The sequence below is a fragment of the Clostridium porci genome (assembly GCF_009696375.1).
Classification (GTDB): domain Bacteria; phylum Bacillota; class Clostridia; order Lachnospirales; family Lachnospiraceae; genus Enterocloster; species Enterocloster porci.
Window position 1 is genome coordinate 1 of sequence record NZ_VUMD01000012.1, and the last position, 115,343, is coordinate 115,343.

The window sequence follows — 115,343 nt, forward strand, 5'->3', positions numbered from 1 at the left end:
AAGAACCCCGGATAACTACTATGTAGATGCCAATGGAGTTTGGAAGCCAGAATCCTAAAACGAGGTAAGTATACGAAAAAGAGGCAATCAATGCTGACCGGGGAATGCCGCGTAAAGCGGCATTCCCTGTTTTCTATCTAGAGTGCAGGGCAATATGGCAATCATTTATGGGCTTGCCCCGTAAGGGTTTCATAGTTTAACAGGCTGTGGGCAATTCATCCCCTATCCTCTTCAGGTAGGGGATGAATTGCGAACTACACGGCGTTGACGTTTCTATTAAAAGCCGTACAATATAATCATTGGATTCTACCGGAACAGAATAAACAGTAGGCTGGGAGGTAGTTCACTTGACAAATAAATGGGATGATGCTACTATACATACAACTATACTAGGATAATATGTTAAGAGTAAATAATGCCATGAGAGAACGACCGGATTAGAAAAGCTGCCTTATGGTCAAAGTGAAGCTGAGAGAAGCCCTGGATATAAAGGCGTAAAACCGGGGAGTGCAAGGGGCTTTTTAGGACCATATAAGTGTAAGAGATAAAGCAGATCATTTGCGCTTTACCCTCTGCACTTATTTGTTTATAATAAAGGAAGCTGCGCCATAAGCAATCGGCCTGTCATTGAGCGTTTTGGTATGGGCACGTTCAGATAGAGCCTGGGCGTTAACCGAGGGAGGGAGAACGAATGAAGGTTATTGATAAATTTCTGGAATCCCATTGGCTTTCAAAGCCGGAATATATGGAGCTGCTTCAGGCATGGGAGGACGTAGAAACGGCAGGGCGGCTCAGAGATGAGGCGGTAAGGCTTAGGAAGCAATATTATGGAAATAAAGTGTTTACAAGAGGGCTTATAGAATTTACAAATTATTGTAAAAATAACTGCTATTATTGCGGTATCCGAGGCGGAAACTCCCATGTGAAGCGGTATCGGCTGACTGGAGATGAAATTCTGGAATGCTGCAAAGCAGGGTACGAATTAGGATACCGTACCTTTGTGCTCCAGGGTGGGGAGGACGCTTATTACACAGATGAGAAAATGGCAGAAATCATTTATAGGATCAAAAAGGAATACCCGGATTGCGCTCTTACATTGTCAATCGGGGAAAAATCCTATGAAAGCTACCGTATGTTCCGAAGGGCAGGAGCGGATCGGTACCTGCTTCGCCATGAAACAGCAGATGATGAGCTGTACTCCTCTCTGCACCCGGAGACAATGAGGCTGGAAACCAGAAAGCAATGCCTGCTGCATTTAAAGGAATTAGGCTATCAGGTGGGGGCTGGCTTTATGGTGGGAGCTCCAGGACAAAGGCTTGATCATCTGGCGGAGGATTTGTGGTTTTTGCAAACGCTAAAGCCTCAGATGATCGGAATCGGCCCCTTTATTCCCCATCATGATACCATCTATGCGCAGGAAAAGGCAGGGAGTGTTGAGCTGACGCTGTTTTTGCTGTCTGTCATCCGTGTTATGTTTCCTAAAATACTGCTTCCTGCTACAACTGCCCTGGGGACGCTAGATCCCAAAGGAAGGGAAAAGGGCCTTGCCGCAGGGGCAAATGTGGTAATGCCCAATCTGTCTCCTGTGAAGAATCGAAAGCTCTATGAACTCTACGATAATAAAATCTGTACCGGAGACGAGGCCGCCGAATGCAGGGCCTGTCTGGGCAGGAGAGTGGAAAGTGTTGGGTACCAGTTAGTGGAGGAGAGAGGAGATGCGTTATAGAAATGGTAAATGAAAAATTAAAACAACTTCAGGATAATCTGCGTGAGTTAGGAAGTGTAGCAATCGCTTTCTCTGGCGGTGTAGATTCCACCTTTTTGCTTAAGGTGGCTCATGATGTGTTAGGAGAACGAGCGGTTGCTGTGACAGCCAGCTCCTGCTCCTTTCCAGAGAGGGAATTGGAGGAAGCCAGGCGCTTCTGTCAGGAAAATAGGATACGGCATGTCGTATGTGAGTCGGAAGAGCTGGATATTGAGGGCTTCCGGCAGAATCCTCCAAACCGCTGCTATCTGTGTAAGCATGAACTGTTTGAAAAAATCTGGGCCATTGCCAAAGAGGCCGGGTTAGCGGCAGTAGCGGAAGGCTCTAACATGGATGATAACGGAGATTACAGGCCAGGACTAATTGCGGTAAAAGAATTAAATGTGAGAAGTCCCTTAAGAGAGGCCGGACTCTCAAAGGCGGAAATTCGCAGGCTGTCAAAGGAACTTGGCCTTTCCACCTGGGATAAGCAGTCCTTTGCCTGCCTTTCTTCCAGGTTCGTATACGGAGAAACCATTGATGAGGTTAAACTTGGAATGGTAGATAAGGCGGAGCAGCTGCTTTTAGATATGGGCTTTCATCAGGTTCGGGTTAGAATACATGGAAGGATTGCCAGAATTGAAGTGCTGCCAGAAGAATTACCTGATTTATTAGAGCCAAAGGTAAGGTCGAAGCTTACTGCAAAATTGAAAGAGTTTGGATTTTCCTACGTTACTCTGGATTTGGAGGGGTATCGTATGGGAAGCATGAATGAAACGTTAAAGAGGGATTAGCCAGGATGTTGAACCAATTTTCAAGAACGGAATTGCTGTTTGGTAAACGGGCGATGGAGGTATTAAAAAACGCCAGGGTTGCTGTATTCGGAATCGGAGGCGTGGGAGGCTACGCAGTTGAGGCGCTGGTAAGAAGCGGCGTTGGGGAGGTGGATTTAATTGATGATGACAAGGTGTGCCTTACCAATCTCAACCGCCAGATTATCGCCACAAGAAAAACAGTTGGAAAATACAAAGTGGACGTTATGAAGGAGCGGATACTGGAGATTAATCCAGATGCCATAGTGAATACACATAAGTGCTTTTTTCTCCCTGAGACCAGAGAAGAATTTGACTTTAGCCAGTATTCCTATGTGGTGGACGCTGTGGATACTGTGACTGCCAAAATCCAGTTGGTCATAGAGGCGCAAAATGCCGGCATTCCCATCATTAGCTGCATGGGGGCAGGAAATAAGCTGAATCCGGCAGGCTTTGAGGTAGCGGATATTTTCAAGACGTCAGTCTGCCCCTTGGCCAAGGTGATGCGAAGGGAGCTGAAAAAACGGGAGATCAAGCATCTTAAGGTTGTGTATTCAAAGGAAAAGCCGGTTCGTCCTGTGGAAGATATGGCGGTTAGCTGCAGAACGCACTGTATTTGCCCTCCTGGGGCGCAGCACAAGTGTACAGAGAGGAGAGATATTCCAGGCTCTAACGCCTTTGTCCCGGCTGCGGCAGGCCTGATTATAGCCAGCGAAGTGACGAAAGACCTTACAGAGAGCTACAAGCATTGAAGGCTGGTAACACAGCGCTTGTAATGTGCAGGTAATGGCGGGACAGCAGACGCAACTATTTGTTACAGTACTACAGGAGATAGCAGGCTGGGAGAGCTTATTGGCTTTAGCCAATGGGTAACAGCTTGAGTGGTGGCGGCTATTTTAGGGAGCAGCTTAAACGACGAAGCCAGAAGTCCATTTGCCTTCACACTGCAATGTACAGGGAAGGGAACATCTCAGGCAGGCACAAGGGCGCTGTTGGCATAAAATGGGCGGGAGCTAGTATAGGCAGGTATCACAGTATACAGATGAGGAGGAGAGAGAATGGTTTATGATTTTGACACAGTGGTTGACCGGAGGGGAACCAACTCCTTAAAATATGATTTTTCAAAAGAGAGAGGAAAAGGGGAGAATGTGCTCCCGCTGTGGGTGGCGGATATGGACTTTCAGACAGCTCCGGAGATTCTTAAGCGTCTGGAAGAGGTGGTACGGCATGGAATATTTGGTTACAGTGAAGGAAAGGAGGCTTATTTTCGTGCAGTACAGAATTGGTATTTGGAGTATTTTGGATGGAAGGTAAGCAGAAGCTGGCTGGTAAAAACCCCTGGGGTAGTCTTTGCAATCGCGGCGGCAATCCGGGCATTTACGAAGGAAGGGGACTGCGTAATGGTGCAGCAGCCGGTATACTATCCCTTTGGCGAAGTGATTGCGGATAATCAGCGGGTTCTGATTAACAACCCTCTAAAGCAGGTGAATGGCAGATATGTAATCGACTTTGAGGATTTTGAGGAAAAGCTTACGGCCAATCAGGTAAAGCTGTTTTTGCTGTGCAGTCCCCACAATCCAGTGGGCCGTGTATGGGAAGAATGGGAGCTTCGGAAGCTGGGAGACATATGCCTGCGGCATGGTGTGCTGGTAGTCAGCGATGAAATTCACAGTGATTTCACTTACAGAGGGCATAGGCATCATGTATTCGCAAATCTGTCGCCGGAATTTGAGGAGATTACCATTACCTGTACGGCTCCCAGCAAGACCTTCAATCTGGCAGGGCTGCAGATTTCCAATATTTTTATTCCCAATCCAAAGCTTAAGCGCAAGTTTAAGGAAGCGGTTGCTGCCACAGGGTATAGCGAGGCGAATCTGATGGGGCTTGCCGCATGCCAGGCGGCTTATGAGCAGGGAAGACCGTGGCTTAAACAGCTAAAGGAATATCTGGAAGGCAATCTCTCCTTTGTTCGGGAATACCTTAAGGAGCATCTGCCGGAAATCAGCCTGGTGGAGCCAGAAGGGACCTATCTGATTTGGCTGGATTTCAGGGGGCTGGGCCTGACAGAGAGTCAGCGGGAGGAGCTGATCGTGAATAAGGCACATTTGTGGCTGGACAGCGGCGTTATGTTTGGGGCGGGCGGAGAAGGCTTTGAACGGATTAATATTGCCTGCCCTAGAGCAACCCTGGAAAAGGCCCTGTCGCAACTGACGGAAGCGCTGCACAAAGTATGAGACAAAGGGTAAGGCTTCGGAAACGGTAGAGAGGGGAGGGAGCGATGGATATAATAGATTTGGAGACGGCAGCTCAATTAAAATCACTGGTGAAGGAAACATTTTCTGTTCAACTGCATTTTCACGACGGCTGCGGAGGCCAGTATTTTTCCATGGAGAAACCAGCTGGCCGGAGGCTGCGGGAATGGGTTGTAACCTTTGGGGAGGAACGAAGGCTGAAGGTTATATTTTTAGAAGACGGATGCGGATTCTATTTTACTTTATAAGAAGGATCGACGTTGACATTTTCTTGCCAGGTAGCTGGCAATCTATTTTTAAAGCACCAAGAATAAAAAACGTACACTATAATGTACATATGAGGAAGTAGGAAAAATGCTTAATACGAACATAACAAATTTCCGCAAGAATATTTTTGAACTGCTGGAGCAGACAATCAAGTATAATGAGCCGGTGAATATCAGCACAAAGGCAGGAAATGCCGTCATAATCAGCGAGGAAGATTACAACGGCTTGATGGAAACGGTATATCTTTCATCTATTCCGCAACTGCGAGAGCAGATTATCGAAGGCCTGCATACACCGCTTGACGAGTGCTTGCCGGAAAACGAGGTGCACTGGTAATGTACTCAATCGTTTATACAAAAAAATCAGCCAATGATATACAGAACCTTAAGGCGGCAAAGTTGGAGACAAAGGCAAAGGGGTTAATAGACCTTATCCGGGAGAATCCATATCAAACACCGCCTCCACATGAAAAGTTACAAGGTGATTTGCAAGGGGCATACTCCCGGCGTATCTATGAGGTTTTGGAAGAAGAACAGACCGTGAAAATTATTAGCTTATGGACACACTATGAGTTTTAAGGAACGCAAAAAATGAAAGTTGGAATAAGGCTGCCACAATCCCGCTAGCTTTAGATGGAGGGATTGTGGCAGCCTTATTTAAAATGAATAAATAAAAGGCGGGTTAACCCTGTTTCCTTTTGCCAGAGGCTTGCCCTACAGCCTCCGCCAGACAGTCAGGCTCAGCATGTCATGGACAGGGACATGAGGCCAGGGTGACGGATGACCTGGGGCAAATGGGCCTCCAGCTTAGGGATATGCCGGTTACTGGCTTTATAGCAGGTATGTCTTTGCCATAATGTGCTGCCTTTTGCTGTTGTTCAGCTTTTTCTGTAAATGATGGTCTTCTATGATAAAATAAAAATCATAGGAGGCCTTTTATTATGGTAATAGAAAAACGAGGAATGGTTTTCCCAATTACGAATTGCATGGGGTATTTTTACCCCATGTTTCTTTTACTTTATAGGAAAGAGCGACCTTGGCACTTTCTTGTGATTTCTAGTTCTGATCTTCCCTTTTGCATTCCATTTAAAAAAATGGCAGAAAAATCTAGACATGTGATAAGCTGGAAGATACTCTCTTTGGTACGATTTAAAAATATACTCTCGTAATACTGCTCTGCAACGAGATCAATAAGTACTGAATGGAAAAAAGGGGAAAAGTTGTGGAAAAAGAAAAGCTGGTAGTAAAAATGTTAGGGGATTTTTCTGTTGCTTATAATGGCAGGAATATTTCTCCGGGCAGAAATCTGGCAGCTAAAACAATGCAGCTGTTTCAGATGCTGATGCTGAATCCCAGGCATTGTATTTCAAAGGAAAAGATCATGCTGGATTTCTATAAATATGGTGATTTCAGCAATAAAAACAATAGTCTGAATAATATTATTTATCGTTTAAGAAAAATTCTTGCGGATGCCGGTGTTCCGGGAGATTCTTATATATCCATTAAAAGTGGAATGTGCGTATGGGATTGTCCGGTTTCTCTGGAAGTGGACGCTTTGGAATTTAGCGGACTCATGGAAACGTGCAAAAATGTTACACATGAGGAGGGGGAGAATAGAATTGAACTCCTCTGCAAAGCATGGCTTTTGTATAGGGGAGATCTGCTTCCTACTAATTCAATGGAGGAGTGGGTCATACTGGAAAGCGCGCGGTATAAGAAGCTTTACCGCAGCTGTACGAATCAGATTGCGGAATATTTGTGGAAAACAGGGCGATTTGACAGCCTTCTGACTCTGTATACCAAAGCGGTGAGCATTGAACCCTATGAGGAATGGCAGCTGGGCCAGTTGGATGTACTGATGAGCATGGGGAACTATAAAAGGGCCTTTGAGGTTTATGAAAATATGGAACATCTGAATGAATCGATGCTGGAACGGCCTATGTCAGAAGGTATGGAAATGCGTTTCAGGAATATCAGCGAGTATTTGAAAGGAAAGCAGGAGGATATACAGGAGGTTAGGACGAGAATACTGGATTTGCCCATAGAAGCAAGAGAAACGCCTGGCGAACGGGAAGGAGCATACGAATGCTCCTATCCGTTGTTTCTGGAAATGTACCGCTTGATGAGACGGACTGCGGAGCGTTCTAAAACTGCTTCATGTCTGATGCAGTGCATTATCGTCAACAGGCAAAAGCTTCCCATGCAGAATAAGCCTGTCCGGAAAAAAAGTGTTTATCTTGCCGAGGCGATTAAGGAATCCCTGCGCTGCGGAGACATCTTTACTCAATATATGGAGGGTAAGTTTCTTATTATATTAAACAGAGCAGAAAAAGAACATTGTAAAAGAATATTCAAACGTATTGCCGGCCGCTACGAAATACTGGGAGGCAGCCGCCGGGATCTGGAGTGGCAGGTGACATTGATTACAAAATTCTGAAAATGATACCGGTATTCCGGTAGAGAACCAGCTAAAATATGAGCTTGTTATGATAATCAATGAATAACGGGGGAGGAACTATGTATACAAGCGAAAAATGGCAAAAATATTTAGATACGTGATAAGAAGAAAGATAGGTAGTTTGGTAGAGTAAAGAAAGCAGGCATAAAAGAGATTAGGAGGGAGGATAGATGCATTCGACAATTAGAAAAATATGGAATTGGGTGACAAGTGTTCTGGTGGCCGCAATCGTGGTTCTGGCAATCATGCTTGTTGGCATACGTGCAATAGGGTTGACACCATACAGCGTACTCAGCGGAAGTATGGAGCCGAAATATCCGGTGGGATCGCTGATTTATGTGAAGAAGACGAATCCCCATAATATTAAGGTGGGAGATACTATCACCTTTGTATTGAATGAAGACCTGGCGGTTGCTACCCATGAGGTTTGGGATATTGATGAGGAACATACGTGCTTCTACACCCAGGGCATTGCCAATAAAGATGCAGACGGCAATATCATACATGACGGGAATCCAGTCCATTTCAATAATCTGATCGGCAAACCGGTGTTTTGTATACCGGGTCTGGGATATTTCACAGACTATGTCACCAGACCGCCGGGCATGTATCTAGCTGCTAGCATCGCATTGATATTGCTGATGCTGACCTTTGTCCCGGATCTGATCGATAAAGCGGATGAAATGGACAGGAAGAAAGAAGCAGAGAAAAAGAACACGGAAAAGCAGGAAAACTAAAAAGGCGTATTAAAGTTACAGAACTTTAATCGTAAAAAGGCAAAAATGAAGAGGGCACAAGGAGTGCAAGAAAGGAGAAATGAAGTATGAAAAAGCAGATGATTGCAGGTATGGCGGCAGCTATGATTTGCGTGGGAGTAATTGGAGGGACCTTTGCATGGCTGACCAGTGAGGTAGAGACGGTGACGAATACCTTTACAGTAGGTAATGTTAATATCAGCCTGGCAGAGACATCGACGCCGGATGACGATAAGGGTATTAAAGCTGGCACTGCATTAACAGGAGGAGGTTATAACTATAAGTTATTCCCAGGCTCTACTTATTCGAAAGCGCCTGTCGTAACTGTGACGGATACTAGCGAAACTTGCTATGTGTTTATTAAGGTAGAGAATGGAATTTCTTTAATTGAAACTGCAACGCAGGAAGATAAGATTGCTGCTCAGATAACAAACAATGGGTGGGAAGAACTTAGCGGACATGATGGATATTACGTTTATAGCTCAATGATTGAAAATGATGCGGATGACAAAGCGCTTGAGGTATTTGATACCTTTACAATAGCTGGTACCGTTGACAATGATACATTGGCGGATTATGCAGATGCTGAGGTTGTAATTACTGCCTGCGCGATCCAGGCTGAGGGATTTGCCACAGCAGAAGAAGCTTTTGCAGCTTGCCCAGCTGGTTTTACAGGGATTTCAGCTACAGAGTAATCCAATCTCTCTATAATTTAAACGCACGATTGGATTCCATGTGTAAGGAGATTTAGCTTATGAAAAAGAAAACAGCAGCAATCTTAATGGCGATTGTCATGCTATGCAGTGGTGTTGCCGGAGCAACGGTTGCGTGGCTGGCAGCTCAGACTTCCGAGATTGTTAATACCTTTACCTACGGTGATATTAATCTGGAATTGACGGAAACGAAACCGGAATTAGTGAATGGAGTCAGAACGGTGAAAATGATACCGGGAAGTACGATTGAAAAAGACCCGGCTGTTGTAGTAAAAGCAGGAAGTGAAGCTTGCTGGGTATTTGTAAAGGTGGAGAAGGAACATAATCTGGATACATACCTTGATTATTCTATTGCTTCGGGATGGACAGAGCTTACCGGTGAGACTGGTGTTTATTATCGGGAACAGGAGAGTCTAGCAGAGGCAACAGCAGATGTGACGTATTACATTTTGACGGATAATCAAGTGACTGTATATGAGACAATTACAAAAGAGCAGTTGGAGTTAATTGGAAGCAGCACTCCAAAGCTGAAATTTACTGCATATGCAGTCCAGAAAGAAAACATCCATTCAGTGGCAGAAGCGTGGGCTAAAGTAGCTCCCGCAGCAACAACTCCGTAAGCCTCTCTGGAGGATGGCGCTGACAAGCAGAAAGGCAAAGCAAACCATGAAAAAGAAAAAAATAATGACGATTGCTCTGGCATTGTCTGTGGTATCGATTATCGCAGCAGGCGGTTCTCTTGCTTATTTCACAGATAAGGATCAGAAGGAAAATGTTTTCATCATGGGAAACGTTGATATCGAGCTGGAAGAACAGTTCCAGCAAGATTCAAAGCTGATTCCCGGCGGCGAAAATATGAATCTGGTAGAGAAGATGGTTGATGTGAAAAATGCCGGCTCGGAAGATGCTTATGTAAGGGTACACATTGGGGTGCCAAAGGCTGCCGATCCCTGTATACATCTGGTAAAAGGCAAAGCGCCGGATAGCATTTCTTACCCGTGGGTATGGTCCGATGAAACATATGATGTTACCTATGAAAACAAGGATTATACAGTACATATGGCTACCTACCAGCGCAGGATGGCAGAAGAAGGAAAGACGGTCATTCCGGCTATCGAGGCTGTTTATATGGACAGCGCTGTGACCAATACAACGATTAGTGAATTAAAAGATTATGGCGCCGTTGCGGATGGCAAGCTGGATATCAAAGTGATGGCAGAAGGCGTACAGGCGGAAGGGTTTGGGGACGCTGAGTCCGCGTTTGCTGCCGCATTTGGAGAGATCAGCGAAACAAACAACCCTTTTACAGGATATAGTAAGTAAATAAACAAGAGCGGCAATTATCTGGAAGGTGGTTACGGACGGTTGCCTGTCTCTGCAATATCGGATTTTGAGATGGAACACACACCATTTTCATGGGGATGAAGTGACAGAGATAAAAAGGAAAGGTGGGAAGGGGCATGAAAAAGAAAATCCTGATTCTGGCAGCAATCGCAGCAACCGGTTCTTTTGGCGCCTATGGAACTCTGGCTTATTTTACAGCCACTGGAACTGAAAAAAATGTGATTACGGCGGGAACGGTTAATATTGAGCTCCATGAAGAAACCACCGATGGACAGCCATTTCCAGAAGATGGGATTCAGAATGTAATGCCCGGCCAGGTGGTAGATAAGATTGTGTTTGTAGAAAATACGGGAGAAAACCAGGCGTGGGTGCGAGTAAAGGTGGAGAAAAAGCTTGTAAGATCCGAACCGCCGGAGGATGAACATGCGGCAAAACAGTGTATTAAGCTAGATTTCAATGATGCCCAATGGGTGGCGCATGACGGCTGGTTTTATTATAAGGACAAGGTCGATCCGGGAAAGAATACGGAAAAACTGTTCACGAAGGTGGAATTTTCCGGTGATGTGGGAAATGATCGTAAAAACAGTACGGTATTTATCGATGTGGCGGCGCAGGCAGTACAATGCGCGAACAATGGGGAGTCCGTAATGGATGCAGACGGATGGCCGGCAGAATAAGCGGAGAAAGAGGTAGAGAAAGATGAAAATGAGAAAATTGGTTTTACTCATGTTAAGCTTGGTTTTATTCATTTCGTTGACGGCAAATTCTCCGATTAAAGCCCTTGCGCTTACCGGGAGGGCTGGTTGGCATGAAGATTCCGGCAGAAGTATTAAGATAGATTCAGATGATACGTCCCACAGCCAGAGCTCGGATTCCGCTGTGTCGATAGACGATGATGACGTTTTGAATGATTCTGGAAGCGGAAGTGGAGAAGAAGGCGGAAGCGAAGAAGAAGGAGGAAGTAAAGAAGGGGGCGAAAGGGGAGAGGAAAGCGGAGCCGGAGCGGAAGGTGAAAGCAAGGAAGAGGGTGGAAGCGAAGAAGACGAAAGGGGAACGGAAAGCGGAGCCGGAGCGGAAGGCGGAAGCGAAGAAGAAGGAGGAAGTAAAGAAGAGGGCGAAAGGGGAGAGGAAAGCGGAGCCGGAGCGGAAGGCGGAAGCGAAGAAGAAGGAGGAAGTAAAGAAGAGGGCGAAAGGGGAGAGGAAAGCGGAGCCGGAGCGGAAGGCGAAAGCAAGGAAGAAGGCGGAAGCGAGACAGATGTAAACCCTGATATTCCCCAGGATTCTGAAGGAGTGATTGATGATGAAAACGAGCCGAATCTATCGGATGGAGGAACTTCGTCAGCAGGCAACCATGCGGCTGGGATTATGTCAGCTTCCGAGAAGATAGAAAAAGAGGATGAGGCGAGTCCTTCGGAAGCCACTAAGCTTACTACAGAGGAAATAGATTCCATGGAAGTAGAAGAACTATATGAAATTCTTCTTGAAGATGGAACAGAAGAAGGCTGGAACCATGTTTTGGGCTTGATGACAGCGGAAAAACTGAATGAATTGATTGAGTATCTGATTGAAATAGGAGTAATTGAAGAACCGGAAGTAGAAGAACCGGAAACCGTGGAGGTAACAGATCCCGGCCCTTTTCTGGAGTTTATAGGTCCGAGGCGTATGATGACGAGAGCAGTTACGCAGACCAACTCGGAGGAAGATAAGGGGCTGTATTTGAATAAAACAGTAGAGACTGATAAACAAGGGAATCCCTTGCTCCGTCTGGAGGCCTATACTACTGGCAAGGTAACTACGGCTACGACCACAAATCCGCTGGATATTGTACTGGTTTTGGATCAGTCGGGAAGTATGGCCTGGGATTTTGGAGGTAATGATACGAATACGAATACAGAGAGACGCCAGTATGCGGTGAAGGAAGCGGTAAAGAACTTTATTAATGCAGTTTATGAAAAAACGGCTGATGCGGATGGAAGTTTGTTAGTAGAAAATAGAATGGGAATCGTCACTTTTGGAACTACTGCAACATCCTTGCGTGGATTAACTGCTGTGGACGACAATGGGAGAAATGATTTAATAGATGCAGTGAATGGGCTGCCAGATGTTCCCTCTGGTGCTACACGAATAGATTATGGTGTTGAGGAAGCAGCAGATATGCTGGCGGATAGTGTTTATAATGAAAAGGTAGTTATTATATTTACCGATGGGGTACCTGCTGATCGCACGGAATTTAATATAGATATTGCCAATGGCGCTATTGAAGCAGCCAATAAAATATCCGATGCGACGATTTATACAGTAGGTATATTTGGAGGTGCGAATCCAAATGAGTTACATGGGGCGTATTTTGATAGGGTAATTGATGCTTGGGATGTGGTGTGTTCAGGAGAAGTAGGCAGCATCTGGGGAAAATCTAATTTAAATGATTGGTTTTCTGGTGATGTGCTGGATATTGATATTCCTGCTGGAAATCGATTTTTAAATTATCTATCCTCAAATTATGATGCAGAGGAAATAGGTATTGAGTCAGGAACATATGCACCTGAAACGGGGATATATGAAGAAATGTTTGGTATTCAATTCCCAGTAGGAAATACTTCTGGTAAGGGATATCAGATAACCGAAAATTATGAAAGAAATCAAAATGACGAAGGAGGATTTGATAATTATTATTTAACAGCAGGTGATGCCGATTCCCTGAAAGAGATTTTCCAGACAATATCCGAACAAATTTCAACGCCGGATATTACGCTGGGAAGTGATACAATAATCAGAGATGTGATTTCACCGTATTTTATGCTTCCAGAAGGTACAAATGACAGTTCAATTAATTGTTACACTGTGCCGTGTACGGGTGGAAATAAAGAGGATGGATTTTCCTTTGACCAAAATAGAAAAATAGAATTATTAAATGTTTCTATTGATATACACGAAAAGACCATTGACGTAACCGGTTATGATTTCAATGCAAATTTCGTTGCAGAGGAAGCAAAATCAGACGGCAGTCATGGAGAAAAGCTGGTTATTGAAATCCCAATTGAAGCTGATTATTCCTCAGGAACCTTTGGAGGCGAGGATTTTATCACCAATGATGCAGAGTCAGGCGTGTATCGGGAGACAGAAGAAGGCGTGGAAGAAAGCATTAAAGCGTTTAACCAGCCGACGGCTTCTATTCCTGTGAGGTACTGCTTTGACGGCCAGGATATGACCATTTACCTTGGAAATGGAATAGATAGCTTGGAAAATCTTTTGGAAAGCTATGTAGCGGAGGGAGAAAGCTTTACTCCAGGAGAACCAGATAATGCAGGTGAGATTGCTAATAATGAAAAAGTCACTATTATTTATAAGATAACCTGTGCTGGAGAAGATTATTTTTATAAGGTGTCAGCAGGAACAAGAATCTCGGACGGCACATGGGTTACAGATATATCTGGAGCTACGGAAACAACACCGCCATCTGCTTATCTGAAAGAAAAAAAGGAATGTACGATAAGCGCAGTTATTATTTCTGATGGTAATGCAAATAATAAAGCAAATGCGTTGTTTGAGGATACAAAGGATATAAGCACCACCGCTAATATATATGTATCCAAACCTCAGATTCCTTTCTCTGACAGCAGCATCTACCTGGGAGAAATGCCTGACTACAGCAAAAACAGGCAGGGTGATATTGAATGGAGGGTTCCGTCAAGCGATATTCCTGTGGGAGAAACTTCCCCGGAGGCAGTGGGAACGTCTCCTGCTGTAACTATTACAGGTTATAGGCCTGCGTTTAATGTAGAAGGTGCTTTTGAAAAAGATACTGATGTAAAGGTAACGGAAGTAGTGGTTGGTTCATTGTCATTTGACATGGAAGATTCAACGTCAGAAGATTATGGCGCAGACCATATTACATTTACTCATACAAGGTGTGGAGAAGTAGAAAATTGTGGTTTTGATCCGAATGCTCCGAATAACGATAAGCAGTTCAGAGTTCATGTAAAACCCTGTACGCTTACAATAAAGAAAAGGGTGGACAAACTGGAAAATACCGGGCAGACATTTATCTTCAACGTAGAAGGTCCCAACAGCTCCCAATGGCAGGTAGCAGTAAAAGCAGCAGGAGAGACAACGCTGACAGGTCTGCCTATAGGTGAATATACAGTGACGGAGCTTGAGGACTGGTCGTGGCGCTATGAGGCTGAGAATGGTGGCGTTGCAGAGGCGGCGCTTTCAAAGGATGAGCCTAATGGCTCTGTAACGATTACAAATAGTCTGCAAACGAGTAAATGGCTGACTCATGAATGCTTGGTTACGAACACGTTTGATTCAATCGCATCAGATTCATCATTCACTGAGACGACAATCGTAGCAGATGTGAAATCTTTGAGGGCTATGAGAGGAGAAAAGGAAGGATGAAAGGCGGAAGTAGGAAGAAAGTAGAGTCTTTTAGAATGAGACTGAAAAGGGGGATTCTGATTCCTGCTCTCGCTGCGGTCTTTCTTGCGGCAGGAATGGCCGGCGGTACCGTTGCATGGATGATTGCCGGTACGGATGAAGTTGTCAATACCTTTAAGCCTGTAGAGGTTACAGATGAAATCGAGGAAGTTTTTGATAATCAGATAAAAGAAAATGTAAAAATCAGAAATACAGGCGATATTGCTGCCTATGTAAGAGTGGTGCTTGTACCTGCCTGGGTAGACGCGGACGGAAATATTGCCGCGCAGAAGCCGGATGAAGGTGATTACGAGATAGATATAAATGAGACAGATTGGTTTTCTGTGGCTACTGATGGGATAACATTCTGGTATTGCAAGACGAACGTGGAAGCAGATGCAGAAAGTCCGGTGCTGATCAAGTCCTGCCGGCCGCTTGATTCTGAACATGGTATGGACGGAAGCCCGCTCCATTTTCAGCTAAAAGTAATCTCATCTTCAATCCAGGCGGAGCCGGATCGCGCTGTTCATGAAGCTTGGCCGGCAGTGAAAGTCAGTGATGGTGAACTGGTGCTTGTAACATCAGGAGTCGGAAATTAGAAGGAGGGCGTAAGGCATGAGTAGATTAAAAAGCAGGCTGGCAGCCCTGGCTTTAACAGTCGTTAGCTCTGGTTCAATGGCATTTGCGGCAGCGGCGTCAGACAGTTCCGTAACCTATAAAGGAGGAGCTGAGAATTTCGTATTTGTTCCCGGAAATACCGATCTGTTTCAGAATTTTAAGGGTGTAATGCCGGGAGATACCCTGACTCAGACGATTACGGTAAAAAATACAGTGAGTACCAGCCGCGGTGTGAATATTTATCTCAGAGCGGAAAGCTATGATGAGACGGCAGAGGCCTTTCTAAAACAGATGACGCTGATAGTAAAACAGGGAGAAACGATATTGTCAGACGCATCTGCCGGCCAAAAGGGCGGGCTGACAGAGAATGTGAGCCTCGGTAATTTTTCAGCAGGAGAAGAAGCGCAGCTGGATGTGTCCTTGAAGGCTCCGCTGGAAATGGGAAATGAGTTCCAGGCGGCTTCGGCGGATATTGTTTGGGTATTCACTGCGGAGGAGATAACTGGCGGAGGTTCCAGCGGAGGTTCTTTGGGAGGTGGCTTCGGCGCAGGAAGAGGCTCTATTATTACAACGGGGTCTGTGATGATTCCGGAGGAACAGATTCCTTTGGCTCCTGCAGAAGAAATTCCTCCAAGCGGAAGGCTTCCTCAGACAGGTCAGCTTTGGTGGCCTGTACCGATTTTAGCGGCAAGCGGTGCTTTGTGCCTGAAGACAGGATTCATAAGAGGAAAGGAACGAAGACAGGATGATGCGGACTAAAAAAGGTTTAGCTTTCATAGATGGAGGGCTGCTGCTTCTTGCAGCGGCCCTTCTTTTAACAGGGTATAATCTCTGGGATTCCTGGAGGGCAAAGGAGGAGGCAGGCAAGATTGCGGCAGTGCTGGAAAGCCATATGGATAGCCAGGAGAAGGAAATGGACAAAAAGGATGTGCCGGCGGATAGCAGCAGGACAGATGAGCAGGAAGAGATCACAGCAGTTGTTATCGACAAAGAAAACTATATCGGTATGCTGGAGATACCCTCATTGAGGCTGGAACTACCAGTTATGGGAGAGTGGAGCTATCCGAAGCTCAGAATCGCTCCCTGCCGTTATACTGGTTCTGTATATCAGAATGATATGATCATCGCAGGTCATAATTATGATTCTCATTTCGGAAGGCTGAAGAAGCTGCAGGCAGGAGATGAGATCAGATTTACAGATGTACATGGCATTACATATTTTTATAAAGTAATTTCACAGGAAATTCTGGAAAAAAACGCAGTAGAACAGATAAAGAAAGGCGGCTGGGATCTGACACTCTTCACCTGCACCATAGGAGGTACGCGGAGGATCGCAGTGCGCTGTAAGAGGATGGACACCCCGGAGATCAGCCTATGATCTTCCAGGGCATAATTCTTTTTATCCTTGAAAACGTATCTCCCGGCTTGGATTGAGTGTATTCGTGGCCGTTAGTCAAACACAGATTCTGAGTCCCACTCCAGTATGGAACCGGTAGCAGCATCAATCTCGAAATCGTATTCTACATTATCGTAAATAATACTTCCTTCAAAAATGGTTTTTCCATTGTCTGTGTCAGTTTTAATCCTGATATGTGAAGCGTCTGCGCCGGGAACCCGTTCCAGAGCCAGCTTCTGAGCCTGATCTATGGTGACAGCGCCTGTCTGTGCGCCGCTTTGCTGGCCGGCCCAGACATGATCCTCAACCTCGTAGTCGTAGCTGCTGATTTCTCCGGTAGCTGCGAGAATATCGTAATCATACTCCTTTCCCTGAGTAAAGAAATTTACATCATATGTCTGTATGCCATTATCTGTTTCCAGCTTAACATCCGAGTAGAGAATATCCTCCGGCTTGACGCCTGCATGAGTGCGGGCAATTTCCAAAGCCTTGCTTTCTGAAATGATGCCTGCTGCTGATGCAGGTGAGGTAACGGCAGAAACAGCTATGTTCGATTCCTTAGCTGCAGCCGGATCAGGAGGCAGGGGAGAGGAGCTTTGAGAGAGGGACTGGGGAGCAGCCGGCTGGGGGGCGACGGCCTGGGTTGAGGCCGTTGTACGTTGTGGGGCTGCGCTGGCACAGCCGGTAAGGGACAGAGATAAGGCAGAGACAACTGCTAATACAATCAATGAATTTTTTTTCATAATCAGTACTCCTTTTCAATTTGAATTAAGCTTATTTTCATTTGCTATGAAGTATAGGCCATAATAATTAAAGCTAGATTAAAAAATAAAAAATTCATCCAATTATTAGCCCTACAAATTAGGGCTGCATATTTTGTTGGAGCTTGTTAGTTTATCCGGCGCAACAGGTTAATTTATTTATAGAACAGGAAATTCAAAAGAAAAACAGCTTCCCTTTCCCAACTCGCTTTCTGCCCTTATGGAACCGCCGTGGGCTGAAACAATCCATTTTACCATAGAAAGACCCAGGCCGGCGCCGCGTCCTTTTTCAACCGTACGGGAGGGATTTACCTGATAAAAACGCTCCCACACATGGCCCAGGCATTCTTCGGGAATACCGATTCCATCATCCTTTACATAACCCTTTACACCTTTTTCATCAGAGGAAAGGCCCACCTTAATGTGTCCGCCTGTCCTGCCATAGCTGACAGCGTTGGAAATCAGATTGATGAACAGACGCATGATCATAGTTTCATCTGCCTGTATCAAAACATCCGGCTGAACCGCAAGCTCCAGAGAGATGCTCTTTTGGGCTGCAGCTTCTTCTAATTCCTGGGCTACCATTTCACAAAGCTCACTTATATTCACTGTTTCCAGTTGAAGCTGCTGGGTGTTGCAGTCTGCTCTGGATAAGGTAAGAAGCTGAGAAACCAGCCGGGCCATTCTCTGGGATTGCTCCAGAATACTTTGAAGGCTTTCACTCTCCGGACTTCCCTCCGGCGCATGCTCCAGCGCGTATTCACATTGGGAGATAATCACAGAGATGGGCGTCCTAAGTTCGTGAGATACGTCGGAGGTGAATCGTTTTTCCTTCTCAAATTGACGCTCCAGCTGCTCAAGCATCTCATCGAAGGTGCCAGCCAGCTGGTAAAGCTCATCCTTTCCTTTGACCAGACCAATTCTCTGAGACAGATCTCCGCCTGTGCTGATGCCCCTGGCAGTGGCTGACATCTGAATTACAGGAAGGAAGGCGCGTTTGGTGATAAGATAGCCGCCTACAGCTGCAAGCGCTGCCAGAAATGGAAACAGCACAAGGGCAATATGGGAGATAGCAGTCAATGCCTCCTCTGAGTCTGTCTGGGAGGAAATGCCCCGAATCCAGACTGGGCCGTAGCCTGGCACCTCCAGGTGTCTGTCATATACGTGCCACACAGAACCGCCCTCACGAATGACCTGCTGCCGGCCATCCTTGAATACCATTCCATCCGGGAAATTGCCGGGCGCCTGACCGAACAGGGGATAGCCCAGACGGTCATAAATGCCAAGCCAGACCTCATTTTGAAAGACGCTCAAATCATCATCTATGTCTAGCTGCCCATCCTCCCAGTCCCATTTTATTTCATGAAGGCAGGAAAATACTCGTTCTTCCAGCCGGTTTTTTACATTGTTTTGTATATAGCGGTTGCTGGCAGACAAAAGCACAGCCAGGGCCAGGCCGGACAGCAGAACCATAATTCCTGTATACCACAAGGTTACACGCATTTTAATGGACAATCGTTTCATTCATCCGCCCTCAGTACATAGCCGGCGCCCCGAACTGTATGAATCAGCTTTTGCTCAAAGCCCTCGTCAATTTTCTTCCTCAGGTAGCGGATGTAAACATCCACCACGTTGGAGCCTCCTGCATAATCGTAGTTCCAGATATGGGCTTCGATTTTTTCGCGGCTGAGTACAATTCCTTTATTCCGTATCAGGTATTCCAGAACAGAAAATTCCTTGCTGGACAGAGTTATTTCCTGTTCACCCCGCATAATCCGATGAGCTTCACAGTCTACCACAAGATCTGCCAGCTCATAGCGGTTGCTCACATGATCCGATGTACGCCGGAGCATAACCCGGATTCTAGCCAGAAGCTCGTCAAAGGCAAAGGGCTTTACCATATAGTCGTCTGCTCCGCAGTCCAGTCCTGATACCCGATCCTGTATGCCGTCCCTGGCAGTAAGCAACAAAACTGGAGCTTTGATTCCTTCGCCGCGCAGCTGCTTTAGAACCTTCATGCCGTCCAGCTTGGGCATCATAATATCCAGAATAATGGCGTCGTAGTCAGTCATGCGGATATAATCCAAAGCTGCCTCGCCGTCATAGCAGGCGTCTACTGTATAGTGTTCCCCTTCCAGCCGTTTTACAAGAACCTGATTTAATCCCTTTTCATCCTCAGCGATAAGAAGCCTCATAAGGTGATTTCTCCTTTTTATATGTAATCGTATTAGGTAATTACGAAACTCTGAAAGCCTTATAAAACCATACAAAGTTTTATCTGAATGCATTCAGTTTAGCTTTCTTTCCTATCAAAATATATAAAGTCTGGACAGTGAGTCTCACAATTACCTATCTATATAATAATCTATGGTATATGGCTGCTCAAGCCGGCCACAACCCCGGTAAGCACAAGGGGGGTTATATTTAAGCGGGACATCCACTTGACTGAATCGGCATATAATGCTGTTATCAGTTCGGGCTGATATGTATTTGCTGCCATGTGTTCATGGCTGCTGTAAGGAACGCCCGGCAAGAGATTGCTATCCTCATTATAGCGGACGTTCTCTTTTTTGTCAGCAGGCGTTTTGTCTGTTTTCTATTTTATGAGGCTTTTCATAACCCCACAATATACTAACTATTCTTATCATGTATTATTATGATGGCAAACTTTATGGTATGCTATATAAACAGATGCATAAGATGCGTATTATTTTCAGCAGGAGGGATTGCCTTATGTCAGGCGGAAAGATTTTTAAATTCCATAGTGACCTGGACACGGATCAAATAATTGGTTCACAGTACCTTTTATTGCCAACCATTGAGGAGATGAAGGAGCATGCCTTTGAGTCTCTGGATCCGGATTTTCCAAAGAAGGTAAAGGAGGGGGATTACATAGTAGGAGAGGAGAATTTTGGCTGCGGTTCCTCCAGGGAGCAGGCTCCCAGTGTGTTGAAGGCCCTGGGCGTAAGAGCTGTGGTTGCTAAATCATTTGCCAGGATTTTTTATAGAAACGCGATCAATATTGGACTTCCTGTGATTGTATGCAAGGAGCTTCCGGATGTGGTAAACACGGGAGACACGATGGAGCTTTCCCTGTCAGAGGGAGTTGCCAGGACAGGGGGGAAGGAATATCCCTGTACGAAGCTTCCTGAATATATGCAGAATATTCTGAATCAGGGGGGGCTGATTGCGGCTTTAAATAGGGAGGAGGCGTAAGAAATGGGAATGACCATTGCAGAGAAAATTATAGCGGCGGCAGCAGGAGTAGACTTTGTAAAGCCGGGTGATATACATACCGTCAATTTGGATCGCCTGATGAGCAATGACGGAACGACCCACCTGACCGTTGATATGTACAATAATAACCTTAAAAATCCACAGATTGCAGACAGGTCAAAGCTGGTTTTTATCGTAGATCATAATGTGCCTGCGGACAATCCGAAGACAGCAGCTTCCCAGAAGAAGATGCGGGATTTTGCGAGAGAGCATAAGATTGATTTCTGGGAGGGAAAGGGAGTATGCCATCAGATTATGATGGAGAATTACGTTTGTCCTGGAGAGCTAATCTTCGGGGCGGACAGCCATACCTGTACCTACGGAGCTTTGGGGGCCTTTGGAACTGGGGTAGGATGTACGGATTTCCTCTATGGAATGGTGACAGGAACCTCCTGGGTGCTGGTGCCTGAGACTGTGAGGTTTAATCTGGTGGGGAAGCTCCCTGATGGAGTTTATCCAAGAGATTTGATGCTTACGATTATCGGAGAGATCGGGGCCAACGGATGCAATTACCAGGTAATGGAGTTTGGGGGAGAAGGGGCCGGAAGCCTCAGTGTGGATGACCGCATGGTGCTGTGTAATTTAGCAGTGGAGGCAGGAGCTAAAACAGGTATATTTGAGGCGGACGAGGTTGCTTTGGAATATCTGAGAGCCCGTGGAAGGGAGCCCAAGGCTGTGTATACCAGTGATGAGGATGCGGTCTATGCCAGAGAGTACACCTTTGATCTGTCCGGAATACAACCTGTGGTGGCAAGGCCTGATTTTGTAGATGATGTGGTGCCTGCAAAGGAGGTGCTGGGTATCAGGATTGATGAAGCATTTTTAGGCTCCTGCAATAACGGAAGAATTGAGGAGCTGCGGGTGGGAGCCGGGATTTTAAAGGGCAAACGGGTAGCTGAAGGAGTACGCTTTCTGGTGGTTCCTGCAAGCCTTGAGGTGTATAGGCAGGCGTTGAAGGAAGGGCTTATTGGCATCTTTATGGAAGCAGGAGCTGTTGTAATGAATCCTAACTGCAGTGTGTGCTGGGGAAGCTGTCAGGGTGTTATGGGAGAAAATGAAGTGCTTATCAGCACAGGAACCCGTAATTTTAAGGGACGTGCAGGGCACCCAAGCTCTAAGGTCTACCTGGGGTCGGCTGCTACGGTTACGGCCTCGGCCGTCGCAGGAAAGATCGCCCTGGCAAAGCAGGTCTCCGGTATATAAATCAAAGGCCCCTGCAGCAAGCTGAGAGCTCCCTTCCCAGGCTCAGCAGTATAAGCTGCTGGCAAACTAAGAGAAAGGAATTGGATATGGAGATATATACAGGGAAGGTCTGGGTGCTGGGAGATGATATTGACACGGATATTATCATTCCGACAGAATATCTGGCCCTTAAGACCATTGACGATATGAAACAGTACGGCTTTAGCCCTCTGCGCCCGGAGCTGGCCGGACAGATGAGGGAGGGGGATATAATCGTGGCCGGCAGGAACTTTGGCTGCGGCTCCTCCAGGGAGCAGGCGCCGGAGATTATTAAGGCATTGGGTGTCAAATGCGTGATTGCCAAGTCCTTTGCCAGAATCTTTTTTCGCAATTCGATAAACAATGGGCTGCTGCTCATAGAACAGCCGGATCTTTATGATGATATGACGGAAGGAGACAGCATTACAGTGGCGGTCAACCGCTATGTGGAATATAAAGGCAGGGAATACCCCATTGCCTCCCTTCCCCAAAACCTGGTGGATATTATCAACGCAGGAGGGCTGGTTAAAGCCATGAGAAAGCAAAATGGGCTGGATTAGGAATGGATTGAGGAGATTGGCATGGGAAATACAATCATTGAAAAGATCATAAAGCATAACACAGGTGCGGCTTCTGTGAAGCCGGGGGATATTGTTACTGTAAAGGTAGATCGGGTGATGATACACGATATTTTTATCCCCTTTGTGGCTGAAAAATTTGAAGAGATGGGGTTTAAAAAACTCTGGGCCCCGGATAAGGCAGTTCTGATTTACGATCATCTGGTTCCGGCCAGCCAATTAGATGATACCAGACATTTCCGGATTGGGGATGCATTTGCGGCCAGGTATGGGATGGAACATGTACATAGAAGCGACGGTATTTGCCACCAGCTTATGACTGAGGAGGGATATGTAAAGCCTGGAGACGTGGTCTTTGGCACTGACAGCCATACAACCACCTACGGCTGTGTGGGAGCATTTTCCTCTGGTATCGGGTACACGGAGATGGCAAGTATTCTGGGTACTGGTACAATGTGGATTAAGGTTCCTGAGACGATCAAGGTGGTGATTGAAGGAAAGCTGCCGGAGGATGTGATGTCAAAGGATATTATCCTCCGGCTGATCGGAGATTTGGGGGCGGACGGCGCTACTTACAGGGCTTTGGAATTTACCGGGAGCGCTGTGAGGGAGATGACAGTTGCAAGCCGTATGACCATAGCAAATATGGCTGTGGAGGCAGGCGCGAAATGCGCGCTGTTTACTCCGGATGACAAGACGGCAGAGTACTGCAGAATTGAGCTGAATGACTACCAGAAAAACCTGGAGGGAGATAAGGACGCCTCATATATGAGAACAATGGTATACAGGGCGGAGGATTTCGTGCCGGTTATGGCATGCCCCTCTCAGGTAGATAAGATTAGAGATGTAAGTGAACTGGAAGGAACTGTAATCGATCAGGTATTTATCGGCTCCTGCACCAACGGGCGGTTGGAGGATCTAATAGCGGCGGCCCAGGTGCTGAAAGGCAAACGGGTAGCCGGCTATGTGAAGCTGATTGTGACGCCGGCCAGCCGGAAGATTTATAATGAGGCCATTGCCTGCGGAGCCATTGAGATTCTGGCGGAGGCAGGGGCTATTATCACTCATCCTGGCTGCGGGCTATGCTGCGGAAGAACCGGAGGAATCTTAAGCGACGGTGAGCGGGTGGTGGCAACGAATAACCGGAACTTTCTGGGGAGAATGGGAACCTCTAAGGTAGAAATATATCTGGCTTCTCCTAGGACGGCAGCGGCTTGTGCCGTGGCCGGAAGGATTGTGAGGCCCGGAGGCAGATCGCTGTAAAGGACGTTCTCTTTTGGCTGCATTGAATGTTATTAGCACTCGATAAAAATGAGTGCTAATTTTTTGTTGACATTTTCCTGTCCTCGTACTAAAATAGAGTTTGTGAACAAGGCTCCGGAAAAGAATTGAAAGCAATACGAAATGATAGAAAAGAGGCGGATAATCAATGGCAAAGAAAGGCAGTTTATCAATTACCAGCGAAAACATTTTCCCAGTAATTAAAAAGTGGCTGTATTCAGACCATGATATTTTCTACAGGGAGTTAATCAGCAATGGCTGTGATGCCATTACCAAGCTTAAAAAGCTTGAGTTGATGGGGGAGTATGAGAAACCGGAGGATGTGGAATACAAGATTCAGGTGACGGTGAACCCCACTGACAAGACCATTCGAATTACCGATAACGGCCTTGGTATGACGGAGGAGGAGATTGATAAGTACATCAATCAGATCGCTTTTTCCGGTGTTCAGGATTTCATGGACAAGTATAAGGATAAGGCCAATGAGGATCAGATTATCGGGCATTTCGGCCTGGGCTTTTACTCTGCGTTCATGGTGGCGGACAGGGTGACCATCGACTCCCTGTCTTATCAGAAGGACGCCAAGGCTACCCACTGGGAATCTGAGGGCGGTATTGAGTATGAGATGGGAGAAGGGGATAAGGAGACCGTAGGAACGGCTATTACCCTTTATCTTAATGAGGACAGCATGGAATTTAGCAATGAGTACAGAGCGAGGGAAGTGATTGAGAAGTACTGCGCGTTTATGCCGGTGCCTATTTTCCTGAATAATGAGACTGCTGAGCCCCAGTATGAGACCATCGAGAAGGAGGAGCTGACAGATAAGGACAAGATCGTCGAGACTGTCATCGAGCCTGCGAAGACGGAGGAGAAGGAAAAGGAGGACGGCACGAAGGAGACGGTTGAAATAGAGCCATCCAGGGAGAAGTATAAGATTTTAAAGCGTCCTGTTGCTCTGAATGATACCAATCCCCTGTGGTGCAAGCATCCTAACGAGTGTACCCAGGAGGAATACAAGGATTTTTACCGCAAGGTATTCAGGGATTACAAGGAGCCTCTGTTCTGGATTCATCTGAACATGGACTATCCCTTCAATTTAAAGGGTATTCTGTATTTTCCAAAGATTAATATGCAGTATGACAGCCTGGAGGGAACCATCAAGCTGTACAACAATCAGGTATTTATCGCAGATAATATTAAAGAAGTAATTCCAGAGTTTCTAATGCTTCTTAAGGGGGTTATCGACTGCCCGGATCTGCCTCTGAATGTGTCCAGAAGCGCGCTGCAAAATGATGGATTTGTGAAGAAGATTTCAGATTATATCACCAAGAAGGTGGCAGATAAGCTGTCAGGCATGTGCAAGACCGATCGTGAGAGCTACGAGAAGTACTGGGATGATATTGCTCCGTTTATCAAATTTGGATATATTAAGGACGAGAAATTTGCTGAGAAGATGGGAGACTATATTCTCTATAAGAATCTGGAGGGCAAATACCTCACCCTTACAGACTGCCTGGAGGCCAACAAGGAGAAGCATGAAAATACTATCTTCTATGTGACCAATCAGCAGGAGCAGAGCCAATACATCAATATGTTTAAGAAAGAGGGAATTGACGCGGTAATTATGCCTGCGGCCATTGACTCTCCATTTATCACTCATGTGGAGCAGAAGAAGGAGGGGCTTAAGTTCCTGAGAATTGATACGGATCTGGATACTGTATTTAAGGAGGAGGTAAAAGAGGACGACGAGGAGTTTAAAAATACCTCAAAAGAACTGACTGAGGTGTTTAAGAAGGCTCTGGCTAACGATAAGCTGGAAATCAAAGTGGAAAAAATGAAGAATCCGGAAGTTGCCTCCATGATTACAGTGTCTGAGGATACCCGGCGTATGCAGGAAATGATGCAGATGTACAGCATGGGCGGCATGGATATGAACATGTTCGGCGGCAACGGAGAGAGTCTGGTTCTGAATTACAATCATCCATTGGTGCAGTATGTCCTGAACCATAAGGAGGGGGACAATACAGTGAAGATCTGTGAACAACTCTATGATCTGGCGGGAATCAGCAGAGGCGCTTTGGCGCCGGAGCGCATGGAGAAATTTGTAAAGCGAAGCAATGAGATTTTGATGATTCTTACCGGAGAAGCCGGTAAATAGAAAAATGCGTGAGAGGCGCTTCGGCAGAGGAATTTATCTGCCGGCAGCGTCCTTTTCCTTATTCTGGCTCTTTTTCATCCGCCTGCTTCTCTGCCCTGTATAATATGACAGGGCTGGCTCAGCAGAATCAGAATTCTTTTATTCTGGAACAAAGGGGAATTATCCAATTTATATAAAAAAGGACTATGACTTGCGCTATCATACAATGACATCATCTTACTTTAAAGTGTTTAGCGATCTTGAACTGGGAACAGAGATAACGATTGCTGGAAGAAAATAGAATCCAAAGGAGAACTTAACTTTAGATTTTTTTGTGTGGTGGCGGGGATGGCTTTGGAGGCTTCATGAAACACTCCAGGCAATATGATATTAAGGATTGCATTTTGTGATACATACTGATATAATAAGTAGTAATGAATACTACATGTTAAGAACATATAAAACCGGAGGACATAATGATGACCTATAAAATTATCGGAGACAGTTGTCTGGATCTGACTGAGGAAATGAAACAGGATGAAAGATATCAGATGATTCCGCTGACCTTGCAGGTGGGAAGCGTACAGATTGTAGATGACGAGACCTTTGATCAGAAGGCTTTTCTGAAGCTGGTGCGGGCCTGCCCGGAGTGTCCGAAGACGGCCTGTCCTTCCCCGGAAATGTTTAAGGAGGCTTATGAGGCAGCAGATGCGGACGCTGTTTTTGTAATTACTTTATCGGGACATCTCAGCGGAAGCCAGAATTGCGCAGTATTGGCTAAGAAGCTTTATCAGGAGGAGATGGCAGAGCGTGGGCTGGAAGAGAATATGAAGAAGATTCTGGTTATCGACTCGTTGTCTGCTTCTTCAGGCCAGTTAAATTTGGCTATGTTTATCAGGGACTTGTGTGAAGCTGGATTAAGCTTTGAGGAGGTTTCAAAAAAGGCATTGGCCTACCGGGATGAAATGGAGACCTATTTTGTACTGGAGAGTTTGGATACGCTTCGAAAGAATGGACGTTTGTCCGGCCTTCAGGCATTTTTTGCCACAGCCTTGAATATTAAACCTGTGATGGGATCTGACAAAGGAAGGATTATCAAGCTGGATCAGGCCAGAGGCATTTCTAAGGCCTTGCAGAAAATGTGTGATATTGCTGTGAAGAAGGCTGGAGATACTTCCGGCAAGCGGGCGGTGGTATGTCATGTGAACCATTTTGAACGGGCCCGGTTTGTGAAGGAGGAGCTAGAGAAACGGGCGGCCTTTAAGGAGATTGTGATTACCAATGCGGCTGGTGTGGCTACGGTTTATGCCAATGATGGCGGAATTGTGCTGGCTATATAGGCAAAAGGGGGCCTTCCTGGTAAGGCTGGATATAAGTGAACAGATAGAGGATTTGAATGAAACGATTTGGATGGATACTGGCGGCAGCCGGGCTTCTCGGCTTGCTGCTGGCAGGAATGATTGGATACCTGGTATGGCATATGGGACAGAACCGGTACGTAAGCTCTGAGCTTGTTGAGGTGTCCATGGAGGAAGGGAAGGAGAAGAGCGCCGGGGCTGGTGAACCCAGAGGAGCAGAGGATGACAGCGGTTCAGAACGTATAGACAGTCTGGACACAGCGGCCGGAGAGGAAGGGGAGGGAGCTGCAGCCGGAAACCAGACGCCGGAGAGGGAGGAACTGGAAGCTGAGGAGCCTGTAAGGGATATAGTTTCAGAAGCTTCCCCGTTGCGCTTTGTGTTTGCCGGAGATGTGCTGCTGTCGGATCATGTGCTGAAGGCTTATGGTGAGGCTGGAACGATTGACGGCGTGGTGGATGATGAGCTTCGCAGTGTGATTGATGGCAGTGATGTGTTTATGGTGAATCAGGAGTTTCCCTTCAGCAACAGAGGAGAGGCGGCTGCGGATAAGCAGTACACCTTCCGTCTGCCTCCTGAGAAGATTTCCCTATTTCATGAATTGGGGATCAATATTGTAACGCTTGCGAACAACCATGCTCTGGACTATGGAACAGATGCGTTATTGGATACCTGTCAGGCTCTGGATGAGGCAGGTATCCGCCGGGTAGGGGCAGGGGCGAATCTGGATGAGGCTAAAAAGCCGGTGATTATGGAGCTTAAAGGGAAGAAGGTTGGATTTTTGGGAGCCTCACGAGTGATTCCCACAGGCTCCTGGAACGCAACAGCTTCGGGGCCTGGAATGTTGACAACCTATGACCCGTCAGTGCTTTTAAAGGAGATCCGGGCAGCAAGAGAGGTATGTGACCTTGTGATTGTCTACGTCCACTGGGGGATTGAGCGGGATGAAAGACCACAGGCGTATCAGAGGACTCTGGGACAGCAATATATAGACGCTGGGGCGGATATTGTCATCGGAAGCCACCCCCATGTGCTGCAGGGGGTGGAGTACTATAAGGGCAAGCCCATTGTATATAGCCTGGGTAATTTTATATTTGGAAGCAGCATACCCAGAACCGCTCTCCTGACTGTGGATTGGGACGGAGAGAATGTAAGGCTTGGGATGGTGCCTGGAGTATCCTCAGCCGGGTTTACGAGAGCAGTTACAGATGATAATGAGAAGGAGAGGTTCTATGATTATATGACATCTATCTCCTATGGTGCTGTTGTAGACAGGAACGGATACAGGGAGCAGTAGGCCATGGAGCCTGCTGCTTTTATGTGGGTAAAAGCCTGGACTGGGAGTCGGAGGGTGGGGTGATAGTGGATTCCTGTATCTTTTAATTGCATTTTTTTCCCTGCCAGCTGCCGGTTTCCTTCAATTTCTTATGGAGGGAGTTTAACACCAGCCTTTTATTGCCGCTCCAGGCCGGCGCTATAAGCAACGGCTTGGGCCCGTCGCCAGTGAGCCTGTGGATTACTACCTCTTCTGGCAGAAGCTCCAGACAGTTTATAACCGTATCAATGTATTCCTCCAAAGTAAAGATGGGAAAGGGGCTTCTTTCATAAAGGGAAGCCAGAGCCGTTCCCTTTAGCACATGTAGAAGCTGCAGCTTGATACCCTGTATGGGCTTTGCGGCCAGGTAACGGATTGTGGAATACATCATATGGCGGGATTCTCCTGGAAGCCCCAGGATCACATGGATGACAGAGGTCAGACGGGCAGTGTTCAAGCGGGAAAGGGCATCCTCAAAGACAGGCAGCTCATAGCCGCGGTGGATAAAGGAGGCTGTTGTCTCGTGAATGGTTTGCAGGCCCAGCTCTACCCATACTGGCTTAATCTGGTTCAGCTCAGAGAGGAGCTTGATCACAGAATCACCCAGGCAGTCTGGTCTTGTAGCGATGGACAAGACCGCAATGTCAGGATGATGGATGGCTGCGGTAAACAGCGGCTCCAGATAGGCTATAGGTCCGTAGGTGTTCGTGTAGGACTGAAAATAGGCGATATACCGGGGCTTTGGCCCGGAGGGCATTTTCCTTTGAACCTGGGTCTTGGCTGCCTCAATTTGGGCGAATACTTCCTTTGCCAGGGAAGCTGGTTCAAGGGGAAGCTCTCTGGCATGGTAAGCTCTGGCTGTTAGGCCCTCTGCAAAGTCACCGGCTCCCCCCTCGCTGCAAAAGATACAGCCCCCTGTTCCCAAAGTGCCGTCTCGGTTCGGGCAGGTCATGCCGCTTTCCAGAGAGAGCTTGTATATTTTTTGTCCGAATTGCCTTTTCAGCTCATAATCCAGAGAGTGGTAGGGTTTTCCGTTCCAATCGTTCATATGGCTCTCTCCCTTCTGTACCGGTAGCGTCATTAATACCTAAAATCGGTTTAATCCCAGTAAAACCAGGGGACTTGGGGATTTTTATACCTGAAAGGCCTGTACTGTCTCTTTTTCCGCTACCTTTTCTTCGAAATTATACCAATAAAGCGACTGTACCGCTACTTAATTTTAATAATAATATATACAAATTGAAGAATATTCTATTGTAGTTTAGCTTGTTTATATGTTAAACTAATCACAAAAAGGGCATGCCCTTAATTCAGAGTAAAAAGGAGAGGTAAGTCATGAATGTACATGAGACGGTGAAGCTTCTGGAGGGAGACGGAGCCAGGAGGCTATTGGAGGAGTTTTATGGTAAGGCGGCAGTGGCTGAGAATGTGGAACGTTACAGAAGCCTTCTTTTGGGATATGAGAAGGCCTTTGGAAATCAGGAGAATGTAATGCTGTTTTCATCTCCTGGGCGGACGGAAATCAGCGGCAACCACACGGATCACAACCATGGAAAGGTACTGGCCGGCAGTATAAATATGGACTGCGTGGGAGTGGCGGCAAAGAATTTTTCCAGTCAGGTACATATTATCAGTGAGACTTACAATCAGGACTTTGCCATTGACTTAAACTATTTGGAACCCAGCCCTAAAAAGGCAGGCACGATTGATTTGGTAAAGGGCCTGCTTATGGGCTTTAAGGAATCCGGCTACGAGATAGGCGGCTTTAACGCCTATGTTACCAGCAATGTTATCGCAGCGGCGGGCGTCAGTTCCTCTGCGTCCTTTGAGATGCTGCTTTGCTCTATGCTGAACACCTTCTTTAATGGAGGGCGTATGAGTACCGTTGCCTATGCTCATATAGGGAAATATGCTGAGAATCTCTATTGGGACAAGTCTTCGGGCCTGCTGGATCAGATGGCCTGCGCGGTAGGAGGTCTGATAACAATTAACTTTGCGAAGCCCTCAGTTCCAGAGGTAGAGAAGCTTGAGTTTGATTTCTCGTCTCAAAATCACAGTCTTATTATCGTCCAGACGGGCAAGGGGCATGCGGATTTAAGCGCTGATTATTCCGCTGTGCCGAATGAGATGAAAAAGGTTGCCCAGTATTTCGGAAAAGAGGTTCTGGCTGAGGTAACGGAGGAGGAGGTGATTGAGAACATTCAGGATATCCGTGCCTTTGCAGGGGATCGATCCGTGCTTAGAGCGCTCCATTTCTTTCAGGAGAATAAGCGGGTGGAGGCTGAGGTTCTGGCTCTTAAGGAAAACCGGTTTGAGGATTTCTTAATGAATATCACCGCTTCCGGTAATTCCTCCTGGAAATGGCTGCAGAATTGCTTCACAAATTCCAGCTATCAGGAGCAGGGAATTACCGTTGCCCTGGCTCTTACAGAGCTGTTCATAGAGGAAAAGGGACGTGGGGCCTGCAGAGTTCATGGAGGCGGCTTCGCCGGTGTTATCATGGCTGTGCTGCCAAATGATCTGGTGGATGCATATATTGAATACATTGAGCGTTGTACCGGAAAAGGAAGCGCGTACAGAATGAGCATAAGGCCCTATGGCGCCGTCTGCATCAACGATCACATCAATTCATCTTGTGTACCTCCTTTGGAGAAATAAAAAAAGAGCTGGTAAAATAGGAAAGCCATAACAAATTGCATTTCTATTTTAACAGCCTTTCTGAAACAGAACAACACGGCTTCAAGTGGTCTGTAGAGATTTGGAGCCGTGTTTTACTATGGGCTTTCGTCCGTTTGTGCTGGAATCCCTCTTCCGTCTATCCTTTATTTTCTGTGATAAGATTCCAGAAGCTTGTTTTTCATATGCCATAGCTCGTTGGACAGATCCACGTGAACCGTATGAGGATTGATAAGACGCTTGGATTCATCCCACAGAGTATCCAGCTCTCTGGCGCAGTAGGCCCGAATCTCCATGACACTGGGAGAGTCATAGACACATTTTCCATTCAGGAATACAGGGATCAAAAGCTCTCTTAAGGTATAGCTGTCTGGAGCCAGCATGGTTTTTTTCCAGGTCTCAATGGGATCAAACAGGAGCAGGGAGTTTGCCGGGCTGAATGCTTCGCCCACCAGGCAGATCAGGTCTGCGATAATTTTACCTGTAGCCTTGTCATATATTCTCCATATGGTTTTGTTGCCTGGATTTGTGATTTTCTCTGCGTTTTCCGACAGCTTGATTTTGGGAACAAACCGGCCGGTTCCCTTATCCTTGACTGCGGCCAGCTTATATACGCCGCCGAAGGAGGGGCAATCCTTGGCTGTAATCAAATTGGTACCCACACCCCAGGAATTAATGGCGGCTCCCTGCATTTTCAGAGAGTTAATCAGATTCTCGTCCAGATCATTAGAGGCGGAAATGACTGCGTCCGAAAAGCCTGCTTCATCCAGCATTTTCTTGGCCTTTTTAGAAAGATAAGCCAAATCGCCGCTGTCAAGGCGTATGCCATAGAAGGTCAGGGGGATACCGGCCTCCTTCATTTCTTTAAATACCTGGATGGCATTGGGTATGCCTGAATTTAAGGTGTCGTATGTATCTACCAGCAGAATACAGGCAGTGGGATAGAGCTTTGCGTAGGTACGGAAGGCTGACAGCTCGTCAGGAAAGCTCATAATCCAGCTGTGTGCATGGGTTCCCTTTACCGGGATGTCAAATAGCTTGCCGCAGAGGACGTTGGATGTGCCGACACAGCCAGCAATCATGGCAGCCCTTGCTCCATAGACTCCTGCGTCCGGCCCCTGAGCCCGGCGAAGTCCAAATTCCATAACGCCGTCCCCCTTGGCGGCATATACGATTCGTTCCGTTTTGGTGGCAATCAGACTCTGGTGGTTGATGATGTTTAGCAGAGCCGTCTCAATTAGCTGAGCCTGCATAATGGGTGCGATAACCTTCACAATGGGTTCTCTGGGGAAAATGACGGTTCCCTCAGGGATGGCATAGATATCGCCCGTGAATTGAAAACCCCGGAGATATTCCAAAAAGTCTTCCTCAAAAATCCCAAGTGCTTTGAGGTATTCAATATCCTCTTGGCTGAAATGCAGATCGTTAATGTATTCGATGACTTGCTCCAGGCCTGCGCAGATGGCAAAGCCGTTGCCGTGGGGATTGGTACGGTAGAACATATCAAAGATAACTGTTTCGTTGGCGTCCTTTTCCTTAAAATATCCCTGCATCATAGTCAGTTCATACAGGTCAGTCAATAGCGTAAGATTTCTCTGTTCCATATAGCTCCTCCCTGGCGCGTTGCCGGGAGCTGTCCGCCGGAAATAATGGGAACAGCTGCGGTTTTACGGCTGCGCACAATTTTAGTTAGTAGTATAGCACAAATCTTATAAAAGATAAAAGAAATGTTAAAAAAATAACAAACCTGACTGACTGTTTAATGATAGAGCCTTAAAGAGAAATGCGGACAAGAGATACAAAATCCTCACGATAAGGTTGACAATTTCCAGCAGCATTATTATAATAAAGAGGTTAAATAGAAAAAGCTTTGATGGAGACAGTAGGACTGCGGGAACGCTTCAGAGAGCTGGGGAGGGTGGAAAACCGGCGCCAGTAGCGCAGCACTGAAAATCACTCCGGAGCTGTCCGGCTGAAAGCTTAGGCAGTGGCCCAGGGTAAGCCGGGACGTAATTCCAGCGTTAAGGGAGCTCATATGATGGTATGGAGTAATAGGTGGTTAAACGAAGGTAATCTATGGCTTTCGTCCTGTTAGAGGACGGAAGCCTTTTTGTTTTAACAGGAACTACCATAAATAATAATTATAACAAGAACGGAGGAATCACAGAATGTATGAAAAAGTCTCCACAGATCTTAAGTTTGTGGAAAGGGAAAAGGAAGTAGAGAAGTTTTGGGAAAATGAGCATATTTTTGAGAAAAGCATCAGGATGCGGGAGGGCTGTAAGCCCTACGTGTTCTATGACGGACCTCCTACCGCTAATGGGAAGCCCCATATCGGCCACGTGGAAACACGGGTGATCAAGGACATGATTCCCAGATACCGCGCCATGAAGGGCTATATGGTTCCCCGTAAGGCCGGCTGGGATACCCACGGACTCCCTGTGGAGCTGGAGGTGGAGAAGAAGCTGGGGCTGGACGGTAAGGAGCAGATAGAAGAGTATGGCCTGGAACCCTTTATTGGAGAATGTAAGAAAAGCGTCTGGAAGTATAAGGGGATGTGGGAGGATTTCTCTAATACGGTTGGCTTTTGGGCAGATATGGAGGAACCATATGTAACCTACGAGAATAATTTCATCGAGTCTGAATGGTGGGCGCTGAAGCAGATTTGGGAAAAGGGACTTTTGTACAAGGGCTTTAAGGTAGTTCCCTACTGCCCCCGCTGCGGCACTCCCCTGTCCTCCCATGAGGTGGCTCAGGGCTATAAGGAGGTAAAGGAACGTTCCGCCATTGCCCGGTTTAAGGTAAAGGATGAGGACGCCTATATTCTGGCATGGACAACTACGCCCTGGACACTTCCAAGCAATCTGGCGCTCTGTGTAAACCCGAAGGAGGACTATGTAAAGGTTAAGACAGGAGAGGGGTATACCTATTATATCGCCCAGGCTCTGGCAGAGACGGTTCTGGGGGAGAGTTTTGAGATTCTAAAGCGCTACAAGGGCAGGGAGCTGGAGTTTAAGGAGTATGAGCCTCTTTATGATTGCTCCGTTCCTCTTTGTGAGAAGCAGCATAAGAAAGCCTTTTATGTAGTCTGCGCGGATTACGTTACGCTGACAGATGGTACAGGTATTGTCCATATTGCTCCTGCCTTTGGTGAGGATGACGCTAATGTAGGCCGCCAGTATAATCTGCCCTTTGTTCAGCTGGTTGACGCCCAGGGCAATATGACGGAGGAAACGCCCTTTGCAGGAACCTTCGTCAAGGAAGCGGATACCATGGTATTGAAGGACTTAAAAGAAAGAGGCCTTCTCCTTGCGGCTCCCAATTTTGAGCACAGCTATCCCCATTGCTGGAGATGCGGCACGCCTCTGATCTACTATGCGAGAGAGTCCTGGTTTATCCGAATGACCGCTGTAAAGGACGACCTGATCCGCAACAACAATACCATTAACTGGGTTCCTGACTCCATCGGAAAGGGCCGTTTCGGTGACTGGCTGGAGAATATTCAGGATTGGGGCATTTCCAGAAACCGTTACTGGGGGACTCCCTTAAATATTTGGGAGTGTGAATGTGGCCATCAGCACTCAATCGGAAGCATCGGGGAATTAAAGAGCCTGTCTGATGACTGCCCGGAGGACATTGAGCTTCACCGGCCATTTATCGACGCGGTTCATATCAAATGCCCGAAGTGCGGCAAGGCCATGAAGCGTGTGCCTGAAGTGATTGACTGCTGGTTCGATTCCGGCGCCATGCCCTTTGCGCAGTACCATTACCCATTTGAGAATAAGGAGCTTTTCGAGTCCCAGTTCCCGGCCCAGTTTATCTCTGAGGCTGTGGATCAGACCCGCGGCTGGTTCTATTCCCTTCTGGCTGAGTCCACCCTTCTCTTTAACAAGGCGCCTTATGAAAATGTAGTAGTGTTGGGCCTGGTTCTGGATGAAAACGGACAGAAGATGAGCAAGTCCAAGGGAAATTCCGTGGATCCCTTTGATACCCTGGCCGCCCACGGCGCAGACGCTGTCCGTTGGTTTTTCTATACCTGCAGCGCTCCCTGGCTTCCAAAGCGTTATCAGGATAAGGCGGTGACGGAGGGACAGCGCAAATTTATGGGTACGCTGTGGAATACCTATGCTTTCTGGGTACTCTATGCAAATATTGATCAGTTTGACGCTACGAAGTACAGCCTGGAGTACGATAAGCTGCCTGTAATGGATCAATGGCTGCTTTCCAAGATGAATTCCATGGTGAAGACTGTAGACAGCAGCCTGATGAATTACCAGATTCCAGAGGCTGCAAGGGCTCTCCAGGAATTTGTGGATGATATGAGCAACTGGTATGTCCGCAGAAGCCGTGAGCGTTTTTGGGCAAAGGGAATGGAGCAGGATAAGATCAATGCCTATATGACCCTTTATACTGCTCTGGTGACCACAGCCAAGACAGCCGCCCCTATGATTCCCTTCATGACAGAGCAGATTTATCAGAACCTGGTAAGAACTATTGATCCGTCTGCTCCAGAGAGCGTCCATCTCTGCGATTTCCCCGAGGTTCAGGAGGAGTGGATGAACGCCAGACTGGAGTCGGATATGGACGAGGTGCTGAAGGCTGTCGTTATGGGACGGGCCGCCAGAAATACCGCCGGTATTAAGAATCGCCAGCCTATTGCTTCTATGTATGTGAAGGCAGATCATTCCCTTTCTGATTTTTATGTAAGGATTATTGAGGAAGAGCTCAATGTAAAGAAGGTGGAGTTTACAGAGGATGTGAGGGCATTTACCTCCTATACCTTTAGGCCGCAGTTAAAGACCCTGGGACCCAGGTATGGGAAGCTTATCAACCACATCCGCCAGAGGCTATCAGAGCTGAACGGAAGCGAAGCTATGGACGCTCTGAATGAGAAGGGCAGACTGACCTTTGAGCTGGAGGGACGGGAGGTTGTTCTGACAAAGGAGGATCTGCTGATTGATGTGGCTCAAAAGGATGGTTATGTTACAGAGGAAGATAATTATATGACTGTCGTGCTGGATACAAATCTGACTCAGGAGCTGATTGAGGAAGGGTTTGTCCGGGAATTAATCAGCAAAATTCAGACGATGCGCAAGGAAGCCGGGTTTGAGGTGATGGATCATATCACGGTCTACCAGGATGGAAATGACCGGCTTGCGGAGCTTTTAAAGGTTCATGCAGATGCCGTTAAAGCCGAGGTTATGGCGGACCGTATTTGTCTGGGACAGATGAAGGGCTTTGTCAGGGATTGGAACATCAATGGCGAGAGTGTGACGCTGGGGGTTGAAAGGACGATGAAATAAATGAACCGTCGGAGAAATAAATGCGTATCAATAGAAAGCAGGAGGAGGATGACCGATGAATAATCATATGGGATTTGACAGGGAAACCTTTAAATACAGCGTCATATACAATGTAAAGAACATGTTCCGCAGAACCATTGATGAGGCTTCGCCTCAGCAGGTGTTTCAGGCAGTTGCTTATGCGGTAAAGGATGTGATCATTGATGAGTGGATTGCCACCCACAAGGAATATGAGAAGCAAGATGTCAAAACGGTATACTATTTGTCCATGGAGTTTCTTATGGGACGCGCCCTTGGTAATAATATCATTAATATCTGTGCGCGGGATGAGATTAGGGAGGTTCTGAAAGAGCTGGGGGTTGATCTGAATGTGATTGAGGATCAGGAGCCTGACGCAGCTCTTGGAAACGGCGGCCTGGGCCGTCTGGCGGCCTGCTTTCTGGATTCTCTGGCAACTTTGGGCTATCCTGCATATGGCTGCGGCATCCGTTACCGTTACGGTATGTTCAAGCAGAAGATAGAGAATGGCTATCAGGTGGAGGTTCCGGATGAGTGGTTAAAGGACGGCAATCCCTTTGAAATCCGCAGATCCGAGTATGCCCAGGAGGTCAAATTCGGCGGATATGTGCGCATTGAAAATCAGAATGGAGTAAACCACTTTATTCAGGAGGGCTATCAGTCCGTGCGGGCAGTTCCCTATGATCTTCCGGTGATTGGATACGGCAATAATGTGGTGAATACCCTGCGTATCTGGGACGCGCAGCCTATCAATACCTTTAATCTGGATTCCTTTGACCGGGGAGATTACCAGAAGGCTGTGGAGCAGGAAAACCTTGCCAAAACCATTGTAGAGGTGCTGTATCCAAATGATAATCATTACGCAGGCAAGGAGCTGCGCTTAAAGCAGCAGTATTTCTTTATCTCTGCCAGCGTACAGAGAGCCGTTGCCAAGTACAAGGAAAAGCATGAGGATATCCGCAGATTTTATGAGAAGGTAGTATTCCAGCTAAATGATACGCATCCCACCGTGGCAATTCCGGAATTAATGCGTATTCTTTTGGACGAGGAGGGCCTTAGTTGGGACGAGGCATGGGAAGTAACTGCCAAAACCTGCGCTTACACGAATCATACCATTATGTCTGAGGCGCTGGAGAAATGGCCCATTGAACTATTTTCACGGCTTCTGCCCCGTATTTATCAAATCGTGGAGGAGATTAACCGCAGGTTCCAGAACCAGATACAGGCTGTGTATCCTGGTAATCAGGAAAAGCTGCGGAAGATGTCTATTATCTATGATGGACAGGTAAAAATGGCTTATATGGCCATTGCTGCCAGCTTTTCCGTCAACGGTGTTGCAAGGCTTCACACAGAGATTCTGAAACATCAGGAGCTGAAGGATTTTTATGAGATGATGCCAGAGAAGTTCAACAATAAGACCAACGGCATTACCCAGAGAAGGTTCCTTCTTCATGGCAACCCGCTGCTGGCTGATTGGGTAACTTCCAAGATAGGAAATGAGTGGATTACGAATCTGCCTCATATCAAGAAGCTGGAGATCTATGCGGAGGATCGGAAATGCCAGCAGGAGTTTTTGAATATCAAGTATCAGAACAAGATTCGTCTGGCTAATTATATTATGGAGCACAATGGCATTGAAGTAGATCCCAGGTCTATTTTCGATGTGCAGGTTAAGAGGCTTCATGAGTATAAGCGCCAGCTGATGAATATTTTACATGTAATGTACTTGTATAATCAGCTGAAGGATAACCCGGATATGGATATGGTTCCCAGAACCTTTATTTTCGGAGCCAAGGCGGCAGCTGGCTATAAGAGGGCGAAGCTGACTATAAAGCTGATTAACTCCGTAGCGGATGTGATAAACAATGACCGATCGATTAAGGGAAAGCTTAAGGTAGTATTTATAGAGGATTACCGGGTATCCAACGCGGAGCTGATATTTGCAGCTGCCGACGTAAGCGAGCAGATTTCCACGGCCAGCAAGGAGGCTTCTGGAACAAGCAACATGAAGTTTATGCTCAACGGAGCTCTGACGTTAGGAACCATGGATGGAGCTAATGTAGAGATTGTGGAGGAGGTAGGAGCAGACAATGCCTTTATCTTTGGCATGTCCTCCGAGGAGGTTATTAACTACGAAAAGAACGGCGGCTACGTCCCAATGGATATTTTTAATAATGACCAGGAAATACGCCGGGTGCTGATGCAGCTGATTAACGGCTACTATGGGCCGGATAATCCGGAGCTGTTCAGGGATATCTATGATTCCCTGCTGAATACTAAAAGCAGTGATAGAGCGGATACCTATTTTATATTAAAGGATTTTCGTTCCTATGCAAAAGCCCACCAGCGGATCGACGAAGCCTACAGAGATGAAGCGTGGTGGGCTAAGGCTGCCATCCTGAATGTGGCTAACAGCGGTAAGTTTACTTCCGACAGAACCATTGAGGAGTATGTAAAGGATATATGGCATCTGAACAAGGTGACGGTGGAAATGTAAGAGCCACCCTTCGAGACATATGCTCCGGCAATCCTGATACAATAGGTGCGCCGGGGCATTTAAAAAAGGGTAAAGGGCCGGATGGAAGGAGCCAGACGAAAAAAGGAGGAGCTTGGAATTGAAAATACGTGATATATTGGCAGAGGATAAGCCTACTCTGTCCTTTGAGGTGTTTCCTCCCAAAACGGAGGACGCTTATGAAACCGTGGAGAAGGCAGCGAAGGAAATTGCCGGGCTGAAGCCTTCGTTCATGAGCGTTACCTATGGAGCGGGAGGAGGAACCAGCGACTATACGGTGGGAATCGCATCCGATTTGCAGAGGAAGTACGGAGTGACGCCTCTGGCTCATCTGACCTGTGTATCCTCTACAAGAGAAAAGGTAGCTCAGGTATTGGCGGAGCTGAAAAAAGAGAACATTGAAAATATTCTGGCCTTGAGAGGAGATATACCGGAGGATAAGGGGATGCCCAAGGCGTATCACTATGCTTCGGAGCTGATACGGGAAATCAAACGTTCCGGGGATTTCTGTATCGGGGCGGCCTGTTATCCGGAGGGGCATGTAGAGTCTGCCAATAAGGCGGCGGATATGGATTATTTGAAGCAGAAGGTAGAGGCGGGCTGTGATTTTGTCACGACTCAAATGTTCTTTGATAACAGTATTCTGTACAGCTATCTGTACCGTATCCGGGAAAAGGGAATTACGGTGCCGGTGATTGCCGGCATCATGCCTGTAACAAACGCAAGGCAGATTAAAAGAATTACAAAGATGTCAGGTACATACCTGCCATCCAGATTTATGTCCATTGTAGATAAATTTGGAGATAATCCAAATGCCATGAAGCAGGCGGGAATCGCCTATGCTACAGATCAGATCATTGATCTTATTGCCAACGGAGTAAAGGGAATCCATGTATATTCTATGAATAAGCCGGATGTGGCTATGAAGATTAAAGAAAATCTGTCAGAGATACTCTGATGAAAAGCGGCGTTAGGAGGTATGGATGGAAGCGGACAGCATTAACAGGAGAGAGGTGCTTCGTTATCTGGGGTATAGAGGCCACGAGGCGGATGAGACGGTTATGGGGCTGGTGGAGCAGTGCATTGAAGAGCTGTTTTGCGGGGCTGCCCCCAAGCATCTGGTTCAGGAATTTCCGCTGGTACTTGGGGAGAGGGACGTCATAGACGGCTGCTGTTTTCAGACCCACAGCAAAAATCTTGCAAGGAATTTAAAGGACTGTGAGTCAATTCTTGTGTTTGCGGCCACCCTGGGAACGGGGGCGGATCAGTTGATACAAAAATACAACCGGCTTCAGATGAGTAAGGCGGTGGTTATGCAAGCTGCTGCGGCTGCTATGATTGAGGAGTATTGTGATGAGACGTGCAGGAATTTGAGGCAGAGATATGAGGCGGAGGGAAGGTATTTGCGGCCCAGGTTCAGTCCAGGGTACGGAGACTTTCCTCTGGAGTGTCAGACGGCTCTGCTGGGGGCTCTGGAGGCAGGGAAGCGAATTGGGATTAAGCTGACGGACAGCCTGCTTATGATGCCCTCCAAGTCGGTTACGGCTGTGATGGGAATCAGCGGTAAGGCTTACCGGTGCGATGTAAAGGGCTGCGAGGCGTGTGGCAAGAAGGACTGTGCTTACCGCAGGCAGAGTGGAGATCATAAATAAGGCAGCGGTCAATCCTCGTAATGCCTGAATGCAATGGATGTTCGGCCTGGACTGAACAGGAATTTCAATACATAACACAAAATGCTCGGTGCGAACCGCTTTTTCATACGTTCTATATCTGAGCGTAGCGAAAGGAATGGATATAAATATGATACGTTTTAATTGTGATTACAGTGAAGGAGCTCATGAGCGTATTTTGAGGAAGCTGGCAGAAACCAATCTGGAGCAGACGCCGGGATATGGGGAGGATATTTACTGTCAGGAGGCGGGAGATATTATAAGGAAGCTTTGCAAAAAGGAGGATGCGGCTGTCCATTTCCTGGTAGGAGGCACTCAGGCTAACCAGACGGTGATTGCGGCGGCCCTGCGTCCTCATCAGGGAGTTGTGGCCGCTGTGTCGGGACATATTAATGTCCATGAAACAGGGGCTATCGAGGCTACCGGTCATAAGATTTTGGCCCTTCCCTCTGAGGATGGAAAGGTGAGGGCAGAGCAGGTGGAGGAGCTGTATACAGCCCATGCAAAGGATGAGAGCTTTGAACACACAGTACAGCCGAAGCTGGTGTATATTTCCAATCCCACAGAGCTGGGAACTATATACACAAGAGGGGAGCTGGAGGCTTTGCAGGCCGTCTGCAGGAAGCATAAGCTGTATCTTTTTGTAGATGGAGCGCGTCTTGGCTATGGGCTGGCAGCAGAGGGAAATGATGTGGATCTGCCCGTTTTGTCCTCCAGCTGTGATGTGTTTTATATCGGAGGAACCAAGGTTGGAGCTTTATTCGGGGAGGCGGTTGTGATTACCAATAAGGAGCTGATGACGGACTTCCGCTACCACATAAAGCAGAGAGGAGGCATGCTTGCCAAGGGAAGGCTTTTGGGCCTGCAGTTCATAGAGCTTTTAAGGGATGGGCTGTACTTTGAACTGGGAGCCCATGGGGACAGGCTGGCAGGGAGGATCAGAGCCGCCTGTGAGAAGAAGGGCTATCCCCTTTTGGTGTACAATACCACCAATCAGGTATTCCCCATTATGCCGGACAGCGTGCTAAAGCAGTGGAAGGGTAAGTACAGCTATACCCATCAGGGAAGGGTGGATGAAGGCCATACGGCAATCCGCCTGTGCACCAGCTGGATTACCAGAGAGGAGCATGTGGACGCTCTGGTCAGGGATATATTAAACAGTTAGAAGGAAACTGCCGGAAGAAGCAGCTAAAACAGGCATTAGAAGAGACCGTACAAGTACCGCACAAGCGTATAAGAGACAGACGCCAGGTGCTTATAGTGAGGATTTGACGATGAATAGTATATTAGATGCAATGAAGGAGCGCCGGATATTTTGCGACGGAGGCATGGGAAGCATGCTTCAGGAAAGAGGGCTTGTGGCCGGAGAGCTGCCGGAGCATTGGAATCTGAGCCACCGGAAGGTTTTGAAAGAGATTCATAAGGAGTATTTGGACGCGGGAGCAGACCTGATTACCACCAATACCTTTGGCGCTAACCGCTTAAAATACAAGGAGAATCTGGAAGACATTGTGACAGCGGCGGTAGAGAATGCCAGGGATGCCATCAGGGAAGCGGGACACGGATGGATAGCTCTGGATCTGGGCCCCACCGGAAAGCTCTTGAAGCCCTTGGGAGATCTGCCCTTTGAGGAAGCAGTGAGCCTTTACAGGGAAGTAGTGACAATCGGTGTGAAGGCGGGGGCTGATCTGATTCTGATAGAGACCATGAGTGACAGCTATGAGCTGAAAGCAGCAGTGCTGGGAGCGAAGGAAGGGGGAGTGGTTCCTGAGACGGGGGAGCAGCTTCCGGTGTTTGCCACGGTCATTTATGATGAAAGGGGAAAGCTTCTTACAGGGGGCAGCGTGGAGTCTACCGTCGCTTTGCTGGAGGGACTGGGGGTAGATGGACTTGGCATTAACTGCGGCCTGGGCCCGGTTCAGATGAAAGGGATTTTAAAGGATATTCTGGAGGCAGCCTCTGTCCCTGTGCTGGTCAATCCCAACGCTGGTCTGCCCAGAAGTGAGAACGGAAGGACGGTATATGATATTGATGAGAAAGAATTTGCCCGGGTGATGGAGGAGCTGGTCTTAATGGGAGCTGTGATTGTGGGAGGCTGCTGCGGAACCACGCCGGCCCATATCAGAGAGACGGTAAAGCGGTGCAAAAACATTCCGGTTGAATGGCCAAAGCCTAAGAAGCGGACTGTAATTTCCTCCTATGCCCAGGCTGTAGTTATTGGATCCAGGCCTGTGATTATCGGAGAGCGGATTAATCCTACGGGCAAGTCAAAGTTTAAGCAGGCTTTGCGTGAGCATAATCTGGAATATATACTCAGGGAGGGCGTAAGCCAGCAGGACAACGGAGCGGATGTTCTGGATGTGAACGTAGGACTGCCTGAGATTGATGAGCCGTCTATGATGGAGGAGGTGGTTCAGGAGCTTCAGAGCGTTATCGACCTGCCTCTTCAAATCGATACCTCCGATATGGCTGCTATGGAGCGGGCAATGCGTATTTACAATGGAAAGCCTTTGATTAATTCGGTCAATGGAAAGAAAGAGGTAATGGAGCAGGTGTTTCCGCTGGTAGCCAAATACGGCGGCGTGGTAGTGGGCTTATGTCTGGACGAGGATGGAATTCCTGAAACGGCTGAGGGGAGAATCAAGGTAGGGCGTAAAATTATAGAGACTGCGTCCTCTTACGGAATCGGGCCTGAGAATATCATTTTGGACGGTTTGTGTATGACTGTAAGCTCTGACAGCAAAGGAGCCCTTACCACCCTGGAAACCCTGCGGCGTATCCGGGATGAGCTGGGGGGTAAATCGGTGCTGGGGGTTTCCAATATTTCCTTTGGACTGCCTCAGAGGGAAATTATCAATGCCGCTTTTTTTACAATGGCGATGGAGTCCGGGCTGAATGCGGCTATTATTAATCCTAATTCTGAGGCGATGATGCGGGCCTACTATAGCTTTAAGGCATTGATGGATTTGGACCCTCAGTGCAGTGAATATATCAGTGTCTACGGCGGTCAGGTGAGCGGACTGGGCCAGACCCTCGGCAGAGGGGGAAGCGGCAGCTCAAAGGGAGCCGAAGTAAGCGGCGGGTCAGGCTGGGCTGCAAAAGGAGACAGCAGCATGCCGGCGGGAGCTTTGGGTATTTCCATCGCCAGGGGACTGCGAGAAGGAGCTCAGGAGTCGGTGACAGCTCTTTTAAAGGAAAAGGATCCGCTGGATATTATCAACGGGGATATGATTCCTGCGCTGGATTATGTGGGAAAGGGCTTTGAAAAAGGAACCATATTCCTGCCGCAGCTTCTTATGAGCGCCGAGGCGGCCAAAGCTGCCTTTGAAGTCATAAAGTCCCGGATGGATAGCAGCGGACAGGTTCGGGAAAAAAAGGGGAAGGTGATTCTAGCTACTGTTAAGGGGGATATTCATGATATCGGAAAAAATATCGTAAAGGTGCTGCTGGAGAATTACAGCTATGATGTTATCGACTTGGGAAAGGATGTTCCCCCGGAGCGGATCGTCCAGGAAGCAGTGGAGCAGAAGGTGTCCCTGGTAGGACTTTCCGCACTTATGACCACCACGGTGCCAAGTATGGAGGAAACCATCCGCCAGCTCCACGGCAAGGCGCCCGGAGTAAAGGTGATGGTAGGAGGAGCCGTTCTTACAGAGGAATATGCCAGAACCATCGGCTCCGACGCCTATTGCCGGGATGCCATGGCATCTGTGAATTATGCGGAGAAAATATTTGTAAAATAAAGATAAGTCAACGGCGAACCTCGTTTTTTGAACGCAAAGGCAGGGCGGCTGTCTGTCTGGCAAATATTGGACTTTGTTGTATGAACCAGAATATGGTATAGAATCCAATAACTCCCAGGTACAAATGGAAAAAAATGTGTTATAATGGTTTTGTAACAAAAAAGAAACACATTTGTAACATTTAACAAGAAAGCGAGGTACAAATTATGTTATCAGTATCAACTATGGCACTTGCCGCAATGTTAGGTTCAGGCTGCGGTACGAATATGGCAAATGTAAACACCTATAATCCATGTCAGTATAATCAGCCTAACTGCCCTAAAAACGTACGCATCCAGAAGAGTGGTCAGAATCTGGACTCAATTCTGGCACAGATGGGCGTATGTGCACCGGATGGCAATTCCCAGTGCGGTATTAACCCGAACTGCAAAGGTGGAAACTGCCAGACAAATACCTGCCAGGGAAGCAGCTGCAGCACAGGCTCCTGCAAGAACGGCGTTGGCATTGTTGTGAAATACTAATCAGAAAATGGATGGATTCTTACATAGAATATGATTTAGTGTTATAGTTTAAAAAGCTCTGCAAAGCAGGACGGGCTCCTGCTTTGCAGAGCTTTTGCCTGCTTCGCAAAAAAGTGTTTTCCTGTTGTCAATAAGGGGAATGAATTCTGCATAAAATATATACGGAAAATTAATTCACTTTTCGGCAGGGCTATGCTACAATGTGCCGGTAATAAGTAAAGGAGTGAATGGATGAATCGAGAGAATATTATTACTGTTTTAAAGGGAATATGGATTGGGGGAACTATGACGGTTCCAGGCGTCAGCGGCGGATCTATGGCTATGATCTTAGGAATTTATGACCGCCTTATAACCTCTGTCAGTTCCTTTTTCAGAAATCCCAGGCGGAACTTCTCCTTTCTCACAGCCTTTGTACTGGGGGCTGGGGTAGGAATGGTGCTGTTTTCCCGTTTTATCAGTTTTCTGTTTACAACCAGAGCGGATGTGCCTTTGCGATTCTTTTTTCTGGGAGCGGTGGCAGGAGGCGTGCCTATGATATATAAGGAGGCGGGAGTGCGCCGCCTGGATTTGGGAGCTGTAATGTATCCTGCCATAGGGATTATGGCTGTGGTGCTTTTGAAGCTTCTCCCGCCCGGACTCTTTGAGCCGGGAGCCGGCTTTGGTCCGGGGCAGCTTCTGATACAGCTGGCAGGCGGACTGATCATTGCTGTGGGGTTAGTGCTTCCGGGTATCAGTGTGTCTCAGATGCTTTATATGCTTGGGATTTACGAAAGCATAATCGGAAATTTAAGCGCTCTTCATATCCTTCCTCTGATTCCTCTGGGATTTGGAGCAGTGGGAGGAATATTACTTACAACAAAGGTTCTGGAGAGGCTTATAAGGCACGCCCCCCAGCCTACTTATTTGATCATTCTTGGATTTATGTTCGGCTCGCTGCCGGAGCTGTTTCCGAAAGTTCCAGGGGGGATTGAGCTTGTGTACAGCCTGCTGGCAGCAGCAGCCGGCTTTGGAGCCTTGTATGGGATGGCAAAGAAAGAAAGCCAGAGGGAAAGGCACGCTCTCATAAGGAAGTAATTTGATTGTCGCAGGGCGGCATGGCTGAAAGGTCATGCCGTCCTGCTTTTTTGTCGTTCCACGGTCTGATCGTCGCCCGGTAGATCGGCTTCTCCGATGAAGTTCCACACAAGTTCAATTTTCTGCCTGCGATGGCCGCTGGACTTGTCCGGCGCATGGACGATGATTTTCTTTACAAACTCATTGACAATGGTGGGCATCAGTTCACGAATGCCCACATACTTCCGTACAATGGCTGCAAAGCTGTCAAAGTCGGCTTGATCCTGTTCAAAGGTTTCTACCGCTTCCCGCCATATCTTCACTTGCTCTGTCAGTTCTCTTTGTTCCGCTTCATAGTCGGCAGAGAGTTTTAAGAACCGTTCATGGCTGATCGCGCCGCTGATTTCATCCTCATAAATGCGCTTGAAAATGCGGTCAAGTTCGGCAATGCGTTTTTCTGCTTGGGCAATTTCACGTTTGCGTTTCTTGGCTTCTCTTTCAGCTTCTTGAAAACGCTGCTTTTTCGCGGCTTCCTCAAATGCCATAGCATCGTCAAAGAACAGAGAACTATTGACATAATTGAAGCGACTGCGTATAATAATAGTACAGGGTAGGGATACCCATAAAATAGTGTTCGCTTCCTGATATGCGGCTTATAAGTGGTCAGGACTACAAATAGTGTCGCTCCCCGATATGCGGCTTATAAATGTTCGGGATTAAAATGTTTGTAGAGCCCTGTCGAAAGGCAGGGCTTTACTTTTGTCCGGGAGGTATCTCTATGCTCGAAGCTCAATTTTATTTTTTGTCAGATCAGTATTATCTGGATTTTCCCGATGATAAGCTGATGAAAAACAAGGATATGATAGACGGTTCTCCGTACAAACGTCCTTGCTTTTTTACTTTTCCCGATTCCAAAATCCCGGATATTTACTGGATTGTTCCCATTTCATCCCAATACGAAAAGTTCAAGCGGGTTGAACAGGACAAAATCAAAAAATATGGACGCTGCAATACCATTCGTTTCGGAACGGTACTCGGAAGAAATACAGCTTTTTTAATCCAGAATATGTGTCCGGCAACCAACAAATATCTTACCCCATACATAGATAAGAATGATTGCCCGATCCGGATTGACAACCGTGTGGCTGCTGATGTGATTAAAAATGCACGAGATGTCTTAGCTATGGCAAAGCGTGGAGCAAAAGTGATTTTTCCAGATGTGTTCAAGATATATCGTGGTCTTGAACAGCAGTAGCTTACGCTTACGCAAACCCAGAGTGCGCCATCTGTACCGGGTAACCAAAAGCCGAGCGTCAGAGAAAAATTAGCCAAGCTCACTGACGAGCAAAAAGGCAGAACGCCCAGAAGTATTGATACCAAAGAAAAAGGCAGCAGATGAGTCAAGACCACCCGCTAAGCGGGTGGTCTTGACTTGTAACCCTGTTTGTCAGTCGTTAGGTCAATTTGTTTCCAAAACTTCCTTATCGGCGTTCGCCAAATGACATCCCCCCCCCCCTTTTTTTTTTTTGCCTTAATCGCTGCGCTCATCGCCCCAGTAGAACAGGGCCACTGTGCCCGGCCCTGTATGAGCGCCTATGACGGTTCCAATATCCACAATAAATACTTTGCCGTTTATACGGGGAAAGGCTTCTTCGATCAGGGCTGCTGCTGTCCTAGCGTCCTCCAGGCAGGAGGAATGGGACAGGAAGCATTTGCCGCTGTAGTCTGAACCATGTTCCGCATGTTCTTCCATCCGCTTTATCATTTCGCGGATTACCTTTTTCTTGCCTCTGCATTTTTCGCGGGGAGTCAGCTTGCCTTCAAAATTAATATTCATCAGAGGGCATATATTCAGCATATTGCCCAAAAAGGCCGCAGAGGCAGAGAGACGTCCGCCCCGCCTAAGATGGGTCAGATCTGAGGTGAAGAACCAGCTTTGAAGCCTGAGACGATTCTCCCTAATCCATGCAGTTAACTCTTCAAAGCTTAAGCCTGCCTGCATTTTTTCCCAGGACGTGTCCACCAGAAGGCCGTAACCGGCTGATGCAGTGAGGGAATCTATAACCTCAATGCGGCGATTAGGATAACGCTCCAACATCTCGTCTCTGGCAATGACGGCAGAGTTGTAGGTGCCGGAGATGCCTGAGGACAGGGTAAGATGGATGATATCCTTCCCTTCCTTCAGCAAAGGCTCAAACATGGCTTCATATTGTTCAGGATTTACCTGGGAGGTGGTGGGTGTGGCGCCGTCCCGGATTTTTTTGTAAAATTCTTCAATGGGTATAGAGCATCCTAAATCATCGTTGAATTCCATTCCGTTGATTTGAAAATGAAAGCAGGCATAAGGGATCTTTCGTTCTGTGAGATAGCTTTCCGGTAAATCAGCTGTAGAACAGCAGGTTATGGCATAGGGGTTGTTCATCATTTGCTCCTTTAAATGTTTAACGTATGAATGTGTTTATTCTGAAAAAAGTATAGCATGACCAGGGGGGGAATGTCAAATACAACTAGCACTGGTCAAGGAAGGAGATTTGTGCTATGATGAAAGTCATGTTAGAAGAGATTGGTATATAAAAGGAAGGGGAGGGCAATTATTATGTATAAATGCTGTATTTTTGATTTAGATGGGACTTTGGTAAATTCTATCTATGCCATTCAGCGTGCAGTGAATCTTACACTGGACGCATGGGGGCTGGGGCCTATTAATGTGGAGCAGGCCAAGATGTTTGCAGGAGATGGCTACAGGCCCCTTTTGGAGCGGTCGCTGTCTGCCTGCGGTGATGAGAAGCTGGAGCATGTTCAGGAGGCAGGCCGGCGGTACCTGGAGATTTTTAAGGAATGTAGTATGTACAGGGTGGAAGCTTATGAAGGAATCCGGGACATGCTTGCGTTTTTTAAGGATCAGGGGATGCATCTGGCAGTTCTTTCCAATAAGCCTCATGAGAGAACCGTGGAGAATGTGACGGAGGTTTTTGGCAGGAGCTGTTTTGAACGGGTGTACGGGGAGCGTGAGGATCTGGGAATTAAGAAGAAGCCTGCTCCTGACGGTGTCTGGTCAATTATGAGGGAGTTTGGGGTGGAGAAGGAAGAAACCCTTTATTTTGGAGATACCAATACGGATATGAGAACCGGGGCGAATGCCGGTGTGGATACCATAGGAGTCACCTGGGGATTCAGGGGAAGGGAGGAACTGGAGGCATTTGTGCCCAGGCTCATTGTGGATTACCCCTCTCAGGTTGTGGAATTTGTGAAGGAAGTGAATGGGATTGTGTAGAGGGAAACTGTCTGGGAAAAGAAAGAGAGGCTGGCTGTATTGTACGGCTGCTGTTGTTCTCCTGGGAATGGCTCTTATAGCTGGATTTGCAGGAGAACGCCTGGAGAGACGGGGAGGCTTGCATCAGGGGGAAGCACTTCAGGATGATCGTCTTTCGGTGGTTACTACCATTTTTCCTTATTATGATTTTGTGCGCCAGGTGGCAGGAGACAGGGTGAAGCTGAAGCTAATTGTACCTGCCGGTATGGACAGTCATTCCTTTGAGCCAACTCCGGCAGATGTGGCTGCCATGGAGCAAGCTGATGTACTGATCTGCAATGGAGGCGGGATGGAGCAGTGGGTCTATCAGGTTCTGGATTCACTGGATACCAGTCATATGAAGGTTCTGACTATGATGGATTATGTGGATGTGGTGGAGGAGGAACATGTAGAGGGGATGGAGGACGGCAGCCATACCCATGAAGACAGCTATTGTCATGAAGATAGTGATGTTCATGAAGATGGCTATACCCACGAAGACAGTGATGTTCATGAAGATGGCTATACCCACGAAGACAGTGATGTTCATGAAGATGGCTATACCCACAAAGACAGCCATACCCATAAATTTGACTGTAACTACACCTATAAGGCGCCTGGCGGTAAGCCCGGCTATGAGGCTTGTACCCGCAAAGGGACAGAGTATCAGGCGTTTTTTGACAAAAGGGACGGCCATGAGCTGGAAATTGAGTATGATGAGCATATTTGGACCTCTCCGGTAAATGCTCAGGCTATCGTGGCTATTATCAGTGAGGCTCTTTGCGAGGCTTCTCCTGAGAACCAGGAATATTTTCAGGCGGGTAGGGATGAATATCTTGGAGAGCTTAAAAAGCTGGATACACGGCTGCGTGAGGTGGTTGCCCAGGGGAGGCACCGGATGATCGTGGTGGCTGATAAGTTTCCCTTCCGCTATTTTGCCGATGAGTACGGGCTGTCCTACCGGGCAGCATTTTCCGGCTGCAGCGCCGATACGGAGCCAAGCGCTAAAACCATCGCTTACCTCATTGACAAGGTGAGGGAGGCTCAGATTGGGGCTGTGTATTATCTGGAGCTTTCTAGCCACAGAACGGCGGAAATTATCAGTGAGGAAACAGGAGCTAAGCCTTTGCTTCTTCACTCCTGCCATAATGTGACTAGAAGACAGCTTGAGGAGGGAGTTACCTATCTTCAGCTGATGCAGGGCAATGCAGAAAACCTGAGAAAGGGATTAGAATAAAAATGACGCCATTGATAAAATGTGAGCATGTGGATTTGGGATATGAAAACCAGGATGCAGTTGTGGATGTAAATATGGAGGTGAATCCTGGGGATTACCTGTGCATCGTGGGGGAGAACGGCTCAGGTAAAAGCACGCTGATGAAAGGCTTTCTAGGCCTTTTAAAGCCGTCGTCAGGAACCTTGTCCGTATCGGAGGACTTAAAGGCTACCGGCATTGGCTATCTGCCTCAGCAGACTGCGGCTCAGAAGGATTTCCCTGCAACCGTTTATGAGATAGTTTTAAGCGGCTGTCTGAGTAGGAGAGGAAGATGGCCCTTTTATTCTAAGAATGAGAAGCGCATAGCTGCAGCCAATATGGAGAAGCTGGGAATCATGCCCTTAAGTAGCCGGTGCTACCGGGAGCTTTCGGGAGGCCAGCAGCAGAGGGTCCTGATTGCGAGAGCTCTCTGCGCGACCAAAGAGCTTTTGATTCTGGATGAGCCTGTCACCGGCCTAGATCCTTCTGCCATTCAGGAGTTTTACGCTATGATAAGGAAGCTGAACCGGGAGGACAAGGTGGCGATTTTGATGGTTTCTCATGATTTGAGAAACGCGGTGGAGGAAGCGAATAAGATTCTCCACCTTCAAAAACGGGTTCTGTTCTATGGCCCTGCCGGTGATTATATGAACAGCCGTGCTGCGGGACATTTCTTCCATGAGAAGGAGCAGGGTATCTGTAAGTCCACTGCCGGATGCCGCAGATGCTGCAGGGCGGAAACGGAGGAAAAGCTATGAATCTAATTGCGGAAATGTTATCCTATCCTTTTCTTGTAAGAGCCCTGGTGGGAGGAATGCTGGTATCCCTTTGTGCCTCTCTTTTAGGCGTAAGCCTGGTGTTGAGGCGGTATTCGATGATTGGAGATGGGCTTTCCCATGTTTCCTTCGGCGCGTTGTCGGTTGCCCTGGCTATGGGCTGGTCCCCTCTTAAAGTGTCAATTCCCCTAGTGGTGGCGGCCGCCTTTTTTCTCCTCCGGCTTACAGAGAACAGCCGGATTAAGAGTGACGCTGCCATCGCTCTTATATCGGCCAGCGCCCTGGCCTTGGGTATTATCGTTACATCCCTTACTACGGGGATGACCACGGATGTAAGCAGCTATATGTTTGGAAGTATTTTGGCTATGAGCCGGGAGGACGTGAGGCTGAGCGTGGCCGTGTCTCTTGTGGTGCTGGGCCTTTATGCCGTGTGCTATAATAAGATATTTGCAGTTACCTTTGATGAGAACTTTGCCAGGGCTACAGGTGTGAAGGTAGGGCTGTATAATGTGGTGATTGCAGTGCTCACAGCAGTAACCATTGTTCTGGGCATGCGTATGATGGGAGCTATGCTCATCTCCAGTCTGATCCTGTTTCCCTGTCTCACCTCTATGCGGATATTCAAAAGCTTCAGCAGAGTGGTGATATTCTCTGGCGTACTGTCTGTGGTGTGCTTCAGTTTGGGAATGGTGGGTTCCTATCAGTTTTCGACTCCTGCGGGAGCCAGCGTGGTGGCGGTGAATCTGCTGGCATTCTTATTATGCCTAGCCTGGCAGTTTTTAAGCAGACTGAGGGGATAGAGGTAGGATTATATGAAGGAGAAGCGGTTGGTAAAAAAGCCGAAACATGTTCGGCTAAAAAAGCATATATCACAAACACAGTTTATTGCATATGGATTTTTCCTGATTATTATAACGGGCACCCTGCTTCTGATGCTGCCTATATCCAGCAGGGACGGACAGAGCGCTCCATTTCTGAACTGCCTGTTTACTGCAACCAGCGCCACCTGCGTCACAGGGCTGGTGGTGGCTGATACCTGGAGCCAGTGGAGCCTGTTCGGGCAGGTGCTTTTGCTGATTATGATCCAGCTGGGAGGACTTGGATTTATCAGCATCGGTATTTTCCTATCCATTGTGCTCAGGCGCAAGATTGGCCTTAAGGAGAGAGGATTGATGCAGGAAAGCGTTAATACCCTGCAAATTGGCGGTATGGTAAAGCTGGCTAAGCGGATTATCATAGGTACAGCTATGTTCGAGGGCGCAGGGGCCATTCTCCTGTCACTTCGTTTTATTCCTCAGTTTGGCTGGGCCAGAGGTATCTGGTATGGAATCTTTCATTCTGTATCGGCTTTTTGCAACGCAGGCTTTGATCTGATGGGATATGTGGAGCCGTACAGCTCGCTTTGCGGCTATACCGGGGACTGGCTGGTAATTGGTACCATTTCTATTTTGATTATTGTGGGAGGGATTGGATTTATTGTATGGGACGACGTAGCCAGGAAGAAATGGGATGTGCGGCACTATATGCTGCATACTAAGATTGTGCTGGTGACTACGGTGCTGATGCTGGTAATCGGTACGTTGCTGTTCTATCTGATGGAGCGTGCTCATCTTCTGGTGGCAATGAATGGCTCAGAAAAATTCTTGGCCTGTTTTTTCAGCGCGGTAACTCCAAGAACCGCAGGCTTTAATAATGTGGATACGGCGGCTCTTACGGATGGAAGCAAATTTTTGACTGCAATTCTTATGTTTATTGGAGGAAGCCCTGGCTCCACAGCCGGAGGCATCAAAACCAGTACGTTGGCGGTGCTGCTGCTATATGTGTGTTCAAATATCCGCCAGACCCATGGCGTAGAGGTGTTTGCAAGAAGGCTGGAGGATGAATCCATCCGGCAGTCGGCCTGTATTTTAACCATTAATCTAAGCCTGATGCTGACTGCTGCTATATTGATTATGGTGGCTCAAAACCTGCCTATGTCGGATGTGTTTTTTGAAACCTGTTCTGCCATAGGAACCTCAGGAATGAGTACGGGAATTACCAGAAGTCTGGCGCCTTTTTCCAGAATCGTGCTGATCATTCTTATGTACAGCGGGCGGATCGGAAGCTTGTCCTTTGCTCTGGCGTTTACAAGAACCAGCCCTAAGCCTCATGTGCAGTATCCGGCAGAACGGATTACCATTGGTTAACCAGAAAAAGGAGGGACAGATAAATGAAATCAATTCTTGTAATCGGAGTGGGAAGGTTTGGGCAGCATCTATGCGAAAACCTTGCAAAGCATGAGAATCAGATTATGGCGGTGGACATCTTAGAGGAAAAGCTGGAGCCTATACTTCCTTACGTGGTAAGCGCAAAGATTGGCGACTGTACCAATGAGACAGTGCTTAAGAGTCTGGGCGTCGGTAATTTTGATCTCTGCTTCATCTGTATTGGGAATAATTTTCAAAATAGTCTGGAGGTAACCAGCCTGATAAAGGAAATGGGAGCAAAATACGTAGTGAGCAAAGCCAACCGGGATATCCATGCAAGGCTTCTCTTGAAGAATGGAGCCGACGAGGTGGTTTATCCAGACCGTGACGTTGCCGAGAAAATAGCAGTGCGCTACAGCGCCAACAAGGTGTTTGATTATACGGAGCTGGCAGACGGTATTTCCATTTATGAAATATTGCCTCTGGAAGCCTGGATCGGAAAGAGCGTCAAGGATTTGAATATCCGCCGTGTTTATGGAATATCAGTAATCGCAGTAAAGAACGCAGAGGGGCATATGAAGTTTATGCCTGGCGCTGATTATGTGATTGAGGGGGGGATTCACCTTATGGTAATTGGAAAGCAGGAGGATGCGGAAAAGATTATCCGGCAGCTTCGGTAAGAAGCCCCTCTACGGCATAGGGGAGAATAAAAAAGACGGCAGGAGGCTCAGCGTCAGGGCTAAGAGCAGGAAACGGTTCCTTCAGACTTGACTTTGCTGGTGGATTGTGCCACAATAAGCTATTGAAAGGTCGTGGAACCGGCTGGTATTAAAGGCTGGTCAGAGTGATGGATTGATAGAAAGAAGGACAGGATGAGATGACAAAGATTGATATTATCTCTGGATTTTTAGGAGCAGGAAAGACTACCTTTATTAAGAAGCTTCTGGAGGAGGCTATCTACGGCGAGAGGGTGGTGCTGATCGAGAACGAGTTCGGCCAAATTGGTATTGACGGGGGATTTTTAAAGGATTCCGGTATTGAAATCCGGGAGATGAATTCCGGCTGTATCTGCTGCTCGCTTGTGGGAGATTTTGGGGCTTCCTTGGCTGAGGTGCTGACGAAGTACCAGCCGGAGCGGATTATCATAGAGCCGTCAGGAGTAGGTAAGCTGTCGGATGTAATCAAGGCAGTAGTGGACGTATCGGCAGATATGGATGTGAAGCTGAACAGCGCCGTGACCATTGTGGATGCTGCTAAGTGCAGGCTGTATATGAAGAATTTCGGAGAATTCTTCAACAACCAGATTGAAAATGCCGGCACAATCGTGCTGAGCCGTACAGATATTACCGAAGCTGCCAGGGTTTTAGAGGCTGTGGATATGCTGCGGGGCAGGAATGAAAGAGCAGTCATTATCACGACTCCTTTGGCTGATTTAAGCGGCGGCCAGTTGCTGGAGATCATTGAGAAACCGGATACGATGCTGGAGGATTTGCTGGCGGAGGTAAGGGAGGGCAGACTGCACGGCGAGGGTTGCGGTCGCCAGAATCACAGTGGCGGCGAGGGTTGCAGCGGCCAGAATCACAGTGGCGGCGAGGGTTGCAGCGGCCAGCATCACAGTGGCGGCGAGAGTTGCAGCGGCCAGCATCACGGTGGCGGCCAGGATTGCAGAGATCATCATAGTGAAAGCGGGGCCTGCGGCGATCATCATAGTGAAAGCGAGGCCTGCGGCGATCATCATAAGCACGGCCTTAAAGGGGAAGGCTGCAGCCATGCTCACCACCATGAAGGCTGCTGCGGCCACGGCCACCATGATCATCACAATCATGATGCAGATGAAGTGTTTACCAGTTGGGGAATGGAAACCATCGTTCCAGTTACCTATGAACAGCTGGATGAAGTCCTTAAGTCCATGGCGCGTACTCATACCTTCGGTCAGGTGCTGAGAGCCAAGGGGATGCTGCCTACGGAAAATCCGGGGGAATGGCTGTATTTTGATCTGGTGCCTGAGCAGTATGAAATCCGCCAGGGTAAGCCGGATTACACGGGAAAGGTATGCGTGATCGGCGCCAGCCTGGAGGAAGAGGAATTAAACAGAGTGTTTGGAAGAAGCCGGGAACGGTTTTAATTGGTGAGGATAAACAATTATGGCTTATGAAATAGATGATGACATCATGCCCCTGTTTATAGTTAACGGCTTTCTGGAGGCAGGGAAGACGCAGTTTCTTGACTTTACCATGGGTCAGGATTATTTTCAGGCAAAGGGAAAAACCCTTCTCATCGTCTGTGAGGAGGGGGACAGCTCATACAGTGAAGATCAGCTGAAAAGGAGCCGGACTGCGGTGGTGTATGTGGATGACTTTGAGAAGCTTACACCTCAGTATTTAAATGAGCTGAAGGTGATATACCAGCCGGAGCGGGTGTTGATGGAGTGGAACGGTATGTGGAACCAGGATGATTTGAAGCTTCCTGAGGACTGGATCATTTACCAGCAGATAACCATCATCGACGGCTCCACCTTTGAGCTTTATGTCCAGAACATGAAGCCGCTTCTTGGGGCTATGCTGCGGGGGTCCGAGCTGGTGATTGTCAACCGCTGTGATGGTATTCCCGATGAAAAACTGACAGCCTGCCGCCGTAGCATCCGTGCTATGAGCCGGGACAGCGAGATTGTGCTGGAGAACGGGGACGGAGAGATAGAGCAGGCCACGCTGGAGGAAGATTTGCCTTACGATCTTAATGCGGCTGTCATTGAGATAAAGCCGGAGGATTACGGGATCTGGTATATTGATTGTATGGATCAGCCGGAGCGCTATAAGGATAAGGTGGTAGAGTTCACTGCGATGGTATTAAAGTCTCCCAAATTCCCAAAGGATCAGTTTGTTCCCGGACGTATGGCTATGACCTGCTGTGAAGCAGATATGACCTTTCTGGGATTTATCTGCAAGTGGCCTGATGCTGAGAGCTATAAGACAAAGCAGTGGGTAAAGGTTCGAGCCAGAATCGGCGTTGAGTACCAGAAGGATTACCACGGCCAGGGGCCGGTGCTTTATGGCGAGGCAGTAAAAGGAGCTGAGGCGATCAAAGAGATCGTACAGTTCTAGCTTGTGGATGGGGCCTGAGTTTTCATAGCTATATGTCCGATGTTTCGGAAAGGTTGTTTGAGAAGGAAGCCGGCTCGTCCTAGTGTATAAGCCCCGTTTGCATGAGGCAGCTGAATCGTATAAAACAAAAAGCAAGCCTGTGAGCGTCGGCTTTCGTCAGCGTCACAGGCTTTTTAAATCCCTGGAAAAGCTGTTAGTTCACTTCATCCAGCTTAAATCCAAAATACCTTACCGCGTTATTATAGCAAATATCCTTCACCAAAGTCTCCAGTGCTTTTCTGTCATCTGGATACTCTCCATTTTCTACCCAGCTTCCAAGAATATCGCAGAGGATTCTGCGGAAATACTCATGTCTGGTGTAGGACAGGAAACTTCTGGAGTCAGTCAGCATACCGATAAAGTTTCCGAAGCATCCAAGATTGGCCAAGGAAACCATCTGTTCGGTCATGCCAGCCTTGTGATCGTTAAACCACCACGCGCAGCCCTGCTGAATCTTGCCGGGAAACCCTTCCTGGAAACAGCCGATGATGGTGCCGATAGCGGCATTGTCATTGGGATTTAGGGAATACAAAATGGTCTTTGGGATCTCATTGTTAGTGCTTAAAGCATTTAGAAAATCAGCGGTCTGTGCGCTTGGCGTGTAGCTGCTGATACAGTCAAAGCCGGTGTCAGCCCCCAGCTTCTTGAACATATAAGCGTTATTATCCCGCTTGCAGCCATAGTGGATCTGCATGATCCAGCCCATCCGATTGTATTGGCGGGCTGAAAAAAGCATAAAAGCAGTTTTGAATTTCCTCTCCTCCTCTTTGGAGATAGCCTGTCCCTCCAATCCCTTTGCGAGGATAGCGTCCAGCTCAGCTTCTTTGGCGGGAACGTACATGACATACTCCAGGCCATGGTCAGATACGCGGCAGCCCATAGAGGCAAAGAACTCCATGCGCTTTTTAAGAGCTTCTTTTAAAGCTGCGAAGGTAGTAATCTTAACTCCGCTGACCTGGGAAAGGACGTTCATATAAGCGGCAAAGGCCGGCTTTTCAATGCCCATAGCCTTGTCGGGCCTCCAGGCAGGAAGAACCTGCACATCGAAGGTCTTGTCCTCTGCAAGCTTTTGATGCCACTCCAGGGTATCTGCTGGATCATCAGTGGTACAGATTAAAGTAACATTAGACTGTTTAATCAGATCTCTGACGGTCATGGAGTTTTCCTGCAGCTTGGAGTTGCACAGGTTCCACACCTCTTCGGCAGTATCGCCGTTTAGATATCCCTGAAACCCAAAATAGTTTCTCAGTTCCAGATGACTCCAATGGTACAGAGGGTTTCCGATTAATTTAGGCATCGTTTCCGCCCAGGCCTGGAATTTTTCACGGTCGGTGCCGTTTCCGGTAATGTAGGCCTCGTCTACTCCGTTGGAGCGCATTTGCCGCCACTTATAGTGGTCTCCTCCCAGCCATACCTGAGTAATATTGTCAAACCTGCGATTTTCAAAAATTTCTTGGGGATTGATGTGGCAGTGATAGTCTAATATTGGCATATGTTCAGCGAAATCGTGATACAGAGTCTTTGCTGTGCCGCTGGATAATAGGAACTCTTTGTCCATAAATGCTTTCATGTTGATAATCCTCCTGTTATAATTCTTTTATAGGTTATGGCTCATGACAAATCAGCCATATCCATAATCCGTTTTAAAAAGCTGTGGTCTTTAGCTCTCCTGCACATACATTAGGAGTATACCCCAAATCCTCCGTCACTTTCAAGCCCTTTTCGTGTACCACTCTACCTACGCTGGGACTTCCATTTGAAACCCTTGAAACAGTGGGAATGGATATACCGGCTTTGCATTTAGCTTTCTTATCTTTCACTTGCATCTTCATTCCCGATTGTGTATACTAAAATAAAAAACCGTATATACGGTTTGATAGTACATATACGAATTAACAGGGAGCCATGTATGAAACTGAACAGAACCACACTGCGAACCATAGAAATTTTAAAACTAGTCTCCAGAAAGACAGACGGCATAACCTTAGATGAGATTTGTGAACAATTAAGTCTTCCTAAAACCAGCGGATATGATATAGTTACAACTCTGGTACAGACTGGAATGCTGCATGTGGCCAGAGAGCAGAAGCAGCGCTATACCATCGGGCTTACAGCCTACCGCATAGGTATAAACTATACAAATAATCTGGATTTTATCAGCGTTATTGATCCAGTGCTGAAGGCATTTTCAAGGGAGGTGGGAAAAACTGTATTTTTCGGAATCTGTTCCGATGATGCGGTTGTATATATATGCAAATATGAGCCGGAGAATCCCATCATCACGACAGCTACCGTTGGAGCCAGGAATCCGATTCACTGTACTTCTCTGGGAAAGGCGATTATGGCCTACACAAAAGAGGAGGATATGCAGGAGGTTCTAAAGCGTATGACCTTTAAGAAGTATACGGAGCGAACCATTCTTACAAAGGAGGATTTCATAAAGGAGCTTGAGCATGTAAGAGAAAAGGGCTATGCTCTTGACGCCAGAGAGCTGGAGGAGCATATGGAATGTGTAGGAGCTCCTGTATTTGGGCAAGATGGTAATATAATGGGCGCTATCAGCGTATCCAGTCTCTATAAGCCCACGGAGGATTACGATGCCCTGGGACGCCTGGCTCACGCAAAAGGCAGGGAGCTTTCAAAGCTGTTGGGCTTCCTGGGGAAATATTAGTTTAAAAACTTAGGGACGTCCTCTTTTTACGGTTGACAAACCAAGGGATAGGTTATAAAATTAATTTATTAATCGTAATTATGAAGTTAATTCGTATATACGAAAAAAGGAGAAAAAATGAAAAAAGAACAGGTTTTAGCAAGAATGAAGGAAGAGTGTTTGGTTGCTGTTGTCCGTGCCAAAAACTATGAACAGGGAGAAAAAGTAGTGGAAGCTATTATAGATGGAGGCATCCACTTCATTGAATTAACGATGACCATGGATGAGGGAAATCCTGTGGAGTTTATTCGTATGATGTCTGATAAGTACAGAACCAATGATAAGATTGTAATTGGCGCAGGGACAGTTTTGGATCCTGAAACAGCCCGAGGCTGTATCCTGTCAGGAGCCAGCTATATCGTAAGCCCTGGCCTGAACCTGGAGACCATTAAGCTTTGTAACCGCTACAGAGTGCCGGTTCTGCCAGGCGTTATGACTCCAACAGAGGCTATCACTGCACTGGAGGCAGGCTGTGACGTTATTAAAATCTTTCCGGGAAATATTTTGGGTCCGGCAGCCATCAGCTCCTTTAAGGGCCCCTTGCCGCAGGGGGAATTTATGCCCTCTGGCGGTGTAGATGTGGACAATGTTGATCAGTGGATTCAGGCAGGCGCTTATGCGGTGGGAACTGGCTCAAGCCTTACAAAGGGGGCGAAAACAGGCGATTTTGCGGCTGTTACATCTAAGGCGCAGGAGTTTGTGGCAGCTGTTGCAGCAGCAAGAGGGAAATAATAGCAGCCAGATAAGGAAAGCATATAAAAGGAGGGCACAGAATGGCAAAGATAGTTACCATGGGAGAAATCATGTTAAGATTATCTACCCCGAACAATGAGAGATTCATTCAGGCAGACGAGTTTGATATTAATTATGGAGGCGGTGAGGCTAATGTAGCTGTATCCCTGGCAAATTACGGACATGCTGCTGAATTTATAACTGCCGTACCAGCCAATCCCATTGGAGAGTGCGCAGTGGCAGCTTTGAGAAAGTACAATGTAGGTACAAAGCACATTGTAAGAAGCGGGGAGCGGCTAGGTATTTATTTCCTGGAGACAGGCTCTGCCATGAGAGCCTCCAACGTTGTCTATGACCGGGCTCACAGCTCTATTTCCACAGCGACGCCTGACCAGTTTAATTTCGACGAGATTTTTTCAGACGCCGATTGGTTTCATTTTACCGGTATTACGCCTGCTGTCAGTGATGGAGCTGTGGAGCTGACAGAGGCAGCCTTAAAGGTGGCCAAGGCTCATGGCGTAACTGTATCTGTAGACTTAAACTTCCGAAAAAAGCTTTGGTCCTCCCAGAAAGCACAGATGGTTATGACCCGGCTCATGCAGTATGTTGATGTTTGCATCGGTAACGAGGAGGATGCGGAAAAGGTGCTGGGCTTTAAGCCGGGGAATACGAATGTGACCTCTGGTGAACTGGAGCTGGCCGGATATGTGGACATGTTCAATCAAATGGCTGACAGGTTCGGCTTCCGATATATTGTCAGCTCTCTTCGTGAAAGCCACAGCGCTTCTGATAACGGCTGGTCCGCTTGTATGATGGACGGTAAGTCACGGGAGTTCTATCATTCCAGAACATACCGTATTACCCCCATCGTGGATCGCGTGGGTGGCGGCGATTCCTTTGCTGCGGGTCTGATCTGCGGACTGGTGGAAGGTAAGGACATGAAGGAAGCTTTGGAGTTTGCGGTGGCAGCCTCTGCATTAAAGCATACGATTCCTGGAGACTTTAACCTGGCAACCCGGGCGGAAGTGGACAATCTGGCAGGAGGAGATGGTTCTGGACGCGTGCAGAGATAGGCTTCCCTGTGAAACAAAGGCCACAGACGATTTCTGATTTATAGCGAGGCGCATACTATATGGAAGAAAAAAACAGCAGAAACTTCGATCTTCTCACCCTGGGCCAGGTATTGCTCAGACTATCCCCTCCTGATAATGATCGACTGTCCAGAGGGGATACATTTATAAAGCAGGTAGGAGGGGCAGAGCTAAATGTGGCAGTTGGGGCAGCCCTTCTGGGACTTCATACGGGTGTTATCTCCAAGCTTCCATCTCACGATATAGGCAGCTTTATGAAGGGAAAGATCCGTTCCTTTGGAGTCAGTGACGATTACTTTTTGTATGATCATTCGCCGGATGCCCGTGTGGGAATTTACTATTACGAAAACGGCGCATATCCCAGAAAGCCCAAGGTGATATATGACAGAAGCCACAGCTCCTTTTTTTCTCTGAATATAGACGAGATTCCAAAGCAGGTATACACTGCCTCCAGATGCTTCCACACCACAGGTATTACCTTGGCCCTCAGCCAGCAGGTGCGGGAGACTGCCATTGAGATGCTTAAGCGGTTTAAGGAGGCGGGAACCCTGGTTTCCTTTGATGTGAACTTCAGAGGCAACCTCTGGACAGGGGATCAGGCCAGAGCATGCATTGAGGAAATCCTCCCTTACGTGGATATTTTCTTTTGCTCTGAGGATACGGCCAGACTTACCTTTTTAAAGACAGGAACGGCCAGAGAAATGATGAAAAGCTTTACGAAGGAATACCCTATTTCCATAGTAGCCTCCACTCAGAGAGTTGTCCACAGTCCCAAGCGCCATACCTTCGGTTCCCTTATCTATGATGCGGCAAAGGACGCATACTATGAGGAGGAGCCCTACAGGAATATTGAGGTAGTGGATCGGATTGGAAGCGGAGACGCTTATATTTCCGGCACCCTCTATGGACTTTTAAGCAGCGGAGGTGACTGTGCCAGAGCAGTTGCCTATGGAAACGCTGCGTCAGCAGTGAAGAATACGATTCCCGGGGATCTGCCCACCTCAAATCTGGAGGAAATTGAGAGGATCATAGAGGCCCACAAAGAGACCGGGGCTCAGAGCGAGATGGATCGTTAGAACAGGTGTAGGAAGGCTTGACTTTCGTAATCGTATTAATGCTTCCTTCAGAATGATTAAGAAATTCTTTATTGGATATAGGGAGCAAATGAGCTATACTGCTTTTGAAGATGTCAATATAAGCTGGAGAACCGGCGGCGGCCCAGGGCTGCTGCCGGCGAAAAGGAGAAGAGACGATTGAGAAAATACCAATTATATGTGGCAGGCATGTGTGCGGCAATTATATTAGGAGCCGGCGGATGTGCAGCCCCCTCTAAGGGAGAGCAAGGAGTTCAGACCCAGGAGAGCCCTGCAAAGGCTTCCCAGGAGGAGGATGCGGTTGTTGAGAAGGTGACCGGCGACATTGAACCAATGGATGAGAGTGAGTCTGCGGCACTGGAGTCTCTCTGTGTATATGGGCCGGTTACAATTTTGGAGGACGGAAGCTTTTCCATTGATAATCAGTCGGGTGTAAGCATGAGCGGTGAAATGATTCTTACTGTTTCAACGGAGACTACCTATATTCTGGATGCGGTTTCAGGTCTCCCGGTAAAGGCGGAGGATATCAGGGATGGGGACGCCGTCTATGCGTACATCGGTCCGGCTATGACCACCAGCCTGCCTCCGGTGACAAATGCGGAGGTGATTTTCACCAATGTGCCGCCACAGGGGAGAGCTCCTGAATATGTGACAATTAAGTCCATGATAACAAATGCGGACACCTCCCAGTATATCCTGACAGCGGCAGATGGGACAGAGTATACTCTGACGGAGGATTGCAATATTTTCCCGTATCTTACAAGAAATATTGTTACGCTGGATGATCTGACGGCCGGAAGGAAATGTGTGGTATGGGCGGATGAGGATGGAAGGGTCAATAAGCTTATGCTGTTTGCCCAGTAATTGAGGGTTATGGAAGAACTGTTAGCTGCTTTCGGCCCTCAGAATTAAGGCGGGGGTAAAATCCGGTTTTTTGGATCTTATCCCTGCCTGTTTTTTATGTTTGTCAATATGGAATGAAGATGATATGCTGCTAGTTCCCGCATTCAATGCTTATCTCATTAAATTTATCTAGAATATCTTCAATACAGATGGTCTTTTTTTCCTCCCCATCCTTGTCAATAATCGCCTGCCCCTGGTGCATCATAAGAAGGCGGTCGCCGTATTCTACTGCATAGCGCAGATTGTGGGTGACCATAATGGTAGTCAGGTGCTTTTTCTTTACTATCTTATCTGTCAGCTCCATAATGGTTTCGGCAGTTTTTGGGTCCAGAGCAGCTGTGTGCTCGTCCAGTATCAGAAATTCAATGGGCGTCATGGTGGACATGAGAAGGGCCATAGCCTGGCGCTGGCCTCCAGAGAGAACCCCTACCTTTACATGCAGCTTATCCTCCAGTCCAAGCCCCAAAGATCTGAGAGACTCGCGGTAGTAATCCAGTCTCTGTCTGTTGGTTCCACGGCGTAGATTAAAGGGCCTGCCCTTATTATCGGCAAGGGACATATTTTCCAGAATCGTCATGGAAGGGCAGGTACCCATAGCTGGATTCTGGTACACCCGTCCGATTCGACGCTGGCGTTTGTATTCCGGCATGCGGGTAATATCCTGACTGCCGATGGAGATAGAGCCGCTGTCCAGGGGAATACTGCCGCAGATAAGATTCAGCAAGGTAGTTTTGCCCGACCCGTTGCTGCCTACTACGGATACAAACTGATGATCTGCAACGGTAAGGCTGAAATCATCAAAGATACAGGATTCATTTACCGTACCGGCGTTATAATGTTTGGAAATATGTGTAAGCTTAAGCATGGCTTTTCACCTTCTTTCCTCTGGAGGAGCTTGCTACCAGAATAATCAGGAACAGGATGGATGTGATCAGCTTTAGATCCGAGGCAGCCACAGGGAAGGAGATAGTCACCCTTCCGAGGCGTATGGCTACATCACCGAGGGACAATGCCAGCGAGACGCAGGCCTTGTAGACGATGGAGCCAATAATAACAGCAGTGGTAGACGCTACAAATCCAAAGCGCTTTAATAGCTGGGTTCCGATAATTACATTAGCAAGACCTATGACAATGGTTCCGGTGCTTACAGAAGCCTCGAAAAATCTCTGCTGCTGGCAATAAATACTGCCTGCCAGGGCTGCGAAGCCGTTGGCAATAGCGAGTCCTATGATTTTCACAGAACCCTTATCCTTAGCCAGGGAGGTAACTAAAACATCGTTGTCCCCTACAGCCCGTAAGAGATAACCGGATCGGGTTTTTAAGTATGCGTCCAGAAGGAGCTTGCAGATAACTACAATCAAAAACAGGATTATGGTTACGGTGTAAGGCTTGAAAGCTTCAGGCACAATACGCTGTAAAACTTCATTGATGAAAACTGTGTTTTTGCCGAAAAAGGGAAGGTTGGCCTGCCCGGCAATCCGAAGATTAATGGAGTAGAGGGCAGTCATGACGATAATTCCTGATAGTAAATCCCGGACCTTAAGTTTTACATGAATTAGCCCTGTGACACATCCAGCCAGGGCTCCTGCCCCAAAGGAGAGAAACAGGGCGGCTACAGGATTAAGAAAACCTATAAAGGGAAAACCCTTTGCGATACCCGCAGCGGTCAGAGCTGCTCCAAGGGGAAAGGTGCCGTCTACCGACAGATCTGGGAAATCCAGAATTTTATAGGTGATATATACGCCCAGCGCCATAATAGCATAAATCAGTCCTTCTTCAAATATACCAAATAGTATCGTTGTCATGATGTTCCTCCAGGAGTTTCGAAATCAACAGGATAAGTCCTTTTATACGTTTACAGGCAGCCCACAAACTCGGCCGGCTGCCTGCGGTATCTTACTGGGAGATGGAATCAAACATCTGGGCGGCATTGTCTGTAAGGGTTTGCGGAAGTGTGATTCCAAGGCTTTCAGCCACCTGTGTATTGCCGTAGAAGGCAGCCTCCTTAATGGTTTCATAGTTCATGTCGCTGGCTTTCTTTTCTCCCTTTAAAACCTGGGCAGCCATTTTTCCTGTCTGCTTTCCAAGCTGGATGTAATCCAGACCCATCGCTGCCAGGCAGCCGATTTTTACTTGCTCAACCTCGCTGCCGAATACAGGAATGTTTTTGGCTGCCGCCTTATCCAGAATAACAGGCAGGGAAGCTACAACGGTATTGTCCGTCAGGTTGGTGATGCAGTCGACTTTAGGAATGAGGACATCTGCTGCCAGTGATACGTCGGCAGAGGAGGAAATTCCTGAATCCACAATCTCAAAGCCGTAATCAGGAGCAAGGGCCTTATACTCCGCAATGGCAGATTCGGAATTTACCTCGCTGGTGGTGTACATGATACCGATGGTTTTTGCCTCTGGAAGAATTTCCCGAATCATCTTAAGCTGCTGCTCTACAGGAAGCTTGTCGCTGGTGCCGGTGATGTCTCCCACCGGCGCTCCGTCCTCTGTGGCAAGCTCGGCAGCGATTGGATCTGTAACGGCAGTGAAGATAACCGGTATGTTGGACTTGATGGAAACACCGTATTCAGCCTGAGCCATAGGCGTAGCAATGCCGCACATCAAGTCTACTCCCTTGCCTGCGAAATTGGTGGCAATCTGGCTGGCAGTTCCTCCGTCCGCCTGGGCATTCTTATAGAGGACAGTCAGGTTTTTGCCTTCCTCGATTCCCTCCTCAGCCAGCCCTAAAAGGAAACCTTCACGGCAGTTGTCTAAGGAGCCATGCTCCGCAAACTGTCCGATACCGATGACGTATCCAGATTCAGAGCCGGTCTGTCTGTTTTCAGAAGAGGACTGGGAGGCTTCAGCTTCTGCCTGGGAGGTTTCTTCAGAAGACGCTGCGGTTCCAGATTCTGTCTGCAGGGATGTCTCTGTAGGGGCAATTGAGATGCAGCCTGTTAAAAGGGACGCACCTAAAGCAGCAGTTAAAAGCATAGCAATCGTTTTTTTCATAATCTCGTTCCTCCTTGTATATAGATAATAAAAAAGCCCCAATCACAGATTTGCTGTAATTGAGACGAATAAACATCCGCGGTGCCACTCAAATTGACTTAAAGTCCACTTTACACATACTATCATATGTGCCGCGCTGGTAACGGCTGCGGAAGCCGTCAGTCCCTACAGATTCCCATCATTCAGAACTGCCCTCAAAAGTCCATTCAGCTGCCAGCCCTTATACCGCAATCCCACCGCCTGCGGCTCTCTGCCATAATGCTTTGGAAGCTTACTCCTCTTTCTCAACGGTTTATCTTATGGTATCTTAATACACGGGAGAGGATTTGTCAATAAGTAATTTTGATTTTCCGTGATCTTCCAGCATACAAAAAGTGCTACCATAGTTTGAAAATCTGTGGTAAACTGAAACTGGAACGATTCATTCATCTTTATGTGCCTGGGAAATGCCAAAAAGCCATGAAAATGCTTTAAGGGCTATTAGATGCGCCAGATTGTAATCGGATCATTCTATGGAACAGAGCAAGCAAAGACAGAATTACCACAGCGAGGGGGATATATGATGAAAGAGAAGCATTTTGTAATTACCATTGAGCGCCAGTACGGCAGCGGAGGAAGACTGACAGGAAAACGTCTGGCCGATGAGCTGGGAATCCATTTTTATGACGAGGAAATCCTTAAGGTGACTTCGGAAACCAGTGCCATTGGAGAGCAGTACTTCCGTCTGGCCGATGAGAGGGCAGGGAACAACCTGCTGTACCGCATTGTCACGGGAATGAAGCCGGAGCTTACGGAGCCGGATAAGAACGGTCATAAAATTACCTCTCCTGAGAATCTGTTCCGCTTCCAGTCCTCGGTTATCCGCAGGCTGGCAGCAGAGGAATCCTGCGTTATTGTGGGACGCTGCGGCAATTATGTCCTTCAGGATCAAATGGATCATGTGATACGCATCTTTGTATATGCGGACACTGTTACGAGGATACACAGAATTATGGACGTGGATAAGGTGGATGAGGCAGAGGCCCTCCGCAGGATGAAGCGTATTGACAAGGAAAGAACCGAGTATCACCGCTACTTTACAGGCAGGGAGTGGATGGATATGGAAAACTATGACCTTCCTGTCAATGCAAGCCGCATAGACTATGAGCAGATGATACAGCTGATTAAGGATTATCTTGTGCTTAGGGGATATTTGTAGAGGTACAGAAGAAAAGGGGGCAACCGGGCTTTCCTTGCTCCGAAAGCCCCTAACTATAAATGACAGAGGTAGAACATATGAGCAGTATATTGGCGGGAATCATGATTCCCTTTATAGGAACCACCGCAGGCGCGGCCTGTGTTTTTTTTCTGAAGAATTCTTTAAAAGCCTGGGTGCAAAAGGCGTTTCTGGGCTTTGCTTCCGGCGTGATGGTAGCCGCTTCCGTCTGGTCCCTGCTGATTCCGGCTATGAATATGAGTGAAGGCATGGGAAGGCTGGCATTTGTGCCGGCCGCGGCAGGATTTTCTCTGGGAATCGCATTTTTGCTGTTACTGGATGAGTTTATCCCCCATCTACATATAGATACCCAGGAGCCGGAGGGGCCAAAGAGCAGCCTTAAGAAAAGCACAATGCTGGTTCTGGCGGTGACTCTTCACAATATACCGGAGGGAATGGCTGTAGGCGTAGCCTTTGCGGGCCTTATGTCGGAAAACGGAACCATTACTATGGCCGGGGCTTTGGCGCTTTCCATTGGCATTGCCCTTCAGAATTTTCCGGAAGGAGCGATTATTTCCCTGCCTTTAAAGGAGGCGGTAGGAAAGGGGAAAGCCTTTGCCTATGGAACGCTGTCTGGAATTGTGGAGCCGCTGGGGGCTGCGCTTATGCTGATGCTTACCGATTTTTTAGGACCTGCCCTTCCCGGCTTCCTGGCCTTTGCGGCAGGAGCTATGATTTACGTGGTGGTGGAGGAACTGATACCGGAGTCCGCAAGCGGCCCCCATTCCAACGTAGCTACCATTGGATTTGCACTGGGCTTTGTGGCAATGATGATTCTGGATGTGGCTTTAGGATAAAAGCGGCGCTGCTTTCCTTTTGCCGGCGTTTACTGCGCCAGCTTTGCTAAATCCCGATAAAATCCGGGATAAGAAATATTCACGCAGTCGCTGTCTATAATTTTAGTCGTTCCCTCTGCGCACAGACCGGCTATGGCGAAGGTCATGGCAATCCGATGATCCTTATGGCTGTGGATAACAGTGCCTTTAAGGGGGCGGCCTCCCCGGATTATCATGCCGTCCTCTGTCTCTGTCACATCTGCCCCCATAGCCTGGAGATTTTTCGTCATAACTGAGATCCGGTTAGATTCCTTTACCTTAAGCTCCGCTGCATCCTGAATGATCGTTTCACCCTGGGCAAAGCAGGCCATAGCCGCGATGACAGGCAGCTCGTCAATAAGGGTTGGGATAATGGCTCCTCCAATGCGTGTGCCGTGAAGGCTTCCGTGACGCACTAAAATATCAGCGGTAGGCTCCTCCTCCTGCCCTTTGAGGTTGAGAAACTGGATGTCCGCCCCCATTTCCCGGCAGACCCGAATCAGTCCGTCCCTGGTTGGGTTAACGCCCACATTTTTAATTAGTATCTCGGACCCAGGAGCCATGAGGCCTGCGCAAATAAAATAGGCGGCGGAGGATATATCCCCGGGAACGGTTAGCTGTCTGCCGTAAAGCTCTGGGGTAGGTTTGATTGCGGCCGAATTTTCGCCCAGGGAAACCTCGGCTCCAAAGAGCTTAAGCATACGTTCCGTATGATTCCGTGACACATAGGGCTCAGCTACACGGGTGGTTCCCTCTGCATAGAGACCAGCCAGCAGGATAGCGGACTTTACCTGAGCAGACGCAACCTGGGATTTATAATCAATGCCGTGAAGAGGTCTACCTTCAATCAGCAGAGGAGCGCATCCGTTGTCTCTTTCACTTATAAGTGAAGCCCCCATCATAGAAAGAGGCTCTATAATCCGTTTCATGGGCCGTTTTTGTATGGATTCGTCCCCGGTCAGCGCGGCGTCAAAATTCTGAGCGCAGAGAATTCCTGATATGAGACGGGCAGTGGTACCGCTATTGCCGCAATTCAGAACGGCTCCTGGCTTTTTCAGACCATGAAGCCCATTGCCGTGAACCACAACCACCTCTCCTTTATTTTCGATGGAGACGCCCATCTGTTGAAAGCAGGAGATGGTAGAGAGGCAGTCTGCTCCTTGAAGGAAATTGTGAATTTCTGTATCGCCCTTTGCAATAGAGCCCAACATAACAGCCCGATGGGAGATAGACTTATCTCCGGGAACGGTCATTTCTCCTTTTAGCCCTGTGTTTTTTTTGATTTCCATGAAATAAACTCCTTCTGGTATTGTTTACATCCGAAACATTTCATACTTATATTTTTCCATCTGTTTCCAGGCTGCCTCCATGGCAGCCTCATCATAGAAGGCGATTTTGAGAACTCCCTCGCCCCTCTCCCGGTTGTTGTTAATACCAATATTTTTTATGCTGATTCCCTTGGCTGCAAGAATGACGGAAATGGTAGAGATTGCGCCGACCTCATCCGCCACATCTACGGTAAATTCGTAGGAGGGCTCTACAGATCCCTTGGCCCGATCCGATATGGAATTTCGGTAATCCCTGGAGGTTTCAAAAAGCCGGCAGATGGTTTGGCTGTCATGACTCTTTACGGCTTTTAGAACCCTGGTGAGAGAGGAGATATAAGCTTCCAGAATTTCCCCAATCGGAGCTGCATTGGTCATGCATATTTGCTCCCACATTTCAGGAGAGGAGGAGGCGATTCTGGTTATGTCCTTAAAGCCTCCGGCAGCTACCTGTTTCATGATTCCAGCTTCTGTATCATGCTCTCGTACCAGGTTCACAAGGCTGGAGGCCACCAGGTGCGGGAGATGGCTGATGGCAGCTACCACCTTATCGTGCTCTTTGTAGTCCAGAACCAGAGGAATTGCTCCGATAGCCTCAGCTACAGCCACGATTCTCCGCCCATTTTGATCCAGATGCTCCCAGGCCCTCTGGCTTACTCCCTTGTCCCAGCCCATAGAAGGAGTGATGATATAGTAAGCATTTTCCAGAAGATGGTCGGTAGAATGTTCGTATCCGGTTTTCTCGGAGCCTGCCATGGGATGACCTCCCACAAAGACATCTGAAAGTCCCTGTTTGAGAATCTCTTCGTGAATCTCCCCTTTGGTGCTTCCTACATCCGTAAGAAGCGCCCCCTCCTTCAGGAAGGGGCGAAGCTCGGAGAGATACTGGGCATTATACTCCACAGGGGTGCAGAGAAAAATCAGATCACATTCTCGTAAATGTTCGTCAATGCCATCCAGAATTACATCGATCACACCGTCATGTTTGGCCTGCTCCAGACGGGAACGAGTGCGCATGTAGGCCATAATTTTAATATCCGGTCTGGAGCGCTTTAAACCTCTGGCAATGGAGCCGCCGATCAGTCCCAGGCCGATAAAGCCTATTACAGAATCTTCCATCCTCAGTTTTTCCATTCCTTGCTCTCCTTTACTCTCCTTTAGCAGCTGCGGCCTGCAAGGTCACAGTAAGGCTTCAAATTCTTCATCAGCGCTTCAAAGTCTCCAAAGGTCAGAGACTGGGGGCCGTCGGACAATGCCTGCTTAGGGCAGGGATGAACCTCTATCATAAGGCCGTCGGCGCCTGCTGCAATAGCCGCTTTCGCAAGTGGTTCCACATAAGCTCTCACGCCAGTGGCATGGCTGGGGTCCACAATAACAGGGAGATGACTTTTCTGGCGGATAACTGGTACTGCGCTGATGTCCAGCGTATTTCTGGTGGAGGTCTCGTAGGTGCGGATACCCCGTTCGCAGAGGACGATGTTGGGGTTCCCTTCGGAAATAATGTATTCTGCCGCATTCAGCCATTCGTCTATGGTAGCGCACAGCCCCCTCTTTAGCAATACAGGGATGCCGGTTTTTCCTGCTTCTTTCAGAAGCTCGAAGTTCTGCATGTTTCTGGCGCCTATTTGCAGCATATCCACATACTTAGAAGCTGCCTCAATAGCGTGGGCGCTGGTTACTTCACATATGATATGCAGACCGGTCGCCTCTCTGGCTTCCTTCATATACTTAAGACCCTCTTCCTCAAGTCCCTGGAAGGAATAGGGAGAGGTACGGGGCTTGTAAGCGCCTCCGCGAAGGAAGGACGCCCCTGCCTTTTTTACGGCATAGGCAGTTTCCATAAGCTGCTCTCTGGATTCTACCGCACAGGGCCCGGCCATAACGGTCATGATACCGGGACCGATATGGGTATTTCCCACTAAAACTACGGAATCCTCAGGATGAAACTTCTTGTTTACCAGCTTGTAGGACTCGGTAACAGCCACTACCTTGTCCACGCCCTCGCTGATCTCAATGTTGCTGTCAGCCAGCTTTGTTTTGTCGCCCACCACGCCTACAATCGTGACCTGGGAGCCTTTGGACAGATGCGCCTGAAGGCCTCTGGACTCAATCATATGTGTTACTTTTTGTACGGCTTCCTGGGAAGCGTTGGGCTTCATAATAATAATCATAATGTATGTACTCCTTATGTTTAAGAGGGCTGTGTATGCAGCGCCTTCTTTGCTCTTGATAGTGTACGCCATTCCTGTATAAATGTCAATACTTTATCACTTTAAACTTTTACGCTTTTATGTATTTAATCGGTTGGGGGGGGGGGGGTAGGAAAAAGGGCCTGTATGATCCTGTTGTGTTATGCCCTCTGTTCTATAAATCAATTTTATAAACGGTTTATATGAAAAAAATTCCCCTTAGTGGCTAAAATGCTCATAAAATTGTTGTGCAAAATAAATGAAATGCTTGAATAAATTAGAAAAATTTAGTAAAATATACGCATAGGCTTAAATTTTAAAGCACAGGAGGGAAATCTATGAACGTATATGGGACTGAACAAATCCGCAACGTTGTATTGCTTGGTCACGGAGGCGCAGGGAAAACAACCGTTGCGGAGGCATTGGCACATGTGACCGGGATTACGACCCGTATGGGAAGAGTGCCCGACGGCAACACCATCAGTGATTATGATAGGGAAGAAGTTAAGCGGCAGTTTTCCATTTCCACTACACTGATTCCTCTGGAGTACCAGGGAGAGAGCGGGCCGATTAAAATAAACCTTTTAGATACTCCTGGATTCTTCGATTTTGTAGGAGAGGTGGAGGAGGCAATCAGCGTAGCTGACGCCGCTATTATTGTTGTAAACTGCAAAGCGGGCATAGAACCGGGGACAGAGAAGGCCTGGGAGCTTTGCGAAAAGTACCGTCTCCCTAAACTGATTTTCGTTACCAACATGGACGATGATCACGCTAGCTACCGAGAGCTGGTTGTAAAGCTGGAGACGAGATTTGGCCGTAAGATCGCCCCCTTCCAGCTTCCGATTCGTGAAAATGAAAAATTTGTGGGCTTTGTCAATGTAGTTAAGATGGCAGGACGGCGCTTTACCAAGTTGAGCGACTATGAGGAGTGTGAGATTCCTGAATATGTTCAGAAGAATCTGACCATTGCAAGGGACGCTCTGATTGAGGCAGTCGCCGAGACCAATGAAGAATATATGGAGCGTTACTTCCTGGGCGAGGAATTTACACAGGAGGAGATCTCTACAGCCCTTCGCGCCCACGTAATTGAGGGAGAGATTGTTCCTGTTATGATGGGCTCCGGTATCAACTGCCAGGGCTTTAAGGTGCTGCTACAGGCCATCGACAAGTATTTCCCGTCACCTGGCCACTTTGAGTGTATCGGCGTGGATGTATCCACAGGGGAGCGGTTTACAGCCAAGTACAATGATGATGTATCTCTGTCCGCCAGGGTGTTCAAAACCATTGTCGATCCCTTTATTGGTAAATATTCTTTGATGAAGATATGTACCGGTACATTGAAGGGTGATACCGTGGTATACAATGTAAATAAGGACGCGGAGGAGAAGATCGGCAAGATTTATATTCTCAGAGGTAAGGAGCAGATAGAGGTTCCGGAGCTTAAGGCAGGGGATATCGGCGCTGTTGCAAAGCTGACTGTTACTCAGACCGGAGATACCATGGCAGTGCGCACGGCTCCGATTGTATACCACAAGCCTGAGATTTCTACGCCCTATACATATATGGCATACAAGGCAGCTAACAAGGGAGAGGATGACAAGGTATCTACTGCGCTTTCACGCATGATGGAGGAGGATCTGACTCTTAAGGTTGTCAATGACGCAGAGAACCGCCAGTCCCTGCTTTACGGAATCGGCGATCAGCAGCTGGATGTGGTAGTGAGCAAGCTGCAAAGCCGCTATAAGGTGGAAATCGTGCTGACTCGTCCTAAGTTTGCATTCCGTGAAACCCTTCGCAAGAAAGTGAAGGTACAGGGCAAGCATAAGAAGCAGTCCGGCGGACATGGACAGTACGGAGACGTGATTATGGAGTTTGAACCCTCTGGTGATCTGGAGAAGCCATATATATTTGAAGAGAAAATATTCGGGGGCTCTGTGCCAAAGAATTATTTCCCGGCTGTAGAGAAGGGACTTCAGGAATCGGTACTTAAAGGGCCTCTGGCAGGGTATCCGGTTGTCGGCTTGAAGGCTACCCTTTTAGATGGCTCCTATCACCCGGTAGATTCATCCGAGATGGCTTTTAAGATGGCCACCATTCTGGCGTTTAAGCAGGGCTTTATGGAGGCAGGCCCTGTTCTGCTAGAACCCATCGCTTCGTTAAAGGTAACAGTTCCAGATAAGTTTACCGGCGATGTTATGGGAGATTTGAACCGCAGGAGAGGCCGTGTTCTTGGTATGAATTCCGATCATCATGGCAAGCAGATGATTGAAGCAGACATTCCTATGTCCGAGCTTTTCGGCTATAATACAGATCTGCGTTCCATGACGGGAGGCATCGGTGTCTATTCCTATGAGTTCAGCCGTTATGAGCAGGCTCCGGGAGATGTACAAAAGCGCGAGGTGGAAGCCAGAGCTGCAGCTAAGGATTCCGATTAATTGTTCCGCTGTCAAGGCAGATAAGCTGCGCCGCAGGGATTATGGCGCAGCTGGCTGTATTCCTTTGCTGAAGAAAGTAAAATATGTTTTTCATAAAATGTTGCATATATCACGGAAAAACAGGAATCATTATGATATAGTATAGACATCAAAGGAAAAAATCTGTGAAACCTGCAAAGGAATCACAGTAATCTTATAAAGGAGGAAACAAAAATGAAGAAATATTTATGCGATCCATGCGGATATATCTATGACCCGGAGGTTGGCGATCCTGACAGCGGAATTGAGCCGGGAACTGCATTCGAGGATATTCCTGACGATTGGGTTTGTCCTATATGCGGGGTAGGTAAGGATCTATTCTCTGTAATAGAGGAATAAGGGTAGCTTTCATGCTTCTTCGGTCAGGATACGGCAGACCGGGGAAGCATTTTTTCGTATAAAGTCTGCCAGAGCCTTGAACCGCCTGGCAGTTAAAGAAGTAAGCGGATCTTTCGTTTGTCCATCTGTATCAGCTTTTCTTCTTTCATGCGCTTTAACTCTCGTGTCATGGCGCTTCGGTCGATGGAAAGATAGTCGGCTAAATCCACCATAGTAAAGGCAAGCTGAAAGGTGGAGCTTTTGGCCTGGGCTGCCAGCTGCATAAAGTAGCAGATAAGCTTTTCACGTATGGTTCGCTGCGATAAAACCTCGACTCTCCTGCTTAGGCTTAAAGCCCGCTCGGTTATCAGATCCAGCAGATTTTGGGTCAGCTGGTGGTGATGTGCGCAGGATTTGTGGCAGGGCGATCCGACCGTTGTATACTGGATAAACATAATCTCACATAGACTGTCGCTGATTACGCTGATACCGGCATGCTCGCTGCCCTCATAGGACAGAAGGTGGCCAAATATATCCTGAGGTCCCAGCCTCTCCAGGATGGTTCTGGCTCCGTTGAATTCATAACGAACCACAGACGCGCTTCCCTTTCCAATGATTCCAATATCATGAAAGCCCTGGTCATAGTCGCAGATGGTGGAGCCTGGCTTGAACTGTTTTGTCCTGGCGTTAAGGCAGGCCAGCAGGCTCTTATATTCGTCTATGGATATGTCTTTAAACAAATTTTTCTGAAAATATTCTGTCATCTCTTTTACCCTGTAATTTTTTATGCTAATATATATTATAATAATACTTTTTTGTTGCACTTGCAACATTAATCGAAATGGATTTATACAGGAGAATAGACGAAACTATGGAGAAGAACAGAGCGGCTTTGGAGCATGCGCAGCAAAATCAGTGGGAGCAGAAGCCAGTATGGGAGAAAGAAAGACAAGAACGGGAGATGGAAAAAAGGCAGAGGGCACAGTTTTCCAATATAGGACTGGTAGGTACAGCGTTTATGCTGGTGAATCTGGTGGCTCAGATAGGAATGATTGTCTGTATGGGCTTCATTGATGGAAGGACAGCGGGAGCGCTCCATTTATTGAGCAACACCGGTCTTATGTTTATTTCGGCTGTTTCTATGTATCTGATTGCGTTTCCAATCGCACTTGCCCTGCTACAGGCTATTCCCAAATGCAAAGAGCCGTCCGGGGAATCCTGGGGGGCGGAAGGCTTTTTGGTGGTTCTGGTAATTTCGATGGGAATAGGACTGGTGGGAAACCTGCTTGGACAGGCAGTTGAGCTTTTCAAGCCGGCTTCGGGTTTGAGTGGGGAGAATCTGGAAGGACTTCTGATGAGCTCCAATGTATGGGTGAATCTGCTGTGCACAGCTGTTCTGGCCCCTGTAGTGGAGGAGCTGCTGTTTCGTAAGCTGCTTATGGATCGCCTCCTGGGCTATGGAGAGTGGGCGGCTGTGCTGGTGTCCGGGTTTATGTTCGGCATGGCGCACGGCAATTTCGGGCAGTTTTTTTATGCCTTCGGTCTTGGGCTGGTATGGGCTTATATGTATGCCAAGACAGGCCGTGTCAGCTTTACGATTGTGCTGCATATGATCTTCAATCTCATGGGCGGTGTCATGGTGACAGAGCTTTTAAAGGGACTTGACGGAGATACAGGCGGTTTTGGCATAATACCTTTTCTAGAGCGGATATGTTCCGTTGATTTGAGCCAGGTTGTTATCGTTGTTTCTGGAATGGCTTTACTGGGATATATCCTGCTAATGGTTGGTTGCGTCATTGGAGGAATAACCCTCCTGATTGTGTTTCGCAGGAAAATCAAATTTTCACCCGGTATCTGGCCCATAAAAAAAGGAAGAAGATTCCGCACCGTATTTTTCAATCCGGGAATGATTATCTATTTCCTTGTCTGTGTCATGCTTTTTGTGCTTAGCTGGTAAATAGTTCCGTCATTGTTTGGTGTATTTATTTTGGGTAAGCTCTGGTAAGGGGGTTATCCTAGACTGTTAAAGAATCACTATTAAGCCATAATAAACATAGAAAATATAGGGTTTTTTAGAATGATGCTGCGTTAACCATGTGATAAACTCCAGATAAGAAACTAAGCTGTGTAAAATAAAAAACTACTTCTGTGCCTCCAGTGCCGTTAATTTTTATGCTTTCTATAATTAAAGTGTTAGAGAAAAACAGTGATAAAAGGATAACGTGCTGGACAAGCCACAATATAAAAGCTGTAGAAACTACAATAAAAAAGCTGGACAAATAAGAGAAATTGTTATATAGTTATACGAAATAAGGATAAAAAATAGACTCTTTCCATAAGAGAGCTAGGTAGCTGTCCTATCAATTTAACTGCACAGGAACTTAAATGGAGGATTAGAATATCAGGTGATCAGGAGGTAAGGAAAATGGTATCATTGTATGAAGAAGGTATATATCTGGTAAATGGAACTCAGATTGTACCTGAATCGGAGCGTGGGAAGGTGAAGACGCTGGCCGGCAGAGAGGCCAGCCGGGAGGCAGGCAGGAAAGGAACCATCGCATACTCCATCCTGGAAGCCCACAATACGTCTGATAATATGGAGCATCTGAAGCTTCGCTTTGACAGCATGGCATCTCATGACATTACCTTTGTGGGCATCGTGCAAACAGCCAAGGCCTCCGGTATGGAGCAGTTTCCCATTCCCTATGTGTTGACGAATTGTCATAATACCCTTTGCGCGGTAGGCGGAACCATCAATGAGGATGATCATATGTTCGGCCTTTCAGCCGCAAAGAAATACGGCGGCATCTATGTGCCTCCTCATATTGCGGTGATTCATCAGTACATGAGAGAAAGAATGGCAGGCTGCGGGAGGATGATACTGGGCTCAGACAGCCATACCCGCTACGGTGCCCTGGGAACTATGGCGGTAGGAGAAGGCGGCGGTGAGCTGGTTAAGCAGCTTTTAAGGGATACGTATGATGTAGCTTATCCAGACGTGATTGCTGTTTATCTTGACGGAGCGCCCAGGCCTGGCACCGGACCCCAGGATATTGCCTTGGCTGTCATTGGAGCTGTATTTAAGAACGGCTATGTAAAAAACAAGGTGATGGAGTTTGTAGGTCCTGGCGTGGCCTCCATGACAACGGATTACCGAAACGGAGTGGATGTAATGACCACAGAAACAACCTGTCTGACTTCCATCTGGCGCACGGATGAGGATACAAGGGCATATCTGGCCCTGCATGGCAGGGAGGAGGACTATAGGGAGCTGAAGCCAGCGGATGTGGCTTATTATGACGGCTGCGTGTATGTAGACCTATCCACAGTAAAGCCTATGATAGCCCTTCCCTTCCATCCCAGCAATACATATGAGATTGATGAGCTGAAGGCTAACCTTTCTGACATTCTTGGTTCGGTTGAGAAGGAGGCAGAGAAAATTTCCGGTGGAAATGCTCATTTTTCACTGAGGGATAAGATTATAAATGGAGAGCTGACCGTACAGCAGGCGGTGATTGCAGGCTGTGCAGGCGGAACCTACAGCAATGTCATGGAGGCTGCCCAGGCTTTGAAGGGTAAGAATTGCGGATGCGATGAGTTTTCACTGGCAGTGTATCCATCCTCTCAACCGGTATTTGCCGATCTGGTCAAAAAAGGAGCTGTGTCCAATCTGATGGATGCAGGAGCGATTATCCGTACTGCTTTCTGCGGCCCCTGCTTTGGAGCTGGAGACACCCCCTGCAACAATGGTTTAAGCATTCGTCATACTACCAGAAACTTTCCTAACCGGGAGGGATCTAAGCCAGGCAGCGGGCAGATGGCTGCAGTTGCTCTTATGGATGCCCGCTCGATCGCTGCTACGGCAGCTAACGGAGGCCGCCTGACCTCTGCCTGGGAAATGGATGGCTGGGATAAGATTCCTGATTATGAGTTTGACGGTATTTCCTATGAGAACCGCGTGTACATGGGCTATGGCAAGGGACAGAAGGATAAGGAGCTGGTGTACGGCCCGAATATCAAGGACTGGCCGGAAATGAGTCCTCTGGCAGATAATATCCTTTTAAAGGTATGTTCAAAGATTATGGATCCTGTAACAACCACCGATGAGCTGATTCCCTCCGGGGAAACTTCCTCCTACCGTTCCAATCCTTTAGGCCTGGCGGAGTTTACCCTTTCCAGACGTGATCCGGAGTATGTGGGCAGAGCCAAAGCGGTAGATGCTTTGGAGAAGGCCAGAGTCCTCCAGGGCGCTGAGAAGGAATTGGAGATGGCTCCAGAGCTGAAAGGAATATTTGAGGCGATCAATAAAATTCAGGGCAGCGACAAGGTGACAATTCAGGATACTGAAATTGGAAGCCTGGTCTATGCAGTAAAGCCGGGAGATGGTTCCGCCAGAGAGCAGGCTGCCAGCTGTCAGAGGGTGATTGGAGGACTGGCTAATATTTGTAAGGAATATGCCACCAAACGCTATCGCTCGAATGTGATGAACTGGGGGATGCTTCCCTTCCAGATGGAAGCAGAGCCGGAGTTTGAGGTGGGAGATTACATCTATATACCTGGCATTAAGGAAGCCCTGGACGGAGACTTAAAGAACATGAAAGCCTATGTTCTGGGAGATGGTGTAGGAGAATGTGAGGTAAAGGAGCTGAATTTGTACATTGCGGATATGACAGAAGAGGAGCGGGCTATCGTTAAGGCGGGAAGTCTGATCAATTACAATCGCAGCAGACAGTGAAGCATTAGGAAAGGAGCACATCTATGGTAAAGGAAAGTTATCTGGCGCAATTTTATGGAAAATCTCAGAATTATACAGACATTCCGAATAAATGGTACAAGGAATACGATGTGAAAAAGGGCCTTAGAAATGAGGATGGTACTGGCGTTCGAGTGGGCCTTACCAGAGTTGCAGACGTAGTGGGATATGAGGAAACAAAGGATGGAATCCAGGCCATTCCCGGCAGGCTTTTGTACCGTGGAATTGATGTGCTGGATCTGGTTAAGGGAAAAAAGGGAAGCCATTTCGGTTATGAGGAGGTTTGCTTTCTGCTTCTTTTCGGCTATCTTCCAAAGAAGGCGGAGCTGGAAAAGTTCTGCAGCATCCTGCGTTTGTGCTATACCATTCCAGATGATTTTGTTGAGATGAACCTGCTGCGTTTTCCTGGAAAGAATCTGATGAATAAGCTTCAGGATGCAGTTTTGACCCTTTATAATTATGATGACGATCCAGATAATACGGGTGTGTATCAGACGCTGGTAAAGGGCGTGAATCTGGTGGCAAAGCTTCCTTCCATTGCATGCTACGCTTACCAGAGTAAGGTTCATTATTATGACAGGGAAAGCCTTATTATCCACTATGCAAACCCTCAGTATTCTATTGCGGAGAATTTCTTAAGCCTTCTGAGAAAGGATCAGAAATTTACCGCGAAGGAAGCCGGCCTTTTAGATACGATACTGATGCTCCATGCGGACCACGGCGGTGGTAACAACTCTACCTTTACGAATGTGGTGATTGCCTCTACAGGCACAGATATTTATTCTACAATGTGCGGCGGCATCGGCTCCCTAAAGGGACCGCGTCACGGCGGCGCTAACATTAAGGTAGCGGAGATGATGGACGCAGTGTTGGAGGAGACCGGCGGTTATAGTGCAGATGACAATAAGATTCGCCAGGCAGTAAGGAAGCTTTTAGCAGGAGAGCTCTATGATAAATCAGGTCTGGTATATGGATTCGGTCATGCGGTATATACCATCTCTGATCCAAGATCCGAGGTGCTTAGAGCCTGCTGTCTGGAGGTGGCAAAGGAACAAAAGCACATGCAGGAGCTGGAATTTTATATGCGCTTTGAGAAGATTACAAAGGAGGTCATGGAGGAAATCAAAGGAAAGGCGTTGCCTACCAACGTAGATTTCTACAGCGGCTTTGCTTATGGAATGTTGAGAATCCCCAGAGACCTGTATACGCCGCTTTTTGTGTGCAGCCGATCGGTAGGATGGGTAGCGCATAATATAGAGAATAAGCTCTATGATGGGCGGATCATGCGTCCCGCAACGAAGTATGTAGGAACAAATATGGATTATGTTGCAATGGAGGACAGATAGAGATGAGTGAGAGAATAACCGTATTTAAAGGCGACGGAATTGGCCCGGAGATTACAGACGCAGTCCTTCAAATTCTGGACGCGGCAGGAGCTGGACTGAAATATGAGATTTATAATGTGGGTGAGGCCGAGTATGAGGCTAATGGAGCGTTGATTCCCGACGCGGCATTTGCGTCTTTTGAAACCACCAGAGTTCTGTTAAAGTCTCCGATTACAACGCCGGTTGGAAAGGGCTTCCGTTCCTTAAACGTAATGATGCGCAAGAAATACGATCTGTATGCTAATATCCGCCCTGCCAAGTCCAACGCTGCGGTAAAGACCCCTTTTGAAAATGTGGATATTGTGATTTTCCGCGAGAATACAGAGGATTTATATGCTGGAGTGGAGGAAATTGTAGATAAGGATACGGCCCACTCTATCAAGATAATTACAAGAAAATGCAGCGAGCGTATTATCAGAGACGCCTTTGATTATGCGATGCGTTATGGCCGCAGAAAGGTAACTTGCGTGCACAAAGCAAATATCATGAAGCTTTCCGACGGTATGTTTCGGGATATTTTTTATGAGATAAGCCGAAAATATCCACAGATCGAGGCAGAGGATAAGATTGTGGATAACGTAGCCATGCAGATGGTGATGCGTCCTCAGCAGTTCGATGTGATGGTAATGCCAAATCTTTATGGAGATATACTCTCAGATCTTGCCAGTGGTCTTATAGGCGGTCTAGGCCTTCTTCCATCCAGTAATCTGGGCAGCGGCTACGCCATGTTTGAGGCGGTACATGGAAGCGCTCCTGACATAGCGGGAAAGGGAATCGCTAATCCCACTGCCTTTCTCTGGTCTGCCTGCATGATGTTGGAATATATGGGAAAAATGGACTGTGCCGCAAGGATTCGAAAAGCGGTCGATCAGGTTCTTGGAGAGGGAAGTGCGATCACGCCGGATATTGGTGGAAGTGCAGGCACAGCAGACTATACTGCTGCCGTAATTTCAAGGCTGTAATGCAGTATATAATTATGAAAGGCTGTGTGAAAGGCAGTATAGATGGGAAACCAATATCTTTGTCAAGGAGATAATATAAAAGGCGTTGATTCTGTTTTATGGATCAGCGCCTTTTGATATGAGATATCCTATCATCTGCAGGCAACTGTACTGAACCATGTTCCTAATACGTGATCCATATGTTTGCTGCCCGATTTTCTGACGGTACATCACAGCTTTTTATGGCGTGCCTTTTATCCGCCAATTAAAAGCATAGGGATTTAAATCCCCCGGTTGGTTGTAATCGGAGGCTGGTTTCTGGGACTGGCAAGTGCGATTCTTCTAGCGAGTACCGATCTTATCCAGACGCCTGGCTGCCATTTTATAGCAAACAGTCTTTGACAGATTATCAGAGCATCGCCGTCAGCACATGGAAGCCGGCTCTGTAAAATCAAAGATTGGTTTACCGTATGCTCCGTCAAAGCCTGGGCTCCAGGTGACAGTTCCTTCCCTTAGGATTTGAATCCTCCTGGCAATTTCCTTAGTTCCAACCCTCCCAATATCATCCAGGCTTGCTTCCCGCAAAATTTTAAATTCATTTCCAAGGTGTTTGAGCATTTCTTCATAAAGCCTTCCGACTCTCACACTACCGGATGAGGATACTCCAAGAGAAGAGGCGATAACTTCAGGAAGAGGGATAAGGCTTTCAAAGGGATGGGCTCCGGGCAGGAGAAAGCCTTCCTTTCGTTTAGGATCTGCCAGCTCCAGAGTCCGGTTTAAAACTCCCAGAGTCATCCGTTTATGGCAAACAGGACAGATGCCCTTAAGGCTTCTGGTGTAAGAAGGACTCAGGCATATTCCGCATTTGCGGTGGCCGTCATAGAAGTATTTGCCCTCTTCAGGAAAAAACTCAATGGTTCCCATAAGCCCCTTTCCCTCCTGTATCCCATTATAAAGGCCCTCATAGGAGAGGGGAATATCCAAAAGATTGGCTTCTCTCCCAAGCTTGGAAGGGGAATGGGCGTCGGAGTTAGAAATAAGCTGGAAGGAATCCAGAAAGGGCAGACGCCAGTTCATAGCAGGATTAGAGGAAAGACCTGTTTCCAGAGCCCTTATAAAGGGAGTCAGCTCCTCAAAGCATTCCTCAATGGAATCAAAGCCGGAGCGTGCTCCCAGCAGAGAAAAGTGTGGGGTCCATATATGGGCCGGAATGTAGATAGCGTCAGGACATACCTCCAGCGTGAGAGCCAGCAAATCATGGCAGTCCAGCCCCAGAATAGGACGGCCGTCGGAGCGGATGTTGCCAATGGCCTCCAGCTTGAGAGAGAGCGTGTCAGCAGCCGCCAGATCCGGCAGAAGAATCAGGCTGTGAACCTTCCTTATACGGCCGTTTTTCTTATAGATGGAGCTGATCTCTCCGCTGACAACAAACCGAACCGGTTCCTTAAAAAATCCCCCTTCAAGGGGGATAGAACGCTCCTGTTTCAGTGTATAAAGACCCGCCTCAGCAGGCTCCAGCGCTTCCTTAAGCTCTCTGCGCCATGCAGGATGGGTAAAATCTCCAGTACCCAGAATATGGATACCCTTTTTTCTTGCCCATAGATCCAGAAGCTCAGGAATTAAATCCCGGCTGGTGGCCATGGAGTATCTGGAGTGGATGTGTAAATCAGCAATATACATGTGTGAGCCTCAGTTTTACAGTTGTATTCCTTCTACTTGTTCCACAGGAAGGGAAACAGCCAGCGCATGCTCCCCCGTCTCCTTTAGTACGGTTTCGCAAATGGCCCGCAAGATAGACTGCTTCTGGCTATTGGGAGTGAGAATCAGAAGAATGGATTTCTCCTGGGACAAGGTTAGCCCGAATAGCTTCTTATCCTCTCCAGATTCTAATTCTCTGGCCTTTAACAGAGTTCCTCCCTTGCAGCCTGCTTTTCTGGCGGCTTCCATAACAGGGTTAATCACATCTATGTTGATAATGGCTGCGACTAATTCATATTTTGCACCATCATTCATTGAAATATCCTCCTTTTTGGAATCAGTGGGTACAGTTAGGGCCTCTTTTTTGTATAAGCCCTTTAACTGGCCGGCAGCGGCAGCGCTGATGCCTGATAGCGGAATGGTAAATGCGATTCCATGGCCTGGCCTGTCAAATTCCAATTCGCTTTGGAGCGCTTCCAAAAGCTTTCTGGAATGTTCAACCGATGCCATGCCTAAAACCAGATCCTTCTCTGGCTCGTCTAGGCCAAGGCAGTCCATAATGGCAGAGCTGGCAGTGCCATGGCCTCTGACGGCCAGAAGGATTTCATGATCATATTTTTTAACGAAAGCCGCAACACGGTTGCCCTTTCCGCGGTCTACAATGATTCCCGTCCATCTGATAGGGCTGCTAATCATGGGATTCCTCCTTTTCCAGTTCAATAAATTCTTCATTCATATCCAGAACGAGCAGGTCTGTTTTGGCATTTGCCCTGCGGGTCTTAAACTCGTAGGACAGGCCGATAAGCTGAATTATAATGAGAGGGGTCATGGCAACCATTGCCACAATTCCGAAAGCATCTGTCAGAATATTTCCTCCCAACGCCTCGCAGGCACCCATGGCGAAGGGAAGGAGGAAGGTAGCTGTCATAGGGCCTGAAGCAACGCCACCGGAGTCAAAGGCGATAGAGGTAAAAACCGGGGGCACTACAAAAGATAAAAGTAGAGCCAGAGCATAGCCAGGCAGCAGCAAAACCAAGAGATGGAGACCTGTCATAACTCTCAAAAGAGACATGCCAAGGGAAATCGCCATTCCGATAGAAAGTCCTTTCATCATGGTGTGCTCTGAGATGGTGCCTCCGGTGATATCCGCCACCTGCTTATTCAGTACCTGTACGGCAGGCTCTGCTTTTACAATGTAAAAACCGATGAGCATGGATATGGGGATAATTACCCAGTTATAGGAAAGCCCGGCCAGCTGTTTTCCAAGATAATTACCTGCAGGCATAAAGCCTACATTAACCCCTGTAAGGAAAAGGGTCAATCCTATGTAAGAGTATAGTACGCCAACCAGTATCTTGATAACCTGGCGCTTTCTCATTTTGAGGAAAAATATCTGGAAAAAAAGGTAAAATGAGAAAATAGGAAGCAGAGCCCAGAATACCTCCTTGGCATAATCCGGCAGCTCGTGCTGGAAAGCAAACCACAAATCCTGAGAGTTAGCGATGGAGGGGATGGTCATAGGCTCGTAGGAGCCGGAGGATGACTGGAATAAAATCCCCAGTATCATAACTGAGAGAATGGGGCCGATGGAGCATAGGGCTACCAGTCCGAAGCTGTCACCATGGGAGTCCTTGCCCTGTCCGATGGAGGAAAGACCCACGCCCAAAGCCATAATAAAAGGAACGGTAATGGGGCCGGTGGTAACGCCGCCGGAATCAAAGGCTACGGCCAGAAAATCCTGAGGGATATAAAAGGCCATAATAAAGAGGACAAGATAGCAAACAATAAGGATATGGGAAAGGCTCCAGCCAAAAAGGGTGCGGAGAAAGGCCAAGGCCAGAAAGATGCCCACTCCGGCAGCTACTGTCAGTATCAGAGTTATATTAGGCACCGCGGGGGTCTGCTCTGCCAGAACCTGTAAATCCGGCTCTGCAATAGTGATAATCGAACCGATGACAAAGCAGGCCAGAATGATAATAGACAGTTTTTTCGTTTTCGTCAGTTGGGCGCCTACTTTTTCACCAATGGGCATCATGGCCATATCCACGCCCAGGGTGAAGAACCCCATGCCAATAATAAGAAAGGCTGCTCCTGCCAAAAAGAGCATCAATGGATCTAAGGGAATAGGGGCAATGGTAATGCCAAGAATCAAAACGATGCAGCTGACAGGCAGAACAGAGGATAGGGATTCGGTGATTTTTTCTTTTAGTTTCTGATTCAAATCGTTACCTCCTGTTGTCTGTTTTATAGAAGCGGTTTGAAAGGCCGGTTTGGGAGGCGCAGTTCATGATGCTCCATAGATCTAAATCTAGTGTAAGCTTAACATAGGACAAATGCGGAGGCAAGTGTGCAGAGCGTTAAAGTTGTGTTAAGAAACCTGCTTTCATTACGCATGGGCTTGTGGGAATGCATGCTCGAAGCCTTCGCTTATGGTTATATGCCGAAGGGTACACTGGAATCAGCAGCATATGCTCCAGGGCTTCCTTGGACGGAAAGGAGCCTTGGGGATGATAGGGCGGAGAGTTTTTTCTACAGAGACAGTTGACACGTTTTCAGAAATATGTTAAATTTAAAATTAGCGTAAATATGAGGATAGGGAATAGTAGACAGCCTGATGGATACAGAGAGCCGGCGGGGGGTGTAAGCCGGTGACGGAGGGCTATCGAACTGGCCCTGGAGTAGCTTTTTCGAACGAGGGCAAGGGGATGAGGCGGATGTGCTTCTCACCGGTCTTTTAATAGGATTAGCCGGAGGCCTTACCGTTATAAGAGGAATGAGCGCATGCATATTACAGGTGCATGAATCAGAGTGGTACCGCGCGGGAATTATTTGTCCTGCGTCTCTAGTGATAGAGGCGCAGGATTTTTGGTTTTCAGGAAGGGCTGAAATTCCTTCAGGGATTCCCCTAGCGTAAAAGTCTGGATTGCCGGACTTTTAAGTTGGAGTACACTTGAGCACAGAACCATTTATTATGAAGCATTATGGAGGAAGGAAATCATGGCAACACAGTACAACCACAGCGCCATTGAGAAAAAGTGGCGTGAGAATTGGGAAAAACATCCCATCAATGTAAATGACGGAAAGAAGGAGAAATACTACTGCCTGGATATGTTCCCATATCCATCGGGAAGCGGCCTTCATGTAGGACACTGGAGAGGTTATGTGATCTCCGATGTGTGGAGCAGATACCAGCTTTTAAAAGGAAAGTATGTAATCCACCCTATGGGATGGGATGCATTTGGGCTTCCTGCTGAGAACTATGCCATCAAAATGGGGGTGCATCCGGCTAAGTCCACAGCGACTAATGTGGCGAATATCAAGAAGCAGATTAAGCAGATTGCAGCTATCTATGACTGGGATATGGAGGTTAATACCACAGATCCGGAGTTTTATAAGTGGACCCAGTGGATTTTTGTTCAGATGTTCAAAAAGGGTCTGGCTTATGAGAAGGAGTTTCCCATTAACTGGTGTCCCTCCTGCAAGACAGGACTTGCCAATGAGGAAGTGGTGAATGGTTGCTGCGAGCGCTGCGGTGCTGCGGTTACGAAGAAGAACCTGCGCCAGTGGATGCTTAAAATAACTGCGTATGCAGAACGTCTTTTAAATGATCTGGACAAGCTGGACTGGCCTGAGAAGGTTAAGAAGATGCAGACCGACTGGATAGGAAAATCCTACGGCGCCGAGGTGGATTTCCCTATCGACGGGCGGGATGAAACAATTACCGTATATACAACCAGACCAGACACCCTTTACGGAGCTACTTTTATGGTGCTGGCTCCTGAGCATGAGCTGGCTAAAAGCTTGGCAACGGAGGAAACCAGAGAGGTAGTTGAGAAATACATTTTTGATTCCTCCATGCGCTCCAACGTAGATCGTATGCAGGCCAAAGAGAAAACAGGCGTATTTACTGGAAGCTATGCTGTCAATCCCTTAAACGGAGCCAAAACACCTATCTGGCTGTCTGACTATGTACTGGCTGACTACGGTACAGGTGCTATCATGTGCGTGCCTGCCCATGATGACAGAGACTTTGAATTTGCAAAGAAATTCGGCCTTCCCATTGTGCAGGTAATCGCAAAGGACGGGGTGGAAATTGAGAATATGGTTCAGGCTTATACAGAAGCAAACGGCCTTATGATTCATTCCGGCGAGTGGAATGGCATGGAATCAGCCGTCCTTAAGAAGGAAGCTCCGCATTTGATTGAGAAGAAGGGCATTGGCCGCAAGACGGAGAATTATAAGCTGCGTGACTGGGTGTTCTCCCGCCAGCGCTACTGGGGAGAGCCTATACCCATCATCCATTGTCCCAAGTGCGGCTGCGTACCGGTACCTGAGGATCAGCTTCCCTTACGGCTCCCTGAGGTGGAGAGCTACCAGCCTACAGGAACAGGAGAGTCTCCTCTGGCTGCCATAGACCAGTGGGTTAATACCACCTGTCCGGTCTGCGGTGCTCCCTCTAAGCGTGAGACCAACACCATGCCTCAGTGGGCAGGTTCCTCCTGGTATTTCCTTCGCTATGTAGACAGCCACAATAAGGAGGAGCTGGTATCCAGGGAGAAGGCTGACAAGTATCTTCCGGTTGATATGTATATCGGTGGTGTGGAGCATGCGGTTCTTCACCTGCTGTATTCACGCTTCTATACGAAGTTCCTCTGCGACATCGGGGTCATCGATTTTGATGAACCTTTTAAGAAGCTGTTCAACCAGGGAATGATTACCGGAAAGAACGGAATCAAAATGAGCAAGTCCAAAGGAAATGTAGTTTCCCCTGATGAACTGGTAAAAGATTATGGCTGCGATGCTTTACGCCTTTACGAGCTTTTTGTGGGACCGCCGGAGTTGGATGCGGAGTGGGATGACAGGGGAATTGAGGGAGTATCTCGTTTTCTGAACCGTTTCTGGAATCTGGTAATGGACAACAAGGACAAGGAGCGTAAGACCACAAAGGAAATGCTAAGGATTCGTCATAAGCTGGTATATGACATTGAACACCGTTTTAATCAGTTCAGTTTGAATACGGTTGTTTCAGGCTTTATGGAGTACAACAATAAGCTGCTTGAGCTAGCCAGGAAAGAGGGCGGAATTGACAAGGAGACCTTAAAGACCTTTGTGATCCTTCTTGCTCCTTTTGCGCCTCATATCGGGGAGGAGCTGTGGCAGCAGTTAGGCGGCACAGACAGCGTGTTCCATGCCCAGTGGCCGGAGTGCGACGAGGAAGCTATGAAGGATGATGAAATTGAACTTGCTGTTCAGGTAAATGGAAAGATACGGACTGTAATCAATGTAGCTGCCGATATTTCCAAAGAGGAAGCCATTGCAGCAGGAAAAGAGGCTGTAAAGGATAAGCTGACAAAAAATGTGGTAAAGGAGATTTATGTCCCTGGAAAGATAGTAAATATTGTGTGCCGGTGATCAAAGGGAAGCGGCTGGAATGAAACCTGTGTCAAGGGCACAGACTCTTAGGGTTCACCCGGTGGGGTACAAGGCCCGGACGCGACTATGCGTCTGGGTATGAAATGTTGGCTTTAGCCAGTTGAGTGGGTAACTACGAGTTTCTCAACAGAAATGAAGTACGCACGAAACCAAAATCCACCATTGAAAATTTTATAGCGTAATGACAAATACAAATAAAAAATTGCTGAACAGATGCTATAATCATAAGGAGGGGGATAATTTAAAAAGTTAGGATTGTTCCAGATAAAACGATATGATATACTAAAAAAGGAACAATCGTGTCACTGCAAGGGCGTTGGCCTCCCATATACAAAAGTTGGGAGGTGGTGCAGATGGAATTTAGCTTTCAGGACTTAATGACCTTTGGGCTATTCATTCTGGCATTGCTTACCTTTATATTTCATAAGCGTAAGTAACGTTTTTCTATAAAAATCCCAGAAATGGGTATAGAAAAACCACCCTTGTAAACTTGGCTGTTGAGAGGGTGGATTTTCTATCTTCCAAATAGGCCAACCCCTTGTATGGGGCGGTTGTTCCTTTTATGCATATATTATAACAATAGGAAAGAGATAATTCAAGCCCCTTTATGTTGACTGTAGTAATTTAAAATAGAGGAAAAGAAATGTATGGCCGGAAGAGCACATAAGATAATGGGTATGTATATAGGTAATATGATTGTAGGCCATCAAATAAATGTAATAGGGCCCGGCAAGGAGCCGTAAAAACCACTTATTATTATCCAATGTGTCGTAAAAACCCTTGCTTTAGCTGCGGGGAGTGTCAAGTGAGTACGTTAGGATTAAATGAAGCTGCAAAAAGGAAATATATCCAAGATCAGGAAAAACAGGGTATTATGCAAGATAAATTAAGTGTAAAAGAATACGAAGACCCTTTTAAGAATTAAGTCGAAGGAATACAAACGCTTCTTTAGAGGCATCAGCAACTGCGATAGGGACTTGAACGAAGAGAAGGACTAGGGCGCCTTGAGACGCTGGCTGTAAGAAAAGAAATGATATTTCTGGAAATGAGAGGTATAATCAGAGAAAAGGAAGCAGCAAAGGAGCTTATACATTATGAAAATAATAAGGATATACAGCTTATTGGTGGGAGCCGTTTTACTGGCGGCAGGAACTATTGCCATGACCAGCCTAGGCGGGGTAAGGGTTCGGACGGAAACGGACAGCACAGCAAAAGGGCCGGGAGTAGCCTCTGGAGTAGGTGATAAGGTTCCTGCCGAATGCTCTGAAGGGACAGAAGGTCTTCCGTCTGTTCGAAACGGCGAGATTATTCCTGCCAATCTTACCGGGGCAGAGGGAGCCGACCAGTTAATTGTTGTAGTTGGGACAGGAGGCTGCAACGCGGACGTTTCTTATTATAAAAAGAACCAGGACGGAGGCTGGGAGCTTGCCTGGAAGGAAGCGGGCGTCGTTGGGAGAGGCGGAATCACGGCTCATAAGCGAGAGGGAGATGGAAAAACTCCGGCCGGCACCTACGGCCTTACCATGGCCTTTGGTTTAAAAGAGGATCCGGGAAGTATTCTGCCTTACCATAAGATAGCAAAAGGCGACTATTGGGTGGACGATTCAGCCAGCCCCTATTATAATAAGCTGGTGAACACCTCGCAGCTTCCCAAAAGCTGGAAGTCCGCTGAGAATATGAGCGCGGCCTCCCCCTATTATAATTATGGGCTGGCATTAAACTACAATTCTGACTGTATCCCCGGTATGGGCTCCGCTATCTTCCTTCACTGCTCTGCGGCCTCGTCTGACAACGGTTCTGCGGGATGTATCCGTTTACCGGAAGCAAGGGCTATGGAGCTGGTTCAGTCTGTGACTAAGCAGACGAAAATTGTGATTGCGCCTGACTTGAACCAGTTATATTAAAGGATGGAGCTAAATAACTTTGTTGGTTATCGTTAGATAAAGGCAGTGGTGCGCTTGTATCAGCGCGGCCCTGCCATTTTTTTCGCTATCATTTTTAAAAGCTCCAGCCTTTTTCTGTCCTTGGGAGACATATTAGAGCTTAAAATAGACACCAGAAGGGCTGTTTCCTGGTCGTTGAACTGGAGCCCCTTTTCCTGAGCCTCCAGATTAACAGTCATGAAGGCTTCCATCAGGTGGTTTTTATCTGTTCGTTCAATTTGCTCTGCAAACTGTGTCAGTAATGTGAGCTTTTCCGGGCTGATGTCTTCCAGTCTAGGGTCCTGTTTCCAACTTATATCCATATGATGTATTCCTTTCTGAGAAAACGTTTTTACGCCATGGACTGAAACGCAGTCATCATCATCTGCATGGTTTCAAAACGGGACTGCTGTTCCGGGGTAAGGAAGCGGCGAAGCTGTTCCATAGGAGTCTGGCCGTCCATAAAAGCTTGGGCCATATCGATCATATCCTGCTCAGAAGGATTCCCATAGGGGCGGATGGCCTTGAGCAAATCCCGGACGGAGGTGTTTTGTTCCTTTTTTTCTAAAGAGCAGATGCCCATAGAGGCCACTTCTTCTGTTTCAAAGAGCTCTATGGTTTTTCGCAGCTCCTGAGCTTTTACGAATAAAGATACGGCACGCTGTTCTGGTATACCTAAATAGGGAAGGGCAGCTTTTATCATTTGCAGGTGATGGTCTCCTATCAGATAGTCCAAATCTGTAAGCTTATAATCGTTCAATGGGGGCATATGGTTTTACCGGCCTTCTGTTTCTTTGTTTTAAGCTTATGCAGGTAAAGCTGGTTCCATGCCATATTTTTTTGACGTTATGAGCCAAAGCATAGGCCATGCATATATTAATAATATGGAAGGAGAGTGAAATCCATGTACAGCCGTCTTGTAATTGAAGGAAATGCGGTTTATGAAATAGATGATGAATGTTTAAAAAGGAAGCAGGGCAGGAAGGGATATGGAGGTAAGAACCGGGGCCATCAAGGATATTCGGGCTCCATGAATGCTGGCGCTTCCAAGTAAAAAGGGGTTGAATGTTGAGGCATTGGCGTAAAGCTGATGCCATTTTTAAATTAGATACTTTTATCCCACCCTATTATGTGACATACTTATAAAAATAGGAGCTCCTATTTATGGAAAGCATGCTGAAGAACTAGAAGAAATCTTTGAGGAACGCAGAAAACAAAAGCGCTCCAAAGAACAAAAAACGGCATAGCCATAAGGCCTATACCGTATTTTGATTAAGAGTAGCTGTCCCCTTCACTGTTTTATGTGCAGGGGACGAAGCAGCTCCCTTTCATTATGTTAAATTTCTTTGGTGAAGGCTCCTAAAGAGGTAGAATTAGCAGAAGAAGCCGTTTCCGCCGCCACAACAGCAGGACAGGATCAGGATAATCCAGATGAATTCACATCCATTCCCACAACCGCTGCCGCAGTTATTACCGAAGAAGCCGTTTCCACCGCCACAGCAGCACAGAATCAGAATCAGCCAAATACAATTAAATCCGCTTCCTCCGTTTCCGCATCCACAGTCACAACCGCAGTTTGTTGCTGCTACATCACTCATGATAGTTCCTCCATTAAAGTTTAATTACACTGTATCATATGACCTTTGGCTTGCTCATGTTTCTAAGTTTTTTAAAAAATTTTTATTATTTGTTGGTACATGCAAAGAAAATATAGTATAATGTCCACGCAGGCAGCAGTGTAAAGATGGCTGAGCTGCAAAAGGGGCTACAAATATGGAAAAGAACCGATTATATTATCAGACTCCCTATGTGAAGTCATTTATGTGTACAGTGGAAACTTGTGAGGAAAGCGGCAGAGGCACCTGGCTGGTGACTTTGAACCAGACTGGATTTTACCCTGAGGGCGGTGGTCAGCCCTCAGATACAGGTATCTTAAATGAAGTGGAGGTTCTATCTGTCCGGGAGAAGGGAGGACGTATCCTCCATGAGCTGGCGTCTCCCCTGGAGCCGGGGACTCTGGCAGAGGGAAGGATAGACTGGCAAAAGAGATACGACCATATGCAGCAGCATACAGGAGAACACATCCTGGCAGGGCTGATTCACCAAATTTATGGCTATGACAACGTGGGCTTTCACATGGGAACAGAGGAAGTGACGGTGGATTTTAATGGTGAATTGACCAATGAGCAGCTGGACGAGCTGGAAAATAAAGCCAATGAGATTGTCTATGCCAATGTTTTGGTGCGGGTTATTTATCCCTCCCAGGAGGAGCTTCTGACCATGGATTACCGCAGCAAAAAGGAATTGCCGGGTTTGGTACGGATTGTGGAAATACCGGGAGGGGATGTCTGTGCCTGCTGTGGAACCCATGTGGAGCATACGGGAGAAGTGGGGATCATCAAGATAAAGAGTATGATGCGATATAAAGGGGGAGTTCGCCTTTTCATGCTTTGCGGCCGCAGGGCTGTTCTGGATTACAGGGCCAGGCTGAAGGATGAGCTGAAAATATCCAATCTTCTGTCAGCTAAGCTTCATCTGGCTCCGGAGGCAGTTGAGAAGCTTAAAAACGACGCTCAGGCGAAGGATATGCTTATAGGCCGCCTTTACAGCCAGCTTTTAGACTTAAAGGTTCAGGGTTTTCCTGAGAGTGGCAGGCCCCTGGTGGTATTTCAGGAGGGGATGGCTCCGGTTCAGATTCGTCAGATGGCTACTCTCCTTTATGAGCAGAACAAGGGCCGGATTGTGGCCGTATGCTCAGGCAGTGACGAGAAGCAGGAGTATCGCTACGCTCTTGGAAGCAGTAAAGCTGATGTGCGGATCTTGAGCAGGATACTTAACAGAAGGCTTAATGGACAGGGCGGAGGAAGCTCTCTTATGGCCCAGGGTACCTTCCGGTCCTGCAAAAGAACCATAGAGGAAATTTTTTATGAGGAAGCAAACAAAATAAAAGGAGAGGATGATGGAGCTGAATCATGATACAATAAAAAAATTGCGGGGACTTATCCTGTTTACAGTAGTGGCAGTGGTTGCGGGCATTAACTACCGGCAGCTGCTGGGGCTGACCGCGGCTCTGGTGCGCATTGCAGGGCCTTTTATTCTGGGCGGGGCAATCGCTTTTATTCTCAACGTGCCTATGCGCAATATTGAGCGTCATCTGCCTCTGGAAGGGAGGGCAAGAGGCCTCAAACGGCCGGCCAGTTTGGCGCTTACCATCTTTGTGGTGACTGGGATATTATTTCTGGTTACTTTTGTGGTGACTCCCCAGCTTTTTAGTACCTTTGAAATTCTTCAAAGCAGTGTGCCAGCCTTTTTTACAAGCCTTAGGAAAGAGGCGGAACAGCTGTTTGCCAACAATGCAATGATTCTGGAGCAGGTAAACCATCTCCAGGTGGACTGGCAGCAGATATTAAAGGATATGGTGGAGTTTTTAAAGACAGGGGCAGGCTCTATGCTGAACACTACCTTTTCTGCGGCTGTGTCCATTGTAAGCGGCGTGTCCTCTTTTCTGATAGGATTTATCTTTGCGATTTATATTCTGCTTCAAAAGGAAAACTTAAAGCGTCAGACTGTGAAGCTGCTGGCTGCGTTTCTTCCTGCGAAGGCAGTAGCCAGGATACTGGAGATTGCCGCTTTGACAGAGCGTACCTTTTCCAGCTTTCTTACGGGACAGTGCTTAGAAGCAGTGATTTTGGGCACTATGTTTTTTGTAACGCTGACAGTGCTGCGGCTTCCCTATGCCCTGCTCATCGGAGTGCTCATCGCCTTTACAGCGTTAATTCCCATATTTGGCGCTTTTGTGGGACTGGGTGTGGGAGCTTTTCTGATGCTGATGGTAAATCCTATGGACGCGCTTATATTTACAGTCACCTTCTTGGTGCTTCAGCAGCTTGAGGGAAATCTGATTTATCCCTATGTAGTAGGAAACTCCGTGGGACTCCCTTCCATATGGGTGCTGGTTGCGGTAACAGTAGGCGGCAGTATAATGGGAATTGTGGGAATGCTTGTATTTATTCCTTTCAGTTCTGTGCTTTATGCTCTTTTAAGGGAGACGGTGAATGTGAGATTAAAAGGGAGGCTTGGGATGGAGAAGAGTGAGGAGGCTAAGGCTGCCGTTTTAAAGGAAACAAAAATGCATGAATCCAAGCCGGAAGAGTAAAACGGATAAATATAAAGCAGATGAAAGGAACAGGGATGGAAACTACAGAGTTCAGGCCAGAGAATTGGAGAGACGAATACAGGGAATTTGCAGAGGCTACATCAAAATTTTATAAGAAGGAGCTGGACGCAAAAGCATACAAAGGAATATCTGGGGGCTTTGGAAGCTATGCCCAGAAAGGAGGCGAGGCCAGCATGCTCCGGCTGCGCCTGCCGGCAGGACGGATTGATAAGGAGCGGTTAAAGTTTATTGCAGACTGCGTAGAGCGCTATAAGATCAATCTGGTGCATTTTACCACCTGTCAGACGGTGCAGCTTCATAATTTGAATGAAGAAGCGGTATGCGCCATTGCAGTGGAGGCCCTTGACCATAACATACTTACAAGGGGAGGAGGCGGGGATTTTCCAAGAAACGTAATGGTATCGCCTTTATCTGGAGTTGAGAGAGATGAGTATTTTGATGTGCTCCCCTACGCCCTTGCGGCATCAGACTATTTAATGACCCTCATTAAAGGGCCGAAGCTTCCAAGAAAGCTGAAGGTGGCGTTTTCTAATACAAAAGCAAATATAACCCATGCGACCTTCCGTGACCTCGGCTTTACGGCCAGACCGGACGGAACCTTTGATGTGTACAGTGCAGGAGGCCTTGGCAATAATCCGTCCTTTGGCGTTTTAGTGGCTCAAGGTGTGGCTCCGGGCCAGATCCTGTATTATATCAGGGCTATGTACAACACCTTCTGCGCTTATGGAAATTATGAAAACCGGGCCAAAGCCAGAAGCCGGTTTATGAAGGATTCTTTGGGGGGAGAGGAGAGCTACAGGGAAGCATTTGGGGAAAAGCTGAAGGAGGTATACGCTTCGGGAGAAAATCTGGATTTGGATTTACCTGCTTCTGAACCTGCTTGGAAATTCAGAGCCGGTATGAAGCAAGCCCAGGGGAAAGCACCGGCGGACAGCCGGGTGATTGGGCAGAAGCAGCCGGGATTCTATGCGGTGAAATATCATCCGCTGGGAGGCGTTCCAGACACAGGCTTTTTCAAACGGATGTATGAGCTGATTAAGGATATGGATCAGGTGGAGCTTCGCCTGGCTCCGGATGAGACGGCCTATATAATCAACTGTACAGGGGAGGAGGCTGGCCAGGTTCTGAAGGCTACAGAACATGGGGCAAGAAACAGCTTTGAAGAATCGGTTGCATGCATCGGGGCTTCTATCTGTCAGCAGGGAGTTCGTGATTCTCAGGCGCTGTTAAACCATCTGGTGGAAATGGCCCGGAGGGAAGGCTTTGAGGATGGAGTGCTTCCCCGGATTCATATATCCGGCTGCCCTTCCTCCTGCGGGACCCACCAGATTGGAGCCTTGGGATTTCACGGTGGAGTCAAGGTAATAGAGAAGGTTCCTATGCCTGCCTTTACGCTTCATTATAATGGCTGTGATGTCCAGGAAAGAGAAAAGCTGGGAGAGAAGCTGGGAGTTATGCTGGAATTGAAGATACCTGATTTTCTAAAGCTTCTGGGACAGACCGTAAGAGAAAGCGGAATGAGGTTTGAAGAGTGGAGCCGGAATAATCCCGATGGAGTGAAGAAGATAGCGGCCCCCTTTATCCTGTAGCGTAAGCCGAAATTAGCCCGGAACCTGGCTGAACGGTTCCGGGCTAGTCTTAGCTTTCTGACGTTATAAGCAACCTGCTTATTCTCCCTGATACATATATTTAATTAAACGTTCGATGTCCTCCTTGTCATGGGCAACTAGGTCTAATTCTTTAATATATCCGTTGGAGAAAATGGTAGCCATTGAAAGATACTGGGCTAATTTGGATTTCAGATTGATGCGGTCGCCTTCCGGGGATACTAGTTCTACTGTTCCTTTGCATTGGTCTATAACGTTGAAAAACTTTTCTACATCTGTAATATTCTGAACCTTCACTATAATTCCTCCTGTTTGTATTCATTCCAACCAATACTGGAAAAGTCTGGTTGAATCCTTCAACATATATGATTATAGCAAAGTGAAAGACTCAATACAATACAATAATTTATAAAAAATTAAGGATTACAAAACTTTTTTATATGTTCCAGCAGAAGAGAGGAAACGTGAAGTCCTCCTCTGCCTGTTCCTATGGAAATATCTGGTTTATTGCTTCCATGGAAGTCAGAGCCGCCGGTGGGAAGAAGATGACAGCGGACGGCCGTCTCCTGAAGTTTCCGGATTTCCAACTGGTTGTGGGAGGAATGGTAGACCTCCAGGCCCTTCATGCCAAGGCCTGCCAGACAGGAAATAAGCTCCTCTGTTTTTTTGTCTCCAAGACCATACAAGAAGGGGTGAGCCAGAGCTGCGAAGCCATGAGCGGTTGTCAGAGGTCCTATGACCTCTTCAGGGGGAAGGAGCTCCTTAGGAGGACAGAAAGGTCCTCCGTAATGAAGGTATTTTTTAAAAATTTGTTTCATACTGGAACCGTATCCTTTGCTGAGAAGCGCTTGTGCTATGTGAGCTCTGGTGATAACGGTTTTGGGGTTTTCTCCCGTCAGCTCTTCTGGGGTTATATGAATCCCTGCGTCCTCCAGACGGTGAAGTATTTCTTCATTGCGGCGGTTTCTGGACTGTTGGAAGCGTTCCAGAGTGGAAATAAGGCCTGGGTTCGAGCAATCTACAAAAAGGCCCAGAATGTGTATTTCCACCCCTTCAAAGGAACTAGATACCTCGATTCCGGGTATGACCTCCACACCCCATTTTAGCCCTGCCTTCACCGCTTCTTTTACTCCGGCGGTAGTATCGTGATCAGTGAGGGCAATGGAAGCCAGTCCGGCCTCGGCGGCTAGCTTTACCACCTGCTCAGGACTTAAGGTGCCGTCAGAAGCATTTGAATGAACATGTAAATCCACGTAAGCCATGGCAGAATCCTCCTTAACTCAATGAGAAACGATTCCCCTCAGTTTTTTGAGAGGGGGATTTTAAATGATTTTTAACACTTTAATAATACTAATTTTATATATAGTAACACGAAATTCATAATAAGTAAAATCCCTTGGAAAAATTGAAAAATACGGTTCCATTTTACACAAAGTATGTTATACTACAATTTGTAAATATCAAGAATGATAGGTGAAAAGGATGAAACAATTAGAAAATAATTACGATAGAAGAAGCTACCCGGCAGACAGGGGCCATAGCCGGGATTCTAATAGATCTAATAGAAGTACGGTGATAAACAGAAGCGGTAGTTCAAGAAGCACAGGACGGAGCTCCTCAGGCAGCAGCTATAGAAGCAATCCTTCCTACCGAATGGGAGGACAAGCCGGAAGGATGAACGCAGCTAATACATCCAGGAGGAACAGCTCCCACAGAAGAAGACAGGGGCCTGATTATAAAAAGATAGCTGTTATAGGGGTGATCCTTCTTATCCTAATTACCTGTATCGCGCTGGCATTAAAGGCCAAAAAGACAGCTGTTATACAAGTGGATGAGAGTACCTCTCAGCCTGCGGAGACAGAGATTACCAAGGAGGTTCAGGTTGACGGCATTTCCATCACCGGAATGTCCTTAAGCCAGGCCAGAAACGCCATTCTTAAAGAATACCCATGGTCTATGACCGTAACCTACGGGGAGGAAGTCTATCAAGTGACTGATTTGGCGGCTGAAAAGGTAGAGGAGCTGCTGGCTGAGATTTACAGCGGAGAGCCAAAGGAGCAATATGCCTTAGAGCTGGACGGGCTGGAGGAAGCAGCGGCAGCTGAGGCGGCTGCCTGCGCTGCTAAATGGGACAAAAAGGCCCGGAACGGTTCTATCGACAAATATGACAAAGAAAAGGGAGCGTTTGTATTCGCAGGTGAGACGCCAGGCTTTGCCATTGATCAGGAAAAGCTGACAGCGGATATACTTGCGGCATTGAAGGAGAAGCGGTTTGACGCACAGCTTAAAGCACAGGGAAGTGAGGTGCAGCCTGAAATCAGCTCTGCTGCAGCCAAGGAGAAATATAAGACTCTGAGCACTTTTACCACCGACACAACCTCGAACAGCAACCGCAATACCAATGTGCGTCTGGCAGCGGAGGCTATTAATGGAACGGTGATCCGTCCGGGAGAGGAATTTTCCTTTAATAAAATCGTAGGAAGGCGTACAGAGGAAAAGGGCTATAAGGCGGCGGCTGCCTATAATAATGGAGAGGTAGTTCAGGAGATCGGCGGAGGCGTATGCCAGGTATCCACTACATTGTATAACGCAGTATACCGTTCCGGTCTGGGGGAGGAAAGCATTACATTCAGACGTTCTCATACCTTTGAGCCAAACTATATTACCCCTGGACAGGACGCGACTGTGAGCTATGAGCAGCCGGATTTCCGGTTTAAGAATACCTCCAAAACGTCCATCGGCATCAGAGCCAGCTACGCGAACCAGAAAATGACCGTATCTATTTACGGAATCCCCATTCTGGAGGAGGGGATGAAGCTGGATTTGGAGTCCAAGAAAACAGAGACCTTAGATCCTCCGGCTCCAACCTATGAGGAGGATCAGACACTTCAGCCAGGAGTAGAGGTAGTAAAGAGCGCCGGTACCCAGGGCAGCAGATGGGAGACCTATAAGGTCGTATATAAGAACGGGGTAGAGGTTTCCAGGACACTGGATCATAAAACGACCTATAAGGGACATGCTCCTGTGATCCGCAGGAACACGTCCGGCGTTGTGCTTCTGCCGGAGGAGACCACTATTTCAAATGAGACGCCGGTTCCAACGGTAGACGGTATGCCTGAGGGCTATGTTCAGGGTGAGGCTCCTACGATACCAGGCTCCGCCCAGGAGATCGGCCCAGGTGTGGATCAGCCCTCCTCTGCTGCACCTGCCCCTCAGACTGCAGCTCCTGTCCCGACGGCAGGAACGCAGGCCACTTCAGGGAGCAGCTTAGGACCCGGTGGGGAAAGTCCGGTGATTGCGCCGCTGAAGCCAGAATAATTATAAAAAAAAGAATGTTCATAAAGCCAGAGGGGTGCCTGGGGCGCCTTTTCTGGCTTTTGTGAAACCTATAGAATATCAGCTTTTTACATTGTATTTTTTAGCGTAATTACGATTAAACATTTGCAATTTGTTAAATAATTGTTATAATAGTAGACAGGTTAGTCTGTGAGGAAATTCCTTCCGCGGCAGGCTTGCATGTATACTATATACATATTCACTATTTGTAGGAGGAAAGTAAAATGGCAAGAAAAATGAAAACCATGGATGGCAACCATGCAGCAGCACATGCTTCATATGCGTTTACTGATGTAGCGGCTATCTATCCGATTACTCCATCTTCACCTATGGCGGAAGCTACAGATGAATGGGCAACTGACGGAAGAACCAATATCTTCGGTCGTGAAGTGCAGATTACGGAAATGCAGTCTGAGGCAGGCGCAGCAGGCGCTGTACACGGCTCTCTGGCAGCAGGCGCTCTGACTACCACCTACACTGCGTCACAGGGTCTGTTGCTGATGATTCCAAACCTTTATAAAGTTGCAGGCGAGCAGCTGCCAGGCGTATTCAACGTATCTGCACGTGCGGTTGCAAGCCATGCATTATCTATTTTCGGTGATCATTCAGATGTCTATGCCTGTCGTCAGACAGGATGCGCTATGCTGTGCGAGTCCAGTGTACAGGAAGTAATGGATTTGACAGTAGTAGCCCATATGGCAGCTATCAAGGGTAAAGTTCCTTTTATCAACTTCTTTGACGGTTTCCGTACCTCCCATGAGATTCAAAAAATTGAGACTTGGGATTATGAAGACTTGAAGGAAATGGTTGACATGGACGCTGTTGACGCATTCCGTAAGAATGCCCTGAACCCAAATCATCCATGCCAGAGAGGTTCTGCTCAGAATCCTGATATCTTTTTCCAGGCAAGAGAAGCCTGCAACCCATACTATGACGCGCTTCCTTCCATTGTTCAGGAGTACATGGACAAGGTGAATGAGAAGATTGGAACAGATTACAAGCTGTTTAACTACTACGGCGCCCCTGACGCTGAGCACATCATCATTTCTATGGGCTCAGTAAACGATACCATCGAGGAGACCATTGATTACATGACAAAACAGGGGCATAAGGTCGGCGTGGTAAAGGTTCGTCTGTACAGGCCGTTCTGCGCTCAGGCTTTAATCGATACGATTCCTGATTCTGTAAAGGTCATCTCCGTATTAGACAGGACGAAAGAACCGGGAGCTATCGGCGAGCCTTTGTACCTGGATGTAGTGGCTGCTCTTAAGGGAACCAAGTTTGATCAGGTTAAGATTTTAACTGGACGTTATGGCCTGGGCTCCAAGGATACCACTCCGGCCCAGATCGTTGCTGTATATGAGAACGCGACCAAGTCTCCATTTACCATTGGTATTGTTGATGATGTTACCCATCTGTCCCTGGAGCTTGGAGCGCCTATTGTTACCACGCCTGAGGGAACTTCCAACTGTAAGTTCTGGGGGCTGGGCGCTGACGGTACCGTAGGAGCAAACAAGAACTCCATCAAGATCATCGGTGACAATACAGATATGTATGCCCAAGCATACTTTGACTATGATTCCAAAAAGTCTGGCGGCGTGACGATGTCTCACCTTCGCTTTGGGCATTCTCCGATTAAGTCTACCTATCTGATTCACAAGGCTGACTTCGTTGCCTGCCATAATCCGGCATATGTACGCAAGTACAATATGGTTCAGGAGCTGGTTGACGGCGGTACGTTCCTTCTGAACTGCCCATGGGATATGGAAGGGCTTGAGAAGCATCTGCCTGGACAGGTTAAGAAGTTTATCGCTGACCACAATATTAAGTTCTATACCATTGATGGTGTTAAGATTGGTATTGAGACCGGCATGGGACCGACACGTATCAACACGATTCTGCAGTCCGCGTTCTTCGAGCTTACAGGGATTATTCCTGCTGAGAAGGCTAATGAGCTGATGAAGGCCGCAGCGAAAGCAACCTACGGCCGTAAGGGTGAGGACGTCGTTCAGAAGAACTGGGCAGCGATTGACGCAGGCGCTAAGGGCGTTCACAAGGTAGAGGTTCCGGCTAGCTGGTCCTGTTGTGAGGATGAGGGACTTGACTATGCGGTGGTAACTGACGGAAGAAAGGATGTAGTGGATTTTGTCAACAATATCCAGTCCAAGGTTAATGCTCAGGAGGGCAACAGCCTGCCTGTATCTGCCTTTAGGGATTATGCAGACGGCTCCACACCATCGGGTTCCTCCGCATATGAGAAGCGAGGAATTGCAGTTAAGGTTCCCAACTGGATACCTGAGAATTGCATTCAGTGTAATTTCTGCTCCTATGTATGTCCTCATGCTGTAATCCGTCCAGCTGTTATGAATGCGGATGAGGCTGCCAAGGCTCCTGCTGATATGAAGATGAAGGACATGACCGCTATGCCAGGGCTGAAGTTCGCTATCACTATTTCTCCATTAGACTGTACCGGATGCGGTTCCTGTGCAAATGTCTGCCCGGGTATGAAGGGCAACAAGGCTCTGGAGATGAAATCCCTGGAGGAGAGCTTGGACAAGGCGGCAGCGTTTGATTACGGTCAGTCTCTGCCAATCAAGGAAGAAGTGATTGCCAAGTTCAAAGAGAATACGGTTAAGGGAAGCCAGTTTAAAAAGCCTCTTCTGGAATTCTCCGGTGCCTGTGCAGGCTGCGGTGAAACTCCGTATGCTAAGCTGATTACCCAGCTGTTCGGTGACAGAATGTACATTGCCAACGCCACAGGCTGTACCTCCATCTGGGGCAACTCCTCACCGTCCACACCGTACACCGTTAACTCCAGAGGACAGGGTCCTGCATGGGATAACTCCCTGTTCGAGGATAATGCTGAGTTTGGTTACGGTATGCTGCTGGCTCAGAACGCTATCAGAGACGGTTTAAAGGCTAAGGTGGAGGAAGTTATGGCAAGCGCTGAGGCTTCTGAGGAAGTTAAGGCTGCATGCAAGGAGTATCTGGACACCTTCGGTATCGGCGCTCTCAATGGCTCTGCGACAGATAAGCTGGTTGCTGCCTTAGACGGAATCGACTGCCCTGTCTGCAAGGATATTGTCAAGAACAAAGATTTTCTGGCTAAGAAGTCCCAGTGGGTATTTGGTGGCGACGGATGGGCTTATGACATTGGCTTTGGCGGTGTGGACCACGTTCTGGCTTCCGGCAAGGATATCAATATTATGGTATATGATACGGAGGTTTACTCCAATACAGGCGGACAGTCCTCCAAGGCTACCAAGACAGGAGCTGTGGCTCAGTTTGCTGCCGGTGGTAAGGATGTGAAGAAGAAGGATCTGGCTGGTATTGCTATGAGCTATGGCTATGTATATGTAGCGCAGATTTGTATGGGAGCTGATATGGCTCAGACAGTTAAGGCGATTTCTGAGGCAGAGGCTTACCCAGGCCCATCTCTGATTATCGCATATGCTCCATGTATCAACCACGGTATTAAGAAGGGTATGGACAAGGCTCAGACAGAGGAGAAGCTGGCTGTAGAGTGCGGATACTGGAATAACTTCCGTTACAACCCGGCAGCTGAGAAGAAATTCTCCCTGGATTCTAAGGCGCCTAAGCTGGAGGAATATCAGAATTTCCTTAAGGGTGAGGTTCGCTATATGTCCCTGGCCATGAAGAATCCTGAGAGAGCCGCTGAGCTCTTTGCTCGCAATGAGGCAGAGGCGAAGGAGCGTTATGCTTATCTGGAGAAACTGGTGACTTTATACGGCAATGACTAATTCATCTTGCCAGTGAATGTCTGGTATGGGAATGTGAATCCCGGAAAGTTTCGGCTTTCCGGGATTTTTGCGTATGTATTGTATGGAGCAGGGGAGTATAAATTGCTTCCAGAAGGGGATAATATTGGTAAAAAATACATGCCGGAATTAGATAGAATTGCTTTTTATTCAGAGCAGTGGAACCGGCGGAGAGGATGTGTGCTCCAATATGTTAAAAGAGAAAGCCATGGTTCATTTTCTGAACCGTTTTACGGATTATCCCTTTCTGGTTAGATGGGAGGGACATGAGGAGAAAGTCGGACATGGGAATCCTTTGTTTGTGGTGAATATTAAGGAACAGATTTCGGTAAAGGAGTTGACAGGCAGTACATCCCTGGCTTTGGGAGAGGCCTATATGAAGGGAAAGCTGGAAGTGGAAGGGGATTTGTATGAGGCTTTGGATCATTTCCTTGGACAGATGGATAAGTTTGAGGTGAACCGGGTGAAGCTGAAAGGACTTCTTCATACATCGAATTCCAGGAAGAACCAGAAAAAGGAGGTTTCCTTCCATTATGATATAGGAAATGATTTCTATAAGCTATGGCTGGATGAAACTCTGAATTATTCTTGCGGCTATTTTAAGACGGGTGAGGACACGCTTTATGAGGCGCAGGTGAACAAGACTGAGTATATTCTTAAAAAGCTTGGGCTTCAAGCTGGAATGAGCCTGCTGGATATTGGCTGCGGCTGGGGCTTTCTCCTTTTAAGAGCAGCAAAGGAATATAAAATAAGGGGAACGGGAATTACCCTGAGCAGGGAGCAATATGAGGGCTTTAGGACTAGGATAGAGAAGGAAGGTCTGGAGGATTTAGTGACGGTCAGGCTGATGGATTACAGAGACCTAAAGCAAGTGGGGCTGGAGTTTGATCGGATAGTCAGCGTAGGTATGGTGGAGCATGTGGGACGGGAGAATTATAACTGTTTTCTGGACTGTGTCAGCCAGGCGCTGAAGCCGGGAGGCGTTTTTCTTCTGCATTTTATCAGCAGCCAGAAGGAGCATGCGGGAGATCCATGGATTAAAAAATATATCTTTCCGGGTGGGGTGATTCCCAGCCTGAGGGAAATTATCTTTTTGATGGCAGAATACAATTTTCACATTTTAGATGTTGAGAATCTCAGGAATCATTACAATAAGACTCTCTTGTGCTGGGAGAAGAATTTCAGGGAACATGAGAACCAGATTCGGTCTATGTTTGATGAGGAATTTGTGCGAATGTGGGAGCTGTATCTCTGCTCCTGTGCGGCCACCTTTCACAACGGTGTGATTGATCTTCATCAGATATTGGCAACGAAGGGAGTTAATAATGAACTTCCTATAGTCAGGTGGTATTAAGGTGTATTTGGAATAGTCAGATATTATAGGGTAAATAGTAAGAGGAATAAGAGATGACCAGGCTGCAAGATTGTATGAAAGAAATTTTGGCTGTGGAAGCTTTTGGAATGAAAAGCAGGCTGGAGGCGGAAAGGTATCAGCGATGCTATTGGGCCTGACGTACCTGGATTAGAAATAATGCTTGATTTTTTCTATATTCTATGGTATCATCATCAGGTCGGGGCATTAGCGCAGCTGGGAGCGCGCCACACTGGCAGTGTGGAGGTCACGGGTTCGAATCCCGTATGCTCCACTATTTTTTGTTTACAAACCAATGTGATGATATGGCTATATGGTATGACTACCCAGTATGTCATGATGATATGTGATGGTTCAACGTGGCAGCAGTTGAAGAATCAATGGATAAAATCATGAATATGCAATTCGGATTTGGGACACTGCATGTTGGAATACAGAGGTATTTCCTTGCGTGCTCAGACGCAGCAGGATGCTTGACGGTGTCAGGTGATTCGGGTACAGGAAGAATGCCTCCTAAAGGATCGGATCACTGCTGGAGGGGGTATAGCTTATAATATCCGTAATGCCGCAATCCAATATCCTGCAGAGATCATTGATCGTGGTAGTGCTTAAGGGCTGATCCTTGCGAAGACGGTTAATTGTGGAACTAGACAGCTTATGAACATGAATTAGGGTATAGGTAGATTCCTCCGATTCCTTTAGGGTGTTCCAGAATGGTTCATATGTAATCACAATGGCTCCTCTTTTCTAGCTGTATTTTATCAAAGCATATATATAAATAAACGCAGGATTCGACAAAATTCCCCGTATAATTATGAATTATACAAGCATCGGTCTTTGAAAGGAAAAGGTAAGATGATATAAGAGGAAAAAGGACTTGCGTTTTTCAGAAAATTTTGTATAATAGGATAGCAGATCAAGTGTAAGCGGCAAGGGTGCCGTCTTATGTTCAGGAGGCGGATCGGAATGAAGATTAGAAAGGTGCTGGGCGGTTTTGCATGGGTCATGCTGGCGGCTCTGTTGATTATGGCTAACGCTATGACAGGAAATGCAATGGAATTGCCTGTGGACACCGGGAACGCCGGTGTATCATCCGTAATGGAGTAAAAAAGGTATAAAGAGCAAAAGGCCGAGCGCATACTAAGGATGCGGCGGTCTTTTTTTATGCGTAAAAGGTGTCCAAGGCTTTGACAGCAGCTTTTGCAAGGTGATCAACAAAAAGGGAAATGGATTATTTGTTTGACAGGTGATAAGATACAGGTATGTAATTTAATAAGTGCAGGAGACCGGGAATACCGAAATCAATTCTATCAGGAGGAAAAAAGTGATGCGTTTATCAGACATTGAGTGTAATCAGAAGGAGCAGTGGGCGGCAGCAGGAATTAAACTGCCAGGATTTAACAGGAAGGCTATGAAAGAAGCCACAAGAGCCTGCCCCCAGTGGGTTCATTTCGGAGCAGGCAACATTTTCCGGGCTTTTCCGGCGGCGCTTCAGCAGAAGCTGTTGAATGAAGGGATAGAAAAGACAGGAATTATTGTGGCCGAGGGCTATGATTATGAAATTATTAGAAAGGCTTACAGGCGCCAGGACGATCTGAGCCTGCTGGTTACGCTTAAATCAAACGGAACCATTGATAAGACGGTTATTGCAAGCGTTGCAGAGTCCCTGACCGTGGATCGCCAGGACGAGGCGGACTGGAGCCGGTTACAGGAGATTTTTGCAAGCAGTACCCTTCAGATGGTCAGCTTTACCATTACCGAGAAGGGCTACAGCCTCTACGCCCCGGATGGCTCCTTCCGTTTGGAGGTACAGAAGGATTTTGAAGCGGGCCCTTATAAGGCGGACAGCTACATCGGAAAGCTGGCGGCTTTATGCTACTGGAGGTATACCCATGGCGAGGCTCCTCTTTCTCTGGTCAGCATGGATAACTGCTCACACAACGGAGATAAGCTGTTTGCGGCTGTAGATGCCTATGCAAAGGCATGGACAGAGAGAGAACTGGTAGACGAAGGCTTTCTTGCTTATATAGAAAACCCGGAAACGGTTGCTTTTCCCTGGAGCATGATTGATAAAATTACCCCCCGGCCTGACGACAGCGTTAAGAAAATGCTGGAGGAATGTGGATTTACTGATACAGAAAACCTTATAACCAGTAAAAACACCTATGTGGCTCCTTTTGTAAATGCAGAGGAAACAGAATATCTTGTGATTGAAGATGCGTTTCCAAATGGGCGTCCCGCACTGGAGCGTGCAGGCGTTATATTTACAACCAGAGACACGGTAGAGCGTGTAGAGCGCATGAAAGTCTGCACCTGCCTGAATCCTCTCCATACCGCCCTGGCTGTATACGGCTGTCTTCTTGGCTATACCAAGATCAGTGAGGAGATGAAGGATGAAGATCTGGTTAAAATGGTGGAGCGCATCGGATACAGGGAGGGCCTTCCTGTAGTAACGGACCCAGGTATCCTTTCACCCAGGAAGTTTATTGATGAAGTCCTTCAGATTCGTGTGCCCAATCCATTTATGCCTGATACGCCCCAGAGAATTGCCTGCGATACTTCTCAAAAGCTGTCTATCCGTTTCGGGGAGACCATCAAGGAGTATATGGCAAGGCCAAAGCTGGATGTAACAGCCTTAAGGTTTATTCCTATGGTACAGGCGGGATGGTGCCGTTACCTTTTGGGGGTGGATGACGAGGGAAACACCTTTACCGTAAGCCCGGACCCAATGTATGAGAGTCTGGCGAAGCAGCTGGAGGGCGTAAGGATAGGAGAAGACTGCGATGTGCATGAGGCCCTGTCCCCCATTCTAAGCGATGCCAGAATTTTCGGAGTTAATTTATATGAGGCCGGACTGGGACACTATGTGGAGGAAGTGTTTGCCGAATTGATAGCGGGCAAGGGCGCTGTGAGAGCAACCCTTAAAAGGCATTTGTCAGAGGCTTAGTTTTAAATGAATGTATAAGAAGGAGAGAATACGTAAAAGATGTGGAGGCTGTAAAGCAGAAATGTTTTTTTCATGGCAATTTCGTAAAACGCGGTTTTATGACAGCCTCATTAGAATTTACAATAATTGGAATAAATTAATAAAATTGTAATAAAACTGTCATATTTTATATACAAATAGCAAAAAATATGCTATTATATTTGAGAACGAGTGGAAACATGCGCCGGAACCACCGAACTTACAGGCTTTTTGCCTTTGATCATAGATGAAATATTAGATAGAAAAGGACAGAGGTTACCAATGAAAAGGTGGATAATAGCAGGCGTGCTTGCTCTGGCTTTAGTGGGATGCTCCCGGTATGAGCCGCTGGAGGATGGGTCCAATGCGGCAGTGGGAATTTCCCGGCCAGAGACCGGACAGACAGTTAAGGTGGAAGAAGAGGCAGCTTCTTCTGAAGAAGAGGTTATTTCCATTTCCACCTATCCTCCAAGAGGAGCTGTGAAGGTTAAGGGCATTTACGTATCTGCTTATGTGGCCGGAACCGGCGACATGATGGATAAAATTATTGAAGAGATTGACAGGACAGAGCTGAACGCCGTGGTTATTGATGTGAAGGATGATCAGGGCAGGATCACATTTGCAATGGATTCCCCTACTGTAAATGAGATTGGGGCCTGCCAGGTGTTTATTAAGGATCTTCCTGGACTTATGCAGAAGCTGAAGGAGCATAATATCTATCCCATTGCCAGAGTGGTGGCCTTCAGAGACCCTTACCTTGCGGAGAAGAAGCCGGAATGGAGCCTTCATGTGGCTGACGGAAGCATTTACAGGGATCATAAAGGACTGGCCTGGGTGAATCCCTATAAGCAGGAGGTATGGGATTATCTGGTAGAGGTAGGGAAGCAGGCCGGAGAGTTGGGCTTTAAGGAGATCCAGTTCGATTATATCCGATTTGCGGTAGACAGCACCATGAAGGATGTGGTTTTTGACGATGCAGATACCCTGGGACGCAGTAAGACGGAGGCTATAACGGAGTTTATCAGCTACGCCTACGACAGGCTTGCAAGGGAAGGGCTTTATGTATCTGCCGATGTATTCGGAACCATTATGCGCAGCCAGGAGGACGCGGACTCAGTGGGCCAAAGGTACACGGAGATGGCGGAGTATTTGGACTATATTTGCCCCATGATTTATCCTTCTCATTATAGTCCGGGGAATTTTGGTATTGAAAATCCGGACAAAGAGCCTTATGATACGATAAGGAATGCTTTGAAGGGCTCCAGGGAGCTGCTGGCGGCGGCTGAGAAGGAGGGCAGTACCCAGGCCATTGTGCGGCCCTGGCTTCAGGATTTTACAGCCTCCTATTTGGCAGATTATATCGATTACAAGGATGAGCAGGTAAGGGCCCAGATTCAGGCGGTGTATGACGCAGGATATGATGAGTGGATTCTTTGGGATGCAGGTGTGAGCTATCATTATGGAGGGCTTCTGTCTCCCGAAGAGGCTGCTGCAGAGGAGGCGCGGATCGCAGAGTCCAGAGAAGCCCTGCTGCCGGAGGCTACGACGGAGCCGGAGTCAGAGCCAGGGATACCGGAGGAGCCAGCCTCTGACTCCTGAGCCGGCTAAAAATAGGATGCCGGCAGGTAGGTGTATATGACAGATGGAGCAGACCAGGATTTAGGGAGCATCATATTTACCAGTGTTAAAGAACAGGCTGTGACAGATTGCTGAGATGGATGGCAATGCGTGTGCGGTATATCAGACTCTTTGCAGTTAGTACCGGATGCATGCCGGTTCCTGGAGCTATAGATACAGGAGGCTGGCAGGGAGAAGCACCTCTGGGTACGGAGCTTAGATACAGATTGGAAGAGAAGGTGCTTAAGGCAGGACAGAAACATTCCGTCCTGCCTTTTTCAGCCGTGGAGCTGAATGAAAAGGCGAAAAGAAATATGGCTTAAAGGATGGTGAACATTATGTTTGATTTGGAGGAGGAATTGAGGAAGCTGCCGGCCAGTCCGGGAGTTTATCTTATGCATAATAGCAGAGATGAAATTATTTATGTTGGAAAGGCGGTTAGCCTGAAGAACAGGGTGAGGCAGTATTTCCAGAGCAGCCGGAATAAGACCTCAAAAATTGAGCAGATGGTGTCTCATATTGCCTGGTTTGAGTACATTATTACGGACTCGGAGCTGGAAGCTCTGGTTTTGGAGTGCAACCTGATCAAGGAGCACAGGCCCAGATACAACACTATGCTTAAGGATGATAAGGGATATCCCTATATCAAGGCTACGGTTGGTGAGGAATTTCCAAGGATTTTCATGGCCAGAGAACGGAAGAAGGACGGGAGGAGCAAATACTTCGGTCCCTTTACCAGCATGGGAGCTGTGAAGGATACCCTGGATTTGATTCACAAGCTGTATCATATACGTACCTGTAGCCGGAGCCTGCCAAAGGATATCGGGAAGGACAGGCCCTGCCTGAATTATCATATTAAGCAATGCGACGCTCCCTGCCAGGGGTATATTTCTGCGGAACAATACCGTGAGAAATTTAATCAGGCCCTGGAGTTTATGAATGGAAGGTACGAGCCGTTGCTCAAACAGTTAGAGGAGAAGATGGAGGCTGCCTCAAAGGCGCTGGAGTTTGAGCGGGCCATTGAGTACAGAGAGCTTTTGAGCAGTGTAAAGAAGATTTCCCAGAAGCAGAAGATTACCAGTTCCAGTATGGAGGATCGGGATATTGTGGCTATGGCCAGAGATGAGAAGGACGCGGTGGTTCAGGTGTTCTTTATACGGGAGGGAAAGCTGATCGGCAGGGATCATTTTCATGTATCAGCAGCTACTGCGGAGGACGATGGAGAGATCCTGGACAGCTTTGTAAAGCAATTCTATACAGGAACGCCTTTTATTCCCAGAGAGCTGTGGCTTCAGTATCCGCTGGCTGAGGAGGAAATCATCAGCCAGTGGCTTTCTGTAAAAAGGGGACAGAAGGTGAAGCTTGTAGTTCCGAAAAAAGGCGAGAGGGAGCGGCTGGTGGAGCTGGCCGCAAAGAACGCGGCCCTTGTGCTGAGTCAGGATAAGGAACGGATTAAGAAGGAGGAGCTTCGGACCATAGGAGCAATGAATCAGATTGGAGACTGGATCGGGCTGGAGGGGGTGCGCAGGCTGGAGGCCTATGATATTTCTAATACCAGCGGTGTGGAGTCTGTGGGCTCTATGGTCGTGTATGAGGACGGAAAGCCAAAGCGAAGCGATTATAGAAAGTTTAAGATTAAGACGGTTCAGGGCCCTAATGATTATGCTTCGATGGAGGAAGTGCTTACCAGACGGTTTAGCCATGGAATAAAGGAGGCCCAAGAGCTTAAGGAGAAGGGCGAGGATTTAAGTCTTGGAAATTTCACACGGTTTCCTGACCTGATTATGATGGATGGCGGACGCGGACAGGTGAACATCGCCCTGAAGGTTCTTCAAAAGCTGGGACTGTTTATTCCTGTGTGCGGTATGGTCAAGGACGATAACCACAGAACAAGAGGGCTTTATTATAACAATAGGGAAGTGCCTGTTGACAGGCATTCAGAAGGATTCCGGCTGATAACCAGGATACAGGATGAGGCTCACCGGTTTGCTATCGAGTACCATAGGAGCCTGAGAGGAAAGGGACAGGTGCGGTCTATTCTGGATGAGATTTCGGGAATCGGGCCTGCCAGGAGAAAGGCGCTGATGCGTCATTTTAAGGATATAGAGGCTGTGCGGACAGCAGATGTGGAGGAGCTGGAAGCAGCGCCTCAGATGAATAAACGAGCAGCAGAGGCTGTGTACCGTTTCTTTCATGAGAAAAAGGAAACCCCATATTTTGGAAATGGGAATGGAGAAAACACATGACAACCTGTCTAAAGTGTGATAGTATGTATAGAAGCGACAGGCTGTAAGGAAGAAACTGCTTTAAGGGGGTAACAATCATGCATGGAGTAACTATATCGGAATTAATTGAAAAAATGAAGCTTATAAACACCACTCCGGATATTGACACCGATAAGATCGTGCTGACTCACCCGGATGTGAACCGTCCGGCTTTGCAACTTACTGGTTTTTTTGATCATTTTGACAGAGAGCGTGTTCAGATCATTGGATACGTGGAGCAGGCATATATTAATACTATGGAGAGGGAGCATAAGCGCCAGATGTATGATAAGCTGACCTCCAGCCAGATTCCCTGCCTTGTGTTCAGCCGGGGGCAGGAGCCGGATGAGGACATTCTGGAGTATTGCAATTACTATGGGGTTCCCTGTTTGGTATCCCACAAGACTACTTCCTCCCTGATGGCGGAGGTGATCCGCTGGCTGAATGTTAAGCTGGCTCCCTGCATCAGCATTCACGGCGTTTTGATTGATGTATTTGGCGAGGGAGTGCTGATTATGGGTGAGAGCGGCATTGGCAAGAGCGAGGCAGCTCTGGAACTGATTAAACGAGGACACCGTCTTGTAACGGATGATGTGGTTGAGATACGGAAGGTAAGTGACGACACCCTGATTGGAAATGCGCCTGATATTACAAAGCATTTTATTGAGCTGCGCGGAATCGGAATCGTGGATGTTAAGACTCTTTTTGGTGTGGAGAGCGTCAAGGAGACTCAGTCCATTGATATGGTGATCAAGCTGGAGGACTGGAATAGGGATAAGGAGTATGATCGGTTGGGTCTGGAAGATCAGTATACGGAATTTTTGGGCAATCAGGTAGTATGCCATACCATTCCCATTCGTCCCGGCCGTAATCTGGCGATTATCGTTGAGTCCGCCGCTGTCAATTACCGCCAGAAGAAAATGGGCTACAATGCGGCTCAGGAGCTGTACAACCGAGTGCAGGCCAATATCGGAAAGGCCAGCCAGGATTAGCCTGCTCGTTTGCGGGCTTGGGCCAATAAAAACATGAGGAGCAGGCCGGAATTATTTTGCGCAAATCAATGGTTAGTGAGGAATGTATGTTGAATTTGGAGCGTATGCTAAAAGAGGCGCTTGTCTCTGAGGAATCAGTGCTTATGACCATGGAGCCCATGAGCAGGCACACCACCTTCCGTATCGGAGGGCCGGCCGAGTTTTTCGCAGGTCCATCAAATGAAAAGGAACTGTCAGCGGTCATTCGTCTGTGCAGGGAATATAACGTTCCCTGGAGTATACTGGGAAATGGCAGCAATCTTCTGGTCAGTGATAAGGGAGTGGAGGGTGTTGTCATTGCTATGGAGCAGGGCTGGAATTATGGGCGGGTTCAGGGCAGCAGGCTGACAGCGGGAGCCGGTTTGCTTTTAAGCAGGGCCGCGCATTTGGCATTAGACGCATCCCTAGAGGGAATGGAATTTGCCGCAGGGATTCCCGGTACGGTAGGAGGCGCTCTGGTGATGAACGCAGGAGCCTACGGCTCTGAGATTAAGGAAGTGCTGGAGTCTGCCAGGTTGATGACGCCCCAGGGGGAGATTCTCAGCTTAAAGGCAGAGGATCTGAGGATGGGATACCGTACCAGTATGATACCAGAAGCAGGCTGCGTGGCACTGGAGGCTGTTTTTCAGCTGAAGCCGGGGAAGCAGAGCGAGATTGAGAGCCGTATAAAGGATCTGGCGGTACGCCGCAGGCAGAAGCAGCCCTTGGAATATCCCAGCGCAGGCAGTACCTTTAAGCGCCCTTATGGATATTTTGCCGGGAAGCTGATAGAGGATGCAGGGCTTCGGGGATATAAAATGGGGGGAGCCCAGGTGTCGGAGAAGCACTGCGGCTTTGTAATCAACAGGGGTGGAGCTACGGCTACGGATGTGCTGAACCTTTGCAGACATATCCAGGAGAAGGTGAAGGCTGCCGCTGGCGTGGAGCTGGAGATGGAGGTAAAGCGCTGGGGCGATTTTTCAAATACTCTCTGAAAAAACAGTAGGATATCTAACTGAGGTGGACAAATGAAGCTTGTAATTGTAACTGGAATGTCAGGAGCGGGAAAGACAGTGGCGCTGAAAATGCTGGAGGATCTTGGATTTTACTGTGTAGATAATCTGCCTATAACCCTGGTAGATAAATTTGTCCAGCTGGTCTGCGGGGGCAGTGAGATTAAACAGGCAGCCATTGGAATGGATATACGCAGCGGCGAGGATTTAAGCTGCCTGGACGCCATTTTAAGTAGATGGAGGAAACAGGAGCTGGAATTCTATGTTTTGTTTCTGGATGCCAGCGACGCCATACTGATTAAGCGATTTAAAGAAACACGGCGCAGCCATCCCTTAGCTGCCGCTGGCAGGCTGGATAAGGGAATTGAGAAGGAAAGGGCCAAGCTGGAGTTTTTGAAGCGGGACGCAGATTATATCATTGATACCAGCCAGCTCTTGACCAGAGAGCTGAAGGTGGAGCTGGAGAAGATATTTCTGGAGGATCAGGATTATAACAATATGTTTGTAACTATTTTGTCCTTTGGCTTTAAGTACGGGATACCGGAGGATGCGGATCTGGTCTTCGACGTGCGGTTTCTGCCTAATCCTTACTATGTAGAGGAGCTACGCCTTCTCACAGGAGAGGATGAGGCAGTGAGGAGGTTTGTGATGAAGGGAGGGACAGCCGCCCAGTTTCTGTCCAGACTTTACGATATGATCGATTTTCTCCTGCCCAATTACATCAAGGAGGGCAAGAATCAGCTGGTGGTCGCCATCGGCTGTACCGGAGGAAAGCACCGTTCTGTGACAGTGGCAAAAGCTCTTTGCAGCCACCTGCAGGGGTCTGAGAAATATGGACTTAAGATAGAGCACAGGGATGTTGATAAGGATAACAAAAGGAAGTAGCGGTGAATGAAATGTCATTTTCTTCCAGAGTAAAAGAGGAGCTTTCAAGGCAGCTTCCTGCTGCCAGGCATTGCCAGATTGCGGAGATTGCTGCAATTTTAAGCCTTTGCGGACGGGTGAAAATATCGGCTTTAGATGATTTTTCCATAGAAATTCATACGGAAAATGTGGCAGTTGCGAGAAAGTACTTTACATTATTAAAAAAAACATTTAATATATGTAATGACGTCCTGATCCGCAGAGGAGCTTGTCTGAAGCGGAACAGAACCTATATCGCAGCAGTCGGGGAACATAAGGATGCACTTAAGGTGCTGCAGGCAGCCAAGCTCATAGACGACCAGGGGGAGATTCGGGAGAATCTTTCCCTCGGCAGCAATGTGGTTGTTCAGAACACCTGCTGTAAAAGGGCCTTTATCCGCGGCACATTTCT

General features: G+C 47.5%; 98 protein-coding genes, 1 tRNA gene, 1 pseudogene and 2 other annotated features (1 of these 102 running past the window's edge). Of the genes and pseudogenes, 75 read left to right on the plus strand and 25 right to left on the minus strand.

Annotated elements, in window-relative coordinates:
* The first annotated feature begins 691 nt into the window (after positions 1 to 691).
* From hydE to FYJ39_RS13465, 17 genes are all read left to right on the plus strand, one after another.
* On the plus strand, positions 692 to 1,726 hold the full coding sequence (gene hydE / locus FYJ39_RS13385) for a [FeFe] hydrogenase H-cluster radical SAM maturase HydE (RefSeq protein ID WP_154472979.1): 1,035 nt from the start codon (positions 692 to 694) through the stop codon (positions 1,724 to 1,726).
* 2 nt (positions 1,727 to 1,728) lie between these two features.
* A complete protein-coding gene (larE, locus tag FYJ39_RS13390) occupies positions 1,729 to 2,538 on the plus strand; it encodes an ATP-dependent sacrificial sulfur transferase LarE (protein ID WP_178257919.1) in 810 nt (269 codons plus the stop codon).
* A gap of 5 nt (positions 2,539 to 2,543) precedes the next feature.
* On the plus strand, positions 2,544 to 3,308 hold the full coding sequence (locus FYJ39_RS13395; protein WP_154472981.1) for a tRNA threonylcarbamoyladenosine dehydratase: 765 nt from the start codon (positions 2,544 to 2,546) through the stop codon (positions 3,306 to 3,308).
* 306 nt (positions 3,309 to 3,614) lie between these two features.
* Positions 3,615 to 4,790, plus strand: a complete 1,176-nt coding sequence (locus FYJ39_RS13400) for a MalY/PatB family protein (protein WP_154472982.1) — start codon at positions 3,615 to 3,617, stop codon at positions 4,788 to 4,790.
* A 44-nt stretch (positions 4,791 to 4,834) separates the two neighbouring features.
* Positions 4,835 to 5,056, plus strand: coding sequence for an RDAC family protein (locus FYJ39_RS13405; protein ID WP_154472983.1), 222 nt, complete (start codon positions 4,835 to 4,837; stop codon positions 5,054 to 5,056).
* A gap of 106 nt (positions 5,057 to 5,162) precedes the next feature.
* On the plus strand, positions 5,163 to 5,411 hold the full coding sequence (locus tag FYJ39_RS13410; protein WP_154472984.1) for a type II toxin-antitoxin system Phd/YefM family antitoxin: 249 nt from the start codon (positions 5,163 to 5,165) through the stop codon (positions 5,409 to 5,411).
* On the plus strand, positions 5,411 to 5,653 hold the full coding sequence (locus FYJ39_RS13415) for a Txe/YoeB family addiction module toxin (protein ID WP_154472985.1): 243 nt from the start codon (positions 5,411 to 5,413) through the stop codon (positions 5,651 to 5,653). Before FYJ39_RS13410 ends, FYJ39_RS13415 begins: the two co-directional genes overlap by 1 nt.
* Positions 5,654 to 6,296: 643 nt before the next feature.
* Positions 6,297 to 7,511 (plus strand): AfsR/SARP family transcriptional regulator, encoded by a 1,215-nt coding sequence (locus FYJ39_RS13420; RefSeq protein ID WP_195840438.1) that lies wholly within the window; start codon positions 6,297 to 6,299, stop codon positions 7,509 to 7,511.
* A 191-nt stretch (positions 7,512 to 7,702) separates the two neighbouring features.
* Entirely contained in the window at positions 7,703 to 8,269 is a 567-nt protein-coding gene (locus FYJ39_RS13425; RefSeq protein ID WP_154472987.1) for a signal peptidase I, read from the plus strand.
* A gap of 86 nt (positions 8,270 to 8,355) precedes the next feature.
* Positions 8,356 to 8,982 (plus strand): TasA family protein, encoded by a 627-nt coding sequence (locus tag FYJ39_RS13430; protein WP_154472988.1) that lies wholly within the window; start codon positions 8,356 to 8,358, stop codon positions 8,980 to 8,982.
* 59 nt (positions 8,983 to 9,041) lie between these two features.
* The gene (locus FYJ39_RS13435; protein WP_154472989.1) at positions 9,042 to 9,620 is read left to right on the plus strand and encodes a hypothetical protein; all 579 of its coding nucleotides are present in this window, start codon (positions 9,042 to 9,044) and stop codon (positions 9,618 to 9,620) included.
* Between the two features lie 46 nt (positions 9,621 to 9,666).
* Positions 9,667 to 10,323, plus strand: a complete 657-nt coding sequence (locus FYJ39_RS13440) for a TasA family protein (RefSeq protein ID WP_195840439.1) — start codon at positions 9,667 to 9,669, stop codon at positions 10,321 to 10,323.
* Positions 10,324 to 10,460: 137 nt separating this feature from the next.
* Positions 10,461 to 11,021, plus strand: a complete 561-nt coding sequence (locus FYJ39_RS13445) for a SipW-dependent-type signal peptide-containing protein (RefSeq protein ID WP_154472991.1) — start codon at positions 10,461 to 10,463, stop codon at positions 11,019 to 11,021.
* 22 nt (positions 11,022 to 11,043) lie between these two features.
* Positions 11,044 to 14,742, plus strand: coding sequence for a vWA domain-containing protein (locus FYJ39_RS13450; protein ID WP_154472992.1), 3,699 nt, complete (start codon positions 11,044 to 11,046; stop codon positions 14,740 to 14,742).
* Positions 14,739 to 15,359, plus strand: coding sequence for a hypothetical protein (locus tag FYJ39_RS13455; protein WP_154472993.1), 621 nt, complete (start codon positions 14,739 to 14,741; stop codon positions 15,357 to 15,359). The genes FYJ39_RS13450 and FYJ39_RS13455 overlap by 4 nt, the downstream gene beginning before the upstream one ends.
* A 16-nt stretch (positions 15,360 to 15,375) precedes the next feature.
* Positions 15,376 to 16,137 carry a hypothetical protein gene (locus FYJ39_RS13460; RefSeq protein ID WP_154472994.1) on the plus strand — a complete coding sequence of 254 codons (762 nt, stop codon included), beginning with the start codon at positions 15,376 to 15,378 and terminating at the stop codon, positions 16,135 to 16,137.
* Complete coding sequence (locus FYJ39_RS13465) at positions 16,124 to 16,756, plus strand: sortase (protein ID WP_154472995.1); 633 nt, start codon at positions 16,124 to 16,126, stop codon at positions 16,754 to 16,756. Before FYJ39_RS13460 ends, FYJ39_RS13465 begins: the two co-directional genes overlap by 14 nt.
* 71 nt (positions 16,757 to 16,827) lie before the next feature.
* On the opposite strand, the gene FYJ39_RS13470 is transcribed toward FYJ39_RS13465, so the two are convergent.
* From FYJ39_RS13470 to FYJ39_RS13480, 3 genes are all read right to left on the minus strand, one after another.
* Entirely contained in the window at positions 16,828 to 17,517 is a 690-nt protein-coding gene (locus FYJ39_RS13470; RefSeq protein ID WP_154472996.1) for a PepSY domain-containing protein, read from the minus strand.
* 177 nt (positions 17,518 to 17,694) lie between these two features.
* On the minus strand, positions 17,695 to 19,059 hold the full coding sequence (locus FYJ39_RS13475) for a HAMP domain-containing sensor histidine kinase (RefSeq protein ID WP_154472997.1): 1,365 nt from the start codon (positions 19,057 to 19,059) through the stop codon (positions 17,695 to 17,697).
* On the minus strand, positions 19,056 to 19,730 hold the full coding sequence (locus FYJ39_RS13480) for a response regulator transcription factor (RefSeq protein WP_154472998.1): 675 nt from the start codon (positions 19,728 to 19,730) through the stop codon (positions 19,056 to 19,058). Before FYJ39_RS13480 ends, FYJ39_RS13475 begins: the two co-directional genes overlap by 4 nt.
* Before the next feature lie 538 nt (positions 19,731 to 20,268).
* Here FYJ39_RS13480 and FYJ39_RS13485 point away from each other — a divergent pair.
* The 7 genes from FYJ39_RS13485 to FYJ39_RS13515 all read left to right on the plus strand — a co-directional run bounded on the left by FYJ39_RS13485 (position 20,269) and on the right by FYJ39_RS13515 (position 28,681).
* The gene (locus FYJ39_RS13485) at positions 20,269 to 20,751 is read left to right on the plus strand and encodes a LeuD/DmdB family oxidoreductase small subunit (RefSeq protein ID WP_154472999.1); all 483 of its coding nucleotides are present in this window, start codon (positions 20,269 to 20,271) and stop codon (positions 20,749 to 20,751) included.
* Between the two features lie 3 nt (positions 20,752 to 20,754).
* The gene (locus FYJ39_RS13490; RefSeq protein ID WP_154473000.1) at positions 20,755 to 22,014 is read left to right on the plus strand and encodes a 3-isopropylmalate dehydratase large subunit; all 1,260 of its coding nucleotides are present in this window, start codon (positions 20,755 to 20,757) and stop codon (positions 22,012 to 22,014) included.
* An 86-nt stretch (positions 22,015 to 22,100) separates the two neighbouring features.
* Complete coding sequence (locus FYJ39_RS13495; RefSeq protein ID WP_154473001.1) at positions 22,101 to 22,592, plus strand: LeuD/DmdB family oxidoreductase small subunit; 492 nt, start codon at positions 22,101 to 22,103, stop codon at positions 22,590 to 22,592.
* A 21-nt stretch (positions 22,593 to 22,613) separates the two neighbouring features.
* Positions 22,614 to 23,873 (plus strand): 3-isopropylmalate dehydratase large subunit, encoded by a 1,260-nt coding sequence (locus FYJ39_RS13500; protein WP_154473002.1) that lies wholly within the window; start codon positions 22,614 to 22,616, stop codon positions 23,871 to 23,873.
* Positions 23,874 to 24,039: 166 nt separating this feature from the next.
* Positions 24,040 to 26,049: a molecular chaperone HtpG gene (gene htpG, locus FYJ39_RS13505; RefSeq protein WP_154473003.1), complete on the plus strand. Its 2,010-nt coding sequence runs from the start codon at positions 24,040 to 24,042 to the stop codon at positions 26,047 to 26,049.
* A gap of 455 nt (positions 26,050 to 26,504) precedes the next feature.
* A complete protein-coding gene (locus FYJ39_RS13510; protein WP_353847289.1) occupies positions 26,505 to 27,368 on the plus strand; it encodes a DegV family protein in 864 nt (287 codons plus the stop codon).
* Positions 27,369 to 27,424: 56 nt separating this feature from the next.
* Positions 27,425 to 28,681 (plus strand): CapA family protein, encoded by a 1,257-nt coding sequence (locus FYJ39_RS13515; protein ID WP_154473004.1) that lies wholly within the window; start codon positions 27,425 to 27,427, stop codon positions 28,679 to 28,681.
* Between the two features lie 82 nt (positions 28,682 to 28,763).
* Here the strand turns inward: FYJ39_RS13515 and FYJ39_RS13520 are convergent, their stop codons facing one another.
* The gene (locus FYJ39_RS13520) at positions 28,764 to 29,747 is read right to left on the minus strand and encodes a TIGR01212 family radical SAM protein (protein ID WP_154473005.1); all 984 of its coding nucleotides are present in this window, start codon (positions 29,745 to 29,747) and stop codon (positions 28,764 to 28,766) included.
* A gap of 287 nt (positions 29,748 to 30,034) precedes the next feature.
* On the opposite strand from FYJ39_RS13520, the gene FYJ39_RS13525 reads away from it, so the two are divergent.
* The gene (locus FYJ39_RS13525; RefSeq protein ID WP_154473006.1) at positions 30,035 to 31,357 is read left to right on the plus strand and encodes a galactokinase; all 1,323 of its coding nucleotides are present in this window, start codon (positions 30,035 to 30,037) and stop codon (positions 31,355 to 31,357) included.
* Positions 31,358 to 31,521: 164 nt separating this feature from the next.
* Here FYJ39_RS13525 and FYJ39_RS13530 read toward each other — a convergent pair whose 3' ends face one another.
* On the minus strand, positions 31,522 to 32,979 hold the full coding sequence (locus FYJ39_RS13530; protein ID WP_154473007.1) for a nicotinate phosphoribosyltransferase: 1,458 nt from the start codon (positions 32,977 to 32,979) through the stop codon (positions 31,522 to 31,524).
* 564 nt (positions 32,980 to 33,543) lie between these two features.
* On the opposite strand from FYJ39_RS13530, the gene ileS reads away from it, so the two are divergent.
* The 8 genes from ileS to FYJ39_RS13570 all read left to right on the plus strand — a co-directional run bounded on the left by ileS (position 33,544) and on the right by FYJ39_RS13570 (position 46,219).
* Positions 33,544 to 36,678: an isoleucine--tRNA ligase gene (gene ileS, locus FYJ39_RS13535; protein ID WP_154473008.1), complete on the plus strand. Its 3,135-nt coding sequence runs from the start codon at positions 33,544 to 33,546 to the stop codon at positions 36,676 to 36,678.
* 55 nt (positions 36,679 to 36,733) lie between these two features.
* The gene (locus FYJ39_RS13540; protein WP_235919843.1) at positions 36,734 to 39,193 is read left to right on the plus strand and encodes a glycogen/starch/alpha-glucan phosphorylase; all 2,460 of its coding nucleotides are present in this window, start codon (positions 36,734 to 36,736) and stop codon (positions 39,191 to 39,193) included.
* Positions 39,194 to 39,311: 118 nt separating this feature from the next.
* Positions 39,312 to 40,169 (plus strand): methylenetetrahydrofolate reductase [NAD(P)H], encoded by an 858-nt coding sequence (metF, locus tag FYJ39_RS13545; protein ID WP_154473009.1) that lies wholly within the window; start codon positions 39,312 to 39,314, stop codon positions 40,167 to 40,169.
* 25 nt (positions 40,170 to 40,194) lie between these two features.
* Positions 40,195 to 40,863: a vitamin B12 dependent-methionine synthase activation domain-containing protein gene (locus FYJ39_RS13550; protein ID WP_154473010.1), complete on the plus strand. Its 669-nt coding sequence runs from the start codon at positions 40,195 to 40,197 to the stop codon at positions 40,861 to 40,863.
* Between the two features lie 148 nt (positions 40,864 to 41,011).
* Entirely contained in the window at positions 41,012 to 42,046 is a 1,035-nt protein-coding gene (locus tag FYJ39_RS13555; RefSeq protein WP_154473011.1) for a threonine aldolase family protein, read from the plus strand.
* A 109-nt stretch (positions 42,047 to 42,155) separates the two neighbouring features.
* Positions 42,156 to 44,624, plus strand: coding sequence for a homocysteine S-methyltransferase family protein (locus FYJ39_RS13560; RefSeq protein WP_154473012.1), 2,469 nt, complete (start codon positions 42,156 to 42,158; stop codon positions 44,622 to 44,624).
* Positions 44,625 to 44,830: 206 nt separating this feature from the next.
* On the plus strand, positions 44,831 to 45,145 hold the full coding sequence (locus FYJ39_RS13565) for a hypothetical protein (RefSeq protein ID WP_235919844.1): 315 nt from the start codon (positions 44,831 to 44,833) through the stop codon (positions 45,143 to 45,145).
* Between the two features lie 231 nt (positions 45,146 to 45,376).
* Positions 45,377 to 46,219 carry a DUF368 domain-containing protein gene (locus tag FYJ39_RS13570; RefSeq protein WP_154473013.1) on the plus strand — a complete coding sequence of 281 codons (843 nt, stop codon included), beginning with the start codon at positions 45,377 to 45,379 and terminating at the stop codon, positions 46,217 to 46,219.
* Positions 46,220 to 46,251: 32 nt separating this feature from the next.
* Here FYJ39_RS13570 and FYJ39_RS13575 read toward each other — a convergent pair whose 3' ends face one another.
* Entirely contained in the window at positions 46,252 to 46,743 is a 492-nt protein-coding gene (locus tag FYJ39_RS13575) for a DUF4368 domain-containing protein (RefSeq protein ID WP_353847241.1), read from the minus strand.
* 233 nt (positions 46,744 to 46,976) lie between these two features.
* On the opposite strand from FYJ39_RS13575, the gene cptIN reads away from it, so the two are divergent.
* On the plus strand, positions 46,977 to 47,453 hold the full coding sequence (cptIN, locus tag FYJ39_RS13580; protein ID WP_154473014.1) for a type III toxin-antitoxin system CptIN family toxin: 477 nt from the start codon (positions 46,977 to 46,979) through the stop codon (positions 47,451 to 47,453).
* 276 nt (positions 47,454 to 47,729) lie between these two features.
* Here cptIN and FYJ39_RS13585 read toward each other — a convergent pair whose 3' ends face one another.
* Positions 47,730 to 48,623 (minus strand): DegV family protein, encoded by an 894-nt coding sequence (locus FYJ39_RS13585; protein ID WP_353954616.1) that lies wholly within the window; start codon positions 48,621 to 48,623, stop codon positions 47,730 to 47,732.
* A gap of 171 nt (positions 48,624 to 48,794) precedes the next feature.
* Here FYJ39_RS13585 and FYJ39_RS13590 point away from each other — a divergent pair, with 171 nt between their 5' ends.
* The 8 genes from FYJ39_RS13590 (at position 48,795) to FYJ39_RS13625 (ending at position 56,808) form a co-directional block, all read left to right on the plus strand.
* On the plus strand, positions 48,795 to 49,472 hold the full coding sequence (locus FYJ39_RS13590) for an HAD family hydrolase (protein WP_154473015.1): 678 nt from the start codon (positions 48,795 to 48,797) through the stop codon (positions 49,470 to 49,472).
* On the plus strand, positions 49,459 to 50,727 hold the full coding sequence (locus FYJ39_RS13595; RefSeq protein ID WP_154473016.1) for a metal ABC transporter substrate-binding protein: 1,269 nt from the start codon (positions 49,459 to 49,461) through the stop codon (positions 50,725 to 50,727). Before FYJ39_RS13590 ends, FYJ39_RS13595 begins: the two co-directional genes overlap by 14 nt.
* A 2-nt stretch (positions 50,728 to 50,729) precedes the next feature.
* Positions 50,730 to 51,503, plus strand: coding sequence for a metal ABC transporter ATP-binding protein (locus tag FYJ39_RS13600; protein WP_154473017.1), 774 nt, complete (start codon positions 50,730 to 50,732; stop codon positions 51,501 to 51,503).
* Positions 51,500 to 52,321: a metal ABC transporter permease gene (locus FYJ39_RS13605; RefSeq protein WP_154473018.1), complete on the plus strand. Its 822-nt coding sequence runs from the start codon at positions 51,500 to 51,502 to the stop codon at positions 52,319 to 52,321. Before FYJ39_RS13600 ends, FYJ39_RS13605 begins: the two co-directional genes overlap by 4 nt.
* A gap of 12 nt (positions 52,322 to 52,333) precedes the next feature.
* A complete protein-coding gene (locus tag FYJ39_RS13610; RefSeq protein ID WP_154473019.1) occupies positions 52,334 to 53,707 on the plus strand; it encodes a TrkH family potassium uptake protein in 1,374 nt (457 codons plus the stop codon).
* Positions 53,708 to 53,730: 23 nt separating this feature from the next.
* Positions 53,731 to 54,387, plus strand: coding sequence for a potassium channel family protein (locus tag FYJ39_RS13615; RefSeq protein ID WP_154473020.1), 657 nt, complete (start codon positions 53,731 to 53,733; stop codon positions 54,385 to 54,387).
* A gap of 197 nt (positions 54,388 to 54,584) precedes the next feature.
* Positions 54,585 to 55,832, plus strand: coding sequence for a CobW family GTP-binding protein (locus FYJ39_RS13620; protein ID WP_154473021.1), 1,248 nt, complete (start codon positions 54,585 to 54,587; stop codon positions 55,830 to 55,832).
* Between the two features lie 19 nt (positions 55,833 to 55,851).
* Positions 55,852 to 56,808, plus strand: a complete 957-nt coding sequence (locus FYJ39_RS13625) for a TIGR03943 family putative permease subunit (RefSeq protein ID WP_154473022.1) — start codon at positions 55,852 to 55,854, stop codon at positions 56,806 to 56,808.
* Between the two features lie 193 nt (positions 56,809 to 57,001).
* Here the strand turns inward: FYJ39_RS13625 and uxaC are convergent, their stop codons facing one another.
* The gene (uxaC, locus tag FYJ39_RS13630; RefSeq protein ID WP_154473023.1) at positions 57,002 to 58,417 is read right to left on the minus strand and encodes a glucuronate isomerase; all 1,416 of its coding nucleotides are present in this window, start codon (positions 58,415 to 58,417) and stop codon (positions 57,002 to 57,004) included.
* A 73-nt stretch (positions 58,418 to 58,490) separates the two neighbouring features.
* Entirely contained in the window at positions 58,491 to 58,667 is a 177-nt protein-coding gene (locus FYJ39_RS13635; RefSeq protein ID WP_235919845.1) for a helix-turn-helix domain-containing protein, read from the minus strand.
* 89 nt (positions 58,668 to 58,756) lie between these two features.
* Here FYJ39_RS13635 and FYJ39_RS13640 point away from each other — a divergent pair, with 89 nt between their 5' ends.
* From FYJ39_RS13640 to FYJ39_RS13660, 5 genes are all read left to right on the plus strand, one after another.
* A complete protein-coding gene (locus FYJ39_RS13640; RefSeq protein WP_154473025.1) occupies positions 58,757 to 59,518 on the plus strand; it encodes an IclR family transcriptional regulator in 762 nt (253 codons plus the stop codon).
* A gap of 117 nt (positions 59,519 to 59,635) precedes the next feature.
* On the plus strand, positions 59,636 to 60,289 hold the full coding sequence (locus tag FYJ39_RS13645; RefSeq protein WP_154473026.1) for a bifunctional 2-keto-4-hydroxyglutarate aldolase/2-keto-3-deoxy-6-phosphogluconate aldolase: 654 nt from the start codon (positions 59,636 to 59,638) through the stop codon (positions 60,287 to 60,289).
* Between the two features lie 41 nt (positions 60,290 to 60,330).
* Positions 60,331 to 61,362 carry a sugar kinase gene (locus tag FYJ39_RS13650; RefSeq protein WP_154473027.1) on the plus strand — a complete coding sequence of 344 codons (1,032 nt, stop codon included), beginning with the start codon at positions 60,331 to 60,333 and terminating at the stop codon, positions 61,360 to 61,362.
* Between the two features lie 59 nt (positions 61,363 to 61,421).
* Positions 61,422 to 62,456, plus strand: a complete 1,035-nt coding sequence (locus tag FYJ39_RS13655; RefSeq protein WP_154473028.1) for a sugar kinase — start codon at positions 61,422 to 61,424, stop codon at positions 62,454 to 62,456.
* Between the two features lie 177 nt (positions 62,457 to 62,633).
* A complete protein-coding gene (locus FYJ39_RS13660; RefSeq protein WP_154473029.1) occupies positions 62,634 to 63,338 on the plus strand; it encodes a hypothetical protein in 705 nt (234 codons plus the stop codon).
* A gap of 130 nt (positions 63,339 to 63,468) precedes the next feature.
* Here the strand turns inward: FYJ39_RS13660 and FYJ39_RS13665 are convergent, their stop codons facing one another.
* The 3 genes from FYJ39_RS13665 to FYJ39_RS13675 all read right to left on the minus strand — a co-directional run bounded on the left by FYJ39_RS13665 (position 63,469) and on the right by FYJ39_RS13675 (position 66,380).
* Positions 63,469 to 64,242 carry an ABC transporter ATP-binding protein gene (locus FYJ39_RS13665; RefSeq protein WP_154473030.1) on the minus strand — a complete coding sequence of 258 codons (774 nt, stop codon included), beginning with the start codon at positions 64,240 to 64,242 and terminating at the stop codon, positions 63,469 to 63,471.
* Positions 64,235 to 65,182, minus strand: coding sequence for an ABC transporter permease (locus FYJ39_RS13670; RefSeq protein ID WP_154473031.1), 948 nt, complete (start codon positions 65,180 to 65,182; stop codon positions 64,235 to 64,237). The genes FYJ39_RS13665 and FYJ39_RS13670 overlap by 8 nt, the downstream gene beginning before the upstream one ends.
* A gap of 91 nt (positions 65,183 to 65,273) precedes the next feature.
* Positions 65,274 to 66,380 carry an ABC transporter substrate-binding protein gene (locus FYJ39_RS13675; protein ID WP_154473032.1) on the minus strand — a complete coding sequence of 369 codons (1,107 nt, stop codon included), beginning with the start codon at positions 66,378 to 66,380 and terminating at the stop codon, positions 65,274 to 65,276.
* Between the two features lie 57 nt (positions 66,381 to 66,437).
* Positions 66,438 to 66,677 (minus strand) — a binding site (T-box leader).
* Between the two features lie 262 nt (positions 66,678 to 66,939).
* On the opposite strand from FYJ39_RS13675, the gene FYJ39_RS13680 reads away from it, so the two are divergent.
* A complete protein-coding gene (locus FYJ39_RS13680) occupies positions 66,940 to 67,578 on the plus strand; it encodes a cytidylate kinase-like family protein (RefSeq protein ID WP_353847243.1) in 639 nt (212 codons plus the stop codon).
* Between the two features lie 77 nt (positions 67,579 to 67,655).
* Positions 67,656 to 68,432 carry a ZIP family metal transporter gene (locus FYJ39_RS13685; protein ID WP_154473033.1) on the plus strand — a complete coding sequence of 259 codons (777 nt, stop codon included), beginning with the start codon at positions 67,656 to 67,658 and terminating at the stop codon, positions 68,430 to 68,432.
* Positions 68,433 to 68,461: 29 nt separating this feature from the next.
* Here the strand turns inward: FYJ39_RS13685 and aroA are convergent, their stop codons facing one another.
* From aroA to aroF, 3 genes are read right to left on the minus strand one after another with little or no spacing between them, the layout of a single operon-like run.
* On the minus strand, positions 68,462 to 69,739 hold the full coding sequence (gene aroA, locus FYJ39_RS13690) for a 3-phosphoshikimate 1-carboxyvinyltransferase (RefSeq protein ID WP_154473034.1): 1,278 nt from the start codon (positions 69,737 to 69,739) through the stop codon (positions 68,462 to 68,464).
* Positions 69,740 to 69,763: 24 nt separating this feature from the next.
* Entirely contained in the window at positions 69,764 to 70,909 is a 1,146-nt protein-coding gene (locus FYJ39_RS13695; RefSeq protein ID WP_154473035.1) for a prephenate dehydrogenase, read from the minus strand.
* 23 nt (positions 70,910 to 70,932) lie between these two features.
* Entirely contained in the window at positions 70,933 to 71,946 is a 1,014-nt protein-coding gene (gene aroF, locus FYJ39_RS13700; RefSeq protein WP_154473036.1) for a 3-deoxy-7-phosphoheptulonate synthase, read from the minus strand.
* A 356-nt stretch (positions 71,947 to 72,302) separates the two neighbouring features.
* Between aroF and FYJ39_RS13705 the strand changes: the two genes are divergently transcribed.
* The gene (locus FYJ39_RS13705) at positions 72,303 to 74,399 is read left to right on the plus strand and encodes an elongation factor G (protein ID WP_154473037.1); all 2,097 of its coding nucleotides are present in this window, start codon (positions 72,303 to 72,305) and stop codon (positions 74,397 to 74,399) included.
* A gap of 213 nt (positions 74,400 to 74,612) precedes the next feature.
* Complete coding sequence (gene rd, locus FYJ39_RS13710; RefSeq protein ID WP_154473038.1) at positions 74,613 to 74,777, plus strand: rubredoxin; 165 nt, start codon at positions 74,613 to 74,615, stop codon at positions 74,775 to 74,777.
* Positions 74,778 to 74,869: 92 nt separating this feature from the next.
* Here the strand turns inward: rd and FYJ39_RS13715 are convergent, their stop codons facing one another.
* Positions 74,870 to 75,520, minus strand: a complete 651-nt coding sequence (locus tag FYJ39_RS13715; RefSeq protein ID WP_154473039.1) for a Crp/Fnr family transcriptional regulator — start codon at positions 75,518 to 75,520, stop codon at positions 74,870 to 74,872.
* 107 nt (positions 75,521 to 75,627) lie between these two features.
* Between FYJ39_RS13715 and FYJ39_RS13720 the strand changes: the two genes are divergently transcribed.
* From FYJ39_RS13720 to FYJ39_RS13735, 4 genes are all read left to right on the plus strand, one after another.
* The gene (locus FYJ39_RS13720; protein WP_154473040.1) at positions 75,628 to 76,713 is read left to right on the plus strand and encodes a CPBP family intramembrane glutamic endopeptidase; all 1,086 of its coding nucleotides are present in this window, start codon (positions 75,628 to 75,630) and stop codon (positions 76,711 to 76,713) included.
* A gap of 468 nt (positions 76,714 to 77,181) precedes the next feature.
* Positions 77,182 to 79,491, plus strand: a complete 2,310-nt coding sequence (locus FYJ39_RS13725; protein ID WP_154473041.1) for a hydratase — start codon at positions 77,182 to 77,184, stop codon at positions 79,489 to 79,491.
* Positions 79,492 to 79,514: 23 nt separating this feature from the next.
* The gene (locus FYJ39_RS13730) at positions 79,515 to 80,855 is read left to right on the plus strand and encodes a citrate synthase (RefSeq protein ID WP_154473042.1); all 1,341 of its coding nucleotides are present in this window, start codon (positions 79,515 to 79,517) and stop codon (positions 80,853 to 80,855) included.
* Between the two features lie 2 nt (positions 80,856 to 80,857).
* Complete coding sequence (locus tag FYJ39_RS13735; protein WP_154473043.1) at positions 80,858 to 81,856, plus strand: isocitrate/isopropylmalate dehydrogenase family protein; 999 nt, start codon at positions 80,858 to 80,860, stop codon at positions 81,854 to 81,856.
* Between the two features lie 402 nt (positions 81,857 to 82,258).
* Here FYJ39_RS13735 and FYJ39_RS13740 read toward each other — a convergent pair whose 3' ends face one another.
* Genes FYJ39_RS13740 through FYJ39_RS13750 form a run of 3 tightly spaced genes read right to left on the minus strand, consistent with a single transcriptional unit; the run spans position 82,259 to position 85,754 of the window.
* The gene (locus FYJ39_RS13740; protein WP_353847245.1) at positions 82,259 to 83,515 is read right to left on the minus strand and encodes an endonuclease Q family protein; all 1,257 of its coding nucleotides are present in this window, start codon (positions 83,513 to 83,515) and stop codon (positions 82,259 to 82,261) included.
* 15 nt (positions 83,516 to 83,530) lie between these two features.
* Positions 83,531 to 84,229, minus strand: a complete 699-nt coding sequence (locus FYJ39_RS13745; RefSeq protein ID WP_154473044.1) for a hypothetical protein — start codon at positions 84,227 to 84,229, stop codon at positions 83,531 to 83,533.
* Entirely contained in the window at positions 84,222 to 85,754 is a 1,533-nt protein-coding gene (locus FYJ39_RS13750; protein ID WP_154473045.1) for a DUF1538 domain-containing protein, read from the minus strand. Before FYJ39_RS13750 ends, FYJ39_RS13745 begins: the two co-directional genes overlap by 8 nt.
* Before the next feature lie 359 nt (positions 85,755 to 86,113).
* Positions 86,114 to 86,380 (plus strand) — a binding site (T-box leader).
* Between the two features lie 150 nt (positions 86,381 to 86,530).
* Between FYJ39_RS13750 and leuS the strand changes: the two genes are divergently transcribed.
* The 3 genes and pseudogenes from leuS to FYJ39_RS13765 all read left to right on the plus strand — a co-directional run bounded on the left by leuS (position 86,531) and on the right by FYJ39_RS13765 (position 90,870).
* A complete protein-coding gene (gene leuS, locus FYJ39_RS13755; RefSeq protein ID WP_154473046.1) occupies positions 86,531 to 88,945 on the plus strand; it encodes a leucine--tRNA ligase in 2,415 nt (804 codons plus the stop codon).
* A gap of 826 nt (positions 88,946 to 89,771) precedes the next feature.
* A pseudogene (locus FYJ39_RS13760) lies at positions 89,772 to 89,891 on the plus strand (IS200/IS605 family transposase); the annotation flags it as partial.
* Between the two features lie 169 nt (positions 89,892 to 90,060).
* Complete coding sequence (locus FYJ39_RS13765) at positions 90,061 to 90,870, plus strand: L,D-transpeptidase family protein (RefSeq protein WP_154473047.1); 810 nt, start codon at positions 90,061 to 90,063, stop codon at positions 90,868 to 90,870.
* 59 nt (positions 90,871 to 90,929) lie between these two features.
* Here the strand turns inward: FYJ39_RS13765 and FYJ39_RS13770 are convergent, their stop codons facing one another.
* Positions 90,930 to 91,211 carry a hypothetical protein gene (locus FYJ39_RS13770; RefSeq protein WP_154473048.1) on the minus strand — a complete coding sequence of 94 codons (282 nt, stop codon included), beginning with the start codon at positions 91,209 to 91,211 and terminating at the stop codon, positions 90,930 to 90,932.
* Positions 91,212 to 91,240: 29 nt separating this feature from the next.
* A complete protein-coding gene (locus tag FYJ39_RS13775; protein WP_154473049.1) occupies positions 91,241 to 91,657 on the minus strand; it encodes a hypothetical protein in 417 nt (138 codons plus the stop codon).
* A 135-nt stretch (positions 91,658 to 91,792) separates the two neighbouring features.
* Here FYJ39_RS13775 and FYJ39_RS20535 point away from each other — a divergent pair, with 135 nt between their 5' ends.
* Positions 91,793 to 91,942: a hypothetical protein gene (locus FYJ39_RS20535; protein ID WP_178258418.1), complete on the plus strand. Its 150-nt coding sequence runs from the start codon at positions 91,793 to 91,795 to the stop codon at positions 91,940 to 91,942.
* 319 nt (positions 91,943 to 92,261) lie between these two features.
* Here the strand turns inward: FYJ39_RS20535 and FYJ39_RS13780 are convergent, their stop codons facing one another.
* Positions 92,262 to 92,486, minus strand: a complete 225-nt coding sequence (locus FYJ39_RS13780; protein ID WP_154473050.1) for a hypothetical protein — start codon at positions 92,484 to 92,486, stop codon at positions 92,262 to 92,264.
* A gap of 175 nt (positions 92,487 to 92,661) precedes the next feature.
* Between FYJ39_RS13780 and FYJ39_RS13785 the strand changes: the two genes are divergently transcribed.
* The 3 genes from FYJ39_RS13785 to FYJ39_RS13795 are packed head-to-tail and all read left to right on the plus strand — an operon-like array spanning position 92,662 to position 96,654.
* Entirely contained in the window at positions 92,662 to 93,864 is a 1,203-nt protein-coding gene (locus FYJ39_RS13785) for an alanyl-tRNA editing protein (RefSeq protein ID WP_154473051.1), read from the plus strand.
* A complete protein-coding gene (locus tag FYJ39_RS13790) occupies positions 93,845 to 95,044 on the plus strand; it encodes an AI-2E family transporter (RefSeq protein WP_353954592.1) in 1,200 nt (399 codons plus the stop codon). Before FYJ39_RS13785 ends, FYJ39_RS13790 begins: the two co-directional genes overlap by 20 nt.
* Before the next feature lie 35 nt (positions 95,045 to 95,079).
* Entirely contained in the window at positions 95,080 to 96,654 is a 1,575-nt protein-coding gene (locus FYJ39_RS13795) for a nitrite/sulfite reductase (RefSeq protein ID WP_154473052.1), read from the plus strand.
* Positions 96,655 to 96,732: 78 nt separating this feature from the next.
* Here FYJ39_RS13795 and FYJ39_RS13800 read toward each other — a convergent pair whose 3' ends face one another.
* Both FYJ39_RS13800 and FYJ39_RS13805 read right to left on the minus strand, forming a co-directional pair.
* Positions 96,733 to 96,969, minus strand: a complete 237-nt coding sequence (locus FYJ39_RS13800) for a polya polymerase (RefSeq protein ID WP_178258420.1) — start codon at positions 96,967 to 96,969, stop codon at positions 96,733 to 96,735.
* A gap of 119 nt (positions 96,970 to 97,088) precedes the next feature.
* Positions 97,089 to 97,934 carry a PHP domain-containing protein gene (locus FYJ39_RS13805; protein WP_154473053.1) on the minus strand — a complete coding sequence of 282 codons (846 nt, stop codon included), beginning with the start codon at positions 97,932 to 97,934 and terminating at the stop codon, positions 97,089 to 97,091.
* Between the two features lie 220 nt (positions 97,935 to 98,154).
* On the opposite strand from FYJ39_RS13805, the gene FYJ39_RS13810 reads away from it, so the two are divergent.
* From FYJ39_RS13810 to FYJ39_RS13825, 4 genes are all read left to right on the plus strand, one after another.
* Complete coding sequence (locus FYJ39_RS13810) at positions 98,155 to 99,990, plus strand: VanW family protein (RefSeq protein WP_154473054.1); 1,836 nt, start codon at positions 98,155 to 98,157, stop codon at positions 99,988 to 99,990.
* Positions 99,991 to 100,232: 242 nt separating this feature from the next.
* Positions 100,233 to 103,769, plus strand: coding sequence for a pyruvate:ferredoxin (flavodoxin) oxidoreductase (nifJ, locus tag FYJ39_RS13815; protein ID WP_154473055.1), 3,537 nt, complete (start codon positions 100,233 to 100,235; stop codon positions 103,767 to 103,769).
* Positions 103,770 to 103,977: 208 nt separating this feature from the next.
* On the plus strand, positions 103,978 to 105,141 hold the full coding sequence (locus tag FYJ39_RS13820; protein ID WP_154473056.1) for an SAM-dependent methyltransferase: 1,164 nt from the start codon (positions 103,978 to 103,980) through the stop codon (positions 105,139 to 105,141).
* A 219-nt stretch (positions 105,142 to 105,360) separates the two neighbouring features.
* Positions 105,361 to 105,433, plus strand: a tRNA-Ala gene (locus FYJ39_RS13825).
* A gap of 239 nt (positions 105,434 to 105,672) precedes the next feature.
* Here the strand turns inward: FYJ39_RS13825 and FYJ39_RS13830 are convergent.
* Positions 105,673 to 105,891, minus strand: coding sequence for a helix-turn-helix domain-containing protein (locus FYJ39_RS13830; RefSeq protein ID WP_178258581.1), 219 nt, complete (start codon positions 105,889 to 105,891; stop codon positions 105,673 to 105,675).
* A gap of 234 nt (positions 105,892 to 106,125) precedes the next feature.
* On the opposite strand from FYJ39_RS13830, the gene FYJ39_RS20540 reads away from it, so the two are divergent.
* The 9 genes from FYJ39_RS20540 to whiA form a co-directional block, all read left to right on the plus strand.
* Positions 106,126 to 106,266, plus strand: a complete 141-nt coding sequence (locus FYJ39_RS20540) for a hypothetical protein (protein ID WP_178258580.1) — start codon at positions 106,126 to 106,128, stop codon at positions 106,264 to 106,266.
* Between the two features lie 220 nt (positions 106,267 to 106,486).
* Positions 106,487 to 108,106, plus strand: a complete 1,620-nt coding sequence (locus FYJ39_RS13835; protein ID WP_154473087.1) for a mannitol dehydrogenase family protein — start codon at positions 106,487 to 106,489, stop codon at positions 108,104 to 108,106.
* A 300-nt stretch (positions 108,107 to 108,406) separates the two neighbouring features.
* On the plus strand, positions 108,407 to 109,723 hold the full coding sequence (locus FYJ39_RS13840; protein WP_154473057.1) for a putative glycoside hydrolase: 1,317 nt from the start codon (positions 108,407 to 108,409) through the stop codon (positions 109,721 to 109,723).
* 131 nt (positions 109,724 to 109,854) lie between these two features.
* The gene (locus tag FYJ39_RS13845) at positions 109,855 to 110,064 is read left to right on the plus strand and encodes a hypothetical protein (protein WP_154473058.1); all 210 of its coding nucleotides are present in this window, start codon (positions 109,855 to 109,857) and stop codon (positions 110,062 to 110,064) included.
* A 15-nt stretch (positions 110,065 to 110,079) separates the two neighbouring features.
* Positions 110,080 to 111,987: an excinuclease ABC subunit UvrC gene (gene uvrC / locus FYJ39_RS13850; RefSeq protein ID WP_154473059.1), complete on the plus strand. Its 1,908-nt coding sequence runs from the start codon at positions 110,080 to 110,082 to the stop codon at positions 111,985 to 111,987.
* Positions 111,988 to 112,064: 77 nt separating this feature from the next.
* Positions 112,065 to 112,997 carry an HPr(Ser) kinase/phosphatase gene (gene hprK / locus FYJ39_RS13855; RefSeq protein WP_154473060.1) on the plus strand — a complete coding sequence of 311 codons (933 nt, stop codon included), beginning with the start codon at positions 112,065 to 112,067 and terminating at the stop codon, positions 112,995 to 112,997.
* Positions 112,998 to 113,053: 56 nt separating this feature from the next.
* Positions 113,054 to 114,010: a UDP-N-acetylmuramate dehydrogenase gene (gene murB / locus FYJ39_RS13860; RefSeq protein WP_407923845.1), complete on the plus strand. Its 957-nt coding sequence runs from the start codon at positions 113,054 to 113,056 to the stop codon at positions 114,008 to 114,010.
* A gap of 33 nt (positions 114,011 to 114,043) precedes the next feature.
* Positions 114,044 to 114,913 (plus strand): RNase adapter RapZ, encoded by an 870-nt coding sequence (gene rapZ / locus FYJ39_RS13865; protein ID WP_154473061.1) that lies wholly within the window; start codon positions 114,044 to 114,046, stop codon positions 114,911 to 114,913.
* 11 nt (positions 114,914 to 114,924) lie between these two features.
* Positions 114,925 to 115,343: the beginning of a DNA-binding protein WhiA gene (whiA, locus tag FYJ39_RS13870; protein WP_154473089.1), read on the plus strand. 541 nt of this gene lie beyond the right edge of the window; 419 of the gene's 960 nt are visible here — the first part of the coding sequence; its start codon is at positions 114,925 to 114,927; its stop codon lies beyond the right edge, outside the window.

Coding starts and splice junctions, on each gene's coding strand:
- hydE (WP_154472979.1), top strand. CDS start 692: ATGAAGGTTATTGATAAATTTCTGGAATCCCATTGGCTTTCAAAGCCG.
- FYJ39_RS13725 (WP_154473041.1), top strand. CDS start 77,182: ATGGTATCATTGTATGAAGAAGGTATATATCTGGTAAATGGAACTCAG.
- FYJ39_RS13640 (WP_154473025.1), top strand. CDS start 58,757: ATGAAACTGAACAGAACCACACTGCGAACCATAGAAATTTTAAAACTA.
- FYJ39_RS13735 (WP_154473043.1), top strand. CDS start 80,858: ATGAGTGAGAGAATAACCGTATTTAAAGGCGACGGAATTGGCCCGGAG.
- htpG (WP_154473003.1), top strand. CDS start 24,040: ATGGCAAAGAAAGGCAGTTTATCAATTACCAGCGAAAACATTTTCCCA.
- FYJ39_RS13465 (WP_154472995.1), top strand. CDS start 16,124: ATGATGCGGACTAAAAAAGGTTTAGCTTTCATAGATGGAGGGCTGCTG.
- larE (WP_178257919.1), top strand. CDS start 1,729: ATGGTAAATGAAAAATTAAAACAACTTCAGGATAATCTGCGTGAGTTA.
- FYJ39_RS13770 (WP_154473048.1), bottom strand. CDS start 91,211: ATGGATATAAGTTGGAAACAGGACCCTAGACTGGAAGACATCAGCCCG.
- FYJ39_RS13395 (WP_154472981.1), top strand. CDS start 2,544: ATGTTGAACCAATTTTCAAGAACGGAATTGCTGTTTGGTAAACGGGCG.
- FYJ39_RS13795 (WP_154473052.1), top strand. CDS start 95,080: ATGGAAACTACAGAGTTCAGGCCAGAGAATTGGAGAGACGAATACAGG.
- FYJ39_RS13415 (WP_154472985.1), top strand. CDS start 5,411: ATGTACTCAATCGTTTATACAAAAAAATCAGCCAATGATATACAGAAC.
- leuS (WP_154473046.1), top strand. CDS start 86,531: ATGGCAACACAGTACAACCACAGCGCCATTGAGAAAAAGTGGCGTGAG.
- FYJ39_RS20535 (WP_178258418.1), top strand. CDS start 91,793: ATGTACAGCCGTCTTGTAATTGAAGGAAATGCGGTTTATGAAATAGAT.
- FYJ39_RS13680 (WP_353847243.1), top strand. CDS start 66,940: ATGATGAAAGAGAAGCATTTTGTAATTACCATTGAGCGCCAGTACGGC.
- rapZ (WP_154473061.1), top strand. CDS start 114,044: ATGAAGCTTGTAATTGTAACTGGAATGTCAGGAGCGGGAAAGACAGTG.
- FYJ39_RS13555 (WP_154473011.1), top strand. CDS start 41,012: ATGATACGTTTTAATTGTGATTACAGTGAAGGAGCTCATGAGCGTATT.
- FYJ39_RS13400 (WP_154472982.1), top strand. CDS start 3,615: ATGGTTTATGATTTTGACACAGTGGTTGACCGGAGGGGAACCAACTCC.
- FYJ39_RS13685 (WP_154473033.1), top strand. CDS start 67,656: ATGAGCAGTATATTGGCGGGAATCATGATTCCCTTTATAGGAACCACC.
- FYJ39_RS13475 (WP_154472997.1), bottom strand. CDS start 19,059: ATGAAACGATTGTCCATTAAAATGCGTGTAACCTTGTGGTATACAGGA.
- uxaC (WP_154473023.1), bottom strand. CDS start 58,417: ATGAAAGCATTTATGGACAAAGAGTTCCTATTATCCAGCGGCACAGCA.
- FYJ39_RS13610 (WP_154473019.1), top strand. CDS start 52,334: ATGAAGGAGAAGCGGTTGGTAAAAAAGCCGAAACATGTTCGGCTAAAA.
- FYJ39_RS20540 (WP_178258580.1), top strand. CDS start 106,126: ATGAAGATTAGAAAGGTGCTGGGCGGTTTTGCATGGGTCATGCTGGCG.
- FYJ39_RS13560 (WP_154473012.1), top strand. CDS start 42,156: ATGAATAGTATATTAGATGCAATGAAGGAGCGCCGGATATTTTGCGAC.
- FYJ39_RS13615 (WP_154473020.1), top strand. CDS start 53,731: ATGAAATCAATTCTTGTAATCGGAGTGGGAAGGTTTGGGCAGCATCTA.
- FYJ39_RS13570 (WP_154473013.1), top strand. CDS start 45,377: ATGAATCGAGAGAATATTATTACTGTTTTAAAGGGAATATGGATTGGG.
- FYJ39_RS13455 (WP_154472993.1), top strand. CDS start 14,739: ATGAAAGGCGGAAGTAGGAAGAAAGTAGAGTCTTTTAGAATGAGACTG.
- FYJ39_RS13500 (WP_154473002.1), top strand. CDS start 22,614: ATGGGAAATACAATCATTGAAAAGATCATAAAGCATAACACAGGTGCG.
- FYJ39_RS13785 (WP_154473051.1), top strand. CDS start 92,662: ATGGAAAAGAACCGATTATATTATCAGACTCCCTATGTGAAGTCATTT.
- FYJ39_RS13780 (WP_154473050.1), bottom strand. CDS start 92,486: ATGAGTGATGTAGCAGCAACAAACTGCGGTTGTGACTGTGGATGCGGA.
- FYJ39_RS13540 (WP_235919843.1), top strand. CDS start 36,734: ATGAATAATCATATGGGATTTGACAGGGAAACCTTTAAATACAGCGTC.
- FYJ39_RS13625 (WP_154473022.1), top strand. CDS start 55,852: ATGGCTTATGAAATAGATGATGACATCATGCCCCTGTTTATAGTTAAC.
- FYJ39_RS13525 (WP_154473006.1), top strand. CDS start 30,035: ATGAATGTACATGAGACGGTGAAGCTTCTGGAGGGAGACGGAGCCAGG.
- FYJ39_RS13745 (WP_154473044.1), bottom strand. CDS start 84,229: ATGATTAGCAGCCCTATCAGATGGACGGGAATCATTGTAGACCGCGGA.
- FYJ39_RS13595 (WP_154473016.1), top strand. CDS start 49,459: ATGGGATTGTGTAGAGGGAAACTGTCTGGGAAAAGAAAGAGAGGCTGG.
- FYJ39_RS13670 (WP_154473031.1), bottom strand. CDS start 65,182: ATGACAACGATACTATTTGGTATATTTGAAGAAGGACTGATTTATGCT.
- FYJ39_RS13835 (WP_154473087.1), top strand. CDS start 106,487: ATGCGTTTATCAGACATTGAGTGTAATCAGAAGGAGCAGTGGGCGGCA.
- FYJ39_RS13425 (WP_154472987.1), top strand. CDS start 7,703: ATGCATTCGACAATTAGAAAAATATGGAATTGGGTGACAAGTGTTCTG.
- FYJ39_RS13590 (WP_154473015.1), top strand. CDS start 48,795: ATGTATAAATGCTGTATTTTTGATTTAGATGGGACTTTGGTAAATTCT.
- FYJ39_RS13460 (WP_154472994.1), top strand. CDS start 15,376: ATGAGTAGATTAAAAAGCAGGCTGGCAGCCCTGGCTTTAACAGTCGTT.
- FYJ39_RS13410 (WP_154472984.1), top strand. CDS start 5,163: ATGCTTAATACGAACATAACAAATTTCCGCAAGAATATTTTTGAACTG.
- FYJ39_RS13645 (WP_154473026.1), top strand. CDS start 59,636: ATGAAAAAAGAACAGGTTTTAGCAAGAATGAAGGAAGAGTGTTTGGTT.
- FYJ39_RS13585 (WP_353954616.1), bottom strand. CDS start 48,623: ATGATGAACAACCCCTATGCCATAACCTGCTGTTCTACAGCTGATTTA.
- FYJ39_RS13440 (WP_195840439.1), top strand. CDS start 9,667: ATGAAAAAGAAAAAAATAATGACGATTGCTCTGGCATTGTCTGTGGTA.
- FYJ39_RS13695 (WP_154473035.1), bottom strand. CDS start 70,909: ATGGAAAAACTGAGGATGGAAGATTCTGTAATAGGCTTTATCGGCCTG.
- FYJ39_RS13470 (WP_154472996.1), bottom strand. CDS start 17,517: ATGAAAAAAAATTCATTGATTGTATTAGCAGTTGTCTCTGCCTTATCT.
- FYJ39_RS13775 (WP_154473049.1), bottom strand. CDS start 91,657: ATGCCCCCATTGAACGATTATAAGCTTACAGATTTGGACTATCTGATA.
- FYJ39_RS13485 (WP_154472999.1), top strand. CDS start 20,269: ATGTCAGGCGGAAAGATTTTTAAATTCCATAGTGACCTGGACACGGAT.
- FYJ39_RS13550 (WP_154473010.1), top strand. CDS start 40,195: ATGGAAGCGGACAGCATTAACAGGAGAGAGGTGCTTCGTTATCTGGGG.
- cptIN (WP_154473014.1), top strand. CDS start 46,977: ATGCTCGAAGCTCAATTTTATTTTTTGTCAGATCAGTATTATCTGGAT.
- FYJ39_RS13445 (WP_154472991.1), top strand. CDS start 10,461: ATGAAAAAGAAAATCCTGATTCTGGCAGCAATCGCAGCAACCGGTTCT.
- FYJ39_RS13665 (WP_154473030.1), bottom strand. CDS start 64,242: ATGCTTAAGCTTACACATATTTCCAAACATTATAACGCCGGTACGGTA.
- FYJ39_RS13430 (WP_154472988.1), top strand. CDS start 8,356: ATGAAAAAGCAGATGATTGCAGGTATGGCGGCAGCTATGATTTGCGTG.
- FYJ39_RS13705 (WP_154473037.1), top strand. CDS start 72,303: ATGAACGTATATGGGACTGAACAAATCCGCAACGTTGTATTGCTTGGT.
- FYJ39_RS13510 (WP_353847289.1), top strand. CDS start 26,505: ATGATGACCTATAAAATTATCGGAGACAGTTGTCTGGATCTGACTGAG.
- FYJ39_RS13530 (WP_154473007.1), bottom strand. CDS start 32,979: ATGGAACAGAGAAATCTTACGCTATTGACTGACCTGTATGAACTGACT.
- FYJ39_RS13810 (WP_154473054.1), top strand. CDS start 98,155: ATGAAACAATTAGAAAATAATTACGATAGAAGAAGCTACCCGGCAGAC.
- nifJ (WP_154473055.1), top strand. CDS start 100,233: ATGGCAAGAAAAATGAAAACCATGGATGGCAACCATGCAGCAGCACAT.
- FYJ39_RS13840 (WP_154473057.1), top strand. CDS start 108,407: ATGAAAAGGTGGATAATAGCAGGCGTGCTTGCTCTGGCTTTAGTGGGA.
- ileS (WP_154473008.1), top strand. CDS start 33,544: ATGTATGAAAAAGTCTCCACAGATCTTAAGTTTGTGGAAAGGGAAAAG.
- FYJ39_RS13790 (WP_353954592.1), top strand. CDS start 93,845: ATGATGGAGCTGAATCATGATACAATAAAAAAATTGCGGGGACTTATC.
- FYJ39_RS13655 (WP_154473028.1), top strand. CDS start 61,422: ATGGAAGAAAAAAACAGCAGAAACTTCGATCTTCTCACCCTGGGCCAG.
- aroF (WP_154473036.1), bottom strand. CDS start 71,946: ATGATTATTATTATGAAGCCCAACGCTTCCCAGGAAGCCGTACAAAAA.
- FYJ39_RS13435 (WP_154472989.1), top strand. CDS start 9,042: ATGAAAAAGAAAACAGCAGCAATCTTAATGGCGATTGTCATGCTATGC.
- FYJ39_RS13820 (WP_154473056.1), top strand. CDS start 103,978: ATGTTAAAAGAGAAAGCCATGGTTCATTTTCTGAACCGTTTTACGGAT.
- FYJ39_RS13495 (WP_154473001.1), top strand. CDS start 22,101: ATGGAGATATATACAGGGAAGGTCTGGGTGCTGGGAGATGATATTGAC.
- FYJ39_RS13620 (WP_154473021.1), top strand. CDS start 54,585: ATGACAAAGATTGATATTATCTCTGGATTTTTAGGAGCAGGAAAGACT.
- rd (WP_154473038.1), top strand. CDS start 74,613: ATGAAGAAATATTTATGCGATCCATGCGGATATATCTATGACCCGGAG.
- FYJ39_RS13575 (WP_353847241.1), bottom strand. CDS start 46,743: ATGGCATTTGAGGAAGCCGCGAAAAAGCAGCGTTTTCAAGAAGCTGAA.
- FYJ39_RS13730 (WP_154473042.1), top strand. CDS start 79,515: ATGGTAAAGGAAAGTTATCTGGCGCAATTTTATGGAAAATCTCAGAAT.
- FYJ39_RS13515 (WP_154473004.1), top strand. CDS start 27,425: ATGAAACGATTTGGATGGATACTGGCGGCAGCCGGGCTTCTCGGCTTG.
- aroA (WP_154473034.1), bottom strand. CDS start 69,739: ATGGAAATCAAAAAAAACACAGGGCTAAAAGGAGAAATGACCGTTCCC.
- FYJ39_RS13650 (WP_154473027.1), top strand. CDS start 60,331: ATGGCAAAGATAGTTACCATGGGAGAAATCATGTTAAGATTATCTACC.
- FYJ39_RS13565 (WP_235919844.1), top strand. CDS start 44,831: ATGTTATCAGTATCAACTATGGCACTTGCCGCAATGTTAGGTTCAGGC.
- FYJ39_RS13720 (WP_154473040.1), top strand. CDS start 75,628: ATGGAGAAGAACAGAGCGGCTTTGGAGCATGCGCAGCAAAATCAGTGG.
- FYJ39_RS13520 (WP_154473005.1), bottom strand. CDS start 29,747: ATGAACGATTGGAACGGAAAACCCTACCACTCTCTGGATTATGAGCTG.
- uvrC (WP_154473059.1), top strand. CDS start 110,080: ATGTTTGATTTGGAGGAGGAATTGAGGAAGCTGCCGGCCAGTCCGGGA.
- FYJ39_RS13600 (WP_154473017.1), top strand. CDS start 50,730: ATGACGCCATTGATAAAATGTGAGCATGTGGATTTGGGATATGAAAAC.
- FYJ39_RS13490 (WP_154473000.1), top strand. CDS start 20,755: ATGGGAATGACCATTGCAGAGAAAATTATAGCGGCGGCAGCAGGAGTA.
- FYJ39_RS13480 (WP_154472998.1), bottom strand. CDS start 19,730: ATGAGGCTTCTTATCGCTGAGGATGAAAAGGGATTAAATCAGGTTCTT.
- FYJ39_RS13740 (WP_353847245.1), bottom strand. CDS start 83,515: ATGTATATTGCTGATTTACACATCCACTCCAGATACTCCATGGCCACC.
- FYJ39_RS13715 (WP_154473039.1), bottom strand. CDS start 75,520: ATGACAGAATATTTTCAGAAAAATTTGTTTAAAGACATATCCATAGAC.
- FYJ39_RS13405 (WP_154472983.1), top strand. CDS start 4,835: ATGGATATAATAGATTTGGAGACGGCAGCTCAATTAAAATCACTGGTG.
- FYJ39_RS13765 (WP_154473047.1), top strand. CDS start 90,061: ATGAAAATAATAAGGATATACAGCTTATTGGTGGGAGCCGTTTTACTG.
- FYJ39_RS13805 (WP_154473053.1), bottom strand. CDS start 97,934: ATGGCTTACGTGGATTTACATGTTCATTCAAATGCTTCTGACGGCACC.
- FYJ39_RS13675 (WP_154473032.1), bottom strand. CDS start 66,380: ATGAAAAAAACGATTGCTATGCTTTTAACTGCTGCTTTAGGTGCGTCC.
- hprK (WP_154473060.1), top strand. CDS start 112,065: ATGCATGGAGTAACTATATCGGAATTAATTGAAAAAATGAAGCTTATA.
- FYJ39_RS13450 (WP_154472992.1), top strand. CDS start 11,044: ATGAAAATGAGAAAATTGGTTTTACTCATGTTAAGCTTGGTTTTATTC.
- FYJ39_RS13605 (WP_154473018.1), top strand. CDS start 51,500: ATGAATCTAATTGCGGAAATGTTATCCTATCCTTTTCTTGTAAGAGCC.